The organism is Halomonas sp. McD50-4 (genome assembly GCF_022348135.1).
Lineage (GTDB): Bacteria > Pseudomonadota > Gammaproteobacteria > Pseudomonadales > Halomonadaceae > Vreelandella > Vreelandella piezotolerans.
Map to the genome: position 1 here is coordinate 1 of NZ_JAKRFG010000005.1, position 115,343 is coordinate 115,343.

Sequence of the window (115,343 nt, forward strand, 5' to 3'; positions counted from 1 at the left end):
TTCAGTTTAAGATCAATGCGGTTCTTGCCTGTCGCCGAAGCAACAGAAGCGAACCAAACTTGGCTCAAGGGTCAAACGAATTCATTCATTAGGCCGAAGCCTGTTTGACGAGTCGCTTGCCTTGATATTTGGTGATTTGTCACCCTCATCGGCAAGCGCCCACATGAATTACCTGATCAAATTGTTAAAGAGCAACTTTCTTAATGTCGCTGCGGCGGGCCCGATGACCTGACCCGTATTGCCTCAGCGAGGAAGGCGTATTCTACGCATTCAGTGGTGTTTGTCAACCGCTGTTTTCAGCGGGCGAAGCGAGCGATCTGACCAACCTACCACAGAGCTCTAACTTCCTGACAAACAAGAGGTTTTCCAACCTCATTACCGCTGGTAACGCTGTGCGTCCCCGGCAGCGGATGCGTACTTTACGGATTCGACGCCGGGTTGGCAAGGGCTAATGTGAAAAAGTTTTAAAAACGTTCAGCGTTTGGGTTTTGCCTTACGCATGACGGCCAAGATGGGCCCTGAACACACGTAAGCCGCAAACAGCAGCAGCAGCATGACCGACGGCTCGACGGAGATCATTACGAACCCCAGCACGACCGCCAACAGTACCACGAAAGGCACGGGCTTCTTGAAGTCCAAGTCCTTGAAACTGTAGTAACGGATGTTACTCACCATCAAGATCCCTGCCGCTCCAACGACAACGAGCATCAGCAGCTTGAAGCCAAAGGCATCGGCATCGAAGCTGTGAAACGTCCATACGCTAGCGGCCACTAACGCCGCCGCCGATGGGCTAGGCAAGCCGATGAACCATTTTTTATCGACACTGCCGATTTGCACGTTGAAACGCGCCAAGCGCAGCGCAGCGCAGGCGACATAAAGAAAAGCGACCACCCAACCTGTTTTTCCAATATCTTGGAGAATCCAGGTGAAGGCGACCAGTGCCGGCGCCATACCGAACGAGATCATATCGGCCAAACTGTCGTATTCAGCACCGAACTCACTCTGGGTATTGGTCATACGCGCCACGCGACCATCCAGACCGTCCAGCACCATAGCAATGAAAATGGCGACGGCTGCCGAGGTGAACTCACCGTTGATACCGGCCACGACGGCAAAAAAACCGGAAAAGAGCGCAGAAGTCGTGAACAGGTTGGGCAGTAGATAGATCCCTTTACGGCGAATCTTTTTACCATCTTCGACGGCTTCTTCCACGACCTCGGTTTCTCGCAAAAACGCGGCGGCAAGATCTTCATTGCCGACGTCTTCGTCTTTGGCAGACGAAGACGGAAAGGTGTCATCGGCAGCCGACGTCTCGGAAGGCTGCGTGCTGCCGTGCTTTTGGTCGCGAGCATCCTGGGTCATAAGCATCATCCATTTGAAGTGAATTCACACGAAAAGGGTTCTCTTCTCATTCTACACGGTGACGCCCAGGCGACCAGCCAATTGCCCTAGACAACGAAAAACGCCCCGAAGCAGCGCTTCGGGGCGTGGATAACGCTATACGTCGTTTAGTTCTTGGACTTATCGACGAGCTGGTTAGCAGCAATCCACGGCATCATGCCGCGCAGCTTGGCACCGACCTGCTCGATCTCGTGTTCCGCATTCAGGCGACGACGAGCCGTCATGGACGGATAGTTGGTGTTGCCTTCCTGAATGAACATTTTGGCGTATTCACCGGTTTGGATACGCTTAAGAGCATTACGCATCGCCGCGCGAGACTCATCGTTGATGACCTCAGGCCCCGTCACGTACTCACCATACTCGGCATTGTTGGAGATGGAGTAATTCATGTTGGCGATGCCGCCTTCGTACATCAGGTCGACAATGAGCTTGAGCTCATGCAGACACTCGAAGTAAGCCATTTCCGGGGCATAACCGGCTTCGGTCAGCGTCTCGAAGCCCGCTTTCACCAGTTCGACCGCACCGCCACACAGGACCGCTTGTTCACCGAACAGGTCGGTTTCGGTCTCGTCTTTGAAGGTCGTTTCGATGATACCGCTACGGCCACCGCCGACACCGGCCGCATAGGAGAGTGCCAGTTCTTTGGCGCTGCCTGACGCGTCTTGGTGAATAGCGATCAGATCCGGAATACCACCGCCCTTGACGAACTCGGAGCGAACGGTGTGGCCCGGCGCTTTCGGCGCGATCATGATCACGTCGAGGTCTTTGCGCGGCTCGATCTGGTTGTAGTGAATGTTGAAGCCGTGGGCGAACGCCAGGGTTGCGCCTTCTTTCAGGTTCGGCTCGACTTCCTGCTCGTAGATCGCCTTTTGGTTTTCGTCCGGCGCCAGAATCATGACGAGGTCAGCGGTTTTACACGCTTCCGGTACGCTGGCGACTTTCAAGCCAGCCGCTTCGGCTTTTGCTGCAGACGAGGAGCCTTTGCGCAGGGCAACGGTGACGTCGACGCCCGACTCTTTCAGGTTGTTAGCATGCGCATGGCCTTGCGAGCCATAACCCACGATGGTGACTTTCTTAGCCTGAATGAGAGAAAGGTCACAATCTTTATCGTAATAAACGTGCATGGCGAAACTCCAGAAGTCGATGAAACCGAAAGTTTTTATTGCGTATGTGTCAGCGTTGATGGCCACCCGTGCCGTCTTTTGCAGCACTAGGATTTGGCGTTGAAGCCACTCTACGCCAGCGCAGCTATTGCGTAAAACGCTATGTTTGCAACATACTATTTCATATTATGAAATATCGTTCAGTCCAAAGGCTCTCATGGATTTCCGCTTACTCAGGCATGTCACCATCCTGGCCGATACGCTGCATTTTGGCCGCGCTAGCGAGCTTTGCCATATCAGCCCTTCGACGCTGAGCCGCTCCATCCAACAGGTGGAGAGCGAGCTCGGTACGCGCCTGTTTGAACGGGACAACCGCCATGTAACGCTCACTCCTCAAGGCATCACCTTCCAACGCTATGCCAAGGAGACGCTCGAGCAGTGGGAAACGCAAAAGCGCACACTGGCGGCGACGACGGAGCAGCTCAGCGGCGAGATCAGCATTTACTGCTCCGTCACCGCAAGCTATAGCTTCCTCTATGAACTGCTCAGCGATGTGCGCACCCGCCACCCCGGCATCGAGCTCAAGCTTCATACCGGCGACCCCGCCGATGCGATGTCCCGGGTACTGGAAGGCGCTGATGACATGGCGATCACGCCGCGACCGCGCATCCCGCCCAGCGCACTGGCCTTCAAGTCGCTGACCCGCTCACCGCTGCTATTCATTGCGCCTACCGACGCGCATGCGTGGCTGCCACCGCAGCCGGACAGCTCCACCGCCGAGCAGTGGCAGCACGTGCCGATGATCTTGTCAGAAGCCGGTCTCTCTAGGGAGTACGCCAACACGTGGTTCAAGGCCATGGGCATTACCCCACGGATTTATGCCCAGGTCGCGGGGCACGAAGCCATCGTCAGCATGGTCGGGCTTGGGTTTGGTGTGGGCGTGGTGCCCAAGATCGTTTTGGACAATAGCCCACTGGCAGAGCGCGTGCAGATACTCAATGTCAAACCCGAGCTCCCCCACTACGACGTTGGCCTCTGCGTACTGAACCGGCGGCTCAAAAATCCGATGATCGACGCGTTTTGGGCGGCGGTGATCCCACGCTGATGCGCCCCTTACGCACGAAAAAGCCGCCCGGCGAAGGGCGGCTTTGAACGTTGCAGCGTTGAGTCGCGATTTAAAGCGACAGGACTTTATCGCCCCGTGCAATACCCGACACCCCGGTACGTGCTACTTCGAGAATGCCCACGGGTGCCATAGCCTGCAGGAAAGCGTCCAGTTTCGACGCGTCGCCAGTGATCTGTACGGTGTACAGGCTGGGCGTGACGTCGACGATCTGCGCGCGAAAGATATCCACCGTGCGCTTGACTTCATCGCGGGCGGCACCGAGTGCTTTCACCTTCACCAGCATCAGCTCGCGCTCGATGTGGTTGCCTTCGGTGAGGTCCACCAGCTTCACCACATCGATCAACTTGTTGAGGTGCTTGGTGATCTGCTCGATCACTCGGTCGTCGCCCACCGTGGTGACCGTCAGGCGTGACAGTGACGGATCTTCCGTCGGCGCTACGTTCAACGTTTCGATGTTGAAGTTACGCTGGGAGAAAAGCCCGACCACACGCGACAGCGCACCCGGTTCGTTTTCCATCAGAATCGAGATGATATGACGCATCAGGTACGCTCCGTTTTGGACAGCAGCATGTCACGCATAGCACCCAACGGTACCTGCATCGGATAGACGTGCTCATGGGGATCGACCTTGACGTCCAGGAAGACCAGCTCATGCTTGTCGGCAAAGGCACGTTCCAGCGCCGGTTCCAACTCGTCTAGCGTCGTAACGGTGATCGCGGTGAACCCGTACGCCTCTATCAGCATATGAAAGTCGGGTAGCGACTCCATGTAGGAGTGCGCATGGCGGGACTTGTAGTTCAAATCTTGCCACTGGCGCACCATGCCGAGCGATGCGTTATTCAGGTTGACGATCTTGACGCCCACGCCGTACTGCTTACAGGTGGAGAGTTCCTGCATCATCATCTGGAAACTGCCTTCGCCGGTAACGCACACCACATCGTCGTCCGGGAAGTTTTGCTTGATCCCCATGGCCGCCGGGAAGCCAAAGCCCATGGTTCCCAAGCCACCGGAGGTAATCAGGCGGTTGGGCTTATCGAACTTGTAATACTGCGCGGCAAACATCTGATGCTGACCTACGTCGGTGGTGACGTAGGCTTCGCCACGGGTGACGCGGCACAGCGCCTCGATAACTTCTTGCGGCTTCAGCGCCTCGCCAGCCTTGGAAGGCTCGTAGAGCTTACCTTCACGCTCGGCCCGCCAGCCGTCAATCTTCTGCCACCAGTCGGTCAACGCGTCAGGATGCGCAATGGCATTGCCCTGCACTAGGCTAATCATTTCGTTGATGACGCTGGAGGCCGGGCCGACGATCGGCACGTCAGCACGCACGGTCTTGGAGACCGAACTGGGATCGACGTCGACGTGAATGATTTTCGCCGTCGGGCAGAACTTCGACGTATTGTTGGTTACCCGGTCATCAAAACGCGCGCCAATGGCAATGATCAAATCGGCGTGGTGCATGGCCATGTTGGACTCGTAGGAGCCGTGCATCCCCAGCCACCCCAAACACTGGCGGTCACTTTGCGGATACGCGCCGATGCCCATCAGCGTGGTGGTAATCGGAAAACCCAGCTGCTTCACCAAATCGGTCAAGCCTTCGCTGGCCTTGCCGGTCACCACGCCACCGCCGGTGTAGAATACGGGGCGCTTGGCCTTCAGCATCATTTCGACGGCTTTTTTGATCTGTCCCGTATGGCCACGGGTCACCGGGTTATACGAGCGCAGCTTGACCTTTTTCGGGTACACGTACTCGTAGCGCTCGGTAGGAGCGGTCATGTCCTTAGGAATGTCGACGACCACCGGGCCAGGACGGCCGGTCGATGCCAAATAGAAGGCTTTTTTCAGCACTTCCGGGATCTCGGACGGATGACGAATCGAGAAGCTGTGCTTCACGATGGGGCGCGTGACGCCGACGATATCGGTTTCCTGGAAGGCGTCGTCACCGATCAAGTGGCTCATGACCTGCCCACACAGCACCACCATGGGAATGGAGTCCATGTAGGCGGTCGCAATGCCCGTCACCGCGTTTGTCGCGCCGGGGCCCGAGGTCACCAGCACCACGCCGGGCTTGCCGGAGGCACGGGCATAGCCATCGGCCGCGTGGGTGGCCGCCTGTTCGTGACGTACGAGAATGTGCTTCACTTTGTCTTGGCGGAACAGCGCGTCATAAATATGAAGCGCCGCACCACCGGGATAACCATAAATGTACTCAACGCCCTCATCTTGCAAGAAGCGGGCGATCATATCTGCGCCGGAAAGCAGTTCCACTGTGTTTCTCCCCTGGAGGTCTCGAGTGCGATCCGCAGGGCATCCTGCGGGGTCGAGTGCGGCGGTATGCCGCTGCCGGCCCATGCCGGCACCTGATGCCAAACCCTGGCAATATGGCCCGGTTAGGGCCTGCACTCTCATCGGGAACGCTCATTGATGGCAACCATAAAGAGCGTCTCCCTTACACGGCGGTTTACCGTGTCGGGGCGTTGGCCAGGTCAGGCGGTTAGCCCAAGCCCGGAAGTCCTTCGGCGGGTAAAGGCGTGAGCCTACCCTTCGCGCGGGGATGAGGGGTTGCCCGTTGGTTCCGCGCCCGCAAATCAGGAACCCACAAGATTCCATTAGCACCCTTAGCCTGTCAACCTCAGAACCGACCAAACGCAACAAAGGTCGCAGTCAGCGCAAAAAAATGCCCCGTCCGCGACGCTGACGGGGCATTTGCCCTATTTCATTGCGCAATATCCGCACGACATTGCGCTAAATCCGACTCTTCGAGAAGTTAAGATTAGTTAAACACCAACTTTCCTACTTCTGCACTGATGTGAATGGTCGTGCCGGGAAGATACTTGCCTGCGAGCAGATCCTGCGCCAGCGGATTTTCGATACGGCTCTGAATAGCACGCTTGAGTGGCCGTGCCCCAAACACAGGGTCGAAGCCCACCACCGCGAGTTGCGCCATGGCATCGTCGCTCAATTCCAGACGCAGATCGTGCTCCGCAAGCCGTGCCTTCAAGCGCTCCAATTGAATGCCAGCGATGGCCTGAATCTGCTCCTGACCAAGGGCGTGGAACACCACCACCTCATCGATCCGGTTGATCAGCTCAGGGCGAAAATGGTTACCCACGACCTCCATCACCGCATTTTTCATCAGCTCATAGTCGTTATCATCCCCGCCCATGCGCTGGATGATGTCCGAGCCCATGTTGGAGGTCATGACGATCACCGTGTTACGAAAGTCGACGGTGCGCCCCTGGCCATCGGTCAAACGTCCATCTTCCAGCACTTGCAGCAGAATGTTGAACACATCCGGGTGTGCTTTTTCCACCTCGTCCAGTAGCAGCACCGAGTAAGGCTTGCGGCGAACGGCCTCGGTCAAGTAGCCGCCCTCTTCGTACCCCACGTAGCCGGGAGGCGCGCCGATCAGGCGGGCCACGGAATGCTTCTCCATGAATTCCGACATGTCGATGCGCACCATGGCTTCTTCGGTGTCGAACAAGAAGTTGGCCAACGACTTGCACAGCTCGGTCTTGCCCACACCGGTTGGACCGAGAAACAGGAATGAGCCGTTGGGGCGGTTGGGGTCGGCAAGACCCGCCCGGGAACGGCGCACTGCGTTGGCGACGGCCTCGACCGCCTCGTTCTGGCCGATGACGCGCTCGTGGAGGGCCTCTTCCATGCGCAGCAGTTTATCCCGCTCGCCTTCCAGCATTTTGGATACGGGAATGCCCGTCCAGCGCGAGACCACCTCTGCGATTTCCTCTTCCGTGACGTTGGAGCGCAACAGCTGATGGCTGGCAGTATCGGCTTCGCCTTCTCCTGCTTCGCTGATCTTTTTCTCCAGCTCGGGAATCTTGCCGTACTGGATTTCCGACATGCGGCCCAAATCACCCTGACGACGCGCCTGCTCAAGATCGATACGCGCTTGCTCGAGCTCCGCTTTGAACTGCGCGGCGCCTTGAATGCTGGCTTTTTCCGCCTTCCAGATCTCATCCAGGTCAGCGTAGTCACGCTCTAACTCGTGGATCTGCTGATTGAGCGCCTCCAAGCGTTTTTTGGTCGCTTCGTCGGTCTCTTTCTTGAGAGCCTCCCGCTCCATTTTGAGCTGAATGAGACGACGGTCTAGACGGTCCATCTCTTCAGGCTTGGAGTCCAGCTCCATACGAATCCGCGAGGCGGCTTCATCGATCAGGTCGATGGCCTTGTCCGGCAACTGGCGGTCGGTGATATAGCGCGTCGAGAGCTTGGCCGCCGCGATGATCGCAGAGTCGGTAATATCAACGCCATGGTGCACCTCGTAGCGCTCTTTAAGGCCCCGCAAAATAGCAATGGTATCGGCCTCGGTAGGCTCGTCCACCAGCACTTTTTGGAAACGGCGTTCCAGGGCGGCGTCTTTCTCGATGTACTTGCGATACTCATCCAGCGTCGTCGCCCCCACGCAATGCAATTCGCCCCGTGCCAGCGCTGGTTTGAGCATATTGCCCGCGTCCATGGCGCCATCGGCCTTTCCAGCGCCCACCATGGTATGCAACTCATCGATGAACAGGATCACTCGTCCCTCTTCTTGGGAGAGCTCTTTCAACACGGCTTTCAGGCGCTCTTCGAACTCACCGCGAAACTTGGCTCCGGCGAGCAGCGCGCCCATATCCAACGACAGCACGCGCTTCTCTTTCAAACCTTCGGGTACTTCACCGTTGACGATGCGCTGGGCCAAGCCCTCGACGATGGCGGTTTTACCTACACCAGGTTCGCCAATCAGCACCGGGTTGTTTTTGGTGCGACGCTGCAACACCTGAATCGTACGGCGGATTTCGTCGTCGCGACCGATCACAGGGTCGAGCTTGCCGTCCAGCGCGCGCTGGGTGAGGTCCAACGTGTACTTGTTGAGCGCCTCCCGCTGCTCTTCGGCATTGGGGTCATCTACCCTAGCACCACCACGCAGGCTGTCGATCGCCGCCTCTAACGTTTTACGGCTGAGTCCAGCCTCTTTCATCAGCTTGGTGATGGCACTGTTCATCTCCAGCGCAGCCAGCAGCACGAGCTCGGAGGCGATGAATTGATCGCCGCGCTTTTGCGCTTCGCGGTCGGTGAGATTGATCAGTTTGACGAAGTCACGCGATGGCTGCACTTCGCCATCGAATTGGCTGACTTTGGGTAGGTCATCCACTAGGCGCTGCAGACCGTCGCGCAGGCGTGAACTGCTGCCGTCGGCTTTCTCGATCAGCGCTTTGATGCCGGTATCTTTGGTATCGATCAGCGCCAGCAGCAGATGCGCGGGATCTAACTGGTTGTGGCCTTGGCCCACGGCGAGGGACTGCGCCTCGGCAATGGCGGCCTGTAATTTGGCGGTGAATTTATCGAATCGCATGGTGTGCCTCCTGGGGATGCCGTGCGTTTGGACCCACGGCGCTGCCCATTGACCTGTCGTTGAACGTGCTAAAGACGATTAGCTTGACAAGTAAGATGGCGTCATATCCACGCATTTCAAGTGGCGATTAATTGATCCAGATCACACTCGCCATGCGACCAGTGTTGCCGTTGTCACGGCGATAGGAGTAAAAGCGCGATTCGCAGGCGGTGCAGAAGTGTCCGCCGCTAATGTGGTGGATGCCCAGTGCTTCTAGGCGAAAACGGGCCAGCCGATACAGATCGGCCATATAGTGGCCTAGCCGGTACGGGCTGTGGTCGAACGCGTCGGCCGTGTCTGGATGTACAGCCACGAAAGCGCCATACACTTCGGGTCCCACCTCGAACTGCGCATTCGAGATGGCCGGCCCCAACCACACCAGGATATCGTCCGGGTCGCAATTCATGGCGGCGATGGTGGCTTCCAACACGCCACCGGCCAGCCCACGCCAGCCCGCATGCGCAACCGCCACCTGCGTTCCTTGACGATTGCAAAACAGCACTGGCAAACAGTCGGCGGTGAGAACGACACAGGCGTACTCGCTGCTGCTGGCAAGCGCTGCATCTGCATCAGGTGTGTTGCTTTGGTATTCCTGCTGCACCCGCGCACCATGCGTTTGGTTAAGCCACAGTAGCGGGCGTTCATCGCCGATCTCTTTGTGTAGCAACCGTCGGCACAGTGCAACATGGTCGGCATTGTCCCCAACGTGAGCGGCCGGATTGAACGCCGCAAAGTCATTCTGACTCGGCCCCGTTTCACGCGTGGTCACAAAGGCTCGCACGTTGGCGGGCGCTGGCCAGTCCGGCAGCAGAAGCGTCGGGCGCAGATCTATGGCATCGCTCATCGCATGGTCTCGCTATCGTCGCGCAGGTAGTCCAACAACATTAGTAGATCATCGGGCAGATCGGCTTGAAAAGTAAGGGTTTCACCACTAACGGGGTGCACGAAGCTGAGCTTTCGGGCATGCAGCGCCTGACGGGGGAATTCGCGCAAAATCTCTTTCAACGGCCCAGCGGCCCCCGGTGGGAGCTTGGCACGGCCGCTGTAGAGCGGGTCGCCAATCAAAGGATAGCGAGCGTGGGCCATGTGCACGCGAATCTGGTGAGTGCGGCCGGTTTCTAGCTGGCAGCGCACGTGGGTATGAGCACGAAAACGCTCGACCACGCGAAAATGCGTCACGGCGGGCTTGCCGGACGCCGTCACGGCCTGGCGCTTGCGGTCTTTCGGGTGCCTGCCAATCGGCGCATCGATGGTGCTGCCCGCCACGGGCTTACCGATCACGATGGCATCGTACTGACGCGACACGGTACGGGCTTGCAACTGCTCGACTAGCGCTGTTTGCGCGGGCAAGGTCTTAGCGACCATCATCAGGCCGGTCGTGTCTTTATCCAAGCGGTGGACGATGCCTGCCCGGGGCACTTCGGCCAACGCCGGGTGATGATGCAGCAGGGCATTGAGCAAGGTGCCATCCGGGTTGCCCGCCGCCGGGTGCACGACCATGCCCGCCGCCTTATTGATGACGATGACGTCCTCGTCTTCGTAGACGATGTCCAGCGCGATGTCCTGGGGCTCGAAACGCGTGTCCTCCTCGATGGTCGCATTGAGCGTGAGCACTTCGTGGCCATGCAGTTTGGCTTTCGGCTTGACCTTGACCCCATCGACGGTGAGTTCACCGGCGTTGATCCACGCTTTCAAACGCTCGCGGGAGTAATCACTGAACAACTCCGCCGCTGCTTGGTCCAAGCGCGCGCCAGCTAACGTTGCGGGCACCCGCTGCGTGGCTTCAACAATACGAGACATGAATGACCTCTCTAAGACGCTAACCGCCCAATCGAACCACCTGAGATGCGCGACTTACCGCTACGACGTGTCGCTAAGCCTGCGTTTTGCGTCTAGGTGTTTTATAGTGGGCTCACTGCGACCTATTCTACCATTTCTACTTATGGCCATCGTCGCTTTTCGGTGATTGAGGCTTGTTTGCAACGAGGATGATGATGCGCGTTTTTTCCGCTGCCCACCGCTTTGGCGCCCTAGCCTTGAGCCTTGCCCTTCTCGCAGGCTGCGCCAGCAACGACACGACCCCGGAAGAGGAAGACGAGTTTGCGGGGGTCCAAGAGCGCGAGCTATATGAGCTGGCACGCACCGCGCTCGATAGCAACCGCTTCCCGATTGCTATCGAGCGCCTTGAAGCGTTGGATACCCGTTATCCGTTTGGCCCTCACGCCGAACAGGCTCAGCTCGAACTGATTTACGCCTACTACGAAAACAGTAACTGGGAAGAGGCGCGGGCGGCTGCCAGCCGCGTCATTCGCTTACATCCCGATCATCCTCAGGTCGACTATGCCTATTACCTCCGCGGGCTAGCCGCTTGGCAGGCGGGCCGCTTCAGCCTCGAGCGCCTGCGCCTGATCGACATCTCCAAGCGTGATCTGGGGGCCTCGCGCGATGCTTACAACGATTTCCGCGAACTGATTCAGCGCTTCCCACAGAGCCAGTACGCCCCGGATGCCCAGCAACGTATCGTCTACCTGCGTGAGCTCTTAGCACGCCATGAGCTGCACGTGGCCGACTACTACCTCCGCCGCGGCGCTTTTCTAGCCGCCGTCGAGCGAGGCCGCTGGGTGATCGAAAACTACCCGGAATCCAACGCGACTCGCGATGCGCTGGCGACGATGGTCGAGGGCTACCAGGGGCTAGGGATGGAAGATCGCGCGAGCGAGGTTCTCACCGTGCTGCGTGAAAATGCACCGGGTCATGAGCAACTTCGAGGTGGTCGTTTCGTGCCAAAGCATGACAACAGCGACTGACACCATTTGCCATTTGCTTTTCACTTACAAAAAACCACGCTTAGGCGTGGTTTTTTTGTACAAGAAAATAATTGTTTAATAACAAAACCTTAATCAAATGATAGACAAAATATCATTACAAATATTGTACATCACTAGCACTGAGCATTATGATTCTCCTGCAAACACATAATAAAGCGCCTCCACGGCGCCTAGGAGACCCTGGATGACCTCCCTAATGAAACGCTTGTCTGGAACGACAATCAGCACCCGGCTAGCCGTTGGCTTCTCTATTCTGTTGGCTCTCTTGGTGCTACTGACCATAGCGGGCATTCTTCAAGTCAATCAAATCGACCGTGATTTGACCGTCATCAACGATGTCCAAGGTGAAAAGCAAGGATTCGCCGTCGACATGCGGGGCAGCGTCCATGACCGCGCGATTGCCCTGCGCGATATCGTAATTACCGCTGGTAGCGGGCGTTTGGCCGAGTTGGAAGGCGATATACGCCAGCTAGAGGAGGCTTACCAAACAGCCACCGTCGGCATGGCACAAATCAATCAAACCTCCACGGCCTCTCCGGAAGAACAACAGATTCTCGCGAGCATTCGTGAACAAGCCGAAACGACGACCCGCTTGACCGAACAAGTCATCGCTGCTCGTGAAGTAGGCAACGACCAGCAAGCCGAAACCCTTTTGTTGGAGCAAGCAGGTCCGGCTTATACCGAATGGCTCAATCGCATCAATCAGTTTATTGACCTTCAGACACAGAATAGCGCCGCTACCACCGCATCTGCCCGCGCGACGGCTTCTGGTTTCCAGCTACAAATGCTCGGATTGACGCTCTTTGCCCTACTGATTGGCGGCCTGATTGCGGTCTTCCTATCACGTCAACTGCTGCGAGAACTCGGCGCTGAGCCCTATGAAGTGAAAGCCTTTGCTCAGGCCATTGGTCGTGGCGAACTCGCCACTCAAGGTCGGCTGAAACAAGGCGATACCCGCAGCATCATGGCCTCGCAGGTCGCCATGGCGAAGCATCTGCAGGAGATCGTGGCGCAGGTGCGCGCGTCAGCAGAAGCGGTTGCCTCGAACAGCGAACAGATTGCAGAAGGCAATAACGATCTTGCCTCACGTACGGAAGAGCAAGCCAGCGCTTTGGCAGAGACGGCCTCAGCTATGGAAGAGCTTAATAGTACGGTAAAGCAAAACGCCGATAATTCCGAGCAGGCCAGCCAAGAAGCCGCTAGCGCCTCGATAACGGCGAAGCGCGGTGGGGACGCAGTTCACCAAGTGGTCGCCACCATGAACGATCTGAATAAAAGCTCACAAGAAATAGCAGGTATCATTTCGACCATCGACTCGATCGCTTTCCAAACCAATATCCTGGCCTTGAACGCGTCGGTCGAGGCGGCGCGGGCAGGCGAACATGGGCGTGGCTTTGCCGTCGTCGCTGAAGAAGTGCGTAAGCTGGCTCAGCGCAGTGCCGACGCCGCACGCGAGATCAACAACCTCATTAGCAGCAATCTAGAGCGCGTCAATCATGGCAACGAGCGCGCTGAAGAGGCGAGCAAATCCACTGAAGAGATCGTCGAAGCCATCCAGCGCGTGACCACTATCATGCAAGAGATCAGCAACGCCAGCGCCGAACAGAGTGCCGGGGTTCAGGAAGTAGGCCAGGCGGTCACCGAAATGGACCAAGTTACGCAGCAGAACGCATCACTGGTGAATGAGAGCGCGACCGCTGCCAACAACTTACGTCAGAATGCCCACCAGTTGTTAAACGCCATGGGGGCGTTCAAACTCCCTGAGTCGGCGATGGCGCCGGCCGCTCAACATCGCGCCAACCCACCCTCGACGGCAAGCAGCTATGCTCGTCCCAAGGCCCCGTCGCTACCCACCACACGCTCCAGCGCCCCTGCCGAGCTTGAATGGGAAAGCTTCTAAATAAAACGTCTTATCTGCCGTTAATTTTTAGAGAGGCCGTGGCATGTCCGCCACGGCCCACTGCCTTTCCCAGAGGTGACGATGAAACCCTCGCAGAGCTTGTTCATGGTGTTTCTGCTCCCCATCCTGATGGTGATTCTGCCGGTTGCACTGTTGCTGGGACTGGCCACCTACATGATCAAAGAGCAGTCGCTGCAAAACTACCGGCTTCAATCCAATGATCTGGAAACCCTCGTACAAATGGCGACCTTCGATCGCCAGTTGGGCGATCTTCATCAGCGGATGAGTGAGGTTTTCAGCCGGGCGGAAGCGACCGACCTCGGCACCATGCAGCGCTACGCGGAGTACGGTCGCATCAACCAAGAGCTATCGCGTATTGGGGAAAGCGTCGATCGGCTGTCCAGCTCGCCGCTGATTTTGGACTTGAGCCAGGAAAGCGCAGCTACCCTGCAGCGCGCCTTTTATGAATACCGTCGCTTCGTCAACATGGCCAACGAGGCCGCCACCCTGAATCAGGGGGATCCCGTTTTTTATTTGCAAGAAGCCCAACGTCATTTCACGACGTTCAACCTCTTTTCTCAGCAAATTTTCGAGGCGCTTACCCATCGCGCCAGTGACCGACACCGAGAGTCTTACGCCGATCTCAACCAGTCGCGCAACTCCACGCTATGGCTGGGCTTGGGTCTATTTGCTCTGCTGATCAGTGCCGCTTTTTTGGCCGCATGGCGCATCAACCAGCGGCTCGTCACGGTGGGCGATGCCATTTTGGCGCTGTCCGACAATCGCCGAGCGCTGCCCGACTTGCAAGCAATCGAACGGTTGAGCCAACAACACAGCGGCCCGTTAAAGCGTATTGCGCTTTCACTCCTTTCTTTTCGCGATACCGAGCAGCAGAGACGAGAAGCAGAGCGCCAAGTGCATCAATTGGCTTACTACGACACGCTCACCGACCTGCCCAACTGGCGACTGATGAAAGAGCATCTACAGCACTCGTTGGAGACCAACAGTCAAACCAACACTTACGGCGCGCTGGTGTATTTGGACGTGGACGAGTTCAAACGTATCAACGATGTCATCGGCCATCGGGCGGGAGACGACCTGCTCATACAGATGGCGACGCGTCTTAAAACCTTGGAGCAGCAGGGCTGCACGATGGGCCGCCTGAGTGGCGACGAGTTCGTGCTGATCGTGGATGGTTTGGATGCCGATAAGTTGAAAGCCGCCGAAAAAGCCGAGTTCTTGGCGCAGCAGATTCAGCACGCGCTGACCCAGCCTTACTGCTTGGATGGGCATCACCAGTATCTTAACGTCAGTCAAGGGCTCGTGCTCTTCAAGGGCGTCGATGATAGCGTCGATCAGCTTTTTCAATACGCTAATTCAGCCGTTCACCTCGCCAAGCGTGATGACCAGAATACGATCCGCTTTTATGACCCAGCTGTACAAGCTCAGTTGGAAACGCGCACCGAGCTAGAGCGCGACCTGCGCCTCGCCATCGAGCGGGAAGAGTTCGTGCTGGTCTATCAAATGCAAGTAGATAGCCAAGGGCGTGCCATCGGTGCCGAAGCACTCATCCGTTGGCAGCACCCCATACAAGGCTTCGTATCGCCGGGCACATTCATTCCTCTGGCAGAGGAGACGGGGCTCATCATTCCCATGGGCACCTGGGTACTGCATGCCGCCTGCGAACAGCTCGCCCTGTGGGAAGCGGCTGCGCATACCAAAGACCTAGTGCTGGCCGTGAACGTCAGTGCAAAACAGTTTCAGCAGCCACACTTCGTCGAGGAAGTGGCCAAGGCATTGGAACTTAGCGGTGCGTCGCCTCACAAGCTGAAACTCGAGCTCACCGAGAGCACGGTCATCGGTCAGGTGGAAGATACCATCGCCCGCATGCACCGGCTCAAGGCACTCGGCATCAGCTTTGCCATGGACGATTTTGGCACCGGCTACTCTTCCTTGCAGTATTTGAAGCGTTTGCCGCTGGACCAAATCAAAATCGATCAATCCTTCGTGCGCGACCTTCATCAGGACGCAGATGACATGGCCATCGTCGAGACGATCATTGCCATGGGGCGCTCGCTGGGCCTTAACGTCATTGCCGAGGGCGTAGAGACCATGGAGCACTGGCGATATTTGAACGAACACCAGTGCCACGCTTACCAGGGTTATTACTTCTGCAGGCCGGTGACGCCAGAAGATATGGCTAAACAGTGCTTAGCCCCGCCCCCGGTGCTCACGTAAGCCGCCGATGCCCCATCTGAGGGCTTACGTCAATCGCCCGGCTGCCAGCCATTGACGATAGGGTAGCGGCGATCTCGCCCGAAGCCCCGCGGGGTCACTCGCACGCCTACCGGCGCCTGGCGGCGCTTGTACTCACAGCGATCCACCAGTTTGACGACCTTGTAGACATCCTCTTCCTCGAAGCCTGCAGCAATGATCGCCTCGGCACTCATGTCTCCCTCGATGTAGCGGACCAGAATGGCATCCAACACATCATAGTCTGGGAGCGAATCGCTATCCTGCTGGTCGGGCGCAAGTTCGGCGCTGGGTGGACGCTCGATCACGCGCTCGGGAATGGCCGGCGACTGGGTATTGCGCCAGCGCGCCAGGCGGTATACCCAGGTTTTATAGACATCTTTGATGGCGTTGTAGCCCCCCACCATATCGCCATACAGCGTGGCATAGCCGACAGCCATTTCGCTCTTGTTGCCCGTGGTCAGCACCATCAGGCCTTTCTTGTTGGAGATCGCCATGAGCAGCACGCCACGGCAACGCGACTGAAGGTTCTCTTCGGTAGTATCGCGCTCGGTGCCTGCAAAACTCTCGGCCAGCGTCCCCATGAAGGCTTCGACCATGGGCTCTATGGGCATCACGTCATAATGAACGCCCAGCAGGGTCGCCTGTTCGGCCGCATCCTGCTTGGATATATCCGCAGTGTAATGGTAAGGCATCATGACCGCTTGTACCCGCTGCGGTCCCAGCGCATCCACCGCAATGGCCAGCGAGAGCGCCGAATCGATGCCGCCAGAAAGCCCCAGCACCACGCCTTTGAAACCGCTCTTGTTGACGTAGTCACGCAGGCCGGTCACCAGCGCGCAGTAAAGGCTTTCCTCGGGTTCCACATCTGGCTCGATTTCGCCAGCCTGGGGTTCCCAGACGTTCGCACTAGTTTGCAGGAGCTGAATGGGCATTAGCCCCGCCTGCCAGTAGGGCGCCAGTACCTTGAGTTGACCGTTGGCATCGACACAGCTAGAGCCACCGTCGAACACCAACTCGTCCTGGCCACCGATGGTATTGACGTACACGACGGGCAATTGCACGTCTTGGGCGCGCTGTTCTAGCAAGCGCAGCCGTTCGGCGGGCTTGTCTTGATGATAGGGCGAGGCGTTCAAACTGATCAATACTTCAGCCCCCGCCTCGCGCGCGGCCTTCACGGGCACACCTTCCCACAAGTCTTCGCAAATCAGTAGACCTAACTTGGCCCCTTTATGCTCGTACACCAGCGGCTCGGTGCCCGGCGTGAAGTAGCGCTGTTCATCGAACACTTGGTAATTGGGCAGCGCTTGTTTGGCGTACTCCGCCTCCCATTGGCCGTTGTAGAGCACCCCCGCCAAGTTGTAACACTTGCCTTCACGCACGCCGGGGTAACCAATGATGACCAGCACGTCGCGGGAGATTTTTTCCGCCATCGTGGCGCGCGCCTCACGCAAGCGGGTTTCCATGGAGGGACGCAACAGTAAATCTTCCGGCGGGTAGCCGGATAAAAACAGTTCAGGAAAGACGACGATATCCGCCCCATGCTCGATCCTCGCTTCACGCACCGCTTCGATGGCACGCGCGGCGTTGCCGGGAATATCGCCGACCAGCGGGTCGAGTTGGGCCATTACCAGCGTTAAGTCTTGCATGGGCGTCAAAATCTCTTGAGAATCTTCAGAATACGGTGGCATCTACCTAGTCGCTGCATTGTCCCGCAAGGCGTGCTCAGTGGCAAAGGTCATTGTTACGAATGCCATGTCGTCGCCTTTTCCCACCAGGGGAGCCATTGAGGATGAACCTATTGATCATTCGGCTAATTATCTTTGCCGCGCTGTTTTATGTAGGCCTAAAGCTTTACGGACTCTATCGCCAACGCAAGCTGGCCCATCAGCAGCAGGCACCGTCGCGCCACGAAGGCGGCAACATGGTGCGCTGCCGCTGGTGCGACGTTCACGTGCCGGAGAACGAGGCGCTACGTGACGTCGAGCAGTGGTTCTGCTGTAGCGCTCACCGTGACCGCTTCCTACAAGAGCAGGAAGACAATCGTCGCTAGCGATCATGGCCACGCCAAGCGCTCGGCCGTTGGCTGGTAAGGTGTTGGGTCCAGCAAGGGTTTGCGCCCCAGCACTTGATCGACCAGTAGATGCGTCGAAGCAGGCGCCAGCACCAAGCCATTCCGATAATGCCCGGCATTGACAAACACATTGGGAAACTCGGGCAGCGCGCCAATGAACGGTATACCTTCCGGCGAGCCGGGGCGCAGCCCCGCCCAATGGTACGCAACAGGGCAATCGGCTAACGCAGGGATAATGTTTTCCGCACTCCGCTTGAGCGATGCTAACGCCTCTTCATCGGTGGTTTTATCGAAGCCCGCCTCTTCCAAGGTAGACCCCACGAGCAGCAAACCATCGCTACGTGGAATCACGTAGCGACCATCCTTGAGCACTACGCGCTGGACTAAACCGGGCGGCGCTTGATAAGCGATCATTTGTCCTTTGACGGGCCGAACCGGCAATCGCACGTTCAGCCCGTCAAGCACGCTTGCGCTCCAGGCCCCGCCACAGACGATGAGCTGCTCTGCTAGCTGGTCACCTCGGCTCGTCGCAACCCCCACTACGCGGCCTTGACGCTGCAGAAAACCTTCGACACGACACGCCTCGATCAGCGTCACGTGAGACAGGGCAGCCAAACGAGCGCGCAGCGCTTGGCCCAAGCGCGGGTTGCGCACGCTGCCTAGTGTGGGCATCCAGAGCGCACTGCCTTCGGGAGTAGCAGCTTCAGGCTCTTTATGATGAACGAAATCGGCGTTGACCCGCTCTAGCGGCTTGCCGAGTTGTCGCGCCCAGTGCAAGGCCGCCTCGTCATCGTCCACATTCAAGTAGAGCAAGCCCTTTTGCCGATACTCCGGGTCGATACCGGTCTCTTCCAACAAGCGCAGGGCTAGCGTGGGATAGGCGCCCTCTGACCAGCGCGACAGCTGAGACACCGGCTCACCATAACGCCAGGGATAGAGCGGCGAAACGATCCCACCGCCTGCCCAGGATGCCTCTTTTCCGCAAGTTCCGCGCTCGATGAGCGTGACCCGCTGACCAGCGTCCGCTAGCTGAAGTGCCGTCATCATTCCGATCACGCCACCTCCTAAAATTAAGAGATTGCTCACAACGTTTGTCCGTTTTGGCTTACATAAAAAGTGCGCGGTGCCCCCTAGGATCAACAAGATCACGCAACGTTAACCAGCGCAACGAGCATCAAGCTCGTCGACAGGGGGTCAAGCGATGAAATGCGGTGGCACGCACGGGCAGCACTCGTCCTATCAGCGGGGGTTTACACTCATCGAGATGTTGGTGGCGATGCTGTTGATGACCGCCATGATAGCGTGGCTGACACCAAGCGTTCAGGCACTGAGTCACCACAGCCTTCTCAATAGCGAAGTAAGCCGCCTGCGCTCTGCGTTTGCCCTGGCCAGACATACGGCCATTTCACAACGTACGAAGGTGACCGTGTGTCCGGCAAGCGCAAACCTCACCACCTGTGCGTCGACGTGGGGCGACGCACTGGTCGTCATAAAGGGAGACGTCGAGGACGGCTTTCAACCAGACGATATCCTGCGCGTCTTTCCTGGGCAGGCGGCGTCTTACACCACTTATAGCCGCGGCTGGCGACACGTTCGATATAACGTGCTGGGCCATACCAGTGGCTATAACGGCAGCTTCGCGATATGCACCACACAAGCAGAAGGAAAACGGTTGGTACTCAGCCAGTTAGGCAGGTTACGCGTGGATGAGGCACCTATCGACTGCTAAGATCGCCAACAGGTGCTCTCCTCCAGAATGCAGCTACATTAGCCAATGCCATCCAGATAGCGTTCGGCATCCAGGGCTGCCATACAGCCGCTGCCTGCCGAGGTGATCGCCTGGCGATAGATATGGTCCATCACGTCGCCACAGGCAAATACGCCCGGCACGCTCGTAGCCGTTGCATTGCCTTCACTGCCCGATGTCACTTTGATATAGCCACCGTTCATCTCCAACTGCCCTTCGAAGATGCCCGTATTGGGACTATGGCCGATGGCAATGAATAGCCCCGGCGCGTGAATCTCTTTCGTGCTGCCATCCTTGGTGGACTTGACTCTTACGCCGGTCACGCCGGTGTTATCCCCTAACACCTCCTCGACTTCGTAGAACCACTCCAGGGCAATTTTACCCGCCTCGGCTTTCTCAAAGAGCTTGTCTTGCAGGATTTTTTCCGCGCGCAGGGTATCGCGGCGATGCACCAGCGTGACCTTGGAAGCGATGTTAGACAAGTAGAGTGCTTCTTCGACCGCCGTATTGCCCCCCCCAACGACGACGACCTCTTGATTGCGGTAGAAAAAACCATCGCACGTCGCACAGGCCGACACGCCCTGCCCCATGAACTGTTGCTCGGTGGGTAAGCCCAGATAGCGTGCGCTGGCACCGGTGGCGATGATCAGCGCATCACAGGTATAGGTGCCACTATCGCCTTTTAGGGTATAGGGTTTTTCAGCTAAGCTGACTTCATTGATATGATCGAACAGCACCTCGGTGTTGAAACGCTCGGCATGCTGCTTCATGCGCTCCATCAACGCCGGCCCCTGGACACCGTCGGCATCACCAGGCCAGTTATCCACGTCGGTCGTGGTGGTCAATTGGCCACCTGCCTGCATCCCGGTAATGAGCAGGGGCTTGAGGTTGGCACGCGCGGCATACACCGCCGCAGTGTAGCCTGCTGGGCCAGACCCAAGAATAATCAAACGTTCATGACGTGTTTCCATGACACCACCTTTGTCACAATTGAGCAGATAACGTTGCAAGAGAGTCTGCCTGAAATGGCGTCAAGTACAAGCGATTACAAGGGCTCGCCTACGCTATTAGGCGAAGACGGCTTGAAAGCGCACCGTGAAACACCCATGTCTGATTAATCAGCCATACTGATATTACGTCAGTCGTCGTTAAACCCCACGATGAGACCGCCATAGCCAACATCGCCATACCCAAATAAACAGTGACCGTCGCGCAACGCCAAGCAATCAGAGGAGAATGGAATGAGCAAGATACCCAACACGCTTCATACCTTGACGGCAGGAAGCCAAGAGTATCACTACTACAGCCTGCCCACGGCGGCTGAGACGCTAGGCAATATCGACCGACTGCCCAAGACGCTCAAAATCCTGCTCGAAAATCAGCTGCGTTTTGCAGACGATGAGAGCGTCGAGCGGGACGATATGCAGGCGCTGGTGGACTGGCAAAAAGAGGGCAAATCCAGCCGTGAAATTGGCTACCGGCCGGCGCGGGTATTGATGCAAGACTTTACCGGTGTGCCTGGCGTGGTCGACCTCGCCTCCATGCGCGCGGCGGTGGAAAAACTGGGCGAAGACCCTGCCCGCATCAACCCACTCTCTCCAGTGGACTTGGTGATCGACCACTCGGTGATGGTCGATAAGTTCGGTCATCCGACGGCGTTTCAAGAAAACGTCGATATCGAGATGCAGCGAAACGGCGAGCGCTACGAATTCCTACGTTGGGGCCAGAAAGCCTTCGACAACTTCAGCGTCGTGCCACCCGGTACCGGGATTTGCCACCAAGTGAACCTGGAGTACCTAGGCCGCACGGTGTGGACCAAAGAGGAGGATGGCAAGACCGTTGCCTACCCCGACACGCTCGTAGGAACCGACTCTCACACCACCATGATCAACGGCCTGGGTGTGCTGGGCTGGGGGGTGGGCGGCATCGAAGCGGAGGCCGCCATGCTGGGCCAACCGGTGTCCATGCTCATTCCGGAAGTGATTGGCTTCAAACTGACCGGCAAACTGCGCGAAGGTATTACTGCCACGGACCTCGTTCTCACCGTGACTGAAATGCTGCGCAAAAAAGGCGTGGTCGGTAAGTTCGTCGAATTTTATGGCGACGGCTTAAAAGACCTGCCGCTAGCGGACCGCGCCACCATTGCCAATATGGCCCCTGAGTATGGCGCCACCTGTGGCTTCTTCCCGGTGGATGACGAAACGCTCAACTACCTGCGCCTAACCGGCCGTGAAGATAGCCAGATTGCCCTGGTCGAGGCTTACAGCAAGGCCCAGGGCCTGTGGCGTGAGCCGGGCGATGAGCCGATTTTCACGGACACGCTCAGCCTGGACATGAACGAGGTAGAGGCCAGCCTAGCGGGCCCCAAACGCCCGCAGGACCGTGTTGCACTCAAAGATATGGTCAGTGCGTTTGGCAAGGTCATGGAAGAAGACGGCAAGGCGCTGCCCAGCACCGAAAAGGGCAAACTAGCCTCTGAAGGCGGCCAGACCGCCGTGGGCATCGACCGCAGCTACGAACACGACTTCAAACACAGTGATAGCCAGACCGTCACGATGGGCGAGCAGGACTTCAGCCTGGACCCTGGTGCCGTGGTCATTGCGGCGATTACGTCGTGCACGAACACCTCGAACCCCAGCGTGATGATGGCAGCAGGCTTGTTGGCGCGTAACGCCCGTGAGAAGGGCTTGACCACCAAACCTTGGGTGAAAACATCGCTCGCGCCCGGCTCCAAAGTCGTCACCGACTATCTCGCCGCGGCCAGCCTCGACGATGACCTGGATGCGCTGGGCTTCAACCTCGTGGGCTACGGCTGTACCACCTGTATCGGCAACTCAGGCCCCCTGCCAGAAGAGATCGAAAAAGCCATCAACAATGGCGACCTCACCGTGGCATCGGTGCTGTCGGGCAACCGCAACTTCGAAGGCCGCGTTCATCCCCTGGTCAAAACCAACTGGCTGGCATCGCCGCCCCTGGTCGTTGCCTATGCACTGGCGGGCAACGTGCAGTGCAACTTGACCACCGACCCGCTCGGCCAGGATAGCGACGGCAACCCGGTGTATCTTAAAGACATCTGGCCTTCGCAGGCCGATATCGCCAGCGCCGTCGAGAAGGTGAACACCGAGATGTTCCGCAAGGAGTACGGTGCCGTCTTCGAAGGCGATGAGACGTGGAAAGCCATCAAAGTGCCGGAGGGTAAGGTATACGAGTGGCCGGAATCGACCTATATTCAGCACCCGCCCTTCTTTGAAGGCATGCAGCGGGAGCCAGACGCCATCGAGGACGTGAAGAACGCCCGCATACTGGCGATACTGGGTGACTCCGTCACCACCGACCATATCTCGCCTGCTGGCTCTATCAAGCCGGATAGCCCCGCCGGGCGCTACCTGCAAGAGCACGGCGTGAAGCCGATCGACTTCAACTCCTACGGCTCGCGCCGGGGCAACCATGAAGTCATGATGCGCGGCACCTTCGCCAACGTGCGGATCAAAAACGAAATGCTCGACGGCGTGGTAGGCGGCGAAACGCGCCATGTGCCGAGTGGTGAACAGATGGCCATCTACGATGCCGCCATGAAATACAAAGAGGAAGGCACGCCGTTAGTGGTCATTGCCGGTAAAGAGTATGGCACCGGCTCCTCGCGTGACTGGGCAGCCAAAGGCACCCGACTGCTGGGCGTGCGTGCTGTGATCGCCGAGTCCTTCGAACGCATTCACCGCTCTAACCTGATCGGCATGGGCGTGGTACCGCTGCAATTCCCGGAAGGCGAAAGCCGTGAGAGCCTGGGATTAACGGGGGATGAAGAGATCTCGATTGCGGGGTTGAGCGATTTGAGCCCCGGCGGTAACGTTCAGGTCGTGATTAAAAATAGTGACGGCGAACGTACCGTTGATGCCAAGTGCCGAATTGATACCGTCAATGAGCTGGCGTACTACCGTCACGGTGGTATCCTTCACTACGTGCTGCGCAAGATGATCGGCGCAGCCTAAAGGTACGACCTACCAATGCTTGCATCGCCCCCACCTCGGTGGGGGCTTTTTTTTGCTCGGGTGCCGAGATTAGAAGGCGCGGCGGCGATAGAAACGATACTCCGGCGACCAGCACGCAGACTCGATACGCTCGCGCAGCGCGGTACCGCTGGTTTTCAACGCGACACCGTTTTGCTGCGCCTGTGCCGCCACCTCAAAGGCTATCGATTTGCTAATGTCACGGATGCGCGACAGCGGCGGCAGCAGCGCGCCTTTACCCTCTTTCACGAGCGGTGCTTCACGCGCCAGCGCCCTTGAGGCGCTCATCAGCATCTCATCGGTGACCCGGTTGGCGTTCGCGGCAATCACACCCAAGCCAATGCCGGGGAAGATATAAGCATTGTTGCACTGGGCAATCGGATAGGTGCGGCCGTTATACACTACGGGGGCAAACGGGCTACCGGTCGCGACTAACGCTTGGCCATCGGTCCAACGAATCACGTCTTCTGGTACCGCTTCAGCCTGCGAGGTGGGGTTGGAGAGCGGCATGATGACCGGATGCTCGCAGCCTGCGTGCATGGTCCGAACGACTTGTTCGGTGAAGATACCGCGCTGACCGCAGACACCAATCAGAATCGTTGGCTTGATGTTGGCAATGGTCTCTTCAAGCCCTTGGCCATTCCACTCTGCGACCAGGGCAGGGTCATGAGCTAAGCGACGCTGAAAATCCCGCTGCCACGACTGATCCGTGGTCATGAGCCCTTCACGGTCGACGATGAAGATACGTGCCCGTGCTTCGGCTTCGGTCAGACCTTCGGCTTCCATGGCCACGACCACCTGCTCGGCAATACCACAGCCAGCAGAGCCGCCGCCCACGAAAACCACACGCTGCTGGGCAATCGTCTCTTCACGGGCTTGGCAAGCCGCCATGAGCGTACCGACCACCACAGACGCCGTACCCTGCACATCATCGTTAAAGCAGCACAGTTCGTTACGATAGCGCTCTAGCAGCGGTACGGCGTTAGCCTGAGCGAAGTCCTCAAACTGCAGTAGCACGTTCGGCCAGCGACGCTTCACGGCACAAATGAATTCCGCCATGAAGGCATCGTACTCTTCCTGACTCACCCGCTCATGACGCCAGCCCATGTACATCGGGTCATCCAGCAGCGCCTTATTGTTCGTTCCTACATCGATCATGATGGGCAGCGTATAGGCCGGACTAATCCCGCCACAGGCGGTGTAGAGCGCGAGCTTCCCAATCGGAATACCCATGCCGCCGATGCCCTGGTCCCCCAGGCCCAAAATACGCTCGCCATCGGTGACGACGATCACTTTGACGTTATCTTTGGTAGCACTGCGCAGAATGTCATCCATATGCTCGCGATCGGGGTAGCTAATGAATAGCCCCCGGTGATTGCGATAAATATTGGAAAACTCCTGACACGCCTGCCCCACCGTCGGCGTATAGATAATCGGCAGCATTTCCTCCAGGTGCTCTGACACCAGCCGGAAATAGAGCGTTTCGTTATCGTCTTGAATGGCGCGTAGATGGATATGGCGTTCGAGATCGCTATGGCACTGCTGGTACTGACGGTACACACGCTCCAGTTGGTCGTCGATGGTTTCGACTTTTTGGGGTAGTAGCCCTATCAAGTTAAACGCCAACCGCTCCTCTTGAGTAAACGCGCTGCCTTTGTTCAATAGCGGCATTTCAAGTAAAGAAGGACCGGCGTAAGGAATGTATAAGGGGCGTTTACTCGTCGTAGACATAGGCACTCTCTTTTTATGTCAATTGCTGTTGCAATGCAGCAACGCTGGGCGTTGGCGGCGTTTGAGCGTAATGTAACATGCTAGTACGACAAAGGTGGAAGAGACATAAATAAAGGGCATAAAAAAAACGCCTCAGTATTGCCGAGACGTTTTCTAGACGCCACTAATGTCATTCTTCTAACAGCTTTTGGCGACGGGTCGACGTCCCGATTCCCCATCAAAGAAGAACGGGCGCAGCTTAACACCCACCATATTCCCGGCGAACGCCGCCACCATCCATACCCAGCCGTGGAGGCTGCCAGAGGCAATACCGCTGAAGTAAGCGCCGATGTTACAGCCAAAGGCCAAGCGGGCGCCGTAACCCAGCATGATTCCACCGATCACCGCGGCCAGTACCGATTTCAGTGGAATGCAGAAGTTGGGTGCAAAACGCCCTGCCAAGCTCGCGGCGGCCAAGGCGCCAAGCATAATGCCGACGTTCATCACCGTGGTAATGTCGCTCCATACGCTGGCTTCCAGCGCGGCGGCATTGCCAGGCGATTGCCAATAGCCCCACTGGCTCACATCGCCAGCGACTAGCTCAAAGCTCTTGGCGCCCCATAGCGCAAACGCGGAGGTGATCCCCCACGGACGCCCCGCCAATGCCAGCGTGGCAAAATTCAGCAGTGCCAGCGCCACCGCGCCGGCTACCAGCGGCCAAGGACCCGACAACCAACGCTCACTACCCGGTTTATCCACTACCGGTGCCTGCTCCAAATGGCCATGGCGGCGCTTTTCCATCATCATTGTGAACGCAGCAATCGCGGCAAACAGCACCAAGCTAATGCCGATGCCTCCCCCTACACCAGCGACATTGACCAGCGATACCGGTTGGAAAGCAGGCAGGCTTTGCCACCACGCAAAGTGAGCGGTGCCAATCACCGAGCCGACAATGAAGAACACCAGGGTAATCAGCATGCGCGCGTTACCACCGCCTGCGGTGAAGAGCGTGCCAGAGGCACAGCCGCCGCCTAGCTGCATACCTACCCCGAACAGAAAGGCACCGACCAGCACTGACAGACCAATGGGGGCAACGAAGCCACTCACCTCGGTACCAAACAGGCTGCCCGCGCCGAGCGCCGGTAAGAACAGCACCACCGCAATCGCCAGCATGATCATTTGCGCCCGCAGCCCACGACCACGGCGTTCGGTAATGAAGACCCGCCACGCGGCCGTAAAACCAAACGCCGCATGGTAAAGCACCATGCCCAGCAGCCCGCCCACGATCATCAGCAAGCCGATATTAGCGCTGAACACCACGCCAATGACCAGCGAACTCAGCACAATGGCCGCCGTCGCTAAAAGAGGCACGCGATAATCGATCGGTGCCGACGTTGAGGTCGTTGCCATAATTCACCTATAAGTAACGCCAAAAGCGCCTGCAATAGCGAGGCGCTTGGCTAATTTTGAGCATAAATTATTGAACTATCGCTTTTGAGCAATAGTACTTATACAGTAATTATCATCCTAGCGCTGGCCGTAGAATGCTGAAAATTCTTAATTGGGCAGAACTTATGCTTTTAAAGAATATTAAACGAACCGCCCCAAGCCAACCGCAGAACGTAACCGGTCCATCGTGACCGTCGCCTCTTCTCTGGCACGCTCGGCGCCTTTTTGAAGTACGGCTTCGATATGTCCGGGATCTTCCATCAACGCATTATAGCGCTCCCTTGGCTCACTGAGATGCGCGTTGAGGTAATCGAACACTCGGTCTTTCGCCTCCCCCCAGCCAATGCCTTCAGCGTATTGCTCGCGCATATTCGCCGTCTCAGCATCGCTGGCGAAAGCAGCGTAAATCTGGAACAGCGTGCAGGTATCAGGATCTTTTGGCTCACCCGGCTCGAGCGAGTTGGTTTTGATTTTTCGCACCAGCTTTTGCAGCTTTTTCTCGCTAACGAACAGCGGGATCGTATTGTTGTAGCTCTTGGACATTTTGCGACCATCCAAGCCCTTCAATACCTCGGCCTTTTCGCTCACCACCGCTTCTGGCTGAGTGAAGTACTGACCTTTGAAAAGGTGATTGAAGCGACCCGCGATGTCTCTCGCCATTTCAATGTGCTGAATCTGATCGCGCCCTACCGGCACCTTGTTGGCGTTGAACATCAGTATGTCGGCGGCCATCAACACCGGGTAGCCAAACAGCCCCATGGTGATACCTTTATCGGGGTCTTGGTCGCCCGCTTCTTCGTTCTCGGCCACGGCGGCCTTATACGCGTGAGCACGGTTCATCAACCCTTTCGCGCAGACGCAGGAGAGCATCCACATCAGCTCAGGGATCTCATGGATATCCGACTGACGATAGAAAATGGCGTTGTCGGTATCCAGACCCAGCGCCAGCCACGTGGCCGCAATCTCTAAACGCGACGCTTGCACACGCTTGGGCTCTTGGCACTTGATCAGCGCGTGATAGTCAGCGAGAAAATAGAACGACTGCACGCTCGGGTCTTGGCTTGCTTCGATGGCAGGCTTGATAGCGCCCACGTAGTTACCAAGGTGCGGCGTTCCGGTCGTGGTAATCCCGGTCAGCACGCGGGTTTTGGCTGTCTGACTCATGATCTGAATCCAACTGAATGAAGGTCAAAAACGATACGCTATTGTACGCTTATTGCCAAACCACCGCTGCCTCTGCTCCTACTTCATGAGGGTTTTCGCGGCGAATGAGCAGCGGCGCACTTTGTGCGACCACCGTCCCGCTCCCTTCGAAGGTGGCTCCCATGGCCATGACCCATCGCTCGCTATGGTAAATGACCGGCATATAGAAACAGCTGTGATGGGGACAGTGATGCGATGTCGATACTTTGGCGTGCGTGCCATACTCCTCAAAACGTGCCGTCTCGGGCGCATCCAGCAGTGGAGCGCCCTGCCAATCGAGTTCCTCCCAACGGGCCAAGGCTTCTGACGCCGCCGTTTCAGATCGCATTTGCGCCTGTATCGATGCACGAAAGTTACCTGCCAAGCGCTCGTCGATCAGTGCCGTTTGCATACTGACGAGCGCCATGACCAACGCGCTGGCCAGCAGTACCATGACGATGACCAAAGCCGCGCCCTGCTGTTGCTTCACTCCGCTCTTCTCCATGGTTATTCCCCTTGGGGTGCTAGTAGACTGGCACGGTGCGTTACATGAAAACGCAATTCGCTGCCGCCGGGGCCTAATGGCAATGACACGAGGCTATCGGCGCCGTCAGCCATTTGGCTTCCCAACGGTACATCGCGTTCGCACGTACTCGTCGAGGGGGTGGCAAAATTGACCATGGGTTGAGCGCGCGACATGTCTTGCAACGTACAGCGGCACTCTTTGGCGACGCTCTGGCAACGTAAATGATAAAACGCCTGCCCCGACGCATCATAAGGCCCCTGCCGTCGCAGGGTTTGTGTCATCGTCGTCACTGCAAAAATCAGTGCTTCCTGCTGGCGACTCAGCATATCGACATGGCGATGGGTTTTCAGCGTGCCTAGAAATAGCTGCCCTGCCCCTAATACGATGACTAGCCCTATCGCCATCGCTACCATGACTTCCGTTAGGGTAAAACCGCGCTGCCTTTCCTTTAGCACAGAGACTCCTTGACCCTTACTTCAAAGCGGTAATAAGAACCGATACTCCATTCTGCCCCCGTTCTCATCCTGGGGCGTATCGAGTTGCACCGTGACATCGAACTGGCAGCCCGACCGGGCAATCCCACTTTGGCCCGGATTCACGCTATGTCGTAGAGGAGCCCCCTTCGCCAGAAACCAGGCGTCACGCCACGCGTTTTCAATCGAGGCGACCGGTACGTCTTGGCACGCTTCTATATGAGAGATGGCGGCCCACACACGCTCTTGCGCGTCCAATGCAGCCACGGAGGCCAGCGACCGTTGATAACCACTGTGAGCGCTTTGCATCGATTTCAGCTGCATTGCAGCCACACTGAGCACTCCCACTGACAAAATGACGAGCGCGACCAGCGCTTCCACCATAGAGAGTCCTCGCTGGTGTGTCTGCATTACCAACAGACTACCGGCGTGCGCTCGCCGCGCGCATTGAGTTGAATATCGCCATGACAGCCATCGGCCTGAGGGGTGGTCGCAGTGAGAAGAAAACCGCCGTCTCTCTCCCCCCCTGCCGCGACAGAAAGGGTGTAGTTGCCATCAGGCGACGTCGTGGTGATGGCACAGCCGGTGTAGTTGTATTGACGAGAGTAGCAGCGCTCCATTTCAGAAGCGGCTTGCAGCAGCCCCGCATGCGCATCAGTGCGAAGCGAGCGTTCTACATAGCGTGTGTAACTGGGATAGGCGATACCTGCGACGATGCCAATGATGGCCACGGCAATCAGCATTTCGATGAGGGTAAAACCTTGCTGGTGAGTCTCCTGCTCGCCAGCAAGGGAAAATGAAGGGCTAGGCACCGAGTCAGCTCCTGTATCGGTTAAACCATACTTCGAGTATGTCGGAAACCGATACGCTTTGCATCACTCGCTGACGTCTATTCACTCACGCAAGTTCACCGATGAGCGCTTCAGCACACTCATCTTGTAAAGCGCGTTACTCGCTGACGATCACTCGTTCACGCAGCTCTCTTGGCATCGAGAACGTAATCGTCTCTTCACGCCCCTGCAGTTCGACAGGGGCTTCCGCGCCCAGTGTCTGCAACTTATCAATGACGCCTTTGACGAGCACTTCAGGGGCGCTCGCCCCGGCAGTGACGCCAATACGCTTGACGCCATCGAGCCAAGTCGCATCAATTTGCTCAGCGTTATCGATCAAATAGGCAGGAGTGCCCATTCGCTCGGAAAGCTCACGCAGCCGGTTGGAATTCGAACTGTTGGGGCTGCCGACCACCAAGACTAGGTCGCTATCCGCCGCCAACTCACGCACCGCGTCCTGACGGTTTTGGGTGGCGTAGCAGATATCGTCCTTACGCGGCCCCTGGATGTCGGGAAATTTTTCCCGTAGCGCGTCGATCACCTTGGCGGTGTCGTCCATGGAGAGTGTGGTTTGCGTCACGAACGCCAGTGCCGAGGGGTCGTCCACGACTAAGTTGGCCACATCCTGCTCGTCTTCGACCAAGTAAATCTTGCCGCCATGGGAGGTGTCGTAGCGCCCCATGGTGCCTTCGACTTCCGGGTGGCCTTCATGGCCAATCAAAATGCACTCCTGGCCGCGCTTGGCGTAGCGCAGCACTTCCATATGCACTTTGGTGACCAGCGGGCAGGTGGCATCGAACACCTTTAGGCCACGCTGTTCTGCGTCTTGCTGCACCGCGCGGGAAACGCCATGGGCGGAGAAGATGACGATCACATCGTCGGGCACTTCGTGAAGCTCTTCAACGAAGACCGCGCCGCGTTCACGTAAGGTTTCCACCACGAAGCGGTTGTGCACCACCTCATGACGCACGTAAATCGGCGGACCGAAGACATCCAGCGCACGGTTGACGATATCGATCGCGCGGTCGACGCCCGCACAAAACCCGCGCGGGTTGGCTAGCTTGATCTGTACGGGCTGAGATGACTCTGATGACTGCATAAAAGCGCCTTGATGCAACCTGCATCGCTCAGGAAATTAGTGTTTGGTGATCGGCGTGACGTCGAGCACTTCGACATCGAATGTCAATGTACGCCCCGCCAGCGGATGGTTGAAGTCGACCTCGACGCGGTCACCATCAATGGCTTTGACCACGCCAGGCAATTCCGTTCCCGCTTTGTCGGCAAACGACATCACCATGCCGATCTCAGGCGATTCGTCACCAAAGTCTTCCCGCTTCAGCGTTTGAATGTTCTGCGGATTGTGTTGGCCAAACGCATGCTCTGGCGTGATATCGAACGAGCCGTTCTGGCCTGCGGCCATGCCTTTGATGGGATGCTCGAAGCCGGGCGGCAGATTGCCATCGCCAAATTGGAACGTCGCTGGCGCTTTCTCTTTGGTGGAATCGACGACCGTGCCATCTTCCAGCTTCAGGGTAAAATGCAGGGTGATTTCCATCCCATCGTCAATTAGGTAGTCCATGGTGCCTCACTCATTGATGTTAAGAAGAGGATGACTGCGCGGCTTTCTTACGCCGACGCTCACCCATGACCGACTCCCAAATCAAGCCCACGGCCCCTAGGGTAATGCCGATATCCGCCACGTTAAAGGCAGGGTAGTACCAGCCCGCCGCATGGAAGGAGAGAAAATCCACCACATAGCCGTGGATCAAGCGGTCGTACAAATTGCCCAACGCGCCTCCGATGATCAGCGGCAGCGCGATGGCCAACAGCGTCTCATCGGCGCGCACCCGAGATAGCCACACGGTGAGACCGATACTGGCACCGATGGCAATCGCCGCAAAGAACCAGCGCTGCCAGCCGGGATGCTCGGCTAAAAAGCTAAACGCCGCCCCCGTATTATGCAGCAACGTGAGGTTGAAAAATGGCAGCACCTCGACCGGCTGAGCATAGTTCAGGAAATGGCTAGCGGCGTACTTGGTGGCCAAGTCCACTACGATGATCGCGACGGCAAGCCACAACCAGCGCAGCGGCCGCCGCATGGGCGGCCGCTGGGAGTGTAGATCGTTCGCTGAAGAGGCGTTAGGCATAATGACGAATCTCACCGCTACCGTCGGGTAAATTACTCACGCAGCGGCCGCACAGGTCAGGATGCTCGGCAATGCTGCCTACGTCCGCCCGATGATGCCAGCAGCGCTCACACTTGGCGTGCTCACTGGCACTCACCGCGACCTTCAGACCAGCAAGCTCGGTGCTTTCGGCATGGGCGGCCTTTGCGAGCGGCGCTAAATGCACTTCACTAGTGAGCATCACGAAGCGCAACTCGTCGCCAAGCTTGGTTAACGTTGCGTGCAGCTCCTCATTGACGAACAGCGTCACGTCGGCCGCCAGGCTGCCCTTGATCACTTTGGCATTACGCGCGTCTTCCAGGCACTTGTTCACCGAGTGCTTCACTTCCAGCACCTGCTCCCAGAACGCCCGGCCCATTTCGGCACCCTCGTCCAGCGTGGAGAGGCCAGTGTAGTAGGTCTCCAGCAGCACGCTATCGCCACGCTCGCCGGGGATATGCTCGAAAATCTCTTCGGCGGTGAAGGACAGAATCGGCGCCACCCAGCGACTCAGCGCTTCCACCACGTGATAGAGCGCGGTTTGCGCGCTGCGGCGGGCCAGCGAGTCGGTTTGGGTGGTGTACTGGCGATCCTTGATCACGTCCAGGTAGAAGCCGCCTAGCTCCCGGGCGCAAAAGCCGTGCACCTGCTGATACACATCCAGGAAGCGGTACTCCTCATAGGCGTTTTCGATGCGGCCTTGAAGCTGTGCGGCACGGTCCACCACCCACTGGTCCAGCGCCAGCATATCGCCAAACGCGACTTGATCCCGCGCGGGATCGAACCCGTTCAAGTTGGACAGCAGGAAGCGGGCAGTGTTACGGATACGGCGATAGACATCGGCGGTACGCTTGAGGATTTCATCCGAAACGGCCATTTCACCGGAGTAGTCGGTCGAAGCTACCCATAGGCGCAAGATATCGGCCCCCAGCTTATCCATCACGCTTTGCGGCGCGACCACGTTACCAATGGATTTGGACATCTTGCGGCCCTGGGCATCCACCGTGAAGCCGTGGGTCAGCAGCTGGCGATACGGGGCATGACCATCGATCGCTGCACCGGTGAGCAGCGACGAGTGGAACCAACCGCGGTGCTGGTCGCTACCTTCCAGGTATAAATCTGCCCGCGGGCCGCTTTCATGACCGTGGGGGTGCGAGCCGCGCAGCACATGACGGTGGGTAGTGCCCGAGTCGAACCATACGTCCAGCGTGTCGGTGACTTTCTCGTAATCCGACGCCTCTGCGCCGAGCAGCTCGGCGGGGTCGAGCTTGAACCATGCCTCGATGCCCTGCTGTTCCACGCGCTTGGCGGCTTCTTCCATCAGCGACACGGTGTTCGGGTGTAGCTCACCGGTTTGCTTATGCAGGAAGAACGGAATCGGCACGCCCCAGTTACGCTGACGAGAGATACACCAATCTGGGCGGTTGGCGATCATGCTGTGCAGGCGCGCCTGACCCCAGGCCGGGGTAAACTCGGTGGCCTCGATACCGGCCAGCGCACGCTCGCGCAGAGTCTTGCCATCTTTGCCTTTGATATCCATGCCAACGAACCACTGGGCCGTGGCGCGGTAGATCACCGGCGTTTTGTGGCGCCAGCAATGCATGTAGCTGTGGGTGATCGGCGTATGGGCCATCAGCGCGTTCACGTCACGCAGCTTCTCGATGATGTTCGGGTTGGCTTTCCAGATCATCTGGCCGCCGAAGAACGGGAGGTCATCGGCGTAAACGCCGTTGCCCTGTACCGGATTCAGCATGTCATCAAAGCTCATGCCATGCTCACGGCAGGTGACGAAGTCATCCATACCGTAAGAAGGGGCAGAGTGAACGATACCGGTACTGCCGGCTTCAGACTCGACGTAATCCGCCAGATAGACCGGCGAGAGACGGTCGTAGAACGGGTGGCGGAAGTTGATCAGGTCCAGGTGTTTGCCCTGAGTCGTCGCGACCACCTCGCCTTGTAAACCAAAGCGCTCTAGGCAGCTCTCGACCAGCTCTTCGGCCAGCAGCAGCAGGCGCTCACCGGTATCCACCAGCGCGTAGGTGAAGTCGGGGTGAACGTTCAGCGCCTGGTTGGCGGGAATGGTCCAAGGCGTAGTGGTCCAGATGACCACCGCCGCAGGCTTGGCCAGCTCGCTCAGACCGAACGCCGCTGCCAGCTTGTCGGCGTCTTCCACGGGGAAGGCCACGTCGATGGCATCGGACTTCTTGTCAGCGTACTCGACCTCCGCCTCGGCCAGCGCCGAGCCGCAGTCGAAACACCAGTTCACCGGTTTCAAACCTTTGAAAACGTAGCCCGCGTCGACCATGTCGGCCAGCGCGCGGATTTCACCCGCTTCATTGGCGTAATCCATGGAGCGATAAGGGTGGTTCCAGTCGCCAATGATGCCCAGGCGCACGAAATCCACCAGCTGGGTTTCGATCTGGGCACCGGCGTACTCCCGGCAAAGCTCGCGGGCTTTATCGGCAGCCAGGTGCTTGCCATGGGTGGTTTCCACCTTGTGCTCGATGGGCAGGCCGTGGCAGTCCCAGCCGGGCACGTAGGGCGCATCGAAGCCCGCCAGGTTTTTGGACTTGACGATGATGTCCTTGAGAATCTTATTAACGGCGTGACCAATATGGATACTGCCATTGGCGTAGGGAGGGCCATCGTGCAGTACGAACAGCGGCGCACCCGCACGGGCGTCGCGCAGGCGCTGGTACAGGTTCATGTCCTGCCACTGGGAAACGCGCCCTGGCTCCTGCTTCGGCAGCATGCCGCGCATGGGAAAGTCGGTTTCTGGCAAGTTTAGCGTATGCTTATAATCCATAGTCCGGTCAGCCGTCGTTTGTATCGGCGGCGTCATCCGCCGAAGTGAAATCAGAAGAAGCGGTCTCACGCCCAAGCGGGGCCGAGGCCAGCGGAAGAGAGAGTGCAATGCCAGTCTCCACGGCCGCAAAGTAACGGCGCGCCCTGGCTTGGTCATGGTGAATCTGTGTTTTCAGTGCCTCGAAATCGTCAAACTTCACTTCCCCCCGTAGCCGTGCGCAGGGGTAAACCGTCAGCCGCTGGCCGTACAAATCGCCCGTAAACGCCAACAGGTGCACTTCCAGCGTGGGGCGTTTGGCTCCCACCGTGGGCCGAAAGCCGACGTTCGCCACGGCGGGATAGCGCTCACCGCTGGCAAGCTCGGCCACGACCGCAAACACGCCACGCAGCGTCAGCGGCTGGGGCAGCAGCGGTAGGTTCGCGGTTGGCACGCCAATGGTGCGCCCCAGTTGCTGGTCGCGCACCACGCGGCCATGCAGCGAGTAGGGCCGGCCCAACAAACGGGCAGCTACGTCGAAGTTGCCGCTGGCCAGCAGGGTGCGCACACGGGTGCTCGACACGCGCTCGTCATCGACTTTAAAGGTGCGGGTGTGCTCGACGCCAAAACCGTGGGTACGCCCGACCGCTTCCAACAGGCTGAAGTCCCCCTTTCGGTCGCAGCCAAATCGAAAGTCGTCCCCCACCACCAAGTGCTTGACACCCAACCCCTCGATGAGCACTTGATCGATGAATTCACGGCCGGTCAGGCTACGCAGCGCATCGTTGAACGGCAGACAGAGCACCTGCTCGGCACCGTGGTCGCGTAGCAGACGCACCTTTTCGCGTAGCCGTGTCAGGCGAGGCGGCGCTTGATCACCGGCAAAAAACTCGCGGGGCTGAGGCTCGAACACCACCACAGTCAGCGGAACGCCCAGGCGCGCAGCGTGCTCACGGCACTGTTGCAGGATCGCCTGATGCCCCCGGTGCACCCCATCGAAATTACCAATGGTCGCCACGCAGCCACGATGGGACGCTGTCAGATTGTGCAGACCTCGAATGACGTGCATGGCACCCCTGTTTTAAAAGCGTTAGATTTTAAAAAGCGCTGGCCGTGATCAAAGCGTTTGATTATAACGAACACGCAGGCCAGGTGCAGGAGTAGATCATCACCCCCAACGCCTAACTTAACCGTTCATTCTAAAGTGGCGCAGCCGCAGGCCAAGCGCCGTTAACCAGATGAAGTAGAGCCCGCCGCCCAACACGACCAAGGCCGCCACCCACCCCACGCGCTGCCATAGACCGAAGTCGAGCCATGCCTGCCAGTCAGGCGAGACGACCAGGAGCGCGAGACTCATGAGTACGCTGCCACCGATCAACTGTACGCCAAACCGCCCCCAGCCCGGCTGGAACACCAACACCTGCTGGCGATAGAGCAAGTACCCCAGCAGCCCTGCATTCAAAAACGCCGAGAGCGCCGTCGCCAGCGCCAAACCCGCGTGGGCCAGCGGCCAAATCAGCACCAGGTTGAAGACCATGTTCGCAACCATGGCGATAATGCCTACTTTGACTGGCGTTTTGGTGTCTTGGCGAGCAAAGAAACCCGGCGCGAGCACCTTGATCAGCATAAAGGCCACTAAACCGAAGGCGTAGGCACGCAGGCTCATGGCCGCCATCTGAATATCGTTATCGGTCATCGCCCCGTAGTGAAACAGGGTAATCAAAAACGGCTCGGCCAGTACCGCCAGCGCCAATGCCGCCGGCACGCCCAACAGCAGCACCACGCGAAGCCCCCAGTCCAGCATGGCGGAAAAGTGCTCGGTGGACTGCTCCGCGTGCCGCTTGGAAAGCGCAGGCAAGATAATGGTGCCAATCGCCACCCCAAACACGCCAAGCGGTAGCTCTACCAACCGATCCGAGTAGTAGAGCCACGAAACGCTCCCCGCCGCCAACAGCGATGCCAGCACCGTATCCAACAGCAAATTGATCTGCGACACCGATACGCCAAACAGCGCCGGGGCCATCAGTTTTAAAATACGCTTGACGCCGTCATGGGCAAAGTTGGGCCACGGCGTGGGCAAAAGCCCTAAACGCAGCAAAAACGGCACCTGAAACGCAAGCTGAGCCGCCCCTGCAATCAGCACGCCCCACGCCAGCGCCATGGCGGGCTCTTCCATCAGGGGCATCAAAAACAGCGCCGCACCGATCAACGACAAGTTCAGCAGTACTGGGGTAAATGCGGGCACTGCAAAGCGGTTCCAAGTGTTCAGCACGCTGCCTGAGAACGCGGTGAGCGAAATGAGCAGCAAATACGGAAACGTCAGCCGCAGCATATCGGCGGTCATCGCTAGTTTATCAGGGTCGCGACCAAAGCCAGGGGCAAACAGCCACACCAGCCAGGGCGCGCCCAGCATCGCCAGCGCCGTGATCAGCGCTAGCAGGGCCGTCAGGCTGCCCGCCACCGCGTTCAAAAGCTCACGGATCTCCTGCTTGGTGCGCTGAGAAGAGTACTCCGAGAGCACCGGCACGAAGGCTTGATTGAATGCGCCCTCGGCAAAGAGACGGCGTAGGAAATTGGGAATCTTGAACGCCACGAAGAACGCATCGGAGCCATTGCCCGCCCCGAGGAACGTCGCTACGACCACATCGCGCACCAACCCCATCACCCGGGAGAGCATGGTCATGGCGCTGACCACCAATCCAGAACGCATCAGTCCTCGGCGGGGTGGCGGCATATTGGCATGCGGTGATGTATCGGCGCTCATCAAGTACTTTCCTACAGGCGGCTAGAGGCTAAATAGAGACTCGCACATCGCCTGCTAGGCGACGTTCAGGCACAAAAAAACCGGCCGCAGCCGGTTTTTTTATGGCGCCTGCCGGCTTACGCCGCCAGAGCCTTAATGCGCTTGTTCAAGCGGCTTTTCAGACGTGCAGCTTTCTTCTTGGAAAGAACGTCTTTGTCAGCAATACGGTCAACGACCGGCTGCATTGCCTTGAACTCTTCCATCGCTTTGCCATGGTCGCCGGTGTTGATCGCTTTGATCACACGCTTGATGTAGGTGCGGACCATGCTGCGCTGGCTGGCTTTCAGGACGCGACGAGTCTCGGCCTGGCGGGCGCGCTTGCGTGCTTGCTTGCTGTTCGCCACAGGTATCTCCTTGGAGAATAAGGGCTGCCTATCAACGGCAACGAATTTACTATGTGTTTGTCGGCTGGCAGTTGCCAAATCACGACATTTCCGTAACAACCAATTGATCTAGCAGGGTTTTCAACACTGCTAAATAGTGTAACGAGCAGTCTTATAGCTGCCCGCTCACGGGTCTTGTCTGAGAGGATGGCGTAGTCTATCACGCGCAAAGCGGGCTTACTAGCCGGTGTCAATGCTTTTCGATGGTGCACTTACGGCAGTGCCTGGCCCGTGGGTGCCAAAATCTTGCGCAAAAAGCGCCGCGTGCGCTCGTCTTGGGGATTGGTGAAAAGCTGCTCGGGAGGCGCCTGCTCGACGATTTGACCTTCGTCCATAAACACCACACGGTCGGCGACGTCTCTGGCAAATTGCATCTCGTGGGTGACCACGATCATGGTTTGCTTCTCGGCCGCCAGTTGCTTCATGAGAGCCAGCACTTCCTCCACCCACTGCGGGTCGAGCGACGAGGTCGGCTCATCGAACAAAATGACGTCGGCATTCGCCGCCATGGCACGGCCAATGCCCACCCGCTGCTGCTGGCCGCCGGAGAGCGATGCAGGGTAAGCATCCGCTTTATCCGCCAAACCGATGCGCGCCAGGATCTCCCTGGCGCGAGCGTGGGCCTGCGCCTTGGGTAGCTTGTCCACCACGATCATGCCTTCGCTAATGTTTTCCAGCGCGGTTTTATTGGCGAACAGGCCGTAATTCTGAAATACGAAGGCGGTGCGACGGCGCAGTGCCAAAATATCCGCCCGACTCGCCTTTCGCGCATCGACGCGCAGATCACCGACGGTAATATGCCCTGCCTCTGGGTGCTCTAAAAAATTGATACAGCGCAGCAGGGTCGACTTACCGGTGCCCGATGGGCCGATGATCACGATGATCTCACCCTGCTCGAGGTGTAAATCGACATGACTGAAGACCGGCTGCTGTCCAAACTGCTTGCTGACAGATTCAAGCGTGATCATCGCTGGTACGCCTTGTTCAAATACGTTTCCAGTCGGCGCTGGCCCCAAGAGAGTGCTTCCACCACGACCCAGTAGATGATCGCCACCAACAGGAAGGCTTCCAGATACAAAAAGCTGCCCGATGCCTCTTTCTGGGTGGCGCCCATCAGCTCCGTCACGCCGAGCGTAAAGGCCAGCGAGGTCGCCTTGATCATATCGATGAAGTAGTTCATCAGCGTGGGCGTGGCCACGCGGGTGGCTTGCGGCAGGATAATCCGCCGCATCAGCTGCGGCTGGGTCATACCTATCGAGAGCGCCGCTTCGGTTTGGCTACGGTCGATACCCACGATGGCCGCACGAATGGATTCCGCCATATACGCCGAAAAGTGCAGCGTCAGGCCCAATACCGCTGCGGTCACGCCATTAATGGAAATCAGCGCATCGATGAGCTGGGGCAGACCGTAGTAGAACAGAAATAGTTGCACCAACAGGGGCGTGCCGCGAAAAAACGAAATGAACAGCAGCGCGGCGCCGTTCAATACGGGAATCTTCAACACCCGCACGACCGCCAACAAGCAGGCAATGACTAATGCAAATACCATGGCGATGCTCGCCATCTGCAGCGTCAGCGGTAAATAACTCAGCAGGACCGGCAACAGGCCCCACATATACTCCACATTTAGCATCGTCGTATCGCTTATCAACAAAACGGCCGTGGTCATGCCACGGCCGCCATCATCAGAGGTTCGCCGAGCTTATGGCGTCGTGATGTCAGTATCGAACCATTTCTGGGAGATTTCACCCAGCGTGCCGTTTTCACGCAGTTCAGACAGCGCAGCGTCGACGCGGTCGCGCTGCGCCCGCCCCTCCTCGTCGTCACGGAACGGCAGCGCGTTTTCGATGGTGGTGAACGGTTGACCTGCCAAGGCGAGCGGCAAACCACGCTCACTAATGACCTGGCTGGCACTCACTCGATCCATCACGAAGGCATCGACACGGCCCAGCGCGACATCCTGCTCCACATTGGATTCGTAGGTGCGGATATCGATCTCGTCGGCGTTCGGCTGCTCACGCAGCAGCTGCTCGTAGTTAGAGCCTAGGTTCACCGACACGCTTTTGCCGGACAAATCGTCGACGCCTTCGATGGTGTCGTTACCGGCACGTACGACCACTTGGGCACCGTCGTATACATAAGGCGCGGTAAAGGCATACTTGGCTTTGCGCTCATCGGTGATAGTGATTTGGTTGGCAATGGTATCGATGCGACCCGATTCCAGCATGCCCGCCAAGCCCGAGAAGCTCGCGGTCACGAATTCGATCTCGTCGCCGGTGATCTCCCCTACTGCATTCATCACATCGACTTCGAAACCCTTCAGCTCATCTTGCTCGACATAGGTGAACGGGAAGTAGCCACCCGACATACCGACACGCAGCGTGTCAGCCTGGGCAGCCATGGATGCCCATCCCGCAACGCCCAAGGAGAGCGCCATCACAGTCTTTTTCAAACGGCTTACGTTCATCATACGGTTTTCCTCATCGGGCCTTAGGCCCCTCTTAGAGACAGGGGCACTGGCGTCGGGGTGCCCGTCACCAGCGCAATGCCGACAAGATACCAGCAAAAAAGAAATAATAAACCGCCTGCTTATGATTTTTTGGAACTAGCCATATCCCAAGTTGACTGCACCGACTCGCCGCCCAGGCCGACGACCTGCTCTAACTGCTCATAGGCATGACGAAGCCACACCTTCATACGTTGGCGCTCGGCAATGTTCATCAGGCGGCGGTCGTTGGCCACCGCCCAGAAGCTACTGTTATTGAAATCGATTTTTTGGGTGAGCTTGGCATGCAGTCTTGGAAGCTCGATGAGCGCAACCCCTTGGTCAAGAGCTTGCGTATAGGTATCTGACTGCAGAAAGCGCTCGAAATGTTCGCCGCGGCCTTTGTTCTGCACCACCACGATGTCGACGGGTTGCGATGCGTAGCGCGCCAACACCTGAGACAGCAGCGTCACCGTATCGGCGCCATCGTCCATCACGTGCCACCACACGACTTGCATACCCAACTCATCGAGCAGGCCGAACACATCGGTTTCATCGATCCAGCGATTGATGGGCTGGGCCGATTGCGCAGCCAAGTCGATGATCAAATCGCGATCGGGTGCTCCTCGACCGCCGAGAGCATGCCGTCCAGGCTGTCGTCGTCGCCTACCACCACCGGCGAGGCGTACTCCTGATAAAAGCGTGAAAACGTACCGTGGGAGGCGTCGCAATCAAAGCCCAAAAACGGCCGTTCGTGATCGATGTAGTACTGCGCCAACACCCGCGCCGCCATCGACTTGCCCACCCCGCCCTTCTCACCGCCAATAAAGTGAACCTTACCCATCCGTGTCTCTCCGCCGTCGGGCCCGATGCCCTGTTGGGAATTTAGCAGGAAAGTGATGGGCAGGGGGAAATCATCGTAATGAAATGACCTTTGCCCCATAGCAGGGAAGTGAGGCAAACATATAAGCGTTATACTCTCGCCTGCCCTTGAATGACTGCATGAAAGCCTGCCGGGGTAATCGGCTGCTGTTCGGCATCCACCACCGTGCCCCCTAAGCGCGCCAGCTTTTTAGATAGCGATACCAATTTCGCCAGCTGAAGTTTGCTAGGTGTCAGTATACGGCTGTTTTTAACAATTTTAATGCTCACCCCCTTAATTGGCGGGTGGCTCGCTTGTGATTGGGTTAAGGGGGGAAGCTGACCAGCGCCTACAGCGTTTTCGATGACGATCGGCGTACGCGAGGAATCCCCTGTCAAGGCAAAGGTCTTGCTGCGCTGTTCGTATACCGCGCCTGCGGATGATAGCGTCACGCCTAGGCGGTCATTCAACGCGGGGGAGGGGGCTTCAAACAGCACCTGAACTTCCCAAGCGGCGCTCTGTTGATTGAGTAACACCGGTGCTGACTGGGGAGACAGCGAATCATTGGAAACGACAGCTGCACCCTGGGCAACAGGCACGCCCCCCGCCCTTCCACGTACCAGAAATAGATATAGTGCTACACACCCGCAAGTAACACTTAGCCAAATCGCACCAATCGCCAGCACCAATAAAAGGGTTTGCGTGTCCATTGCCCATATCTCATGTTGTTAGCCAAGCAAAGCTTTATTTTTATGCATGAAACATTAGCCTAGGACAGAAAATTTGCAAGCTAACTATCTGTTACGTTGTGTCACTCTTTGTTGAGCATTTGAATCGTATGTTCGCGCTGCTGGTTAACCGCTTTTCCCAAAATAGTCAGTAACTGGTCGTAATCTTCTGGCTGGGTTTGGTCTAATCCGTGCTGCTCTACCTTTTCAATCAGCAACCGCGTTTCTTGAATAAGAGCATCTAGCTTCAGTATGACGTTTTCGTGGTCTTGGGAGGTCATTAATTGGTCAGCCGCGCTGCTGTAACTGTTGCACACGCTGATAGAGCTGATGGGCATTTTCAATCGCCGTGGCTTCAAAGGCGTCTAGACTCAGCAACACGTCTTGTCGCGGGTCCTTCATAACCCTGTCTAGCTCTTTGTGGTAGCGCGTCAGCAAATGTTCAAGATTCATACGAATCATGGTCAGCTCTAGCTGAAATTCTGCTTGTAGCTTGGTATAGCGTTCAATTTGAGCAGGCACTTTGCTTGAATTGATAATGGCACCGATGGTTTTCTGAACCTGATGTTCCACAGCTCTTAACCTAGGGACAAGCTCATTCATCACGTATGAAGCGGAAATAGTTGCGGCGTATGATTTCACGGTACTCCTACTAACATCAGTATATAAAAGGCTTACCATCTTATTCGCAAAGCAAGCGAGTCTATCGAAAAATTAACCCTATAAAACGATGCCATACCAATATTTTCAGCATCATTAAAAACAGGGCCTTGCGGCCCCGTTGTTTATTACTGCGTTAGCCTTTCGGCCAAGCTTCAGATTAACCCAGCAGAGACAGAACGTTCTGTGGGATCTGATTGGCCTGGGCTAGCACGGACGTGCCGGCCTGTTGCAGGATCTGCGCGCGGGTCATGTTAGCCACTTCTACCGCGTAGTCAGCGTCTTCGATACGTGAACGGGCAGCAGAGAGGTTAGTCTCCGTGGTGCTTAGGTTTTCGATAGACGATTCCAGACGGTTCTGAATCGCACCGAGATCAGAACGTAGCGCGTCAACGGTAGAAAGGGCACCGTCTAGTTCGCTCAATGAAGAACGTTCACGCTCAGTGGTTTCATCAGTGGTGAACGCACCCTCGGCATCCTGGTAAATGCGCTGACCAGAATCATTGGTAATGTTGCCGTTTTCTTGGGCGAAATAGCTAACGTCAGAAGTATCGGCGTCTGTTAAGCCGTCAGAGCCAACATAAACCGTACCTGTTGCGATTGCATCAGTTCCTGTGCCACCACTAAAGCTGGTGCCTGTCACAGCACCTGCTGCAACTGTAAAATCAATATTTTGTTCGGCTGCAGCATCGCCTGTATTAATAGTTAATGTGTACGTACCATCATCAGCTGCAAGTAAAGCATCACGCACACCTGCCTCAGTAGTCGTTAATCCAGTTGCTGCCACTTCGCGGCCATTACCAGAATAAGACTCACCAACATTAACATTGGCGCCGCCGGTGCCTTGAGCAGTGATTGAAACGCTACCACTAAAGGCAGAAACATTCTCAACTAAATTAGTGGCTGTAGCAGCAGTTCCGCTGTTATCAGTTGAAAGGTTGCCGTTGGCATCAAAGAAAAGCGCACTTGAAGTAGTAGTGTCGTTGGTAGTATGCAGACTGCCATCAGCTCTTAGGAACGCAGTAGTGGTCGTTCCATCGATAGTTACTGAAAGCTCAGCAGCTTCGCCTGTTGCATTGCCACCAGCTTCAGCTGTCAAGTCTGCAGCTACTGTAGCGACATCAGAAGAACTACCATCACTCAAGGTCAAATCTGAAAAATTGGCACCTGTTGTATAGGTTGCACCATCATCGATAGCGATACTATCACCTGAACGAGCTGCCAAAGAAGCTGACAGGTTATCAATGGTTGCAGCAGGCGGAGTACCAGAGCCGTTTTCAGTGAGGTTTCCAGTAGCGTCCAGATACAATACATTTCCGCTTGCAGAGGAAGTGATAGCACCATCGCTTGCAATGGTGATATCTGTGCTTTCTCCACCAATGGTTACTGTTGCAGTCTTCGTTTCGCCTAATGCGGGCTGCATTGCACTAGCGATCGCGTCTGCAGGTGTATCTGCGTAGGTAGCTCCAAATGAGAAAGAGCCATCTGCTTGCTTGGTGTAAGCAGTACTGACGCCCCCATCGGTGATAGAAATGCTATCACCAGCAACTGCAGAGCCTAGTACGTCAGTCGTCACTGCCACGCTATTATCAGTGGATAGAATATATTCGTTAGTAGTGCCGACTTGAGCCGCACCAGCAAGCGTTAGATCATCAAGCGTAGCAGCTTCATTAGCGACTTCACCAGCGCCTGTTACATTGAAACCTTCCAGACCTAGGGTTTTCGCATTAATTTCTTTCAGGGCAACTTCGATTACTTCGCCATCATTAGCGCCAACCTGAATTTTCAGACCATTATCAGACTGGAGTACTTTCGTGCCGTTAAAATCGGTTTCGCTAGAGATACGATTGATTTCACCAAGACGCTGATTGATTTCGTTTTGGATGGAATCCAAATCGTCCTGACTGTTGGTGCCGTTTTCAGCCTGTACTGCCAGCTCACGGATACGCTGTAAGTTATCGTTGACTTGATTCAGTGCGCCTTCAGCGGTTTGGGCAACAGAAATACCGTCGTTGGCATTACGCTGCGCCTGTGCCAGACCAGTGATCTGCGAAGACATGCGGTTGGCAATAGCTTGGCCAGCGGCATCGTCTTTGGCGCTATTGATACGCAGGCCAGAGCTCAGACGCTCCATAGACGTCTGTAACGCGTTTTGTGACTTGGACAGGTTCTGCTGACCAATCATGGAGGTAATGTTGGTATTGATCACTGACATGGTGATTCTCCTTGCGTGTGAACTGGCCGTCAGGCCCGCTTTTCGGCGACATGGTGCGCCGTTGTATTAATTAACGGCTATGGGAGGAGAGTCTTTAGCGAGACTGGCAAAAAATAATGTAATGTTTGGTAACTGAGCGATATCGATAGCAGGTTGGAGCCACCTTCGACGCTGCCTCTTACCTCAGAAGTAAAAAGCCCCCTTGTGAAGGAGGCTGGCGGGCAATTGGTAGCGGCTATTTCTTACGACCTAGCTGATAATCCAACGCGTCGAATTGCTGGGTGAGATAGCTGCTCATGCTGTTCATTTGCGCAATCATACTGTCCAACTGGCCGAACTGGGTGCGGTAGCGGCTGATGGTGCGTTCGATGGTCACTTCCATACGCTCAAAACGCTCGTCTAGGCTTTTCACGCGGTTTTCAGCACCGCTAATGGCCAGCTTGACTACCCCGTTGTTACCGAGCATTTGCTCTACGGTGGTAGTGAGTTTCCCTGCCATCCCGTTCGCGGTTTTATCACCTGCAAAAAAATCGCTCAGCGCTTGCGGGCTGTTAGCTACCAGCTCACTAATCTTAACGTCATCCACTTGCAACTTACCATCACGCTGCAAAGTGATGCCTAACTGGTTCAAGGTGCCTAGCTCGCCACCTTCCATACCGCCCGTTAGCACACTGCGCAAGCGGCCTTCAATCGTTCGCACAGTGTTATCGCCTACTAGTTCACCGGCGGTGTCAGCATCGCCGCTGAAGCTGGTGAGTTTGCCGATGGTGCCTTTTAAATCGTTAAACGCTTTTACAAAGCCGTTTATGGCTTCGCGCTGCTTTAGCGTGTCGCGCTCGATGTTGATGGTGCTGGTCGCCGTTTCGCCATCGGCAATGCTGAGTTCGGCTAGATTCAGCGTGACTCCTTGAATGGCCCCTTCTATTTGGTTGTTAGCACTGCTAATGGAAATACCGTTGACCGTCAGTGCTGCATCTTCGCCAGCACGCTTGGTGGCGGTATCTTCACCAAAAGGGCCTGCTACCGTTACCGCCGGGTCTTGACTGGTATCGACAAAGCTAAAGCTGGCAATAGAAGCATCCGCACCGGTGTTTTTAGAGCTGAGCGCCAGCCGGTAGCCTTGGCCATCGTTGATGATGGTGGCGTTAACGCCTGCATCTTTATTGGCGTTGATGGCATCGCGTATCGCCGAGAGGCTGCTGCCGGGGGCGATATCAATATCGACAGAGTCTCCACCGCCAAACCCCAGCCGTATGGCCGTTGCGCCTTGCAGGTCTAGCGCGGTGTCTCGGTCAGTCACACGGGTTGAGGCCAGGGTGCCAGAAGTGGCTAACTGCGATACCTCTACCCGGTAGCTACCGGGCAGCGCACTGGCAGATGTCGTGGCTTTAATGGCATCACCACGCACGTTCGCGGAAAGGCTTTGGTAGAGCTTTGGGTCATTCAGTTTTGCTAACGCATCTTGAAAACTGTTCAATGACGTTTGCAGCTGGCCGTAGGCAGAAATTTTTGCCTGCTGCTGCTTTTTCTGCAGCGTGATAGGCGCGAGTTTACCGCGCTCCGCTTCTTGTAGCTGATCTAATAAACCGGTGAGATCCAGGCCAGAGCCGACGCCTAGGGAGGTTATTGTCGCCATGCAGATGCTCCTCAATGCAAAAGGCTAAACCCACAGTCATTAATAAAGTGCGCCAACGGTGGCGTTGCGACTGGATAGATAGCATGTTTATCGACGGAACAGCGGCCAACTTTAGGCTTTTTTTACCTCTTAACGACAGATAGCTCATTCCTTCAACAAAAACGCCTGCTTAGCGCAGGCGTTTTGCAACATTTTTAGCTCTATTGCATTTAGTCGCGGCCTAACTGAGCGTCTAGCGCATCAAACTGCTGGGTAAGGTAGCTGCTGGTTTGGTTCATTTGAGCGATCATGCTATCCAACTGACCAAACTGGGTACGATAGCGAGAAATGGTCTGCTCGATGGATTGCTCCATGCGCGTGTAACGCTCGCCCAACGACTCAATGCGGGTTTCAGCACCAGAAATGGCACCGGATACCGTGCCATTACTACCTAACAGCTGCTCGATGGTTTGGTTCACTTGGCCTGCCATACCTTCGTTATCGGCAGCGCCTGCAAAAAAGGCAGAGAGCGCATCCTGATCATTGACAATGGCATCATCTAGCTTACCGCTATCGATTTCCAGCGTGCCGTCTCGTTGCAACGAAATACCGATATCCGTCAGCATGGAGAACTGGCCCTCTACGCCACCACCCAACACGCTGCGTAAACGAGACTCCACCGTGCGTACCGCACTATCACCCAGCAGTTCACCGGCAGCGCCGGTTTCAGCATTAAAGCTGGTGAGTTCGCCAATGGTGCTTTTTAAACCGTTATACGCATCGACAAAGCCGGTAATCGCTTCGCGCACTGCACGAGTATCTTGCTCGACTTTCACCGTGCTGTCGCCTTCGGCCTGAAGGTTGAGCGTGACGCCCTGAATCGCACCCTCTACTTGGTTAGTAGGGCTGGTAATGGCAATGCCGTTTACATTCAGAGAGGCATCGGTGCCGGTTTGCAATGTGTTATCAATATCGGCAGCAAAAGGTGCCGTGTCAGAAAAGCTAAAATTGGTGATAGAGGCCTCGGCGCCCGTCTCACTCGAACTTAGCGCTAGCCGGTAATCCGTTCCATCGAAAACGATAGTCGCATTAACGCCGGACTCTTCGCTGGCATTGATAGCATCGCGTATGTCTTCGAGGGAGCTATCTGCGGCAATGGTTACGCCTTGCGTGCTGCCATCACCAAAGGTGAACGTTAGCGTCTGCTCAGTGGTGGTAAGCGCCTCGTCCTGGGCAGTCACGCCTACCGATGCCAAGGTACCGCGAGTCGCCAGCGTATCCACCGTAACGTTATAACTCCCGGGCTGCGCTTCGCCATTCGCCGTTGCCGAGAGCGCCTCGCCACCCACGTTGGTCGACAAGCTCTCGTAAAGCGAGCTGTCGTTGAGCGCGTCGGCCGCGTCTTGAAAAGCAGACAGGGCCGTTTGCAGCTGGCCGTAGGCAGAAATTTTGGTTTGCTGGGTTTCCAGTTGCCGTTCGATGGGAGCCAGCTTGCCACGCTCAGCGTCTTGCAACTGGTCGAGCAGGCCGTTGAGATCCAGCCCTGAACCGATACCCAATGAAGAAATGGAAGCCATACGTTACTGTCCTTTTTTGAAAAAGCCGCCTGCCGTGCTGACGCCCCTTATCCAATACGATTCGATGTCGGAGTAGTTATTGATGTTTTATCGGCCAGCGTTTCAAAAACTTTAGGGCGCCCCCCCACTCTAGATGAAAATTCTCCAACTCCCTGGATGAGCCATCTACGTTGTTGGCCAGTGTAGACAGCCTACATGGCGATTGAATGACGCTACCACGCACCTAACATAGACCTTGGTCTAATCCCCCTCCTGCATTATAATGCACTGCAGCACACCCATTTTGCTGCGAATGCAGGAGCCTCCCCCATGCCCGCCGAAGCGTTACACTCTGCGTCGACTGCCTCCTTCCATATTCAGCGCAGCTTACGACACTGTCTCTCTAGCGTGGCCGAAATGCTGTATGAGAGCGGACACGTGCTCGAAACCATCACACTGACACAGCGAGGCCTGTCCCGCCAAGAACTGGATAGGCTTCGCCAGCACCACCCGCGCTGGGCGATTTGCCAAACCACCTTGGAAAAGAGCGACGCCGCCATGTTCAATGACTATGGCCGATTGGTGTTGACGCCATTGGGCCGAGAGCTAATGTTCGATATGTTTGGTCAAGGTGCCGCCGACTGCGCTTGAGCATCATTAGCGATATGAAAACGCCCGCTGAGAAAGCGGGCGTTGGCAGATGCTGATGTCGCGCTGCGTTAGCACTGATATTTCAGTACTCATGCTTCGATTCTGAGAGAACCGCTTAGCGCAGCCCTAACAGCGAAAGAATAAACAGCACGACAACGATCAGGCCGATGATATAGATGATGTTACGCATAATGGCACTCCTTGCTTTTGCGTTTCATGGAAATCAAAGGGTTGCTTCCCTTCAACGGGTACTTTTAGCGTAGCAGGCTTTTCATCGGTTTGCGTAATGTCCGTCAGCGTTCCGCTGAGGGAACCTTGTCTGTGCATGGCTTTCAGAGCCGTACCACTCTCTTCTCAGGTATTGCCATGAAAACGACGGCTTTTATGCTGGCGTGTGCAATAAGCGCGTTGACCGTTACGCCAGTCATCGCGTCAGCCCCTTCATCGGAGGCGCTGCAAGCACTCGATCGACAGGCCCGCACCCTCGATCGTCTACACACCGTCGTGGTAGCACATGACGGTACGATCATTCATGAGCATCATCAGGGCGGACCCGGCGTCGCGGAGCCTGCCAACGTCAAGTCGCTTTCTAAAACGGTATTGGCCGCCGTGACCGGCGCGGCCATCGAATCAGGCATTATCGAATCGGTGGATCAGCCCGTCGTGGCGCTACTCGATAACGTGCCGAGCAGCGCCGATCGTCGAGTCAACGACATCACGGTCGCTCATCTGTTGGCCCAGCAGGCTGGGTTGGAGCGCACCTCCGGCAGCAACTACGGCGCTTGGGTAGCTAGCGCTCACTGGGTCAACGATGCGCTTACACGCCCGTTCGTCGACCGTCCTGGTGGTCGAATGCTCTACTCTACTGGCACCAGCCATTTGCTGTCGGCAGCGCTGACTCAGGCCAGCGGCGAAAGCACGCTTGCACTTGCGCAGCGCTTGTTGGGCGAGCCGCTTGGTATTGCGATTCCCCCTTGGCCGCAGGACCCACAAGGGATCTATTTTGGTGGGAACGACATGCAGCTTTCCCCACGCGCGCTCATTGCGATTGGGGAGCTATACCGTAATGACGGCAGGACCGATGGCCAGCGCGTGCTGCCAGAGGGTTGGGTAGAAGCCTCTTGGACGCCCAGAGGCCAATCGCCTTGGACAGGCGATGGCTACGGTTTTGGCTGGTTTATGACGACGCTCGCGGGTGAAGACGTTGCTTACGGGAGAGGATATGGCGGGCAGGCGCTGTATGTGATTCCTGAGCGCGACATGACGGTGGTGATTACGTCAGACCCAACGCCGCCCTCTCCCGGCGGTCAATTTCAGCAACGGTTGAATGAGCTGGTCGTCGATTTATTGGAGGATGAGTAGCGCGGCGCAAGAAACGTCACGCCCTCGCCAACTACTCCCCTTTATGCGCCAAACTCATCAAGTAGAGCGCAGCGGCCAGCGCCAGCACGGACAGTGCCAAGTAGATCGCATCCAGCGGTGTGGCGAAGCGAATGTCCACCACGGCGCGGAAGAACTCGATGATCACGGCCAGAATCACCACGCGGGCGATTTTGTCTTTCAACTGATCCAGCGAGGCGACGTTGAAGGGGTGGGCGGGGTAACGCACCTCGGCTTGGTCGATACGCGAGACGAACAATCGATACACGCCCAGCCCGAAAATCAGCAGCACGATGGCAATCAGATAGATATCCACCGCGATAATGATGTCGGGCACCAGGGTGTCATGGATATTTTGGCTGTCATCCACCAGGTAGTAGTGCAGCACATCCCCCACTACCTTGAAAATATCCAACGTACCGACGATAAACAGCATCAGCGAGCCCAGCAGGCTTGGCACCACCGCCAGCATGACCAAAAAGCGCGAATTCCACAGCGCCGTCTCGATACGCCTCTCCCAAGTAGACTGCTCGTGAGGCGGCTTGGGTGGCGGGGTCGACTGAGGTGAAGGTGAGTGACTCATCGTAGACGCATTGCTCCTTATGGTATCCAAGCCCATCACAAACGTACCTTGACTCTGCCTAACACGTCGACCAGCGGAGCCAGTTCACAAGCAGCGCTTGGTAAGCATTAAATAAGATTCATCAAGACGATCGTAAACGTCACGCCCGTCAGCAAAAACCCCAGCGCGAGCATCAGGCCATCTCTCGCCACCAACCCCAGCCCAAACAGCGAAAGTGCCAATCCAGCGCCATTGGCACTGAAAGGGATGAACTCCATGGGTGGCATCGCTAACGCCACCAGCAGGCAAGCGAAGGCCGTCACCCGAATACCGATATAGCCCGTCATCCACGCCAAGCGCACGCCCAGCAGTCCATCGACCCAACGGGCCGGTTTTTTCATGTAGTGCAGCCCTTTATCGAATTTATGCCGAGACAAAGAGCGGTTGAGCAACCAACCAGGTAGCCAAAACGTTGCTCGACCGATCAAAAGCTGCACCGACGTGAGCAGCACCAAGGCGGCCATCAGCGTGGGCATCCCGGGGATATCACCAATGATCGGCGCCAGCGTAATCAAGCCTGCCAACAGCAGCAGCGGACCAAACGAGCGCCGCCCCACCGCATGCACCACATCATCCACGCTAACCTGCGCGTTTTCCCGCTCCATCCGTTCCATGGTGTGGATCAGTTCGGTTAAATTCGTTGCTTCCTGCGTATCGCTCATGGGCGTTTCGGCGCTCCTTTGCCGTGAGTGTTGTGATGGATAGCGCTCTCGTCGGGTGAATGGCTGAGTTTGCTGCGAATGAAGTCGCTATGACTGACGTAAAGTAGATCCGCCAGCCGACGGATGCGATGCTCTTCCAGCGGGTCGAGCGAGCCATCGGCCCAGGCCAGCTCCCACATGAGGTTCACCAGCTCCAGGCGCTGATCGTAGTCGTAGTGCTGTTTGATCAGGCTAACGAACTGATAGTGATCCACTGCATCGTCGACCTCCGCCTCTGCCAATGCCATCAACTGGCTGACATCTTGTTCATCGAGCCGGTAGCGCGCCATCAGCATTTGCTTGAGGGCCGCGCGCTCTACGTCGCTCTGATCGTAGTCCGCGCGCATCACCTCACACAGTAGCGCTGCCGAGGCTAGCTCCAGGGTCAGGCTTTGGTCATCACGCTGCTCAGGCGCAGAGAGGGCCTGTTGAAAAAAAGAGTGAATGGCATCCAGCACGGCGAACTCCTCCTGTCAGTGGCTAGCTTAGGACTCCAAGATGCCTCGAGAGTGCCGCCTCAATCCTTGCGCTTGGCGAGCTGCTCTTTGAGCTGTTTGGGCACTTGTTTGATGATCAGCCGATCTTGGGTTTCGTCATATTCAATACTGGAACCCAGCAGGTGTGAATCGAAGCTGATCGAGACGCCGCCAGAGCGACCGGTAAAGCGGCGAAACTGGCTAATGGTGCGTTTGTCCGGCGGTATTTCCGGCGAAAGGCCGTAGTCGGCGTTGCGAATATGGTCGTAAAACGCCTTGGGCTGCTGCTCGTCGACGAGCTCGGAGAGCTCTTCCAGCGTCATGGGTTCGCCACGGCGTAACTGCTCGTGGGCGTAGTCGACCAGCGTATCGGTTTTTTCACGGCTGGCATCGTCGTCCAGGTCCTCTTTTTCGACGTAGTCGCTAAAGGCTTTCAGCAACGTACGGGTTTCGGCCGGGGCATCGATGCCCTCCTCCATCCCCAGCAGCGCCGCGACGCCGTCGGCCAGCTTTTTACCGCCGCGATCCTTCAGGAACGACACGTACTGCGTGCTTTCCGTACCGCTCTGCCACTGGGTCACGTTGATGCGGGCCGCCAGGGTGAGCTGGCTCGTATTGAGCTGGGCGGCAGGGACCGCTTGGTGCGCGTCGTTGAAGCCAATGCCTTCCCGCTGATGCACGAGCGCCATGAAGAGCGTCTCGGTGTCACCTTGACGAAGATGGGCGATGACCAAGAAACCGCCCACCGAGAGCTGGCCCTGCAGCGTTTGAGCCAGCCGCTCGGCCATGGCGCTGGCCAACTGGGCAAAGGTTTGCTCGTCGGCTCGATACGCCGTGAGCCACGCCAACAACGGCCCCGCTTGCTCACCCTGCTCGGCAAAGCGCCCCCAGCCTTTTGCCTTGGTGTTGTAAGTGTCGTTTAGCGCGTTCACCAAGCTTGCCATCACCGTGTCATCGCTGGCGGTGTCGGCCTCGGTAGGTGGGGCAGTCACACTCAAGCGTTCGCCGTCGAGGGAAGGCTCCAAGCGGTAAACGGTACTGTGTAGTAGCGGCATAAACAGACATCACCTTTTGAAAAAACGTCGACTAGCGCACATCGATATCAAGGCTTCAAGCGGTAGCCAGTGCGGAAAATCCAGGCAATGGTGGCAAGACTGGCCGCCAGAAACAGCAAGATCATCGCCACGCTGGCCCCTAAGCTGACATCGCTGATGCCGTAGAAGCTCCAGCGGAAGCCGCTGACGAGATAGACCACCGGATTCGCCAGGGTCACGCTCTGCCAAAACGGCGGGAGCATATCGATGGAGTAGAAGCTGCCGCCTAGAAACGTGAGCGGGGTAATCACCAACAGCGGCACGAGCTGCAGCTTGTCGAAGCCATCTGCCCAGATACCGATGATGAAACCCAGCAGGCTGAAGGTAACGGCGGTGAGCACCAGAAACGTCAGCATCCAGAGCGGGTGGGCGATCTGTAGGGGCACAAAGAAGCTGGAGGTGCCGAGAATGATCAGCCCCAGCAGTATCGATTTCGAGGCCGCCGCCCCTACGTAGCCCACGACGATCTCTAGATAGGAGATCGGCGCCGACAAAATCTCATAGATGCTGCCGGAGAATTTGGGAAAAAAGATGCCAAACGAGGCGTTCGAGACACTTTGGGTCAGCAGCATGAGCATGATCAAGCCAGGCACGATGAAGGCGCCGTAGCTCACGCCGCCAATTTCCGTGATCCGCGAGCCAATCGCCGCGCCAAACACCACGAAGTAGAGCGAGGTGGAGATCACCGGCGAGACGACGCTTTGCAGCAGCGTGCGGCGGGTGCGCGCCATTTCCGCCATGTAAATCGCGCGAACGGGATAGAGGTTCATGAACGCTCCTTCACCAAGTCAACGAAGATGTCTTCCAGCGAGCTCTGCCGGGTGTGTAGGTCTTTAAAGCCAATGCCCGCCTGCTCTAGCTGCGTTAACAAGGTAGAGATCCCGCGCCCTTCCTCTTCCTGGCGACCATCGTAGGTGTACACCAGCTCATGACCGTCGGTGGCCAAGCTGAGCGCTTCCTGCGCCAGTGCGGGCGGCAATTCCGCCAGCGGGCTATTCAGTTGCAGGGTCAGTTGCTTGCTGCCCAGCTTTTTCATGAGCGCGGCTTTTTCTTCCACCAGCACGATCTCGCCGCGATTGATGACGCCAATGCGGTCGGCCATCTCTTCGGCTTCTTCGATGTAGTGGGTCGTGAGAATGATCGTCACCCCCTCATCGCGCAGCCCGCGCACCACGTCCCACATGTCCCGGCGAAGCTCGACATCCACCCCGGCGGTCGGCTCATCCAAAAACAGAATGCGCGGCTCGTGGGAGAGTGCTTTCGCAATCAAAACCCGGCGTTTCATACCGCCGGAGAGCGTCATCAAACGGTTGTGACGCTTATCCCACAGCGAGAGCGACTTGAGCACTTTTTCGATATGGGCTGGATTGGGGGCTTTGCCAAACAGGCCGCGGCTGAAACTCACCGTGTTCCACACCGTTTCGAACGCTTCGTTGGTGAGTTCTTGCGGCACGAGACCGATCCGCTCGCGGGCTTGGCGGTAATCGCGCACGCTATCGAAGCCGTCGACGATGACATGGCCTTCGCTTGGGTTAACCAAGCCACATACCACGCTAATCAGCGTGGTTTTACCCGCCCCGTTCGGGCCGAGCAGAGCAAAGATTTCACCGCGTTGGATGGTCAAATCCACACGGGTGAGCGCCTGAAAGCCACCTTCGTAGGTTTTATTCAGGCCATCGATGGTGATGATAGGGTCGTTCAAGGCGTGCTCCTTACATCGCGGGCCAGCGCAGTACCGGCACAGCACGATGCCAATGGCACCGCGACGGCAGCCGCGGTGCATGACGGCCTTTAAAAGGGATTAGACGATGTCTGGAAAAGCGGCGTGCGCCGCCAGTCAGACAGAGTGCTAGGTGCGGCTGGTGATTTCGAGCAAGTGATAACCAAACTGAGTCTGTACCGGCCCATGCACTTTATTGAGTTCACCGCTGAAGACGACCTTGTCGAATTCAGGCACCATTTGGCCGGGGCCAAAGCTACCCAGGTCACCGCCTTGGCGACCGGAGGGACAGCTAGAGTGCTGCTTGGCGACATCGGCGAAATCACGACCGTTTTCGATCTCTTGTTTCAGCGCGTTGCACTGCTCTTCGCTGCTTACCAAAATATGACGGGCGCTGGCACGTGCCATAACGAACTCCTTTAATAAAACCAATTTGGCGGGCCAGTTTACCACGCCTGCCGCTAGTCGTGACCCAAGGCACCGCTATAACGAAGCGCCTCGCCCACCCTTGCCAAAGCACGCTCGTGCGCCTGCACCGAGAGCGGCCCACGGGTACACGCCACCACGACCCAAGGGCCGTTTTCGGCGCGGCTCTCCTGGGAGGCGAGCACCTCGCGAGAGGCAATGCCAGCATCACAGCTTCGCCGATGCTGCGTGCCCGTTTTGTGCGCAAAGGTAAATGCGCGGCCCATGCCCCGTTTCAAACGGTGCTCACCGGATTGGGTTCGTTGCATGATGCCAAGCAGCGTTTGGCGCTGTTCGGCATTCATATCCTCCATGCCACCGCGATGCAAGCTGGCCAGTAGGTCGCCATAGGCGCGCAGCGTGCCGACGTTTTCACCCGTGGCTTCATAAGCATCGAAGGCGTGGTCATAGTCGGGTTGGCCGAAGCTTTCTTCGCTCACGTCCAGCACACGGGCCAACGCAGCGGAGCGCTGGTTCACACCGTATTGTCGCAGGGCGATAAAATCTAACCCGCTCAGCTGGCGAGCCCCGGGATGCCATTGGCCATACACGCCTTGGCGAACGTCCACCAGCTTGCTGATGGGGCCGAGATGCTCCGGCTGGCCGTTGCTGGCAGCGATCATACGGCGGGCACGAGCATTCACGGCATCCAGGCCGACGCGGTCGATCAGCATGTCCGTGGCGGTGTTGTCGCTGACGGTAAGCATCTGCTCGAGCAGGTAGCGCACCGAGATCGGCGTGCCGAGGTCGTGCCAATTGACCGGCCCTGCGCCATCGACAAAGTCGCTACGTGCCAGGATCAGGCGTTCATCCAAGGAGAGCGTGCCCGCCTGACGCTCGGCCAGCACCTGAGCCGCCACGGGCACTTTAATCAGCGATGCCAAATACCAGGGGGCGTCTGCCTGCCACGCGTACGCCTCGCCCGTTGCGAGATTCTGAACGTAAACGCCAAGTGCTCCGCCAAATACGTCTTCAATGGCGCTTATTCGGGCGTCTAGATCGCCTTGCCAAGGGCTCTGCTTATCGACCTCGTAATACCAGTTCGTGTTAGCCCATACCGTGGCGCTGGCGGGCAATAAAACACCTACCAGCGCTGCCGCTAACCAGCATTTAAACTGTCGCAACCGTACCTCCTACCGCTGATGGTGGCGAATTATTTGTATCGGGCGATCCAGCGCGTTAGCCAAATCCACAGCGCGGCCCCAATAATCAACAGCCCACCGACGCCAAGCGCCTGTGGATAGGTGTACATGCCTTCTCCTTCCAGCAGAAAACGCAGCACCAGAAAAATCATTACAATGTGAAAAATGAACGCTTTGAGGGCATCGCTACCCACGACCGTCAGCGGTGTCAACACCCGAGATGCCGCCGACCCACCCGCTAGCGCCATGCCCAGAATCACCAGCGCACCACCCACGCTGTACAGCGTGAATTTTAGCCCAGGCGGGTGCTTGCCATCGTTATTCGCCACCGCCAACATCGCGGCAGACACATCGCCTTCGGCCAAGGCCAATCCATAGAACGCGGCGACCATGACAGCCCCCACGCCCACCAGCGCCAGCACCAGTCGTCGCCGCAGCGCCGTATCAAAATAGCAGCGCAGCAGGGCTTCACCGATCAGCAGGCCCGTCAAAATCAGCGGCGCGCGGCTGAGCTGCCCCCAGGTGTAGTGGTCTTCATGATCGACCAGCAACGCTTTCAAGGTATCGTTACCGCCAAAGCTTAACCCCTGCAGCCAGGCAGAAAGCGTGGTCAAGCCAATAATGAGCGTACACCGACTCCATAGCGGTGCGCGCGCCCATAGCGGCAGCACGAGCGGCACCCAGAGTAGCGCAATGGCGTAAAAGCCGAGAATCTCTACCCAAATCGCAAAGCGCTGGTAAAGCAGCGCATCGACAATATCGCCAGGCGCGTAATACGGCAGCATCTCGACGATGGTGAGCGCCTTGTACCAAAACCACACTTCTATCGCGCGCACCCACAGTTTTAGCCGCCGTCTTGGCCATGCATCCGTTTGGGTAGACGCTAAAAACGCCACGGCCAGCGCAATCCCAAACACTAAAATGAACAGAGAAGAAGAGAACTTGGTAAGAAAGTGGACGGGCACCATGCCCCAATCGGGCACGTTGCGTATGCCAATCAGCCCGCTCACCGTGTGGCTGAGAATCATCAGCCCAATCGCTACACCACGGGCGAGATCGATCGCATCTATACGCCCTTCCGCACGGGGAAGGTGCGGCACTTCTTGCCAGGTAAACACGTTAGCAACGTCCTTGTCGGGTGTTCATGTTAATGAAGCATTGCTTTTACCATAGCCTATCCGTCTAGTGAGATACGGCGCTTTATTAAACGTTGCCACTCTTCCAACACAATAATTTCAACACAATAATTCCAACACAACAGTGCCCCGCAATGGCGGGGCACTGTGCTGCTCATCCATGAGCGTGAGGTGAAGGACTTCCTTTCGCTAAGAGGGGGTTACTGGCCAGACGTGTCGTTCTTTTCCGTTTCCCACTGCTCCTGCTCTTCTTCCTCTTCTTCATACGTAAATTCTTGCTCTTCCTCTTCGTACTCGGTGGTCACGTCATCCGTCGTGGCATCCTGCTCCTGACCGGTGTCGTAGGAGTTATAGGTGCCTTGCTCATCCTGCATGGTCTCTTCTTGCGGTGTTGTAGGCTGCTCTTCGTGCTCTTCCATCGCAAACGCCAACGGGCTTGCTACCAGACCAAACGATACACCCAGAATACCCAGTTTCTTGAGAGCTTCCTTTTTCATGGTCGTGCCTCCTAATGGCAACTCTTTCGTTCAATTCAGCGTTCAATATTCACAACGTTGCAACTTCACGATCGATAAGAGCGGCGAGTCGTCCTAACTTTTCGCTCTTGCCCAGTCATTGCAGTCAACGTACCAGGGCATACCCAAAACCCATGTATCATATATTTTTCAGAAGCTTATTGAGTAAATACGCAACTATATATCCGCTGATCCGCGACTTTTAATTAGCGAAAACTTGTTTATGTTTGACACATGGGACCCAGCGATTCATGCCATTCAGCACGCAGGCTAATTAAGCATCAGAGATAGCGGTCAAAGCAGAAGCGTTGGAGGGAGAGGTTGCAAGGCCAGAAAGGCTTATTTTAACCCAACATAACTGCTGGTATCTTTTGGTCACCGTTCATCGTATCGAGAAAACAAATGTCTACCCAACAAGCATCCACGTTTCGTTTAGTGACCCGCAGCGATTTTGATGGTTTGGTTTGCGGTGCCCTGCTCAAGCATTTGGGCCTCATCGACGACATTACCTTCGTGCATCCGAAGGACATGCAGGACGGCAACATTGAGATCGATGCCAACGACATCACCACCAACCTGCCCTACGTGCCTGGCTGCCACTTGGCTTTCGATCACCATTTGAGCGAAACGGTGCGTAACGTCGAGCGGGCCGACAACCACATCATCAATGCAGACGCCCCGTCTGCGGCCCGCGTGGTGTGGGAGTACTACGGCGGACATGAGGCCTTCCCCGCCCGCTGGGACGACATGATGGACGCCGTCGATAAAGGTGATTCTGCCCAGTTCAATAAAGACGAGATTCTCGATCCTCAGGGGTGGGTGCTGCTGAACTTCATCATGGATGCCCGCACAGGCCTGGGCCGCTTTCGCGATTTTCGTATTTCCAACTATCAGTTGATGATGAAGTTGATCGATTACTGTCGAGAGCACACCATCAATGAAATCCTCGCCCTCGACGATGTACACGAGCGCACTACGCTTTACCGTGAACACGAAACGTTAGCGAAAGAGCAGATCAAGCGCTGCGCTACCGTACATGGCAACGTGGTGGTGCTGGACCTACGCAACGAGGAGATCATCTACGCGACCAACCGCTTTGTCATCTACGCCATGTACCCCGACTGCAATATCTCGATTCACGTAATGTGGGGGCTCAAGCAGCAGAACACCGTGCTAGCGATTGGTAAATCGATCCTCAACCGCTCCAGCCGCACCAACGTAGGCGAGCTGTGCCTAAGCTACGGCGGTGGCGGTCACCTGAACGCGGGCACCTGCCAAGTCGATAACGACCAGGCAGAGAAAGCGCTGGCGGAGATTATCGAGAAGATTAGAGCGGATGGGTAAAGAAGCTACTTATCTACCTTCGTTCTTCTAATACCCACCTCGTCTTCGCCCCTCACGTCACTAGCGTCTAAGGGGCGAAGCAAACGACTCTTCTTCAATACCCCATGACATCGGGCAGCCAAGTGGCCAGCCCAGGTACGGCGATCAGCAGCAGAATGGTCGCCAGGATGGGCAGCAAGAAGGGCAGTATCGCGGCCACCACTTGGTCATAGCGTAAGCGTGTAATGCCCACCATCAAGAACAGCACCGTGCCAAACGGCGGGGTAATCACGCCTACCGACAGCGTAATCACCATGACGATACCGAAGTGTACGGGGTCTAGCCCGGCGCTCAGCGCGGCGGGCACGACAATGGGGGTGAAAATTAGGATGCTTTCGATCACCGACATGAAGCAGCCGATCAGCAGGAAGAACAGCGCAAAGCAGAGCAGCAGCACGAACATGGGCATATCGATACTAGCCACTTGGCCCGCCAGCGCCTGGGGGATGCCCATACGCACGAGAATCCAGCCATAGAAGCTAGATACCGCGATAATCAGCAGGATCACCGCACTGAACATCAGGGTGCGACGGAAAGCATTGAAAAGGTCCCGCCAACTCAAATCGCGATAGATCAAGCCACCCAAAATCACCGCATAGAGCGAGGCAATCGCGCCTGCCTCTGTCGGTGTGAAAAAGCCGCCCCAGATGCCACCGACAATGATCGCTGGCATCATCAACGGCAGAATGGCACGTTTTCCCGTGCGGGCGACTTCACACGCATCGAAGGGAACCGGCTTCGGCATCACCACCTTGCCACTGGCCGATAGCAATAGCGTCATGCCCATGAGCAGCAGCGCCATCAATATGCCCGGCAGTAGCCCCGCCATGAACAGCCCACCGATACTCACATTGGCCAGCCAGCCATAGACCACGAGGGCGATGCTGGGCGGGAGGATGGGGCCGATCACACTGGAGGCCGCCGTGATGCCGGTCGAGTACCCCAGTGCGTAGCCACGCTCTTTCATGGCTTTGATTTCGATGCTGCCAAGCCCGGCAGCGTCGGCGACGGCAGTGCCCGACATAGTGGCAAAAATAGAGCTGGCGACCACGTTAGCGTGGCCCAGGCCGCCCTTGGTAAAGCCCACCAAGGCGGTGGCAAAGTCAAAAATGCGCGTCGTGGTGGAGCCGATATTCATGATATTGGCGGCCAAGATGAACAGCGGGATTGCTAAAAGCGTAAAGTTATTGAGGGTTTGTACCATCCGTAATGGCAGCAGCTCGACGGGCAACCCGCCGGTTCCCGTCACGACGAGGGCAACAAAGGACGTCACGCCGATGGCGACCACGACAGGTAAGCCCATCGCCATGAGCGCTAGCAGGCCACCGACAAAAATCAGTAATTCGGTCATGGCCGAGAGGCCTCCTCTTCACGGGCCGCGCCCAACCACACCACGGGACCACGCACGCATTGCCACAGGGCGATCAGCGCCATGCCCACAAAGCTGAAAAAGACACCGTAATAGAGGTAACTGAAACTGATGCTGAGCGAGACGGTTTTATTGTTGGCGCTCACGTCCGACATGATCCACGCCCCCCAAGCGGCAAGCGCGAAAAAGCCAAACGAGATCAGCGCTGTGAGACGATATTGAACATGCCGACCCAGGCCGGAAAGCTTGTGACTAAACAGATCAACGGCAAGGTGCTCGCCGCGCACCCAAGCCGATAAAGACCCAAAACCAATGGCATAGATGGCTAGCATCGAAGCCACCTCTTCTGTCCAGGGCATCCCAATGCCGAGCAGGTCGCGGGCAATCACGGCCGCCACGATCAGCAGCAGAATAGCGGCCATGAGCGCAACGCCCACCCCGTCGCAGAGACGAGTCACACTCCTTAGCGTATAGAAAGCCACTCGATCCAACCCTTTGCTGGGCGCTACCGCGTCTTCCACCAGAAAGCTCCTTATCTGAACGTTTTTTGATCGCCTATGGAAACCAGTCGTTGATAGCGTATTGACCTGACGTCTAAAACAGCGACGACCCAAGGGGCCGTCGCGAGCGCTGTGCTACGTGTGTTACGGGTCTTGATGACCCAGCGCGTCTTCACGAACACCGTCGGCCATATCCGCCATGACGCGGTCAATGGCCGGTAACGCGGCTTCACGGAAAGGCGTAACGTCTGGCTCGATCACGGTCATGCCTTCCTCTTGAAGGGCCTCGAGATAGAACTCGTCGAGTTCGCGCTCTTGCTCTGAACCGTATTGACGGGCCACGTCGATCGCTTCTTCGATCAGCGCTTGGTCCTCGGCTTCGAGGCCGTCCCACCAGCGTGAACTGGCCACCCAGCTCCACGGGAATTGTACGTGGCTGGTCATGATCAGGTAGTCCTGTACTTCCCAGAGACGGCGAGTGTAGGGGGAGGAGAGCGAGTTCTCATGACCATCGACCTGACCGGTCTGCATGGCAAGATAAATTTCGGGCGCGGGCACGTTGACGACCTGAGCACCGATCTCTTCCCACACTTCCAGCCATACTGGCAGCGACGGTAGGCGCAGGCGGAAACCCTCCAGATCGTCCGGCGTGTGGATCTCTTTATTCGCCGTCATATGGCGGGGCCCGCGGTGCTGCAAACCAAAATACTTCAAGCCGCCCTGGCTTTCGGCTTGCTCCACCAGCGCTTGGCCGGAGGGACTCTCCATGTAGGCATCCACGTCCTCCCAAGTGGTGAATACGAAAGGAACCGTAATGGCGTCATATTCAGGCGCATACTGCTGGCGCCAGTTACCGCCGGTGATGGAGAGCTGGGTTTGACCCAAGTTGAGCAGTTCCAGCACGGCGTTTTCGCCGCCTAGCGAACCGGCTAGGAAAGGCCGCACGTCAAAGCGACCGGGCGCTTTCTCTTCCAAATACTCAGCGAAGCGCTCTACGGCGGCACTTTCGGAACCACCCTCGCTCATGGTGTTATTGACTTGAATCTCAATGGGGTTGGCCAGCGCGAACGGGGCTGTCGTCAACATGCCTAAGGTCGCCAGCGTGGCAAGCAGGTGTTTCCGCATGGGAAGGCTCTCTATGGTTGTCGTTATTGGGTGTGATGCTGGCTCGATCTTGAAACAAGCCGCCAAGGTGCTCAAATCGGCGTTCGAGAAGGCAGGCTTCGTCAATGACGATGGCTGCAATCGCCCAGAGAATGGCGCCTTTTCAAAGATGCGGCAAAAGAGTGCGACTAAAGATGGATACTCAAGCGCTCGGATTCGTCACCCAATGACGCTTTCCCGAGCAGTTCAATAACAAGTCACTGTGGGAGTATTCTCCATGCACGAAACCAAGCAGGTCGTGTTCATCACCGGTGCGACGTCCGGCATTGGGCTCGCGTGCGCTCACCTCTTTGCCCAGGCAGGCTGGGCACTCGTTTTGACAGGCCGGCGCCAGGAACGTCTAGAGCAGCTACAGGCGACCTTTGAAAAACAAGTGCCGACTCATACGGCGGCGCTGGACGTCAGCGACGCCAAAGCGGTGGCCAGCGTCGTGGTGGCCTTGCCCGAGCCTTTTCAGCGGGTGCGCACGCTGATCAACAATGCCGGGCTGGCGCTGGGCAAGGATCCGGCACCGCAAGCATCACTGGATGACTGGCACCGTATGATCGATACCAACATCAAAGGGCTGGTCAACGTCACCAAACACTTGCTGCCGCATCTGTGCGCTTCTCCCTTAGGGGCCACGATCATCAACCTGGGCTCCATTGCCGCCAATACGCCCTACCCGGGCGGCCATGTATACGGTGCCACCAAGGCTTTCGTGGAGCAGTTCAGCTATAACCTACGCTGTGACGTGGGCCCGCTGGGCATTCGCGTCACGGACCTGGCCCCCGGCATGACGGCCAGCGAGTTCACCCTGGTGCGCATGAAGGGCGACCAGAGCGTCGCCGACCGCTACTACGAAGGTGCTCAACCGCTCCAGCCGGAAGACGTGGCCACGCAGGCGCTGCATGTGGCCTCCCTGCCTGCCCACGTCAACATCACCCGCCTGGAAGTCATGCCCGTGTGTCAGCAGTGGTCAGCACCGACCATTTTGCGCAATCAGACGTGAGTGTTGGCTCGGCGCATTACGTCGCTGGGCCAACCACATGCTTCACCTCTAGGTAGGCACTCAGTCCCCAAGGCCCCAACTCGCGGCCAATGCCGCTACGCTTGAAGCCGCCCCAGGCGGTTTCGGGCAGTACGAGCTGCTCGCTGTTGTACCAAATACTGCCTGCCCTCAACTGGCGGCCAATGCGCTTGGCGCGTTCCGGATCACCACTGATCACCGTGGCGGCGAGGCCAAAGTCACTGGCATTGGCAAGCCGAATGGCTTCGGCATCGCTGGTCACGCTATGGCCGCAAAGCACGGGGCCGAAGATCTCTTCTTTCCACAAACGGCTCTCTACCGGCACATCCCGGTAAAGTGTGGGTGCTAGAAAATAGCCTTGCGCGGGTAGCGTGCGGTGCCGCCCATCGCGCACTACCGTGAGGCCTTCCTGCTCGGCAATATCCAGATAACGCTTTACCGCATCGCGCTGCTTGGCGCTGGTCAACGGCCCTAAGTCGGTACCTTCGGCAAGCGGGTCGCCCAGTGTCAGCGCATCCATCCGTTCGGCAAGCGCCGCATAAAGTGCTTCGGCAATGTCTTCGTGTACCAATAGACGCGACGTGGCTGAGCAGATCTGCCCAGCGTTGAAGTAGATACCGGCCATCACCCAGTCAGCGGCTTGGGCAGGGTCTGCGTCTTCCATCACTACAATGGGCGATTTACCGCCCAGCTCCAGCGATACGCTCGCGGTGCGGGTACTGGCAGCCTGCATGACGGCCTCGCCCACGCGGTTACTGCCGGTAAAGGAGATTTTATCCACGCCAGGGTGGTTCGTCAGCGGCGCACCGATGCCCTCACCGTCACCATTGAGCAGATTCAACACCCCTGCGGGCAAGCCGATTTCCAGCGCGATCTCCGCCAGCACCCGTTCAGGCAGTGGCGTCACTTCCGACGGTTTGAGCACGGCAGTACAGCCTGCAGCCAAGGCAGGCGCCAGCTTCCAGGCACTGGTCACTAACGGGAAGTTCCAGGGTGCGATCAGCCCCACGACGCCGACAGGGTCGTGATACGTGCGTGCTTCAACGCCGCCCATGTCGACATTGACCCGTTCCCCTTGCCGGGCATCCAGCGCTTTGGCTTGCTTGGCGTAGTAGCGATAGCAGGCAATCGCATCGTCCAGATCAACACCTGCTTCCACCAGAGGCTTACCGTTATTGGTAGCCGACAGGGTGATCAATGCCTCTCGACGAGACGCCAGTGCATCAGCAAATCCATCGAGGTAGTTGGCACGTGCGGCCCCTCCCAACGCTTGCCATTCAGGTTGAGCCTGTTGAGCGGCGTTTACGGCAAGATCGACATCTGACGCATCTCCCGCTGTGACCTGGGCAATACGCTCCTCGAGGTAAGGATTCATCACGTCGAGCAAACGGGTGCCCTTCGATGCAACCCACTGGTTGTTGATGAACTGCTTATCTAGCAGAGAAGCTTGCTCCATTTTAGATGTCGTAGACACGATCAAAGCTCCTTAAAGCTCGTGTTGGCGAAGCCAATCATCAATGAGTTGGCGTAAGTGCTGGCCGCTAAAGCTGGGAAAATGCCCCCCATGAACAGTACGAACCGGCAACTGGCGTAACCGACGCATACTAACGGCATAGTCGGCGAGGTCGCTGTGCCATAGATCTTCGATGAGCGGGCCGTCGTAAATGAGATCACCAGAGATGAGCGTTTGGGTGTTCGCTTCCCACAGCGCGATACCGCCAGGTGAGTGGCCCGGTGTATGAATCACCTCCCACTGCCGGTTACCCAAATCCAATATCTCGCCATCTTCTAGCGAGGCAACCATTTGCGGTGCCTTAATACGGTAGCGATCATGGGAATAGGGCTGGGGAGGCAGCGCCTCGAACATATCGTCACTAAGAAACTGATCCGCTAGTGTTCGCGTGTTATCAGGTGAGGTAAGAATATCCGCTTCTGACGCATGAACATGACAGCAACCAAATTCATGAGCCGCACCGATATGATCGAAATGGGTATGACTGGCGACTGCTAGAAGATCCCGCTCACTCAACAGCGCCACCTGTTCACGCAACGGCACCGCGCCCAGACCAAAATCGACGACCATACCGCGCTGACTGCCCTGAACATGCCAGATGTTGCAGCGATAAAACGGTTTGATCCACGGTTCATCAATTAGAGTGATGCCGTTTGCCTTGGCGGTGGTTCGATACCACTGTTTTTCGCTGATACGTTGCAGACTCATACAGCCACCCGCTTTCCAACCACCGATTTACTCACCACAAAATAGAGCGCGCCAGTGATGACGAACACGGGCAGCGATGCACCAAACGAGAGAGGAGCCACCCAATTCCAGTAATAGGCCAGCAATGCGCCTACGCCATAACTTCCCAGTGCCAGCCAGTTAAAGGCTGGCAGGTTATGCTCAGCTTGGATGAGCTGTGACGGTGTATAGCGCTCCCGGCCCAATAGGTAGTAATCGACGATCATGAGTGAAAAGGCGGGAATAAAGACACTGCCGATAATTAATAGAAAGGTCTGGAATTGATCAAGGATGCCCGGAATGAGCGCACCGATGACCGAAACCACACCAATGATTAGCGCTGGTTTCCAAAACGGCACGGTAGGACGCACGCTCATAAATGAAAGCGTCGCGCTGTAGACACACATAACGTTGGTGGTGAGCACTGAAAAGAAAATAACCAATGCAGCCGGTAAGCCAAAACCAAAACCGCTGAGCAGAGCCGTCGGGTCATAGGTGGGTTCTCTACCAATACTGATCGACAGCGCTGATACGGTAGCGCCTAACCCCATGGCAATAAGTGTAGCGACCACATAGCCGCCCCAAGTGCCCACAACGGCGGCTTTGAGCGAACGGCAATGGCGGTTGTAATCGGCCGCCAAGGGAATCCACGAGAAGGCTGTAGCGACGACAATATCGAACACCACGCCGCCACCCAATACTCCCTCGGGTTCCAACTGGGTAATGCTAGGCAGGTCGTAATGCCGATTGAGCGCGAAGAGCACCACGGCGGATAACCCCAACATCAGTAGCGCCGCTATCTTCTCAACTTTCTCGATCCCTAAATGACCGCGTAGAGCAATCAGGACGACCAGCGTCTCACAAATAACTGTAAAGAGCGCTACGTTGGAGTAGCCCGTCAGGCTCTCGACGGCATAATCAAGACTCATACCCGCTAGCAGCGCCTGAATCCAACTCCAAGCAATCAGGGCTAATAAATTTACCCAGGCGGGGAAGTTAGCGCCCTTGCGACCAAACGTACCTCGCGCTAGCACCATGGTGGTCATACCGGTTTGCTGCCCCATGACACCGATTAGCACTAGCGGAATAATACCGATCGCTGAGCCTATCAAAATCAGCCACATCGCGTGCTGAAAGGTGAGATCCGGCACTAAGAACATACCGGTCAATATGGTGGTGACCACGACATTCGCACCTAGCCAAAGCGCAAAAGTACCGGGCAAGCCCAAGCTATGCTCCACATCGTCAGCCGACAGCGTATCTTGACCAAAAACACGTTTAGTTTTCATTGTTATCTCCTGTTTAGAGCAAGCTCTTTTGCCAGGCAGCGGCGTCAATTTCGATCAGTAGCGGCCCGGTGGGAACGCGGTTGGCGAGTGCCTGGGAAAGCTCAGCTGGGCTCTCTACCAGCATGCCGGGGCAGCCAAAGCCTTCAGCCAGAGTCAGGAAGTTAGGTGCTTGAATATCCACACCTAGGCGGGCCACACCGTTGGCATCCATATAGCGGCGGATCTCTTCATAACCGGCGTTGTGCCATAGCACGATGACCACGGGCAGGCGGGCTTCCACGGCGGTGGCGAGTTCCGAGAGCGTAAACATCACCCCGCCGTCTCCCACCAGCGCCACTACGGGTAGATCTGGCCGGGCTAGCTGCGCCCCTAATGCCGCAGGCAACCCATAGCCCAGGGTGCCGTAACCGGTGGATGCATTGAAATAGCGCCGCGGCGCAGGCTGGCTGACGAGGTGGTTTCCGGCGTATACCGGGGCGGTGGAGTCGCCCACTAGAATGGCATCAGGTAAGTGGTCGGCCAGCGTTTTATAGAGCGGGACAAAATCGCTAAACGCGGGATCGTTGGCCAAATCTAAAGCGTTCAGAGCAGTGGCGGTCCGCTCGCCGCCCTGACGCTTCAGCGGCTCAGAAAAATGCGTTAGCAGAAGCTCCAAACTGCGCCCGGCATCGCCCACTAAACCAAGCGTGGTGCGCTGATTGCGCACCAGCTGCTCGGGATCAACGTCGATACGAATCAGCGCGCCGTTGAGGTGAAAACCGTCGTCAAAGACGACGTCATAGTCGGTTTCACCCAACTCGGTCCCTACCGCCAGAATCACATCCGCCTTAGCGGCTAGTGCCCTCACGGCGGGCAGCGCGGCATTGGCTCCTAAGTCCAGCGGGTGATCACGACCCAACAGCCCCTTGGCGTTGATGGTTGTCACCGTAGGCGCATCCAACTGCTCTACCAGTGCTCGTGCGGCTTCCGGCGCTGACACACAACCACCGCCCAACAGCACCAGAGGCTGCTTCGCCGCCTTGAGTAGCCGAGCCGCCTCGGCCACCCCCTCTGGGTCCGGGGCCGCGCGATACAGCGTTGGGGCTTGCCCACTAATCGGCACGCGTACGGGTGCATTGAACAGATCGATGGGGATTTCGATATGTACCGGGCCTGGGCGAGCACTACTGAACACGGCAAAGGCACGGGCCAGTACTTCCGGCAGTGTGCTGGCATCCAGCAACGTGTGGCTAAAGCGCGCCACGCCGCTGATCATCTGCTGCTGGCTGGGCAGTTCGTGCAGCCGCCCCTGACCTAAACCCAAGGTATCGCGTCGGTTAACGCTGGAGATCACCAGCATAGGGATGGAGTCCGCCAGGGCTTGGCCCATGGCGGTGGCTATATTGGTCATCCCCGGCCCGGTGATGATCAAGCATACCCCAGGCTGACCGCTGGCACGGGCATAGCCGTCGGCCATGAACCCCGCCCCCTGCTCGTGGCGTGGGGTGACGTGCTGCACACCACTGTCTTCCAGGCCGCGATAAAGCTCCACTGTGTGTACGCCAGGAATGCCAAACAGGGCCCGCACGCCGTAGGTATCGCGCAGCAGGCGGATCAACAGGTCGGCGCAGGTCATCGTCGTTGACTCGTTCATACATGACCTCTTAGAAGAAAAACGTATGGGCCATGAAGGCAATGATCGGCAGCGTAATGGCCGTACGTAGCAGAAACACCACGGCCAGCTCCCAGAACCTGATGGGAATCTTCGACTTGAGCAGCAGCGCACCGATCTCCGACATGTAGACCAGCTGGGTCATGGAAAGGCAGGCAATCACGAAGCGGGTCAGCTCGCTATCGATGTTGGTGGCCAGCACGGCAGGCAGGAACATGTCCGCGAATCCTACCAGCGTGGCAGGGGCGGCCGCCTGGGCTTCGGGAAGACGCAACAGTTCCAGCACCGGCACCATGGGGTAAGAGAGCCAGGTAAATAGCGGCGTGAACTCGGCCAAAATCAGCGCCACGGTGCCAATCGCAAACACTAGTGGCAGCAGCGTCAGAAAGATATCGATGACGTTGAGCAGCGCCAACCGTGCTAGTTCTTTTGGCCCTGGTGCGCCCGCTGCGCGGCGGGTGGCCTGCAACAGGCTGTAGCGGAACAGGCCCACGTTTTCGGTGCGCTCCTCGCTTAACTGGCAGCCGACCGGCTCGTAGTAGTCATCGGATTTACGCGACAGCGGCGGAATCCGTGAGACAACCACCGCAGCAATTAAGCCCGACACCACGACGGTAAAGTAGAACGGCACGAATAGGTGATTGAGATTGACGAAATTGACTACTAACAGACTAAAAGCGATGGACGCGACAGAGAAGTTCGTTGCAATCACCGAGGCTTCGCGGCCATTGTAGTAGCCCTGCTCGTACTGTTGGGCAGTAATCAGCACGCCCACCGTTCCCGACCCCATCCAAGAGGCAGTCGCATCGATGGCGCTTCGCCCAGGTAAGTTGAAAATGATGCGAAACGGTTTGCGTACCATGGTGCCAATGAACTCCATGAAACCGAATTCGACCAGAAATGGTAGCAATACGGCAGCAAAGAAGAAAAAGGTCAGCAACACGGGGGCTAAGTCATTGAGCATGACACCGCCGGTAAAAGACGCAGTGACGAACTCAGGCCCAAACTGGAAAAAGGTCATGATGACAAAAACGGCACCCATGACCCGCATGGCTATCCAAATCGCGCCCACATTGAACATATCGTGGAAAGGCCCACTTTTCGCCCAGGCAGGTTGGGTGACTTTAACGTAGAGCGTCACGACGACTGACAGGCACAATACGAATAACGCGATAGCGGGTAAGGCGCCCTCCAACAGAGATTGCAGCCCATCTGCCATGATCCCCATGCCAATATTGATCGAATCACCTATTTGGAAAGGCACCAAAAACAGCATTACCCCAATGATGGAAGGGATCAGAAACTTCAGTAAATCTCGGCTAGGGATGGGGGCCGTCGATGTCGGTTCTGCCGACTTCGCTTGAGAATGAGACATACGATTCACCTTTTGAGTGTGATTATTGGAGGTGGGCTGGCGGCGTCCGGAAGGGAAGCGAGGCGTCCCTTCTCAAGTATTGTCATCTGCGCCTTGTTAGGTCAGCGCGTTTTCATGAATCCGTGCGTGTTGGGGTTAGGTATTACGTTTAACGCCCGGCAAGACACAGAGCATTTCATACAGCAGCGTGGCCCCCATGAGTGCTGTATTGCCGCTGGGGTCGTAAGGCGGCGACACTTCCACTAGATCACCACCGACGATATTCAAGCCCGCAGCGCCCCGCACGATTTCCAAGCCTTGGGCAGAGGTCAGCCCGCCCATCTCCACGGTGCCGGTGCCAGGGGCAACGGAAGGGTCCAATCCGTCGATATCAAAACTGATATACACCGGGGTATCCCCCATCAGTTCACGCACCCCCGCCATGAGCGGAGTGAGCGAGCGATGCCAGCACTCCTCGGCAGGCACCACGCGAAAGCCTTGCTCACGGCACCAGTCGAAATCTTCGGGGGCGTAGCCGGTGCCGCGCAGGCCGATCTGCACGACTTTGCCATGAGCCAGCAAGCCTTCTTCCTGGGCACGACGGAACGGCGTGCCGTGCGCAATGGGCTCGCCAAACATGTGCTCATTCACATCCGCGTGGGCATCGATATGAATCAGCCCCACCGGGCCGTGTCTTTTCGCCATAGAACGCAAGATTGGTAGCGTCAGCGTATGCTCGCCGCCCAGCGTCAGCGGAATGCAGCCGTGCTTCAGTACGTCATCGTAAAAAGCGGTGATGATGTCGACACTTTTCGGTAGATGAAAGGTGTTGATGGGCACATCACCGATGTCGGCAACCTGAAGGTGCTCGAACGGCGCAGCGCCTGTTGCCATGTTATAAGGACGCAACATGCGCGACTCGTCACGAATCTGGCGGGGTCCTAGGCGCGTACCGGGGCGGTTCGATGTACCGATATCCATGGGAATGCCGATAAACGCTGCATCCAGCCCTTCGGCACTCTCTTGTGTGGGCAGGCGCATCATGGTGGCAGGGCCTGCAAAGCGCGGCATGGTGTTGCCGCCCAGCGGCTGATTGAATTCCGACATCGTTCTCTCCTTGGATTTATTGTGGCTAGCCTGACGGCCTAGCGATTTATCTAGCTCATACACAGGTACTGCACAGACCATGCCAAGTTACCCGCGCTGATAAATAGGTAGGTTTCTTGCTTTATCGATGCAAAAATGAATCGATTAGCCGATTAAATGATGCAAAAATGAATCAACGAGTCATCTTTGCATCACTCTGTTCATCCAACGCTATAAAAGCGGCGGCGGTAGACAAAGGAGGGACGCATGAGTGAAATCGACAGGCGCGTACTGCAAACCATTGTGGAAACCGCGAATGACCACTTCTTTATTGTCCGTGGCGACGGTCAAATCTTGGATATAAGCCCCGGTGCCGAGGCGGTGTACGGCGTATCGCGGGAAGAGCTGCTCTCCAGCAACGTTCAACAGCTGCAGGCGGCCGGCGTTTTGAAACCTTCCATCACCCTGGAAGTGATGCGCACTCGCCAGCCCGCTCAGCTAATGCAAATCACCGGCACGGGCCGCCGCGTCATCGCAGAAGCCTACCCGGTGTTCGTCAACGGCAAGCTAGAGCGCATCATCAGCCGCTCACGGGACTTAACCGACCTTCAACTGCTTCAGGACGAATACGCCCTGCTGCAAAAACGCTTTAGCGAACACTTGAAGCGCAGCCAAGCCGCGCCCGATGCCGAAGAGCAGGCGTTGGATGACGCACTGGATAACCTACAAGTCAGAAGCCATGTGATGCGCGAAATTGCCCTGCTGCTAAAGCGAGTCGCGCCATCGGATGCCAACGTACTGATGCTCGGGGAGTCCGGTGTGGGCAAGACAGCCTTTGCCAAGCAGCTACACCGCTGGAGCGCGCGCCATCGAGGCCCTTTCATCGAGGTCAACTGCGCATCAATTCCCGACAACCTGTTTGAGTCGGAGATGTTCGGCTACCAGCCCGGCGCGTTTAGCGGTGCAGCCCGGCAAGGCAAAGCGGGGCTGCTGGAACAGGCCGAAGGGGGCACACTGTTTCTGGATGAAATCGGCGAGCTGCCGTTGTTAATGCAAACCAAGCTGTTGAAAGTCATCCAGGATGGCAGCCTGACGCGCCTTGGGGATACGCGCTCCCGCCGGGTCGATTTTCGCTTGGTGGTCGCGACCAATCAGAATTTGGGCAAACAGGTGGAAGCGGGGCGTTTCCGCCTCGACCTTTACTACCGCCTCAACGTCATCCCGGTCACTCTGCCACCGCTGCGCGACCGACGTGAAGATATTCCTGACTTGGTGGAAGCATGCTTACAACGGCTGAACCAGCGCTATGGGCGGCAGAAAATTCTCGGTAATCACGTATGGTCGACCCTCATGGGCAGCGACTGGCCGGGTAATGTCAGGGAGCTGGAAAACTGGCTTGAGAGAGCCTGGCTTTCAAGCCCCACCGATCAAATTGAAGTGCCTGCAACGCAGGCCTATACCGAACAGCATACCCATCGCTTGGCGAATGTATCTGCTTCACCTATCGCGGCATCGCTCGCCTCAGGCGAAAGCTTGAAAGAGTACCTAGAGCGGTTAGAGCGGGACGCGCTACGAACGTTGTGTCACACGCTGCCCAGCACCTACGCCATCGCCAAGCGGCTGGGTATCAGCCAGTCCAGCGTCGTACGCCGGTTGCAGCGTTACGGCATTAACATCTCTCGTTGATGCTTAGCCCCATACGTCACACCCCTGCCACACGAGCGTCATTCAACCGCAACACCTCCATCACATGATTGACCGATAAGCCCACGGCCAATCTTGGAGGTGCTATGTCACAACAGCCGCAAATACGCCTTCAAAGCGTCTCCAAGCACTGGGGCGCGACCACGGCAGTCAACGACATTTCCTTCGACATTCAGCCTGGGCAGTTCGTCATCCTGCTGGGGCCGTCAGGCTGTGGAAAATCCACCACGCTGCGCATGATCGCAGGTTTGGAAGAAGCCAGCAGAGGGGAGATTCATATTGGTGAGCGCGATGTGACACGCCTGCCACCTGGCGACCGTGGGCTGAGCATGGTGTTTCAGTCCTATGCGCTATTTCCGCATTTGAGCGTGGCCGACAACATCGTCTTTGGCCTGCGCAGCCGGAAGGTAGCGAAGGCAGAACGGCAGCAGCGCCTGGCCCAGGTGGCCGAACTGGTGGACCTGACGGATTACCTGCACCGCAAACCGGCCCAGCTTTCCGGCGGCCAGCGTCAGCGGGTGGCGCTGGCGCGAGCGATTATCTCAGAGCACCCCATCTGTTTGATGGATGAGCCGCTGTCCAACCTAGATGCGCGGCTGCGCAGCGATATGCGCAGGGAGATCAAAGCCCTGCAATCACGACTCGATATGACGGTGGTTTACGTCACTCACGATCAGGTGGAGGCCATGAGTATGGGAGACCGTGTGATCTTGATGCAACAGGGACATATCGTGCAGGACGGCACACCCGACGAGCTTTATAACCAGCCCGCCAGCGCTTTTGCTGCCAGCTTTATTGGCAGCCCGGCCATGAACCTTTTGCCTCTAGTGCAAGGTGACCAGGGGGCCGTTATCGAGGGCGAACCCTCGACCCCAGTGGCTCCCATGGAGGCCGCCGGGGGGCAGCTGGGCGTGCGCCCTGAAGATATCGAACTGCGCCCAGCATCCGAGGCAGGCATTCCGGCCCAGGTACTCAGTGATGAGTACTTAGGTGCCGACACGATTGCCCATGTCGCCGTCGGCAATCACACCGTGCGCGTTCGCCTTAGCGGTAAGCAAGCGCTCTCGGGTAAGCCCTGCAAACTCTACTGGACGCCAGATAGCGCCCATTTGTTTGATCAACAGGGTCTGCGTCAGCAAGCGTTAGCGCCTCTTGCCTTACCCGCTTCGCATCGAAGCGTACCGCGCCCGCCCGCCGTGGGCTCTTTCCAACACTGACCGCTCTCATCCTGACAACATCACAAACACTTGTGGAGTCTCTCATGCGTTCTCAGTTCTCTTTTGCAATGACAGCCATCGCCGCAGCACTGTTAGGTGCCGGTCACGCCAGCGCTAACAGTGTCGACTTGACGATGTACTACCCTGTTTCCGTAGGTGGCGCACTGACCGAGGTCGTTGACAACTTGGTGGACGAGTTCGAAAGCGAACACCCGGATATCAACGTAGAAGCCATCTACGCAGGCAACTACGACGACACTCGCGTGCGCGCCATGTCCGCCATGGAAGCGGGCGATACGCCTCAGCTCTCGGTGCTGTTCTCCATCGACCTGTACGAGCTGATCGAGCAGAACGCCATCGTGGCCTTCGATGACCTCATCGACACCGAGGAAGAGCAAGCGTGGCTGGATAGCTTCTACCCCGGGCTGATGGAGAACGGTCAGTTGGATGGCAAGACCTACGGTATCCCCTTCCAGCGCTCCACCATCGTGCTGTTCTGGAACAAGAACGCCTTTGCAGCCGCTGGCCTGGACCCGGAAACGCCGCCGGAAAATTGGGAAGAGATGGCCGAGATGGCGGCTGCCGTGCGCGAAGCCTCGAACGGAGAACAGTGGGGCGTGATGGTGCCGTCCACCGGCTATCCCTACTGGATGTTCCAGGCGTTCGCCTTCCAGAACGGCCATCGCCTGATGAACGACGATGGCACCAAGGTCTATTTTGACGACCCGGCCGCCATCGAAGCTCTCGAATACTGGGTGTCGCTGGCTACCGAGCACGATGCCATGCCTAGCGGCACCATCGAGTGGGGCACCCTGCGCCAGAACTTCCTAGAGCAGTCCACCGCCATGATGTGGCACACCACGGGTAACCTGACCGCCGTTCGCAACGAGGCCAATTTCGAATTTGGCGTCGCCATGCTGCCCATGAAGACCCAGCGCGGCAGCCCCACCGGTGGCGGCAACTTCTACATCTTCGAAGATGCCAGTGAAGAGGAGCAGCGCGCAGCGATGACCTTCATCCGCTGGATGACCGCCCCCGAGCGTGCCGCCGCCTGGTCCATCGAAACCGGCTACATGGGCGTCAGCCCCGCCGCTTACGAAACCGACGCGCTACAACGCTATGTGGCAGAGTTTCCACCCGCAGCGGTCGCCCGTGACCAGCTGGAACACGGCACGGCGGAGCTTTCCACCTACCAAGGAGGCCGCATTCGCCGCGCCTTGGATAACGCTGTACAAGCGGCGCTGACCGGACAGATGTCGCCAGAGGAAGCACTTAGCCAAGCACAGCAAGAAGCCGACAGCGTGTTGCGCCGCTACGCACGCTAGTCGTCAGACATATGACTGTTCGCCGGGGCATGCCCCGGCTTTTCCAACGTTTGGTACTGCTCTATGTCATTCAACGACCACCGCAACATGCAGCTCTATGGCGCGCTTCTGTTGCTACCCGCTGCGGTGCTGCTGACAACGTTTGCCTATTTGCCGACCGTTTCTACGGTCATTAACAGCCTTTTCTTACCCGGCTTCCGCGGTGCGCCCCCTGAATTCGTAGGCATCGAGAACTATCAGGTGCTGTTCGATGACCCAACGTTTTGGCAGGTAGCTCGCAATAATCTGTTCTATGCACTGGGTACCATTCCCACCTCTATTGCGCTGGCCTTGGGCATGGCGCTATTCGTCAACGGCAAACTGCCGGGGCGCGGTTTTGTACGTATGGCCTACTTTACGCCGACGATTCTACCCATGATCGCCGTGGCCAATATCTGGATGTTTTTTTATGCGCCGCAGATTGGGCTGTTTAACAGCGTGCTCGGTACGCTGGGGTTTTCCGGCGTTAACTGGCTAGGCGATCCAAGCGTTGCGTTAAGCTCGGTCATCGTCATGTCGGTGTGGAAAGAAGCCGGCTTTTTTATGATTTTCTATCTCGCGGCGCTGCAGAGCATCCCACCCGAGTTAAAAGAGGCTGCCGACCTTGAAGGGACGGACCGCTGGAGCTTTTTTTGGCGGGTCACCTTTCCGCTACTGATGCCCACCACGCTGTTCGTGCTGATCAACGCGCTGATCAATGCGGTGCGGGTGGTCGACCACCTGTTCATTCTGACCAAGGGCGGGCCCAATAACGCCACCAACCTGCTGCTCTATTACGTCTACGAGAACGCGTTCTCCTTCTTCGACCGCACCATGGCGGCCACCATCACCGTGGTCATTCTGCTGGTACTGGCGGTGGTGGCCACGCTGAAGTTCACAATCCTGGACCGCAGGACGCACTACCAATGAGTACCTCCTTTTTTCTGGTGTCGCCACGGCGCACCCTGGCGCTGCCCAGCCTGGAAACCCTGGCGGCCTGGCTGCTGGCAGTGATCTGGATCTTTCCGCTGCTTTACGCGGTGTGGGCCGCGATTCATCCGCCCGCCTACATGGTACGTTTCGACCTGCTGGCGCCGTTGACGCTGGATAACTTCACGAACGCCTGGGCCCAGGCCCCTTTTGCGCGTTACTACCTGAACACCTTCGCGCTGGTGTCCGGCGTGGTACTGGCCCAGTTCGTGGTCTGTACGCTGGCCGCCTTTGCCTTTGCCCGCTTTCCGATCCCCGGCAAGAACCTGCTGTTCATGCTGGTGCTGATTCAGCTGTTCGTGTTTCCCGAAGTGCTGATCGTCGAGAACTACCGTATTGCCAGCGAGCTGGGGCTAATCAATACCATCACCGGCATTGGCCTGCCCTACGTGGCCAGCGCCTTCGGCATTTTCCTGCTGCGCCAGACCTTCAAGACCATCCCCCGAGAGCTGGAGGACGCCGCCCGTATCGAGGGCTGCGGCTGGCTGGCCATCCTGTGGAAGGTCTACGTACCGCTGGCCAAGCCCACCTATCTGGCCTACGGGCTGGTGTCGATCAGCCACCACTGGAACAACTTCTTGTGGCCGCTGGTGGCGACCAACTCGGTGGAGAGCCGCCCGCTGACGGTAGGATTGGGCGTGTTCTCCGCGCCAGAAACCGGCGTCAACTGGGCCACCGTCAGCGCTGCCACGCTGCTGAGTATTGCGCCGCTGCTGGTAGCGTTTCTGCTGTTCCAGCGCCAGTTCGTGCAGTCGTTTTTACGTGCGGGGATTCGCTAACCCAACTCACTCGAGTTTTCGTGCGACAATTCTCCTTCACGCACACGACAAGGAGAGCAGCGATGCACGGCGACCCGGCAGCCCTCAAGGTACTGCAAGACGTCTTTGGCTTTGAGCGCTTTCGTGGCCCCCAGCAGGCCATCATCGAGCACGTGACGGGCGGCGGAGACGCGCTGGTACTGATGCCCACCGGCGGCGGAAAATCGCTGTGCTATCAAATCCCTGCCCTGCTGCGCGCTGGCACCGCCATCGTGGTCTCGCCGCTCATCGCGCTGATGCAGGATCAGGTGGCGGCGCTCACCCAGAACGGGGTGCGCGCCGCCTACCTCAACTCCAGCCTCGAGATGCATGAGGCGATGGAGGTGGAGAACCGCCTGCGCGCAGGCGAGCTGGACCTGCTCTACGTCGCGCCCGAGCGGCTGGCCACGGCGCGCATGCAGATGCTGCTGGAGCAGACGCGCATTGCGCTGTTCGCCATCGACGAGGCCCACTGCGTTTCCCAATGGGGGCACGATTTCCGCCCCGAGTATCGCCAGCTCTCCCATCTGCACCAGCGTTTTCCTGACGTGCCGCGCATCGCGCTCACCGCCACCGCCGACGTGCCTACCCGGCACGACATCATGGAGCATCTTCAGCTTCAGGAAGCCGCGCTCTACAACAACGGCTTCGACCGCCCCAATATTCGCTACCACATCGCTGAAAATCAGGGCAATGCCAAAGAGCAGCTGCTGAGTTTCATCCGCGAGCATCACGACGGCGAGGCGGGCATCGTCTACTGCCTCTCCCGCCGTAAGGTGGAAGAGACCGCCGCCTGGCTGGCCCGCCAGGGACTCACCGCGCTGCCCTACCACGCCGGACTGTCAGCCGAGCAGCGCCAGCAGCACCAAACCCGCTTTCTGCGCGAAGATGGCGTGGTGATCGTCGCCACCATTGCCTTCGGCATGGGCATCGACAAACCCGACGTACGCTTCGTGGCGCACCTCAACCTGCCCAAAAGCATCGAAGCCTACTACCAGGAGACCGGCCGCGCCGGACGCGACGGGCTGCCCGCCGATGCCTGGATGGCCTACGGCCTTCAGGACGTGATCACCCTGCGCCAGATGCAGCAGGACTCCAGTGCCGCCGACCAGCAGAAGCGCATCGAGCAACAGAAGCTCGATGCCATGCTGGGGCTCTGCGAGATTATCAGCTGCCGTCGTCAGGCGCTGCTCCACTACTTTGGCGATTCGCTAGACGACCCCTGCGGCAACTGCGATAACTGCCTCACTCCGCCTGACACCTGGGAGGCCACCGTGGCCGCACAGAAAGCGCTGTCGTGTGTCTACCGCACTGAACAGCGCTTTGGCGTGACGTATCTGGTGGATGTACTGCTGGGCAAACGCAACGAACGTATCAGCCGCTTTGGCCACGACAGCCTGAGCACCTTCGGCATCGGCCAGGAGCTCACCGCCAGCGAGTGGAAAGCGCTGTTTCGTCAGCTGATCGCCAGCGGCTATTTGAGCGTCGACATGGAGGGCCATGGCGCGATCAAGCTCACCGCCAACGCCAGGCCCCTACTGCGCGGCGAGCAACGTCTCACCCTGCGCAAACCCAGCAAGCCAGCGCGGCGCGGAGCCAAAGGGGCATCTGCCGCCAAGGGCCACGGCGCACTGTGGGAAGCGCTTCGCCAGCATCGCAAGGCGCTGGCCGATGCCCAGGGCGTGCCCGCCTACGTGATCTTCAACGACGCCACCCTGGCCGAGCTGGTAGCACAAAAACCGCAAACGCTGCAGGCACTGGGCGCCATCTCAGGCATCGGCGCACGCAAGCTGGCCGATTACGGCGAAGGATTTCTTGCAGTGGTATTGGCGCACCCCAATGAGCCGGAAACGCCCACTGACATCGGCAATAGCGCCATGGAATCTGCCACGCTGCTGCGCCAAGGGTTCACCCCCGAACAAGTCGCCAAGCAGCGCGGGCTGGCCGCCAACACGGTCTACCGCCATTTGAGCGATGCCATTCAAGGCGGCGAACTGGCCCTGGAAGAGGTGGTCAACCTGGACCCGGCGACCCTGGCGCAGATTCACGCCGCCTTCGAGCAGTTTCCAGGCCAGGGGCTGAAAGTGGTGTTCGAGTCGCTGGAGGGGCGTATCGATTACTCGATACTGCACTGCGTGCGGGCATCTCTGGCCGCCAAGGGTTAGCGCCATCCCCGCAGATGCTCGCCCAGAGCAATCGCCGCTGAGTCGAACACGCCGGTATCCAGAACCCAGGCGGTGACCAGTGACGCGGGCGTCACGTCAAACGCCGGGTTCCACACCGGCGCCTCAGAGGGCGCCCACACCACCTCGCCAAACGCCCCTGCCACACCGCGCACTTCCGCGCCATCGCGCTGCTCGATGGGAATCGCCGCGCCGGTTGCGCAGGCGGGGTCGACCGTGGTGTAAGGGGCCACCACGTAGAACGGTACCTGATGGTAGTGCGCCGCCACCGCCAGCATGTAAGTGCCCACTTTGTTGGCAAAGTCGCCGTTGGCGCAGATGCGATCCGCCCCGACCATCACTTTATCCACCTTGCCCGCTGCCATCAGGCTGGCCGCCATGCTGTCGGTGATCAACTGGTAGGGAATGTCTAAATCCGCCATTTCCCACGCGGTCAAGCGGCCGCCTTGAAGCAGCGGGCGGGTCTCATCCACATAGACATGCAGATCGATGCCGCGCTGTTTGGCGATGGCCAGCGCGCCAATCGCGGTACCTACGCCCGCCGTGGCCAGCGCGCCGGTGTTGCAGTGGGTTAGCACGCGGTCGCCTGACGCCAGCAGACCGGCGCCCCGCTCGGCCATGCGTTGGCACAGGGCACGGTCCTCTTCGAACAGCGCTTTGGCACGCTCGGCCAGGGCGTCCGCGCCCTGGGCAAAACAGGCTTCCATGGCATCCAGGCAGTACATGAGGTTCACCGCCGTGGGGCGCGTCGCCCGTAAGCGGTCGCTCACTAACTGCCACTCGCTTTGCGGATGGCGCGCCGCGTACTGGGCCAATACGAAGGCGGCGCTCAGGCCGATCAGCGGCGCCCCGCGAATGGCAAGGCGTTTGACCGCGTGCTGCCACGCCTCGGGAGAGTCGCAGCGCACCCACTCTTCGGCCTGGGGGAGCCGAGTCTGGTCCAAATATTCGAGCGCGTCGGCATACACCCGTAAACTGCGTGACTGTAAATTGACCATGAAGGGCTCCTTGAGGTCTTGAACCGGAGAACGCGGCGCGCGGCTTATCAGGCGCGAAGCTTATCATATAGAATGGCCGCCACTAGACGAGGCGATGCTGACCCGATGACCACTTTACACACCGAACTGCTGGACGCCATCTCCTGGGCGGCGCAGCAAGGCTGGACGCCCGCCACCGGCGGCAACTTTTCCGCGCGTACCGAGACGGGCTATATAGTCACCGCCTCCGGGCGGGATAAAACCCGACTCCAGCCGGACGATCTGCTGCACTGCGACCTGGAAGGCCGCGTACTGGAGGGTAGCGGCAACCCCAGCGCCGAAAGCGACCTGCACGCCGCGCTGTACCGGCTAGACCCGACCATCCACTGCGTGCTGCATACCCATACCGTCGCCAGCACCGTGCTATCGCGGCGCTTTCCGGAAGGTATCGAGCTAAGCGGCTTCGAGATGCAAAAGGCGCTAGCGGGTAACGTGACCCATGAGGCAACCATTCGCCTGCCGGTGGTGCCCAACTCCCAGGACATGGAGGAGCTGGCCGCACACGTTCGCCAAGGCTGGCCGATGCCCTGGGGTTTTCTAGTCAGGGGCCACGGCATTTACGCCGTGGGCGATAGTATCGCCAGTTGCCGCCGTCACCTGGAAGCGATTGAATTCTTACTTGCCTGTGTACTGGAAGAGAGCCGGTGGTCCCAATGAGTCAATCAACCGTTCGCGCTATCGTGACCGATATCGAAGGCACCACTACCGATATCAATTTCGTCCATAACGTGTTGTTCCCCTACGCCTACGCCAAGCTGCCCGACTTTCTGCGCGAGAACGCAGAGGCACCGGCGGTGGCCGAGCAGATCAATGCCGTACGTGATGCCATGCAGGACGCCGACGCCACGCTGGAAGCGGTGATTGCAAAGCTGCTGCACTGGATCGATACCGACCAGAAAGTGACCCCACTCAAAGCCCTGCAGGGCATGGTGTGGGCCGACGGCTACCAGCGCGGCGACTTCACCGGCCATTTATACGCGGATGTCGCGCCAGCGCTGCGCCAGTGGCAGGCAGAAGGCAAGGCGCTGTATGTGTACTCTTCGGGCTCGGCGCAGGCGCAGAAATTGCTGTTTGGCTATAGCGATGAGGGCGATTTGACCCCGCTCTTCAGCGGCTATTTCGACACCCATATTGGCCATAAGCGTGAGGCCCCCGCCTATCAGCGTATCGTCACTGAGCTTGACCTGCCTGCGGAGGCGGTGCTGTTCTTGTCGGATGTAGTCGAAGAGCTGGACGCGGCCCAGCAGGCGGGCATGCAAACGCTACAGCTGGTGCGTGAAGGTACCCAGGCGGGCACCCGCCATCCGTGCGTCACCCGTTTCGACGAGATCCACCTGTAACGTTTCTGTCTCGTCACTTTCAAGGAGAGCTTACGATGTCACAACTCAAAGTATTTGCCGATAAAAATCCCCATGATGCCCTCATCGACACCACCGACGGCGAACGGATTACCGCTGAGCTAAACCAGGTAGGCGTACTGTTCGAGCGCTGGGCAACCCCAGGCGAGATTGCCGACGATGCCACCCAAGAAGAGATTCTGGCGCTCTACCAGGAGGACATCGACCGGGTCAAAGCCAAGGGCGGCTACCAAACCGTGGACGTGCTGCACATGGTGCCGACCCACCCCGAAAAAGACGCCATGCGCCAGAAGTTCCTGAACGAGCACCGCCACCACGAAGACGAAGTGCGCTTCTTCGTCAAAGGCCAGGGGCTGTTCTGCCTGCACATCGAGGATAAGGTCTACCAAGTGCTCTGCACCCGCAACGACCTGATCAGCGTGCCCGCCAACACCCCGCACTGGTTCGATATGGGTCCGGAGCCGTCATTCACCGCGCTGCGCTTCTTCGACAACGTGGAAGGCTGGGTCCCCCACTGGACCGAAAGCGACATCGCCGGAAAATTCGATCGTTTGGATCAGCTTTAACGGTTAAATAGTGAATGGTCAGTCGTGAATAGTAGGAGGCCGCGTTAGCGTTTGTGCACTAACGCGGCCTCTTTTGTTGTGCGCTTACAACACCGCTTTCTGGTTAAACGTTTTAGCCAGCTCTGCCAGTGCATTGAGATCACAGTAAGCTTGCGGCTCCATGATTAGCGCTTGGCCCATCAACACGTTGCGCGCTTCCAACTCGGCGCGTAAGCCAGTGTCTTCGATCTCTTCGAAGTCGGCGTTGTGGGCCAGCGAGAGCACGCGGCGGTGCATTTCGATGCCGCAGTAGGCCAGGGCATCTTCTCGAATCTCCTCAAGCAGCGCATCGCAGGCGTCGTCGGCGCTGTTACCCTGGTCTTCGAACAGCGCTTTGGGAAATAGAATCCCGGTGCGCTCGGTTTGCCAGAGATGGCGAAACGTCTCGTCGAAGCGGGTAAAGCACTCGGTGATGACCGCTAAAATCCAGGCTTGGTAGGCGTCTAGCTCGGCTTCCGCACGGTGAGCGGGCTGACTGAAGTAGGCCATGAAGAAGTTCGCCACGGCCATGCCCAGGTCGAATGCCATGGGGCCGTACTGGGAAAACTCGGGGTCGATGACGCGCACGCTGGTGTCGGTGGCCATGATGGAGCCGGAGTGCAGGTCGCCGTGGAGCATGGTTTCGGTGTTCGAGGTGAACTTCATCAACAGCCGCTGCACCTTGGCCTTCAGGCGGGCGTTGCGGCGCAGCTCATCCACCACGGGCGATAGCTCCGGCGTATGGCGGTTCATCTCCGCGCCGTAGTAGGGGTCGGTGAACACCAACGATTCGGTGATCGCGGGAATCGCAACATTTCCAGAGAACAGCCCCACGTCGGCTTTCTTGTCCGGGCTCGCCATGGAGAGCTCCGAGCCGCGAAACGCCGTGCGCGCACAGAATTCACCCAACGTAGCGCCCAGCTTCTCTACCCGTTCGCCGCTGATCAGCTTGCGCCGCAAAATCACGTGCGGATGCAGATACTCCATCACGATCAGCGCCTGGGGCTTGTCGAAGTAGTACACCTCGGGGGCCACGCCGGGCGCCCGCGCGGCTTGGCGCACCAGGGCAAAGTACTCGTAGTGGGCGCGATAGAGCGGCAGCGGCCAGCTCTCGCCCACCATGCGCACGTAGGGCAGCGCCTGCTTGACCACCACGCTACCGATGCTGCCGGTGACGATGAATACCAGGTTGAGGTTGCCGTCGCCCACCTCACGGATGCGCCACTTAGCAGGATATCCCCCCACGCGGCTAGCGACGGCCTCCACATCGCCTAGTCGCTGGGCTAACGTTTCTACCGTCAACGCCTGGTATGCTTGTTCTTCTGCCACCCTCTGTTCCTCGCGCAAAAAATGGGTTGTGTTTGTCATACGCTCACTACATTGTCAATTCAGAAAACTAACAGCCTAACGACTGGCCTTACATTTTCGACCCTGCATCCCAGTAGGGAACATTGCCAATCGTGCGCCCTAGGTAGGCCATAAAGACGGATACTTTCGACGAACGCAGGCGGTTTTCAGGATAAATGGCATAAATGTTGTCTAAATAGCCATCCTCAGAGGCTTCCCACTGCGTCAGTAACGGTACCAAGGTTTGCTGGCGAAGAGGCTCGAATAGCAGCCAAGAGGGAAACATCACCACGCCCTGCCCAGCGATTGCCGCTTCCACCAAGCTCTCGGCATTGTTGGCGACCAAATTCCCCGACAGCGCATAGCGAATCGCTCGTGGCGAGCCCCGTTCCTGGAAATACCATGACTGCGTTCCCTTACTGCCTCTATACAGCAGGCAGTTATGCTGGCTGAGCGCCTCTGGCGACGCGGGTGAGCCGTGTGTTGCCAGATATTCCGGCGACGCGCAGACGACAAAACGCTGCCGGGCGATGCCGCGGGCCACCAAGCTCGAATCCGCCAGCGCTCCTACGCGAATCACCACGTCGGCTCCCTCTTGCACTGGATCGATAAAGCGATCCTCCAGCGTTAATTCCACTTGAATTCCCGGGTACTGCTGCTGAAACCGCGCCAAGTGCGGCGCGATATGACGACGCCCAAAAGCCACGGGCGCATTGATACGCAGCACGCCCTGAGGATGCTGCGCGCCACCCATCACCTGCTCGGTAGCTAACTCAAGTCGCGCCAGCGCATCGCGCACTTCGTGGAAATAGCGCTCGCCCGCTTCGGTGAGTTTCACCGCGCGGGTATGGCGATAGAGTAATCGCTGGCCCAAAGCCCGCTCCAGGCTAGCGATATGCCTAGAAGCAGAAGAGGTAGGCACCCCGAAGTAACGCGCCGCTTCCGAAAAACTGCCGCTGACGGCCACGCGTACAAATAGCCGTAGCGTCAGCAGCCGTATAGAGTTGTCCAAAATGCAATAGTCCTTTGTCTTTTCAGCGCATTGTAGCAACAAGACTACCTCTTTAGAGTGCTTCCTCTCATTTGATAAGGAGCACCACATGCAACACGCATTGATTCTGCTTGGCGTGCTCATCGCTGGCATGGGCTTATCCGTGGAAGCGGGGCTACTGGGGCCACTCGGTCAGCAGGTGGGGCATTTTTCCGCCACGCTCTCAATCTTTTTGGTGGGATCACTATTGCTGTCACTAGCGCTGCTGTTTTCTCCCAAACGACAGTTGGGCGCACTGTTCGAGCAGCCACGCTGGCTATTGTCCGGCGGCGTACTGGGCCCGGTCTACGTCATTGTCTTGACCTTGGCTACGCCGCTAGTGGGTGTTGGTATGACCATGGTGGGCATTTTGTGCGGTCAGATCGCCGCAAGCCTAGCCATTGATCATTTTGGCTGGCTGGGCAGCGAACGTCGTCAGGTCGATGGCTACCGTTTAGCGGCCCTGGTCATGATTCTTGCAGCGCTTTGGTTGATGTAACAGGAGAGACGTCATGCTATTACCCATCGTTTTTGTCCTACTGCTGGCCGGTGGTGCGGTCTTGGCCGCCCAATCCTCTATTAATGGCCGCTTGGGCGCGCAGACGGGTGTGCTGGAAAGCGCTTGGCTGACCTTTGTGGTAGGTGCCGTGCTGACCTTTTTACTGGTGCTGTTTTTTGAGCCGCACCACGAAGCGACTCTGTTTAGCGTGCCCAAGTGGCAGCTGACCGGCGCGCTGTTTGGCGTGGTGTATATGCTGGCGATTGTGTTTGCAGTGCCACGTGTTGGTACAGCGGCAGCGACGGTCTCGGTGATTTCCGGCCAGCTCCTAATGAGCTTATTAATCGATCACTTTGGCTGGCTCGATAACGCCGAACGGTCACTGGATGGTTCACGCTACGTGGCGATGGTGCTCTTACTGTTGGCTATTCTATTGATATACCCAGGCCATCGCCGCTCAGCGCATCCAGCGAACTGATCATCACCACGCGGTTACGCCCTTGTCGCTTGGCCTCGTAAAGCGCCTGGTCGGCGGCCCTGAATAGCTGAGAGGCGTTGACGCCCACAGTGGGCTGCAGCACCGCGCCACCCACGCTAATGGTGACGTAATCAGGCGCGACCCGGCCAAGGTGGGGTAGCTGCAGCGCCTCCACCGCATGGCGCAGCTGCTCGGCTTGATCCAACACCGCTTGATGCGGCTGCCCTTTGCTCAATACGACGAACTCTTCACCGCCAAAGCGCGCCACCACGCAGGCGCTGCTCGCATGGGTAGCTAGCGTGCTGGCGACACTTTTTAGGCAGTGATCGCCCTGCAAATGGCCGTAGTAGTCGTTATAAGCTTTGAAACAGTCGATATCGATCACCATCAAGCCTACTTTGGCTCGCTCATCCACGGCCTGCTGCCAATAGTGGTTGAACAGCGCATCGAACTGGCGGCGGTTGGCTAACTCCGTTAACGGGTCGGTCAACGACAACTTGGACAATTCCGCATTACTGCGCAGCGCATGCCCGGTCCGATGGGTTTCACGCAGCAACAGCAAGTAGGCTTTACGTTCGCTGGCTTCCAGGCGGTAATTGGCTACCAAGGTGAATACCGCTTTGGCACAGATCGAGAAAATCGCCAGTCTCTTGACCTCGGTGGGCATCGGGTCGTAGCCAATGACGAAGTACACCATAATCGCCACGCTCAACAGCGACGACCCCAGGGCATAGGAAAAGCGCAGTGAATAGAGAATATTCCCAACGACTAAAATAAGGCCAAACGAAAAAATATCGAGATAAGAGTAAGGCGACTTCGACGATACAGAGATCAAGCACGATGCCACCATGCCGACGACGACCGTGCTTGCCATCAATGTTTCGCGCGCGCTTCCCGATATCCCTTGGTGGACTGCCCATAAGATGGGCAGGCCAAACGGTAGAACGACGAGTCCTCTGATCAGCACAGAGAGCCAAAACACCTCTGGGCGAAAGCTGTAATCGTTAATGAGAAACAGGCTGTAGATCAGTGCCGCTATCAGGCCCGCCACGACCATATTGCGGTTTCGCTGCGGTTGGGTGTCGCGCTCGAAACGAGCTTCTAGCGCGCGCGAAAAACGCAGATGCCATTTAGGGTGGGATAACTCGTGCTCAATGGTGCTAGCAAAAGAGTCACTGGTCATTCACACCTCGCGAAGAAACTGCGCTTCTCAATCGTGCAGATACGAGAACTTGCCATCATGTTGCCAGACGATCATGACAGCCGTCAGCGCTCGCTTAATAGCACTAGTTAATCTATTTTCATGTCCTCTTACAACTATCTAAAAACTGCAATTCAAGAAAGTGGTTTAAATTTTTCTTTTTTTCACAAAGGAGCGCACATGGCCCGACAAACCGTCTCGTCAGAGCGTGATCTCACCTTTACCATGGGCCGCGAAGAGTTGGTCATTCACCGCCGTTATGAGGTGCTCGGTATCGTCAACGACTTTCTAATCGGCATCTGGTTCGTCATCGGTAGCGTCTGTTTTTTTTACGAGGGTGCAGTACAAACCGCTGGGGTTTGGCTCTTCGTCATTGGCAGCGTGCAACTATTGATACGCCCAGCGATCCGCCTGCACCGCTACGTCTATTTCAAACGTTTGCCCGACGAGCAGCACGATGCCTAAGCGCCACTCATGAAACGCACGCCTTGGGCAGCTAACGGGCTTCTCAGCCGATCGGGCAAGGGGCTGTCGGTGATGACGGCGTGATAATCTGCCAGCGACCCGGCGGCGCAGCGTAGCGGCAGGTCGAATTTGGTCTTGTCCAACACGAGAATGCGGTACGCCGCATGGGCCAGCAGGGCTTCGCGGGCCATCACTTCGTCGTCGTTGTAGTCGTAAAGCTGGCCGTGGCTATCCATACCGCCCACGGAGACAATGCCGACATCCACCCGGTAGCGCTGAAAAAAGCGCCACGCGTCGCCACCAATCACGTCCTGGTCGCGGCGGCGCACCCGACCGCCGGCCACTATCAGATCACACGCCAGCGCGCATAGCTTGATCAAGGCGTGCAGGTTATTGGTCATGATCTGCAGGCCCTGCTTGTCGTGCAGCGAATCGGCTAACTGCTCGACCGTCGTGCCCGTCCCCAGAAAGAGCGATTGGTGATGCGTAATCAACGAGGCGGCCTGACGTGCAATATGTCGTTTGCCCGCCTGATTGACGATTTGGCGCTGGTCGTAGCCCACGTTCTCTTGGTCGGGAAAGGGCATCACTTCGCCGTGACGGCGTAAAATCAGCCCCTGCTCCGCTAACACGCGAATATCCCCACGCAGGGTTTGCACGGAGACGCCAAAATGATGGGCCAGCGCCGCAAGCGTTTGCCGCCCCTCTTCTCGCACGTGCGCTAATACCGCACGCCGCCTCTCTGTCACGTTCATACCGCGCCACCTTTCCTTTTATCGTTTCCATTGGAAAAACGAAAAAACCATTCCCGCTAGCGAAAGCTTTTCGCTATCAAACGAAAGCGTAGTGTCACGATGTTGTAAGCCGATGACAGTAGTGTGGTGACTGTTCACCTACTGGAGGTTTTCTCGATGTTGAAGCGCTCGTTGTGTTCCGCCGTGACTCTCGCAAGCATTGCCCTCTCCACCTCGTCGTTCGCTGATGAGAAGCTGGTGCTCTATACCAGCCAGCCCAATAGCGATGCCCAGCAAACGGTCGATGCTTTCCAAGCCGCCTATCCAGACATCGAAGTGGAGTGGGTGCGCGACGGCACCACCCGCCTGATGACTCGCCTGCGCTCGGAGCTAGCTGCCGGTGTCAGCAACCCCGACGTGCTGCTGATTGCCGACAGCATGACCATGACCTCGCTGAAACAAGAGGGCCATTTACAGCCCTACCTCAGCCCCGAGCGCGACGCCTACGACGAAGCGCTTTACGACCCGGAGGGCTACTTCTACGGCACCAAGCTCATCACCACCGGCATCGTGTACAACACCGGCGCCGAGCAGCAGCCAAAGCGCTGGGAAGATCTGACCGGCTCTGAATATGAAGGCCTCGTCACCATGCCTAGTCCGCTGTACTCCGGCGCAGCGCTGATTCATATGGCAGCCATCGCGGAGAATCCAGCGTTAGGACTCGAATACTACGAAGCACTTCAAGCCAACCGCACGGAAGCCCAGGGCGGTAACGGCGGCGTGTTCAACGCCGTGGCCGCGGGCACCAAGCCCTACGGCATCGTGGTCGATTTCCTGCCCATCCGCGAAGCCGCGAAAGGCTCACCCGTGGCGTTCGTGTTTCCTGAAGAGGGCGTGAGCGCCGTTACCGAGCCCGTGGCCATCATGCAGGAGGCCGAGAACCTGGACGCCGCGCAAAAATTCGTCGACTTCGTGCTTTCCCAAGAGGGGCAAACACTGGTCAGCCAGCAGGGTTACCTGCCTGCTCATCCGGACGTGACACCGCCTGAGGGCTTCCCTGAGCGAAGCAGCATCGACCTCATGCCGGTGGATATCGAACAGGCACTCGAGCAGGAAGAGATCCTCAAGCAGCGCTTTAGCGATCTGTTCGGCGGCTAACCATGACCCCTTCGCTCAACCTTGGCAGCCAGCACCGCTGGCTGCTTAGCCTGATCACCCTGCTCATCGTTCTGCTCAGCCTCGCGCCCAGCGTACGGCTACTCGTCGAAGCGCTTAGCGACCTTGGCCAGGGCAGCCAGGCGCCACTGTGGAAAGTGCTCAACGCTGCCAGTACGTGGCATGCGTTATGGCACAGCCTGTATACCTCGGGCCTGGGTATGCTGATCGCCCTGGTGCTGGGCAGCCTGTTCGCCTTCGTGATCACCCTGACGAACATTCGCGGCAAGGCCTGGCTGGTGTTCTGCTTTATGCTGCCCATGATGATCCCGCCCCAGGTCACCGCGCTGAGCTGGCTGCAGCTATTCGGCCCGGCCAGCCCGCTATTGAAGAGCATCGGTATGGCACCGCCCTTGGGTAGCCCGCAGCCGCTCTACTCCGCAGAGGGTATTGCCCTGCTGCTGGGTATCCAAAGTGCGCCGCTGGTATTTTTGGCGCTACGCACCTCCTTGCTATCGCTACCCCGCGAATTGATCGAAGCCGCCCGCATCAGCGGCGCGCGACAGGCTCAGGTGTGGGGCCATATCATCTTGCCCATCACCCGCCACGGCTTGGTGACGGGAGCCGCCATGGCGTTCATCTCCAGCCTGGGTAACTTTGGCATTCCCGCGATGCTCGGTATTCCCGCCGGTTATTACGTGCTGCCCACGCTGATTTATCAACGCATGGCCAGCTTTGGCACCGGCGTGCTGGCAGAGATGGCGGCGCTTTCGATGCTGATCGGCGTCCTGGCACTGGCCTGCGTAGCCTTGCAGCAGTACTGGATGAACCGCAGCCGCTTTGGGTTAGGCGGCCATAGCGGCCGCGCCCACGATTTTTTACTGGGCCGCTATCGCCCGCTGGTCACGGCTCTGCTGGTCGGTGTCCTGATGGTGATCCTGGTCGCGCCGCTGGCCGCTCTGGTGGTGAGCTCTTTGGTACCGGCGATGGGCGTGCCGCTTAGCGCTGACACCGTCACGCTCGATGCCTACCACGAAGTGATCGGTCGTCAAGGCGCCACTTGGCGGGCAGTGAGTAACAGTCTTTGGCTGGCGGGCGGTGCCGCGCTGGCGCTCATGCTCTGCAGCCTGCCGCTCGCCTACCGTTTACAGCGCCTTCCCCCGCGCCTGCAGCAGCTCACCCTGAGCGCCATCGAGCTGCCCTACGCGCTGCCCGGCGTGGTGCTGGCGATTGCCTGCATTCTACTGTTCGTGCGCCCCTTACCGTTTATCGACCTAGCGCTTTACGGCACGCTCGGGCTGATTTTCGTGGCCTATCTGGCGCGCTTTCTGGTGGTCTGCCTGAAACCGGTGAGCGCCAGCTTGGCCCAGCTAGATCCCTCCTTGGAAGAAGCCGCTCAGCTGGCGGGCGCGGGCCCCTGGCGTCGGCTCATCACCATTTTGCTTCCGCTAATGGCGCCCTCGCTGTTCGCCGGAGGGCTGCTGGTGTTTCTGCTGGCGGTGAACGAACTGACCGTCTCCGCGCTGCTCTGGAGCGCCGGGAATGAAACCCTGGGCGTGCTGATTTTCAATCTGGACGAGGGCGGCGAGAGCGTGCTGGCAGCGGCCGTTTCCGTGCTGGTGGTGATCATGGTCGCCACGCTGATGCTATCGCTCAGCCTGCTGGCCCCCCGTTTACCTAAAGGAGTCGTGCCGTGGCAGGGCTAGCGATTCATCGTGTTACCAAGCAGTTTGGCGATCACCGGGCGGTGGATGATTTGTCGCTGGAGATAGTCCCTGGCGAATTCGTCGCCCTGCTCGGTCCCAGCGGCTGCGGCAAAACCACCATGCTGCGGATGCTGGCCGGGTTCGAGCAGATCAGTAGCGGCTCCCTGATACTCAACGGCACCCTCCTCGCCAGCGACCAGCATCACATGCCTCCTGAGCAGCGCAATATGGCGATGGTGTTTCAGTCCTACGCGCTATGGCCGCACATGAGCGTGGCCGACAACGTGGGCTACCCGCTGAAACTTCGCCGCGTTCAGGGCAGCGAGTATCAGCGCCGGGTCGCTCACGCGCTGGAGCAGGTCGCGCTTACCCCCTACGCCCAGCGCTCGCCGCAAGAACTCAGCGGCGGCCAGCGCCAGCGGGTGGCGCTGGCGCGCTGCCTGGTCACCGACCCCGACGTGGTGCTGCTCGATGAGCCGCTCGCCAACCTGGACCGCAACCTACGCGCTTCCATGGAGCACAGCTTCGTCGACTTCCACCGCCGCACCCAGGCCACCATGGTCTATGTCACTCACGACCAGAGCGAGGCGATGGCCATGGCGGATCGCATTGCGGTGATGCGTGACGGCGCGCTGGTGCAGTGGGCGACGCCTGAAACGCTCTATCGAGCGCCGCGCAGTGAGTGGGTCGCTCAGTTCATTGGCCAAGGCAGTCAGCTAAAGGTCGCAGGCGGTACCCCGGGCCAGCGGCTGGATGAGTCAGCGCTGATGCAGGGTTTGTCCGCGCCGCTCACGGCGCGCACTCAGCCCGTTTTGATACGTCCTGAACATAGTCGTGTCGAACCACGAGCGCACTCGTCAAATGCCAGCGCGTTGACCGGGCGCGTCGAGCGGCTCACCTTTCGCGGTGAACGCTATGAGCTGCACCTGCGCTTAGCCACGGGAGAAGCGCTGCTGGCCTATCATCACACCGCACTCGACGAAGGCCAGCACGTCGCGGTGCATTTGTTGGAAGGCTGGTGCCTGGAGCCTGACCAATGAGCGCCACGATTCAGATCCTCAGCGGGCTGGGCGACAAAGGGCCCGCGGCCATCGTGGTCGAAGCGCAAGGCAAACGCCTGCTGCTGGATGCCGGCGGCGCACTGCACCCCGGCGAGCCGGTTACCTGGGCACAGGGGCTCGCCGTGGACGCCGTGTTGATCAGTCATGACCACGTGGACCACATTGGCGGCGTCGTGGAACTGCCTGCGCAGATACCGCTTTACTGCACGCCGTTAGTCGCCAAGGCGCTACCCCCGCAGCGAGCGTGGCAGCCGCTGCCCTATCGGGGCCGTCTTGACGTTGAAGGCATTGCGGTCACCACCGGTCAAGCGGGGCATTCGCTGGGCGGTGTCTGGCTGCATCTCGACGTCGCGGGCGGTATTTTTTACAGTGGCGATGCCTGTTTCGAGTCGCGCCTGTTTCCGTTCGATGCGCCCCCACCCGCCCACACGGCGCTGCTAGATGCCTCCTATGGCCGCTACGACCAGCCCCAAGCGCAGTGCATCCACGCCATTGGCAAGGCGTTGGACCACCCTTTGGTGCTGCCGGTACCGGAAACGGGGCGTGCCCTGGAAATGGCGCTATGGCTCTCGGAAGAGGCGGACCAACGCCACCTTCCTTTGGCGATTGAACCGATCATTCGCGATAACCTGGCCGCCCTGCTCGCACTGCCCAAAGACCTTCGCCGTGAAGGGTTAGACGCGGCTATCCAGGCGCTTTTGCAGCGCCCCAATGCCCGCTATCCGGCGCTTTGGCTGGTCAGCGACCGTGACGATGATCCGCCCGACTGGCCGCATCATCGTCTGCTGCACACCGGCTATTTGACGCCGCAGCGTCGCCAACAGCTCGCGGCGGGCGAGGTGCTCTGGCAACGCTGGAACGTCCATTTGCGCGCCTCGCATTTGGTAGCCCTGGCCCACCAGCTCCAAGCGGTCCAAGTGGCACCGCTCTTTACGCCGCTCCATGCCGATGCTGAGGCCGCCTGGCGTGACCTGCTGGGCACACGGCTCATCACACAACCTTCGCTTGACGTCGAAGCGCAGACGAAAGTGCTCTCTTCGCCCCTGTTAACACAGTAGGAAATATCTCTATGAACGCAGTCATTGTCGATGTCGACGGCACGCTGGCCGAATTTCATCCTGCCGATGTCCACGAATGGGTACTGGGTCCCGCCAAACAGTGGGATCCCTTTTTCGCCCACATGGCCAACGCGCCGGTCATCGAGCCCGTCGCCCGGCTGGTCAAGCTGCTAAAAGCCCAAGGCCAGCAGATCGTCATTTGCAGCGGCCGCCCCGACAGCCATAGAGCGCACACCCACACATGGCTTACTCGCCATGAAATCCCCTTCGACGCCATGTACCTGCGTCCAGAAGGTGATGACCATGTGGATGACGAAGAGGTGAAAGCGGCGCTACTGAATCAAATGCACCGCGACGGCTTTGCCCCTTGGCTCGTGCTGGACGACCGCGACGCCGTGGTCGCCCAGTGGCGCGCACTCGGGCTGACCTGCCTACAGTGCGCGCCGGGAGACTTTTAAGCGCTTGCCAAGCTTGCTCGCCGCTGCCATATCAACACCAGCAAAGGCATTATCGAGACGGGAATCAGCACTAGGTTCAGCGTCGCCCAACCCAAGCCGCTCACCAGAGGCCCAGCGGCCAACGCCGTGACCGCAGCGGTGCCAAACACCAAAAATTCGTTGGCAGCCTGGGTGCGCGCTTTGTCCACCAGACGGTAGCTCTCGGTGAGCAGGCCCGTGGCGGGCAGGAAGGTGAAGTTCCAGCCCAGCCCAAGCAGCACCAGCGCCACGTTGAAACCGGCCAAACCGAGTTCCCCCTGAGCCACCAGCGCGCTGGCCACCAGCAGCAAACACCCCGCGACGATGACTGGCTTGGCGCCGAAGCGAGCGGCCAAGTGGCCGGTAAAGAAGGAGGGCAGAAACATCGCCACGACATGCCACTGAATGGTCATCGAGACATGGTGAAAGTGGTGCCCCGCACTCTCCATGGCCAGCGGCGTGGCGGTCATCGCCAGATTCATCACCCCGTACCCCACCATCGCGGCACTCACCGCCACGATGAATCCCGGCTGGCGGAGTATCTTACCCAGCGGCAGCGGCGTGCCTTCGCTGTGGGTTTTGGAAGCGGGCGGTAATCGAGTTACTATCAACACCAGCAGAGCCAGTGAGTAAAGCGCTGCCAACCCGATGAAACTCCCCAAGAACGGCACCTCACCCAGCTCACGGCTTGCGCGTGCCAGCCACGGCCCGGCAAACGCCGCCAGCACGCCGCCCCCCATGACCAAGCCAATCGCCCGGTCGCGCAGTGGCGCGGGCGCGGCCTCGACGGCGGCAAAACGGTAGAGCTGACCAAACCCAATGCCCACACCGATCAGCCAGGTCGCTAACAAAAATAGTCCAAACCGCTCGCCGATCAGCGCCTGAGCGGCCAACAGAGCCCCCACCAGCCCCACGAGGTTGCCCATCATAAAGCCCCGTTTACGTCCCAACCGCGCCATGATCAGCGAGGCTGGAATGGTCGCACACATTAGGCCGAGCCATTGCGTCGCCACGGGAGCCGTCGACCATACGGCGCTGGGCGCCAGCGACGCGCCGATCAGCGGCGAGATACCGATCAGCAGCACATTGCCGGTCACCAGTAGCGCTTGGCACAGTGACAAGAGAGAGACGGTTATGGGCATGAGCGGGCCTCCTGACAGACAGCGGCTCGGGAAGAGGCAAAGCGTTGGCGATACACCGAGGGGGAGACGCCGTAGTAGCGCTGAAACTGGCGGCGCAGCTGTTCGGCACCACCCAGCCGCCAGCGCTGTGCAAGACGCTCCAGGGAGAGTGGCTCTCGCTCATTGAGCAGCGCCAACCGGGCTTGTTCCAAGCGTAGCTGCGTCACATACGCGCCCGGCGTGGTGTTTAAATGCCGCTTGAATAGCCGTGTCAGATGACGTGGCGAAACCGCCATTTGTTCGGCCATGCTCTCCAGGTCGACGGCTTCGCTGGGATCGGCATGCAGTCGGTCCAAGAGACGGCGCAGTGGCCCTGCCGACTGCTGACGACGCAATACCTCACTGAACTGGGACTGGCCGCCAGGGCGCTGTAGAAACACCACTAGCTCTCGGGCCACCTGTCCCGCGAGCTCTGCACCATGATCGGCCTCCACCAGCGATAGCGCTAGATCAATGCCGGCGGTCACCCCAGCGCTGGTATACCGGCCATGGCTTTCGATATAGAGCGCATCGGGCTCCACCCACAGCGCCGGGTACTCTTCCGCCAACTGCTGGGCATGCCGCCAGTGGGTCGTCACACGGCAGCCGTCCAGCAAGCCAGCCTCAGCCAGTAAGAACGCCCCGGAGCAAATGGAGCCAAGCCGTCTGACGTCGGGGGCTATCTCACACAGCACTTGCTTGACGGCAGCGACGTCTCGCTGCTGCATCACTCCGCTGCCGCCTGACACTAGCAACGTATCCAACGGCCGTAATAGAGGGAGCTGCTGGTAGGTGTGGGTCGCATGGACGCCCAGGCCGCCGTTCGTCTCCACGGGGCCCATGGTATCGGCCACGAGCGTCAACTGGTACAGCGGCTGAGGGCTCAGCGCGTTCGCGCTGGCAAAAACCTGCCAAGGGCCGCTGACATCCAGCAGTTGGCAGTCGGGGTAGGCAAGCAGAGCAACATGTCGCGTCACGGACTCTCTCCAATAAGAAAATGGAACCAGAGAGAGTCTCGGTGCTACGCCCTATGTCGGCAAGGACCATCACCCCACCGATAAAGACATGAAGAGGGTGCTTGGGCTCGGCGTTAGCCCGTTCGCTCCATCGGCGCTTCCATACGGCGCACGCTGGCAACGAAGTCGCTGAACCGCTCGCCTTGGATCAGCACGTGGTCGCAGAGCGCCTGCTGGGCCTGGGCTGCGTCGCCCTGCTCGATGGCGTCGACGATCGTCTGGTGTTCATGGAGCGAGTTGTGCATGCGCTGGCGTACCTGGAGCTGTAAACGACGGTAAGGCTTCAGGCGCTGCTTGAGCTGGCGGGCTTCACTGGCTAGAAACGTGTTGTGGCTAGCGGTGTAGATACAGTCATGAAACGCTTCGTTCTCGTAATAGTACTCATCCGTGTCGCCCGCTAATGCTGCCGCTTCGCAACGTTGGTGCGCATCCTTGAGCGCCGCAAGCTCAGTGTCGCTGATGCGCCGCGCGGCCAGGCGGCCACACATGCCCTCGAGCTCGGCCATCACTTCGAACATTTCGATGAGCTGATCGATCCCTACCTTAGCGACGAACGTGCCCTTCTTTGGCGAGACCGTGACTAGCCCGCTGGCAACCAACTGCTGAAACGCTTCGCGTACCGGCGTGCGCGAGACGTTGAACTCTCGTCCTAGGGCTTCTGGGTCTAGCCGCTCACCAGGAGCACGCCGTCCGTTAATGATGTCATCTTCTAACGAGTCTCTTAGCCGCTGTGCGTTAGAGCGCTTTGTATCCACCATCGAGTACCTCCTTCAATAACGCCGCAGGCGATGACATTAATATGGCATAAATTTGACATTAGCATACATAACCGCTATTGAAATATATATCAGCTCGCCTGATGAACACACAATGCCAATCCAAACACACAACGTTAATCCAAAAACACAACAACAACGGTTGGAGACGCTACATGAAACGCTTTTTACTACCCACCGCTGCGGCCCTCGGCCTCGCCATTGCCGCCTCCCACGCCAGTGCCGATACCGTACTCCGAGCGTCGCACCAGTTCCCTGGTGGTCAGGGCGATATTCGCGATGAAATGGTGCAAATGATGGCCCGCCACGTTGCCGATGCGGATGTCGGCTTGACCATCGAAGTCTATCCCGGCCAGTCGCTGTTCAAAGCGCGCGAGCAGTGGGGTGCCATCGCCCGGGGCCGCCTGGACATCACCTCGCTGCCGCTGGATTACGCGAGCGGTCGCCACCCGGAATTCTCTGCCACGCTGATGCCGGGGCTAGTACGTAACCAGGCCCACGCCCAGCGGCTGAACGACTCCGAGTACATGACGATGATCAAAGACGTCATCCTCGATGGCGGTGCGCGCGTGCTCGCGGATGCTTGGCTGTCGGGCGGTTTTGCCTCCAGCGAGCAGTGCATCACCTCACCGGAAACGGTCGCAGGGCAGAACATCCGTGCGGCGGGACCTGCGTTCGAAGAGATGCTGGAAGCAGCCGGGGCATCGATCTCCTCCATGCCTTCATCCGAGGTGTATACCGCCATGCAAACCGGCGTTTTGGACGCCGCCAACACCTCCTCCATGTCGTTCGTCTCTTTCCGTCTGTATGAGCAGGTGGAGTGTCTGACCGAACCCGGCGAGTTTGCCCTTTGGTTCATGTACGAGCCCATCTTGATCTCCGAACAGGTGTGGCAGGGCTTGACCGAAGAGCAGCAGGCCGCGCTGATGGAAGCGGGCGAGGCTGCCGAGATCTACTTCGCAGAAGAGGCGGCTGCCATCGACCAGCAGATGGTCGACGTGTACCGAGAGAATGGCGTCGAGGTGGTCAGCATGAGCGAGGATGACTACAACGCTTGGCTCGAAATTGCCCGCGACACCTCCTACAAAAACTTCGCCGATAACGTTCCCAACGGTCAGGCCATCATCGATGCGGCGCTCGCCGTCGAGTAAGGCGCTTGCTATTTGACCGTGCTGGCCACTCGTTGAGTGGCCACGTTTGTCCGCTGCTTGCTGAGCTTGACGAGGGAACTATGGCAACTTCAACCACTCACCCCCCTGCCCTGCGCAGTGGGGTTCTTGGCGGCTACATCCGCCTGATGGATACGCTATCGCGCGTGTCGGCTTACTTGGCCTGCGCCATGTTCGTGGCGGGCGTTTTGGTGATCTGCCAAATGGTGTTCATTCGCTACGTGTTGGGCATGAGCACGAGCTGGCAGACGGAATTCACGATTTTTTCGGTGACTGGCGCCATGCTGATGGGCAGCCCGTATGTCCTGATGACTGGCGGCCATGTGGCGATCACCATCGTGCCGGATGCCCTTGGCGGCCTGGCGCAAAAAGCCATGCGTTTGGTGGCATCGCTGTTTGGCTTGCTGTTTTGCGCGGCGCTGGCCTACGCCTCTTGGGTGTACGTGTTCGAAGCGCTGCACGGCGAGTGGACCACCGGCTCGGTGTGGAACCCGCCACTTTGGCCTGCTCTTCTGCCCATGGCCGTGGGAGCCACGCTGCTCTCGCTACAGTACGTGGCTGAAATCATGCGCGGGGAGGGCTGACCATGGATCCCATTACACTAGGCATCATCGTCGCCGTCGGTTTGATCGTACTGATGGCGATTGGCACCCCCATTGCGTTCGCGTTGGGCGGCGTGTCGCTGTTGGCGCTGCTCTACGACCGGGGATTGCCGGAACTCACCTACTTTGGCGAAACGTTTTTTGATCGCATCGCCGAGTTTGGCTTCGTGGCGATCCCGATGTTCATTCTGATGGGCGCGGCAGTGGCCTCCTCTCCAACCGGGCGCGATCTTTACCGCTCGCTCGACTTGTGGATGGGTCGTCTACCTGGAGGCCTTGCCGTCTCCAATATCGGGGCCTGCTCCATTTTCGCCGCGCTCTCGGGCTCTTCCCCGGCCACCTGCGCCGCCATTGGTAAAATGGGCATTCCTGAAATGCGCACTCGTGGCTACCCCGACGGCGTGGCGGCGGGCTGTATTGCAGCAGGCGGCACATTGGGGATTTTGATTCCCCCCTCGGTCACCATGATCATCTATGGCATCTCGACCGAAACCTCGATTGGCCGCCTGTTCATTGCCGGGGTAGTGCCCGGGTTCATGCTCGCTGGCCTGTTCATGATCTGGACCATGATCGCCTGCAAGCTGGCCGGGGGTTACAACAACCCGCTAGCGGCCTCTGCTGAAAAACTGAAGGAGAACATCAAACAGAACGTCGATAGCAATATGAAGGCGCTCGTACGAGTGCTGCCCTTCTTAGGTGTCGTCGCGGGTATTCTGTTCGCCCTTTACGGAGGCGTGGCAACACCCTCGGAAGCCGCAGGTGTCGGCGCATTCCTCTGTTTGGCGTTGGCGATTTTGATTTATCGGATGTGGCAGCTTGGCCCCATCAAGCTAATCATGCGCGACTCGCTGCGGGAAAGCGTGATGATCATGCTGGTGATCGCCACTGCCGAAGTATTCGCTTACGCGCTTTCATCGATGTTCATTACTCAGACCGTAGCGGCCGCCATTGCCGATTTAGAGGTGAATCGCTGGGTACTGATGGGCGTCATCAACTTGTTTTTGTTGGTGACAGGTTTCTTTTTGCCGCCCGTGGCCGTGATCGTGATGACCGCGCCGATCCTGCTACCGATCATTTTGGCGGCCGATTTCGACCCCTATTGGTTCGCGGTGATTCTGACCATCAATTTGGAAATCGGCCTGATCACACCGCCGGTGGGGCTCAACCTATTCATCATCAAAGGTATCGCACCCGATATCTCGCTGCGGGATATTCTGATGGGCAGCCTACCCTACGCGCTGTGCATGGTGTTGGGCATTCTGCTGCTCTGCCTATTCCCAGGTATTGCGCTATGGCTACCCAACCTGATCATGGGTTGAAGGGGGACGCATCGTGAACATGACTTTTCTCCAAGAGATGTTTAACAGCATCACCCAGCGCGACGCGCTGTTACGGCGAAAACACCCGGAAACACTGACGCCCGACCATCATCAACTGGTCAAAGCCTGCCAAGCGCTGCTGGCCAGTGACGGCGAGGCCTCCAGCATCGCGCTGGCCAGCCGCGCACTGGCCTTGTACCAGCGGCTCTCGGAAGGGGAAAAGCGCGCGTTTTTTAAGCGCCTGGCCGACGATTTTGCCGCTGAACCCAAGCAGATCGATAGCGCCTACCAAGCCTATCAACAGGCCCGCGACAACCACACGCTTCAAGCGCTGTTCGAGGCCTGCGAGCCCCGCCGCCAGGAGCTATTTAGGCGCTTGAACCTCGCCACCGACGGCACCTATGACCTGGTCAAAATGCGCGAAGATCTGCTGCAACTGCTGCGCGAGGAGCCTGACTTAGCGCCTATCGACGATGATTTTTCGCACCTGTTTGGCTCCTGGTTCAATCGCGGCTTTTTAATGCTCAAGCGAATTGACTGGAACACCCCAGCGTCCATTCTGGAAAAAATCATCCGCTATGAAGCCGTGCATGAGATTCAGGACTGGAACGATCTGCGCCGACGCCTGGATGCCCGAGACCGCCGCTGCTTCGCATTTTTTCACCCCGCGATTGGCGACGAGCCGCTCATTTTTGTGGAAGTCGCGCTGCACAAAGGGTTACCTAGCCGCATTCAGCCGATTTTGGCAGGGGAAGAGGATGGCTTGGCGGACCCCGATGATGCCGATACCGCCGCCTTCTTTGGTATCAGCAACTGCCAAACCGGGCTCCGCGGCATTTCGTTTGGCAACTTCCTCATCAAACAAGTCGTGCAGGAATTGAGTCAGGAGCTCCCCCAGCTCAAGCACTTCGTTACCCTCTCCCCGGTGCCCGGCTTCGCCCAGTGGCTGGCCGAACAGCAGCAGGAAGATCAGTGGCCCGAGCCTATCCGCGAGGCGCTCAACGCGTTGGAGACGCCCAACTGGCAGCAGGATAAAGCCCGCGAAGAGCGCCTCAAAACCGCCATTCGCCCGCTCGCGGCCCACTATCTGGTCGATCAGAAGAATCGCCACGGCCTGCCGCTGAACCCAGTGGCGCGTTTCCACCTGGGCAACGGTGCCGAGCTGCATCGCATCAACTGGCTGGGCGATGTCTCGACCAAGGGAATGAAACAAGCGGCAGGGCTGATGGTGAACTACCTCTACGTGCTCGACGATATCGAGCGCAATCATGAAAACTATACCGCAAAGGCCACCGTTGCCTGTTCGAGCGAGGTGCGCGACCTCGCTCGCCGCGCCCGCAAGCTGGCCAAGGGAGAGACCACCAAATGAACCACAACTTATTCGATACCTTCGCCGCGCGCATGCGCGAGCGTGGCAACGCCCCCTTTATCACCACCCGCGAGGGCCGCTACTACAGTTACCAAGACGCGCTGAATGAAAGTGCCCAGCTTGCCGGAGCGCTGACCTCGCTAGGCGTGAACGTAGGCGACCGCGTGGCGGTGCAGGTGGATAAAAGTCCGGAAGCCATTTTGCTCTACCTCGCCTGCCTGCGCATTGGCGGCGTCTATTTACCGCTCAATACCGGCTATACCGGCGATGAAATCCGCTATTTTTTGAACGATGCCGAGCCCGCCCTGTTCGTCTGCAGGCCCGCCGATATCGACACCGCCCGTACCATAGCCCGCGATACCGGCTGCCCGGCGGTCGAAACCTTGGGCACCGATGCCGATGGCAGCTTGATGGAGAAAGCGCAGCAAAGTGCCCCCCGAGACGACATCGTCACGCTGGGCGAACGGGATTTAGCGGCGATTCTATACACCTCGGGCACTACCGGGCGCTCGAAAGGCGCCATGCTGACCCACCGCAACCTCTCCTCGAACGCTGAAACGCTGGTCTCGTCCTGGCACTTTAGCGCCGACGATCGGCTGATCCACGCGCTGCCTATTTTTCATACCCACGGCCTGTTCGTGGCGTGCAACGTCACGCTGATGGCCGGGGCCAGTATGTGTTTTTTGCCCAAATTCGATGCGGATGTCATTTTCGACGAACTGCCCAAAGGCAGCGTGATGATGGGGGTCCCCACGTTCTATACCCGCTTGGTTCAAGACCCACGCCTCACCCCCGAAGTGACCGCCCAGATGCGCCTGTTCGTGTCGGGTTCGGCGCCGCTCACCGCGGAAACCCACGAAGCGTTCGAAGCCAAAACCGGCCACGCCATTCTCGAACGCTACGGCATGACCGAAACCAATATGAATATTTCTAACCCCTACACCGGCGCACGCCGAGCGGGCACCGTCGGCATGCCGCTGCCGGGGGTCGAGATGCGTATCACCAGCCGGGAAACCGGCGAAGAGGTACCACAGGGTGAAATCGGCATGCTGCAAATTCGTGGCCCCAATGTCTTCATTGGCTACTGGCGCATGCCAGAAAAGACCCGTGAAGAGCTTTTGGAGGATGGTTTTTTCATCACCGGTGATTTGGCCATGGTCGATGAGCAGGGCTACGTGCACATTGTGGGCCGAGATAAAGACTTGGTGATTTCCGGCGGGTATAACGTCTACCCCAAAGAGGTCGAGCAGGTGATCGATGAGCTGCCGCAAGTGGCCGAGTCCGCCGTGATTGGCCTGCCCCACCCCGACTTCGGCGAAGGCGTCACCGCCGTGGTGGTGCCCCAGCCAGGCGAGCAGGTGGATGAAGCCGCCATTCTGGATCATCTCGCCGGGCGGCTGGCCAAATACAAACAGCCAAAGCGGGTCTTTTTCGTCGATTCGCTGCCGCGCAACACCATGGGTAAGGTACAAAAGAACGAGCTACGCAAGCGCTTCGACACCACCTACCACGCCGCTTAGCCGATTCTTTAAAATGGCCCACCAAAAACACCCACGCCCCGCAGTGCGGGGCGTGGGTGTTTTTTCTTGAACGCTACTTTCAAATGTTGGCGTGATTCGACTCTGCCTGAAAAGTCGGCGCGCGAAGGCCAGACAAGGCAAAAATCGGCGAAAAGACGGAGTTTACATGTCGTAAATGAGTACTTTGAGCCGATTTTTAACGCCGTATGGTCGAGCACAGCCAGTTTTCAGGCAGAGTCTAGCCGCCTGCAAAGGAGGCGTACATGATCACCACGAGGAGGACCAGCACGATACCGGTGGGCACCGCGCCTTTCCACGGCGTGAGATCGACATCGCCGGAGTCTTCCTGCACCCAGTCCGTGGCACGAGGGCGCAGCTTACCGATCACCAGCATCACCGCCACCAGCAGCACGAACACCGCCGCGACGAAGTGGAACTCGTGCATTACCATGGGCAGCTTGTTGAAGGGCGGCACGAAGTAGCCTGCCGCGATCAGCAAACAGCCCCCGACCAGCGCGACTTTTGCAGCCATCGGCGGAACGCGCTTGGTCAGCAGGCCAACTAGCACCACGGCAAGAATGGGGATGAAGTAGATTGCGTTCATTTTCTGCAGGTAGCCAAACAAGCTCTCCTGGCCCGCCAGCAGCGGCGCAATGATCATGGTGGTAATCGCCATGATCCAGCCAAACACCTTGCCAGATTTCACCACCTGCTCTTCCGTGGCGTCCTTTTTCAGCACGCCTTTGTAGATCCCCAGGCTGAAGATCGTCGTGGTGCTGTTCAGCGCGGAGTTAAACGAGGAGAGAATCGCCCCGACCATCACCGCCGCAAAGAAGCCGGTCAGGTAAGGCGGCAACACGTTGAAGACCAAGTGGCCGTAAGCCTCGTCCGCGCGAATACCCTGGTCGGCATACAAGTGGTAGGCGATGATGCCGGGCAGCACCAGATACAGCGGCCCCAACAGCTTGAAAAAGCCGGTCAGCAGCACCCCTTTCTGACCTTCTGCCAGGTTCTTCGCGGCAAAGGTGCGCTGAATGATCTGCTGGTTGGTGGTCCAGTAGAAAAGGTGAAGCAACAGCACGCCGGTAAAAATGGTCGAGAACGGCACCTGCTGATCCGGCCCGCCGAGGGAGTTGAACTTGCTAGGATCACTCTCTTTTAGAATGCTCCAGCCCTCCATCACACCACTGCCACCGCTGACCGCTTGTAAGCCGAAGTAAACGATGATGAAACCGCCAATCAGCAGGCCGACACCGTTCAAGGTGTCAGAAACGGCAACGGTGCGCAGGCCGCCAAACAGCGCGTAGACCGCGCCAATCAGGCCCACCGCCCATACCGTCGCCCAGAGCAGCACCGTGCTGGAGCCAATGCCGGTCAAGCCCTGTAAATCCAGCATGCCCTGAAGACCAATGGCACCGGAATAAAGAATGATCGGCAGTAGCACCACCGCGTACGCAATCAGGAAAATGACGTTGGCAATCAGCTGTGTGCCCGTGTCAAAACGAATCGCCAACAGCTGCGGCAGCGTGGCAATACCGCTTTTCAAAAAGCGCGGCAGGAAGAACAGCGCCAATGCCACCAACGCAATGACGGCGATCACTTCCCAGGCCATGACGCTCAAGCCGTCGGTGAAGGCCGAACCGTTCAGCCCCACCATCTGCTCGGTGGAGAGGTTGGTCATCAGCATGGACGCCGCAATCAGTGGAAACGTCAGCGTTCGGCCTGCCAGAAAATAACCACTGGTGCTGCGATGATCGTCACGCCGTGTGATGCGCCACGTGACAAAGGCCACCAGGCCCGTAAAAAACAGAAACGATGCCAGGGTTAGGGCATGCATGGGGGAAAGTCCTTCGGTGCGGTCGCGTCTGAAGCGGTGCCCAACACGGGCACGAAGAGCGGTATCAAGCGATACGACACGGTGAATTTAGGTAAAAATACCAAGCATCGCGGGATTCTAAGCGGGTGACACGTTTCATCTATTAGCCTTTAGTATTAAGAAATTGTCATAAAGACGTTTTTTAACCACGTATCGCGTCGACAACGAAAGAGGGGGGTAATGCCCGCGCCTCCGCTAAGCTATGTCACAATGTCGGCTGTTGATTGACCGCACGTCATTAACCACAAGGATGCTCATCGCCATGCTGCACTATTTACAAGGACTCCCCTCTTTCTTTGCCTACCTGCTCGGCGCGCTCGCGCTGCTGGTGGCGTTTATGTATTGCTATAGTCGCCTGACCCCTCACCATGAGTGGGCGCTGATTCGAGCAGGCAATGCGGCGGCGGCCACCGCCTATGGCGGCTCTATCCTGGGTTTTACCCTCCCGCTCTACAGCGCCATGGCCCACTCGATTAGCTATCTCGACTTCATACTGTGGGGCGTGGTGGCGTTCGGCGTGCAGATCGCCACCTTCTTTGGCCTGAAACTGTTTCTGCGTCGTCAGGGCGAGAGTTTGTCTCAGCACATCACCGAAGGCCACCAGGCCTACGGCACGCTGGTCGGCAGCATCTCGATTGCCGTGGGCCTGATCAACGCGGCTTCAATGACCTGGTAACGGAGCGCTCTCATGGAAAAGCAGACCCAACCTACCCACCTGCCCCGCCGTAAGCGCAGCGCGCGCCTCTCGCTGGCGATGATGGGCGCGGGCGCCTTCGGTTTGACCGCCTGCACCCAGCCCGCCGAAGACGAGCATTTGACCGACGTGCGCTTCGACGAGCCTAGAAGCTATCAGGGCGTCGAGGAGTGCGTGGCCGCCAACGTCTACACCCGAAGCGCCTGCGAAGACGCCTACGAGGCCTCGTTGGCGTCCGTCCCCCGCTTCGATACTCTGGAAGCCTGCGAAGCCGAACACGGCGAGGGCGCCTGCGCAGCCCCCACCGACGAACAGGCCCAGGCCGCGGGCGGCGGCAGTTGGTTCATGCCTGCCATGATGGGCTATATGGTCGGTAATATGCTGGCGAATACCAGCCGAGGGCGCTCGTTCGAGCGCGTGTATCAAGAGCCGGTCTACCGCAACCGCCAAAATCAGGGCAACTGGAATGCTGCGGCCAGCCAGGCGACGCAACGGGTCAATCAGCGCAACGAGGCCCTGCGCAGCTCGGTGGTGCAAAACCGCCAAGCCACGACACGTCGCGGTTTGGGCACACGATCGGCCTCTTGGGGTTCCTAGCGTTTTGGGGTATTGACCACCGTTTGGGAGCCACCATGCTGCGCATCAACGTCTCTGAACGACCGCAATGGAAAGCCCTGGCCAAAGAGCTGGGGTTTCATTTTCACACCATCGATGGCGAGCCCTATTGGAAAGAGGACGCCTACTACCAGTTCACCCTGGCGCAGGTGGAGAGAGAGATCGAAGCGCCCACCGAAGCCCTTCACGAGATGTGCATGGCGTTAGTGGATAAGGTTTGTCACTCCAATGCCTTGATGCAGCGTCTCGCGATTCCTGAGCACATGTGGGACATCATCCACCACTCCTGGCGAAGCGGGCAGCCGCCGCTCTACGGGCGTATGGATTTTGCCTATTCAGGCGACGGCCCCGCGAAGCTCTTGGAGCTCAATTACGATACGCCCACCTCGCTCTATGAAGCGGGCTTTTTCCAGTGGGTGTGGTTGGAACACGCCATCGAGCAAGGCATCCTGCCCCGCCATGCCGACCAGTACAACTCGATACAAGAGCGTCTGCTCAACGCCATGGCGCATCTTGGCGATCGTCTTCCGAATCGTACGCTCTACTTCTCTTGCGTCAAAGGCAGCGACGAAGAACGAGCCACCGTTCACTACTTGCAAGACATCGCCGTACAAGCGGGCTTGCAGGCGCCATTCATTTACATCGAAGACATCGGCGTAGCGCCGGGGGTCGAGCACTTCGTCGATTTGGACGACCAGCCGATTGCCGCGCTGTTCAAGCTATACCCGTGGGAGGAGATGGCGGTAGAAGCCTTTGGGGAGGCCGTCACGCAGCTCAACACCCACTGGTTCGAGCCACCCTGGAAAGCCGTTCTTTCCAATAAAGGAATTCTGCCGCTGTTGTGGGAAGAGTACGAAGGACACCCCAACCTGCTACCGGCCTATTTCGAGAAGGATAGTCACTCGGCGCTAGCACCCGGCTGGGTGCGCAAGCCATTCTTTTCGCGGGAAGGAAGCAACGTCAGCCTAGTTACGCCGGGCGGGCAAGCGGAGAGCGTGAGCGGCCCTTACACCGATAGCCCATGGATTCGTCAGGCCTATCAGCCGTTGCCTCGCTTTGGCGATAAACACGCACTCATCGGTAGCTGGGTGGTGGGCGACCGCGCTTGTGGCATGGGTATTCGCGAAGACGTGGGACGTATCACCAAGGATACGTCGTGCTTCGTTCCCCACGCAATCGTATGACGGAGGGCAGCCTAGGCGGCGTTCGCCCCCGAGCTATCGCTGTGCTGCGACAACCGCCAAACAGGGGACGTACTCGCAGCTTGCTCCTCTGCCAAGACCAAGCGCTCGGTCTTCGGCTCGGCTAGGCCGGGTAAGAAGTGGCGAGCTCCCACCCAGCGCAACGGCTCGGCTAGCTGTACCTCTTCAGGCATTCCGCCCTTCATCATTCTCAAGAGATAGTCATCGCTCTCGGTTGGGTGCCAGTGGGTCAGTAACTCAAAGGGCGCTTGAGGGGAACGACGTGCGGCTAGCACACCCAAGCCGGGCTGGCAGTGCAGTTCGATGATGTGAGCAACGCCTTTCGCCAGTAGCGCACGATAGGTGTGCTTATCCAATGTCGACGTCGAGACGGCCGTGATATTCATGGACAGCGAGGGAAGCCGCTGCGCCAATTGACGCCAGCGGTCTGCACTGGTCACCATGATGTCACCCGCATTGAGCTCCCAAAGCGCGTCGGCATGATCAAAGAGAGAGCGCGACGACCAGCCCGCCAGCTGCGGAAGCAGCGCACCGAGCATAAAACCGGCGGCCGTCTGTGCCGATAGCCAACTCACCACGCTACGGACTGGCTGCCCGTCCTGATCAAACAACGTCGCGAGCGCCTCTGCTTCTTGCAGCAGCGATGCCGCACTGTAGCGATGCTGACGTTGGAGTCGATGGCTGAACGCGCCGCCGATGTCGCTATCGAATAACTGCAAGTGGGTAATGTCACCACGCTCGCTCAACGCGTCTGCCCACTCATCCACGGTAATAGAAGAATCAGAAAGTACGTCGGCGTCCGTCAGGCCAAAGCGACGTTTGACCGAATCGACCAGGCTTTCTCGCTCGGGGGTCCCCGCGGCAGGCAGCATATCGCTTTGCGGGTTGCCGTAGCGCGCCAACATACTTCGCAACACGGCAATCAGAGTGGGTGAGGTCAGTGACAACATGATGCTTCCTTAGCAAATCGTCGTTCCATTAGGTTGCCAGATTACTCACATGTATCACTTTTGTCAAAGTATTAACTTATATCAAGCTTGCTAGCTAATACTTGTATAAATAAGCCGGACCTGAAGGCCAATCGTTGGTAGAAATAGTCGATGCTCTTGCCAAACGCCGCTGAAATCGTTGCTATCATGCCAAAGGGTATGAGGCGACTCAGCAATGAACAATGCTGATGCCTCATGCCTTTCGTTAAGCGTTTTCGTCCCACTTGGAGCAACCGCGATAATGACAGCGCGCTGGAAAACCCTGCCATTACGGCTACGTCTGTTTATCTCCTTCGGCACGGTGTTGGCCATTGCCATGTTTCTAGCGCTCTACCTGCAGGCGCGGGCACACGGCCAAGCTCGTCTGGATAACCTGCTGAACGTCGAGTTACCTGCCCAGGTTGAAGAGCTAGCCACACGCATCAACCTCCGCTTGAGTCCAGCGTTGGCGTTGTCTGAAAGTCTAGCCAACAGTTACTTCATCGAGCAGTGGGTTGCCGACGGGCTGCCAGCCATCCAACAACCGGACATCGAGCGCTACCTGTCACGCCTCATGAACCAATTGGACACCGAGCTGCTCTTTATCGCCGCTCAAACACAAGGGCGCGGCGTCTACTTCCAGTACCGTGACGGCAACTTCATGCAGCGTCCGCTCCAGCGTCCCGGTGGCGACGACGACTGGTACTATCAGTTCACCGACAGTGACGCTCCGTACAACTTAAATTTAGACAGCGACACCTTCTCCCCAGAGGAGGCCTTCGTCTTTTTGAACTTCCGCAGCAGCGCGACCGCTACCAATGGCCGTCCCAGCGTTGTCGCTGGCGCGGGGCTCGACCTATCGCGCATGGCCCAGCTCATCCGTGACTATCGTCTGGGCGACACCGGTCGAGCGTCGATCTTGAGTGCCGAAGGCGCCTTCATGGTCACCAGTAATGAAACCAATATCTCGGCACTTCAACCCCAGGAAACCGATACGCTACTGCGCCAGGATAATGACATTCGCGTCAGTGAAATCGAGCGCAATGGCCACCCCTATTTCGTCACCACCCGCTGGCTGCCAGAGTTACAGCGCTATCTCATGGTCGAGGTCTCCAAAGAAGAGTACACCAGCAGCATTCGCCAGCGCTTTTTGAGCTCGGTTGAACTTGGCCTACTGCTTCTCGTCGCCGGACTGCTGCTGCTTTACCCCTTGACGGGCAGTCTCATTCGCCCGCTCGATCGCTTTCAGCGCCAGCTCAAAGAGATTACCCATAGTCTGGACCTTTCCCGCCGAGTGGAAACCGACGACCGCGCCGAACTGGGCGACTTGGCCGACCAAACCAATCAGCTATTGGAGCGTCTCTCCCGCGCGATTGCGGCGGTGTCGTCCAACGCGCTAGCGCTCAATCAAGTAGCCGACCGCTTGGCACAGACGGCCGGGCTCTCCGGCATACAGGGCGGCGACATACAACATGAAGCCAACCAGACCATGGCTGCTGCGGTCGAGGAGATGGCCTCTTCGGTTGCCGAAATCACCTCCACCATGGAAGAACTCTCCACGTCTTCCACGCAAATTGCCGATCACTCGCAGTCCGTGGTGGACGTGGCGAACCAAACCCTTGAACGCAGCCGCAAGGGCAGTACCGCCATGCAGCTGCTTCAGGCCAAAATGCAGGATATTAGAAGCGACAGTGAGCAGAGCCTCGCGGAAATCATGACGCTGGGCGCGAAGTCCAAACAGATCAGTAAAGTAATGGAGCTGATCAATACACTGGCTGCTCAGACCAAACTGATCGCTTTCAACGCCGCACTCGAAGCGTCCAGCGCAGGGGAGTCCGGCCGTCGCTTTTCCGTGGTCGCCAATGAGATACGCCGCTTGGCCGATAGCGTGACCGACTCCACTCAAGAGATCGAGGGACACACCGACGATATCCAGCAAGCGATCAATCGCTTGGTCGTGGCCTCAGAAAAGGGCGCGACATCGATCGAACAGGGCGTCGAGGCCAGCCAAAGCACCGCGCAAGACCTGGAAGCGCTGCTCAAAGCCGCTAGCCAAACGAGCAGCGCCGCGCAGCAAATTTCGCTCTCGACCCAACAGCAGAAAACTGCCAGCAGTCAGGTGGTGATTGCCCTACGAGACATCGACACGGCCAGCGCTCGCAATGCCCACTCCGTGCGCAGCATCACGGAGATCAGCCAGGACATGGTACAGATGTCTGCCGAGCTGAACGCGCTCGTTCAGGAGTTCACTCTCGATGAGCAGAGCGCCAAACCGAACGACGATAAGCCACGTCCTTCCTGAGGAGGCGTCGATGAGTGCAATTCGGGTCGTGATGGCCGATGACAGCCCACTAGCGCGCGAGGTATTGCGCGACATACTCACTCGGGATGGTGATATCGAGATCGTCGGTGAAGCGACCAACGGTCAAGAGGCCGTCGAGATGGCGCGGCGGCTGAGCCCACAGCTCATTACCATGGACCTGACGATGCCCATAATGGATGGGCTCAGCGCCATCGAAGAGATCATGCACACCAAAGGGGTGCCCATTGTCGTGATTAGTGACCGTTCAGACGCCCAAACGGCCTATCGCGCGCTGGAAGTCGGCGCACTGGAAGTGCTGCCCAAGCCGGGGCTGGACGACGAGGATGCTCAGCGCCTTCTGGCACGGGTGCGGCTATTGGCGGGCGTGTCCGTGATCACCCGACTGCGCCGACGCGCTCCTGCGACACCCGCGCTCGCGCCTGCCAGGCCTGCGGCTGTCCCTATGTGCCCGACCGCCTCACGCGGTTTTCAGCGGGTGGTCGCCATTGCCTGTTCGACTGGCGGCCCCCAGGCACTCGCGCGGCTGTTAAGCAAGCTCCCCAAAGAGTTTCCCGCTCCCATCTTGATTGCCCAGCACATTAGCCCTGGCTTCATCGAAGGTATGGCGACATGGCTAGGGTCGCTCTGTACGCTGCCAGTGAGCGTCGCCCAAAGTAGCGAGCGCCTTCTGCCCGGACACATCTATTTGTGTCCGCCCGACAGTCAGATCAACGTAACGGCACAACACCGTTTGCAGCTGTCACCCGGCCCTGCACAGGCGCTCTACCATCCAAGCTGTGATGCCATGCTTCATAGCGTGGCGAGCGTATATGGAGCCGATAGTATTGGGGTGATTTTAACCGGTATGGGCCGAGACGGCGTCAGCGGCATGCGCGCGATTCAGCTCGCGGGAGGCACCACCTTGGCACAGGATGAAGCCAGCTCGGTGATCTACGGTATGAACCAAGAAGCCATCAATGCGGGCGTAGTACAGCAGGTGTTGGGGCTAGACGAGATCCCGACGCGCCTGCTTCGCGACGTGCGCTTCACCCCCTCACCCTGGCGGGCACCGCAATGAGTTCACTGGCACCGTTCAAGCAGTGGGTGCATCAACGCTGCGGGCTACATTTGGAAGGACTCGCTGAAGCGCGTTTGGTGCGCGCCATCGAAGCCTTGCACGTCGAACTCGGTACGCAAGACAGCCACGTCATGCTGACTCGTTTGGCGGAAGATGACGCGCTGTTCGACCGCTTTGTTAGCCAGTTGACGGTCAACGAAACGTACTTCTTCCGCGAACCGGAAACCCTTCACTGGCTGGTAGAGACGTACCTGCCACGTCGGCTGGCCGAGCAAGGCGGTCCGCTACGCTTACTCAGCGCTGGCTGCTCCTCGGGGGAGGAGCCCTATAGCGTCGCCATGGCACTACAAGAGCGCTACGGCGACCGCGCTCAAACGCTGTTCACCATTACCGGCGGCGACGTCGACCAGCAGGTACTGAAAAAAGCGCAGGCAGGGCGCTATGCGGGCATGGCGTTTCGTGCCCTTCACCCTTCACTAAAAGCCCGTTTCTTCACCCCGGTCGGGCGCAGTTTTCAGCTGGATACCACGCTGCGTCAGTGGGTGACGTTTCAGCCGCTGAACCTGCTGTCGACGAGCGCTTGCCACATGGATGGCCCGTTCGATGTCATCCTGTTTCGCAACGTCTCGATCTATTTTGACGAAGCTACGCGCCGTACCATTCAGCACCAGCTCAAGCAGCTTTTAGCCCCTAACGGCATTCTGCTATGTGGCGTGACTGAAACCTTAGGTAACGATCTAGGCGTGTTCTCTCTCAAGGAGGAGCAGGGGGTGTTCTACTTTCAAGCTGAGCTGCCGATGTCAGCGCGCTCCGTCAACGAACTCGTGCCCGTCGCCCCGCAGGCAACGAACGCACCGGTGGCGAGCGAGCCCGCCCCCCATGCGGAGCCTCTGCCCGCCGAGCCCAGTCACCAAGAGGAGCCGCCGCCCTTTTCAGCGCCACCGTCCGCTAACCACGACACGTTGCAGCACGCCCACGATGCGCTGAATCAAAACCGCTTCGACGACGCGAATGCCCTGCTGATGCCGCTGTTGGCCGACGACCCGTGGAGCGTTGATGCATTGCTACTGGCGGGCCTCGTTGCCCGCTGGCAACAGCAGCCTCAGCGCGCGTACGACTATTTCAAACGTGCGCTCTACGTGTCCCCCGAGTGCTGGCCAGCCCACTTTTATCAAGCGGAGCTGCTACGCCAAGGCGAGTTACCTGACCAGCCCACTCAGCGGCAGCGCGGTTACGCCGCCGTCGTACGCTTGCTGGACGCCTCTCCGCTAGCCAGTGGCGGATTAAAAGTGATTGCCTCGCCTTTGCCTCCCGGCGATGCCTGCTTCTTGGCAAAACGCTATATGAACGAACATGCCGTCACACAGGGAGCGGGCTAATGGCGCTCGATATTCGACGCTTCATTCAGCGGTTCGTCGAAGAGGCTGCTGACCACTTGCCCCGCTTGCGCGAAGGCATCAGCGCTTTGGAGCAAGGCGCCGCTGATAAAGAGCGTATCAATGAGCTATTTCGCTCCGCGCATACGCTCAAAGGCTCATCGCGGATGCTCAAGCTCACCCCTATCACCGCGGTGGCCCACAGCATGGAGGAGCTGCTCAGCGCTTTTCGAGACGGCAGCCAAGTGCCTGGTCCCGAGAGCATCGGCCTGCTCTATCAGGCAACCGATACGCTAGCCGACTACGTGGCCCAGCTTGCCCAGGGCGCGGCACCCGACACGCTCGCCGTCGCCGACCCGGTGCTTTGCCAGGCGTTGGAAGCCGCTGCCCAACCCAGCACGGCCACTCTCTCCAACGCGGAGGAAGCCCCCGAACCCACAGCACCGCTGCCGCTGTCTCCACCGGTAACCCCACCGCGGCCCGCTGGCAGCGCGACCCTGGCACTCAGCGATACGGTGCGCGTGCGCCTGGAGCGATTGGACGATTTGATTCGTCTGATGGGCGAAGTGCTCTCGGGGCATCATCATCTGCATACGCTTGTCGAACAGGCGCAGGCGTTGGAAGCGCGTCTGCCTAGCGATCAGCGCAGCGCCTTTCATGCCTTCAACCGCGACTTGAAAGACAGTGTGCTGAGCCACGATGCGTTAATGAGCGACCTTCACGAGCGCGCCCTGCAGATGCGTATGCTGCCCCTCGGCGTGGTCTTCGACCCGCTGGCGCAGAAGGCCAGGGAGCTTGCCCAGTCACTAGGGAAGCACGTGGACTGCCGGGTGCGGGGCAGTGAGATCGAGCTGGATCGCCAACTGATCGACCGCCTTTCCGACCCGCTGATTCACCTGCTGCGTAACGCGCTGGATCACGGTCTAGAGACACCAGAGCAACGCAAAGCGGCAGGCAAACCCCCCCGAGGTCAGCTCATACTGGAAGCTTGGCAGGATGGCAACTGGGTCGTGGTGGAAATGCACGACGACGGCACAGGTATTGCGCTGGACGCCGTCCGCCAAAAAGCCCTGGCCAAGCAGCTGCTCAGCGAAGAGCAACTGTCGGCGCTCAGTGAGCAAGAGACGCTCGACCTGATCTTTTTGCCCGGTTTTTCGACCAAAGCGATGATCACCGATTTTTCGTGACGCGGCGTGGGTATGGACGTAGTGAAACGCACCATCATGGGCGAGCTGAGCGGCGATTTGCAGCTCAGCAGCGAGGCCGGCAAGGGCACGCGCTTTACGCTGCGTCTTCCACTATCACTGGCATTGATGCGGGTACTACTCATCGAAGCGGGCAACGTAACGCTCGGTATCACCGCCCCCCATGTGGCGGAGCTGGTCGAGTGCTCACCAGCGCAGTTCATCGACGCAGCGGGGCAGCCTACGTTGATCTTACGTAACGAGTTCGTGCCAGTAGTGCCGCTTGCCCAGCTGCTGGATCTGCCCGTGGCCGACACGCTGCCCGATCCGGCGTTACTGGTCGTCGTCCATCAGCGCCAGCAAAAACTGGCGCTGATCGTGGATACGCTGGTCGACGAGCGGGACATGGTGATCAAGCCGCTTCCCGAGCATCTACGCTACCTTCCCCTGATCTCGGGCATGGTGTCTCAGGGGCGTAATGCGCTGGTCAGCCTTCTCCACGTCCCGGCGCTGCTTGAACGCGCCAAGCGCCATACGCTCGCCCCCCGTGACGTAGAACCCAGCGGCACCGCTCACCGGATATTGGTCGTGGATGACTCTTTGAACACTCGGGAGATCGAAAAAGACGTGCTGGAAGCGTGGGGCTATCAGGTGACCCTGGCAGAGAATGGTCGCGATGGATTGAACAAAGCCCTGGCCGAGTCTTTCGATGCCGTGCTTACCGACGTTGAAATGCCCGTGATGGATGGCTTTGCGCTGACCGCCAGACTGCGCGAAAATGAGCTATATCGTCATAAGCCGATCATAATCATCACCTCTCGCGAAAAAGAGAGCGACCGCCAGCGGGGGATGGAGGTGGGGGCCGATGCCTACATCGTGAAGGGCAGCTTCGATCAGAACAACTTAGTGGAGACGCTCAAAGCCTTGTTGGGCTGAGTCTCCCGCCACGAGGATAACCATGCGAATATTGGTCGTAGACGACGACCCCTTAGCCGGGGAAATGACCGGGGCGCTGCTGGAGTTTCAGGGCCACGACGTCCTGCTCGCCAACGACGCCATGGAAGCCACCCACGAACTGGATTCCCATGACGATATCGCGCTGATCGTCAGCGACATGTATATGCCTCTGATCAACGGCATCGAGCTTTTGCACATGCTGCGAGAGCAGGGTGTCATGCTTCCCTTCATACTGCTCACTGGTGACACGCCGGATGATGCACTGCGCCAGACCCCAGGGCTCAGCGCTTGCTTACAGAAAGATGCCGCGCTAGACACGTCATTAGAGCGCGCCGTTGCCCAAGCGCTTGGTGCGTAGCCATGCCGTTACCCAGCTATGCCCGGCTCGTCCACTCGCACAGGTAGCCTGATGTCATCCTCTGCTTCTTCGCTGCACGATAAACTCAATCAACTGCGTCAGCGTTTCATCGACCAGTTACCCGCGCGTTTACAGCTCACTGTCGGGCTGTGGCAACAGAGCCAGGCCTCCGCCGAGGCAC

Annotated in this window: 107 protein-coding genes (1 of these 107 running past the window's edge); 43 read left to right on the plus strand and 64 right to left on the minus strand. The window is 58.2% G+C overall.

Annotated elements, in window-relative coordinates:
* Window positions 1-474 precede the first annotated feature (474 nt).
* Both pssA and ilvC read right to left on the minus strand, forming a co-directional pair.
* Complete coding sequence (pssA, locus tag MHM85_RS07520; protein ID WP_219861797.1) at window positions 475-1,362, minus strand: CDP-diacylglycerol--serine O-phosphatidyltransferase; 888 nt, start codon at window positions 1,360-1,362, stop codon at window positions 475-477.
* 146 nt (window positions 1,363-1,508) lie between these two features.
* Complete coding sequence (gene ilvC, locus MHM85_RS07525; protein WP_153843120.1) at window positions 1,509-2,525, minus strand: ketol-acid reductoisomerase; 1,017 nt, start codon at window positions 2,523-2,525, stop codon at window positions 1,509-1,511.
* A 196-nt stretch (window positions 2,526-2,721) separates the two neighbouring features.
* Between ilvC and ilvY the strand changes: the two genes are divergently transcribed.
* A complete protein-coding gene (ilvY, locus tag MHM85_RS07530) occupies window positions 2,722-3,609 on the plus strand; it encodes an HTH-type transcriptional activator IlvY (protein ID WP_153843119.1) in 888 nt (295 codons plus the stop codon).
* A gap of 70 nt (window positions 3,610-3,679) precedes the next feature.
* On the opposite strand, the gene ilvN is transcribed toward ilvY, so the two are convergent.
* From ilvN to rluD, 5 genes are all read right to left on the minus strand, one after another.
* The gene (gene ilvN / locus MHM85_RS07535) at window positions 3,680-4,171 is read right to left on the minus strand and encodes an acetolactate synthase small subunit (protein WP_030074339.1); all 492 of its coding nucleotides are present in this window, start codon (window positions 4,169-4,171) and stop codon (window positions 3,680-3,682) included.
* A complete protein-coding gene (locus MHM85_RS07540) occupies window positions 4,171-5,895 on the minus strand; it encodes an acetolactate synthase 3 large subunit (RefSeq protein WP_139525682.1) in 1,725 nt (574 codons plus the stop codon). The genes ilvN and MHM85_RS07540 overlap by 1 nt, the downstream gene beginning before the upstream one ends.
* A gap of 505 nt (window positions 5,896-6,400) precedes the next feature.
* The gene (clpB, locus tag MHM85_RS07545; RefSeq protein WP_239285541.1) at window positions 6,401-8,980 is read right to left on the minus strand and encodes an ATP-dependent chaperone ClpB; all 2,580 of its coding nucleotides are present in this window, start codon (window positions 8,978-8,980) and stop codon (window positions 6,401-6,403) included.
* A gap of 127 nt (window positions 8,981-9,107) precedes the next feature.
* Window positions 9,108-9,863: a peptidoglycan editing factor PgeF gene (pgeF, locus tag MHM85_RS07550; RefSeq protein WP_139525684.1), complete on the minus strand. Its 756-nt coding sequence runs from the start codon at window positions 9,861-9,863 to the stop codon at window positions 9,108-9,110.
* On the minus strand, window positions 9,860-10,819 hold the full coding sequence (rluD, locus tag MHM85_RS07555; RefSeq protein WP_139525685.1) for a 23S rRNA pseudouridine(1911/1915/1917) synthase RluD: 960 nt from the start codon (window positions 10,817-10,819) through the stop codon (window positions 9,860-9,862). The genes pgeF and rluD overlap by 4 nt, the downstream gene beginning before the upstream one ends.
* A gap of 194 nt (window positions 10,820-11,013) precedes the next feature.
* On the opposite strand from rluD, the gene MHM85_RS07560 reads away from it, so the two are divergent.
* The 3 genes from MHM85_RS07560 to MHM85_RS07570 all read left to right on the plus strand — a co-directional run bounded on the left by MHM85_RS07560 (window position 11,014) and on the right by MHM85_RS07570 (window position 15,985).
* Window positions 11,014-11,826, plus strand: a complete 813-nt coding sequence (locus MHM85_RS07560) for an outer membrane protein assembly factor BamD (RefSeq protein WP_239285543.1) — start codon at window positions 11,014-11,016, stop codon at window positions 11,824-11,826.
* Between the two features lie 205 nt (window positions 11,827-12,031).
* Window positions 12,032-13,747: a methyl-accepting chemotaxis protein gene (locus MHM85_RS07565; protein WP_139525687.1), complete on the plus strand. Its 1,716-nt coding sequence runs from the start codon at window positions 12,032-12,034 to the stop codon at window positions 13,745-13,747.
* Window positions 13,748-13,828: 81 nt separating this feature from the next.
* Window positions 13,829-15,985, plus strand: coding sequence for a GGDEF domain-containing phosphodiesterase (locus MHM85_RS07570; protein WP_239285545.1), 2,157 nt, complete (start codon window positions 13,829-13,831; stop codon window positions 15,983-15,985).
* Between the two features lie 29 nt (window positions 15,986-16,014).
* On the opposite strand, the gene MHM85_RS07575 is transcribed toward MHM85_RS07570, so the two are convergent.
* Window positions 16,015-17,649 (minus strand): NAD+ synthase, encoded by a 1,635-nt coding sequence (locus MHM85_RS07575; RefSeq protein WP_139526212.1) that lies wholly within the window; start codon window positions 17,647-17,649, stop codon window positions 16,015-16,017.
* A 143-nt stretch (window positions 17,650-17,792) separates the two neighbouring features.
* On the opposite strand from MHM85_RS07575, the gene MHM85_RS07580 reads away from it, so the two are divergent.
* The gene (locus MHM85_RS07580; protein WP_139525689.1) at window positions 17,793-18,053 is read left to right on the plus strand and encodes a PP0621 family protein; all 261 of its coding nucleotides are present in this window, start codon (window positions 17,793-17,795) and stop codon (window positions 18,051-18,053) included.
* A gap of 3 nt (window positions 18,054-18,056) precedes the next feature.
* On the opposite strand, the gene thiO is transcribed toward MHM85_RS07580, so the two are convergent.
* Window positions 18,057-19,160, minus strand: coding sequence for a glycine oxidase ThiO (gene thiO / locus MHM85_RS07585; protein WP_239285547.1), 1,104 nt, complete (start codon window positions 19,158-19,160; stop codon window positions 18,057-18,059).
* A gap of 115 nt (window positions 19,161-19,275) precedes the next feature.
* Between thiO and MHM85_RS07590 the strand changes: the two genes are divergently transcribed.
* The gene (locus MHM85_RS07590; protein WP_239285549.1) at window positions 19,276-19,803 is read left to right on the plus strand and encodes a GspH/FimT family pseudopilin; all 528 of its coding nucleotides are present in this window, start codon (window positions 19,276-19,278) and stop codon (window positions 19,801-19,803) included.
* A 38-nt stretch (window positions 19,804-19,841) separates the two neighbouring features.
* Here the strand turns inward: MHM85_RS07590 and trxB are convergent, their stop codons facing one another.
* Window positions 19,842-20,792, minus strand: coding sequence for a thioredoxin-disulfide reductase (gene trxB, locus MHM85_RS07595; RefSeq protein WP_239285551.1), 951 nt, complete (start codon window positions 20,790-20,792; stop codon window positions 19,842-19,844).
* Window positions 20,793-21,062: 270 nt separating this feature from the next.
* Here trxB and acnA point away from each other — a divergent pair, with 270 nt between their 5' ends.
* Window positions 21,063-23,810 (plus strand): aconitate hydratase AcnA, encoded by a 2,748-nt coding sequence (gene acnA / locus MHM85_RS07600; protein WP_239285553.1) that lies wholly within the window; start codon window positions 21,063-21,065, stop codon window positions 23,808-23,810.
* 69 nt (window positions 23,811-23,879) lie between these two features.
* Here acnA and MHM85_RS07605 read toward each other — a convergent pair whose 3' ends face one another.
* From MHM85_RS07605 to fliD (MHM85_RS07725), 25 genes are all read right to left on the minus strand, one after another.
* Complete coding sequence (locus MHM85_RS07605; RefSeq protein ID WP_239285555.1) at window positions 23,880-25,559, minus strand: NAD-dependent malic enzyme; 1,680 nt, start codon at window positions 25,557-25,559, stop codon at window positions 23,880-23,882.
* A 177-nt stretch (window positions 25,560-25,736) separates the two neighbouring features.
* Complete coding sequence (locus tag MHM85_RS07610; RefSeq protein ID WP_239285557.1) at window positions 25,737-26,948, minus strand: YeeE/YedE family protein; 1,212 nt, start codon at window positions 26,946-26,948, stop codon at window positions 25,737-25,739.
* A gap of 180 nt (window positions 26,949-27,128) precedes the next feature.
* Window positions 27,129-28,151: a tryptophan--tRNA ligase gene (locus tag MHM85_RS07615; RefSeq protein ID WP_139525723.1), complete on the minus strand. Its 1,023-nt coding sequence runs from the start codon at window positions 28,149-28,151 to the stop codon at window positions 27,129-27,131.
* Between the two features lie 49 nt (window positions 28,152-28,200).
* Window positions 28,201-28,674: a PilX N-terminal domain-containing pilus assembly protein gene (locus tag MHM85_RS07620; protein ID WP_239285559.1), complete on the minus strand. Its 474-nt coding sequence runs from the start codon at window positions 28,672-28,674 to the stop codon at window positions 28,201-28,203.
* A 2-nt stretch (window positions 28,675-28,676) separates the two neighbouring features.
* Complete coding sequence (locus tag MHM85_RS07625) at window positions 28,677-29,150, minus strand: prepilin-type N-terminal cleavage/methylation domain-containing protein (protein WP_239285561.1); 474 nt, start codon at window positions 29,148-29,150, stop codon at window positions 28,677-28,679.
* A gap of 21 nt (window positions 29,151-29,171) precedes the next feature.
* On the minus strand, window positions 29,172-29,579 hold the full coding sequence (gene pilV / locus MHM85_RS07630; RefSeq protein WP_239285563.1) for a type IV pilus modification protein PilV: 408 nt from the start codon (window positions 29,577-29,579) through the stop codon (window positions 29,172-29,174).
* A complete protein-coding gene (locus tag MHM85_RS07635; protein WP_289073317.1) occupies window positions 29,579-29,980 on the minus strand; it encodes a type IV pilin protein in 402 nt (133 codons plus the stop codon). The genes pilV and MHM85_RS07635 overlap by 1 nt, the downstream gene beginning before the upstream one ends.
* A gap of 136 nt (window positions 29,981-30,116) precedes the next feature.
* On the minus strand, window positions 30,117-31,097 hold the full coding sequence (ispH, locus tag MHM85_RS07640) for a 4-hydroxy-3-methylbut-2-enyl diphosphate reductase (protein WP_239285565.1): 981 nt from the start codon (window positions 31,095-31,097) through the stop codon (window positions 30,117-30,119).
* Window positions 31,098-31,133: 36 nt separating this feature from the next.
* Window positions 31,134-31,577, minus strand: a complete 444-nt coding sequence (gene fkpB / locus MHM85_RS07645; RefSeq protein WP_139525727.1) for an FKBP-type peptidyl-prolyl cis-trans isomerase — start codon at window positions 31,575-31,577, stop codon at window positions 31,134-31,136.
* A gap of 19 nt (window positions 31,578-31,596) precedes the next feature.
* Entirely contained in the window at window positions 31,597-32,145 is a 549-nt protein-coding gene (gene lspA / locus MHM85_RS07650; protein ID WP_139525728.1) for a signal peptidase II, read from the minus strand.
* On the minus strand, window positions 32,138-34,969 hold the full coding sequence (gene ileS, locus MHM85_RS07655) for an isoleucine--tRNA ligase (RefSeq protein WP_239285567.1): 2,832 nt from the start codon (window positions 34,967-34,969) through the stop codon (window positions 32,138-32,140). Before ileS ends, lspA begins: the two co-directional genes overlap by 8 nt.
* A gap of 7 nt (window positions 34,970-34,976) precedes the next feature.
* A complete protein-coding gene (ribF, locus tag MHM85_RS07660; RefSeq protein WP_219861816.1) occupies window positions 34,977-36,014 on the minus strand; it encodes a bifunctional riboflavin kinase/FAD synthetase in 1,038 nt (345 codons plus the stop codon).
* Between the two features lie 117 nt (window positions 36,015-36,131).
* Window positions 36,132-37,709 carry a murein biosynthesis integral membrane protein MurJ gene (murJ, locus tag MHM85_RS07665; protein WP_239285569.1) on the minus strand — a complete coding sequence of 526 codons (1,578 nt, stop codon included), beginning with the start codon at window positions 37,707-37,709 and terminating at the stop codon, window positions 36,132-36,134.
* A 116-nt stretch (window positions 37,710-37,825) separates the two neighbouring features.
* Window positions 37,826-38,092 carry a 30S ribosomal protein S20 gene (gene rpsT, locus MHM85_RS07670; protein ID WP_083024671.1) on the minus strand — a complete coding sequence of 89 codons (267 nt, stop codon included), beginning with the start codon at window positions 38,090-38,092 and terminating at the stop codon, window positions 37,826-37,828.
* Between the two features lie 251 nt (window positions 38,093-38,343).
* A complete protein-coding gene (locus tag MHM85_RS07675; protein ID WP_239285571.1) occupies window positions 38,344-39,099 on the minus strand; it encodes an amino acid ABC transporter ATP-binding protein in 756 nt (251 codons plus the stop codon).
* The gene (locus MHM85_RS07680; protein WP_139526218.1) at window positions 39,096-39,764 is read right to left on the minus strand and encodes an amino acid ABC transporter permease; all 669 of its coding nucleotides are present in this window, start codon (window positions 39,762-39,764) and stop codon (window positions 39,096-39,098) included. The genes MHM85_RS07675 and MHM85_RS07680 overlap by 4 nt, the downstream gene beginning before the upstream one ends.
* Before the next feature lie 69 nt (window positions 39,765-39,833).
* Entirely contained in the window at window positions 39,834-40,601 is a 768-nt protein-coding gene (locus MHM85_RS07685; RefSeq protein WP_239285573.1) for an amino acid ABC transporter substrate-binding protein, read from the minus strand.
* 119 nt (window positions 40,602-40,720) lie between these two features.
* Window positions 40,721-41,224 carry a hypothetical protein gene (locus tag MHM85_RS07690; protein WP_239285575.1) on the minus strand — a complete coding sequence of 168 codons (504 nt, stop codon included), beginning with the start codon at window positions 41,222-41,224 and terminating at the stop codon, window positions 40,721-40,723.
* A complete protein-coding gene (locus MHM85_RS07695; protein WP_239285577.1) occupies window positions 41,221-41,460 on the minus strand; it encodes a hypothetical protein in 240 nt (79 codons plus the stop codon). The genes MHM85_RS07690 and MHM85_RS07695 overlap by 4 nt, the downstream gene beginning before the upstream one ends.
* A gap of 128 nt (window positions 41,461-41,588) precedes the next feature.
* Entirely contained in the window at window positions 41,589-42,188 is a 600-nt protein-coding gene (locus MHM85_RS07700; RefSeq protein WP_239285579.1) for a hypothetical protein, read from the minus strand.
* 101 nt (window positions 42,189-42,289) lie between these two features.
* Window positions 42,290-42,487, minus strand: a complete 198-nt coding sequence (locus MHM85_RS07705) for a hypothetical protein (protein WP_239285581.1) — start codon at window positions 42,485-42,487, stop codon at window positions 42,290-42,292.
* Window positions 42,488-42,494: 7 nt separating this feature from the next.
* Complete coding sequence (locus tag MHM85_RS07710; protein ID WP_239285582.1) at window positions 42,495-42,848, minus strand: hypothetical protein; 354 nt, start codon at window positions 42,846-42,848, stop codon at window positions 42,495-42,497.
* 178 nt (window positions 42,849-43,026) lie between these two features.
* On the minus strand, window positions 43,027-45,081 hold the full coding sequence (locus MHM85_RS07715) for a flagellin (RefSeq protein WP_239285584.1): 2,055 nt from the start codon (window positions 45,079-45,081) through the stop codon (window positions 43,027-43,029).
* 235 nt (window positions 45,082-45,316) lie between these two features.
* On the minus strand, window positions 45,317-46,717 hold the full coding sequence (fliD, locus tag MHM85_RS07720) for a flagellar filament capping protein FliD (protein ID WP_239285586.1): 1,401 nt from the start codon (window positions 46,715-46,717) through the stop codon (window positions 45,317-45,319).
* A gap of 209 nt (window positions 46,718-46,926) precedes the next feature.
* Entirely contained in the window at window positions 46,927-48,273 is a 1,347-nt protein-coding gene (gene fliD / locus MHM85_RS07725; RefSeq protein ID WP_239285588.1) for a flagellar filament capping protein FliD, read from the minus strand.
* A gap of 309 nt (window positions 48,274-48,582) precedes the next feature.
* Here fliD (MHM85_RS07725) and MHM85_RS07730 point away from each other — a divergent pair, with 309 nt between their 5' ends.
* Window positions 48,583-48,903 carry a hypothetical protein gene (locus MHM85_RS07730; RefSeq protein ID WP_239285590.1) on the plus strand — a complete coding sequence of 107 codons (321 nt, stop codon included), beginning with the start codon at window positions 48,583-48,585 and terminating at the stop codon, window positions 48,901-48,903.
* 366 nt (window positions 48,904-49,269) lie between these two features.
* A complete protein-coding gene (locus MHM85_RS07735; protein ID WP_239285592.1) occupies window positions 49,270-50,265 on the plus strand; it encodes a serine hydrolase in 996 nt (331 codons plus the stop codon).
* A 31-nt stretch (window positions 50,266-50,296) separates the two neighbouring features.
* Here MHM85_RS07735 and MHM85_RS07740 read toward each other — a convergent pair whose 3' ends face one another.
* From MHM85_RS07740 to MHM85_RS07785, 10 genes are all read right to left on the minus strand, one after another.
* The gene (locus MHM85_RS07740; RefSeq protein ID WP_139525746.1) at window positions 50,297-50,866 is read right to left on the minus strand and encodes a YqhA family protein; all 570 of its coding nucleotides are present in this window, start codon (window positions 50,864-50,866) and stop codon (window positions 50,297-50,299) included.
* Window positions 50,867-50,973: 107 nt separating this feature from the next.
* Window positions 50,974-51,567, minus strand: coding sequence for an exopolysaccharide biosynthesis protein (locus MHM85_RS07745; RefSeq protein WP_239285595.1), 594 nt, complete (start codon window positions 51,565-51,567; stop codon window positions 50,974-50,976).
* Window positions 51,564-52,064: a TerB family tellurite resistance protein gene (locus MHM85_RS07750; protein WP_239285597.1), complete on the minus strand. Its 501-nt coding sequence runs from the start codon at window positions 52,062-52,064 to the stop codon at window positions 51,564-51,566. The genes MHM85_RS07745 and MHM85_RS07750 overlap by 4 nt, the downstream gene beginning before the upstream one ends.
* Window positions 52,065-52,123: 59 nt before the next feature.
* Window positions 52,124-53,137 carry a nucleoid-associated protein gene (locus MHM85_RS07755; RefSeq protein WP_239285599.1) on the minus strand — a complete coding sequence of 338 codons (1,014 nt, stop codon included), beginning with the start codon at window positions 53,135-53,137 and terminating at the stop codon, window positions 52,124-52,126.
* Between the two features lie 47 nt (window positions 53,138-53,184).
* Complete coding sequence (locus MHM85_RS07760; protein ID WP_239285601.1) at window positions 53,185-53,946, minus strand: ABC transporter permease; 762 nt, start codon at window positions 53,944-53,946, stop codon at window positions 53,185-53,187.
* Window positions 53,943-54,878 carry an ABC transporter ATP-binding protein gene (locus MHM85_RS07765; RefSeq protein WP_239285603.1) on the minus strand — a complete coding sequence of 312 codons (936 nt, stop codon included), beginning with the start codon at window positions 54,876-54,878 and terminating at the stop codon, window positions 53,943-53,945. The genes MHM85_RS07760 and MHM85_RS07765 overlap by 4 nt, the downstream gene beginning before the upstream one ends.
* Window positions 54,879-55,025: 147 nt before the next feature.
* A complete protein-coding gene (locus tag MHM85_RS07770) occupies window positions 55,026-55,304 on the minus strand; it encodes a peptidylprolyl isomerase (RefSeq protein ID WP_016915098.1) in 279 nt (92 codons plus the stop codon).
* Between the two features lie 53 nt (window positions 55,305-55,357).
* The gene (locus MHM85_RS07775; protein WP_239285747.1) at window positions 55,358-56,452 is read right to left on the minus strand and encodes a serine hydrolase; all 1,095 of its coding nucleotides are present in this window, start codon (window positions 56,450-56,452) and stop codon (window positions 55,358-55,360) included.
* A 62-nt stretch (window positions 56,453-56,514) separates the two neighbouring features.
* Window positions 56,515-57,621: a heparan-alpha-glucosaminide N-acetyltransferase domain-containing protein gene (locus MHM85_RS07780; RefSeq protein ID WP_153843071.1), complete on the minus strand. Its 1,107-nt coding sequence runs from the start codon at window positions 57,619-57,621 to the stop codon at window positions 56,515-56,517.
* Between the two features lie 218 nt (window positions 57,622-57,839).
* Window positions 57,840-58,136, minus strand: a complete 297-nt coding sequence (locus MHM85_RS07785; protein WP_139525754.1) for a hypothetical protein — start codon at window positions 58,134-58,136, stop codon at window positions 57,840-57,842.
* 420 nt (window positions 58,137-58,556) lie between these two features.
* On the opposite strand from MHM85_RS07785, the gene MHM85_RS07790 reads away from it, so the two are divergent.
* Window positions 58,557-59,498, plus strand: coding sequence for an exopolyphosphatase (locus MHM85_RS07790; protein ID WP_239285605.1), 942 nt, complete (start codon window positions 58,557-58,559; stop codon window positions 59,496-59,498).
* Between the two features lie 94 nt (window positions 59,499-59,592).
* Here the strand turns inward: MHM85_RS07790 and MHM85_RS07795 are convergent, their stop codons facing one another.
* The 3 genes from MHM85_RS07795 to MHM85_RS07805 form a co-directional block, all read right to left on the minus strand.
* Window positions 59,593-60,888, minus strand: coding sequence for a TRAP transporter large permease (locus MHM85_RS07795; protein WP_239285607.1), 1,296 nt, complete (start codon window positions 60,886-60,888; stop codon window positions 59,593-59,595).
* A complete protein-coding gene (locus MHM85_RS07800; RefSeq protein WP_139525757.1) occupies window positions 60,885-61,427 on the minus strand; it encodes a TRAP transporter small permease in 543 nt (180 codons plus the stop codon). The genes MHM85_RS07795 and MHM85_RS07800 overlap by 4 nt, the downstream gene beginning before the upstream one ends.
* A 123-nt stretch (window positions 61,428-61,550) precedes the next feature.
* On the minus strand, window positions 61,551-62,531 hold the full coding sequence (locus MHM85_RS07805; RefSeq protein WP_139525758.1) for a TRAP transporter substrate-binding protein: 981 nt from the start codon (window positions 62,529-62,531) through the stop codon (window positions 61,551-61,553).
* 256 nt (window positions 62,532-62,787) lie between these two features.
* On the opposite strand from MHM85_RS07805, the gene MHM85_RS07810 reads away from it, so the two are divergent.
* Window positions 62,788-63,561 (plus strand): SDR family NAD(P)-dependent oxidoreductase, encoded by a 774-nt coding sequence (locus MHM85_RS07810; protein ID WP_239285609.1) that lies wholly within the window; start codon window positions 62,788-62,790, stop codon window positions 63,559-63,561.
* 16 nt (window positions 63,562-63,577) lie between these two features.
* Here the strand turns inward: MHM85_RS07810 and MHM85_RS07815 are convergent, their stop codons facing one another.
* The 6 genes from MHM85_RS07815 to speB form a co-directional block, all read right to left on the minus strand.
* A complete protein-coding gene (locus tag MHM85_RS07815) occupies window positions 63,578-65,035 on the minus strand; it encodes an aldehyde dehydrogenase family protein (RefSeq protein ID WP_239285749.1) in 1,458 nt (485 codons plus the stop codon).
* A 30-nt stretch (window positions 65,036-65,065) separates the two neighbouring features.
* The gene (locus tag MHM85_RS07820; RefSeq protein ID WP_239285611.1) at window positions 65,066-65,800 is read right to left on the minus strand and encodes an MBL fold metallo-hydrolase; all 735 of its coding nucleotides are present in this window, start codon (window positions 65,798-65,800) and stop codon (window positions 65,066-65,068) included.
* The gene (locus MHM85_RS07825) at window positions 65,797-67,107 is read right to left on the minus strand and encodes a cytosine permease (protein ID WP_239285613.1); all 1,311 of its coding nucleotides are present in this window, start codon (window positions 67,105-67,107) and stop codon (window positions 65,797-65,799) included. Before MHM85_RS07825 ends, MHM85_RS07820 begins: the two co-directional genes overlap by 4 nt.
* A gap of 13 nt (window positions 67,108-67,120) precedes the next feature.
* On the minus strand, window positions 67,121-68,740 hold the full coding sequence (locus MHM85_RS07830) for a 5-guanidino-2-oxopentanoate decarboxylase (RefSeq protein WP_239285615.1): 1,620 nt from the start codon (window positions 68,738-68,740) through the stop codon (window positions 67,121-67,123).
* 10 nt (window positions 68,741-68,750) lie between these two features.
* The gene (locus tag MHM85_RS07835) at window positions 68,751-70,133 is read right to left on the minus strand and encodes a YjiH family protein (protein WP_239285617.1); all 1,383 of its coding nucleotides are present in this window, start codon (window positions 70,131-70,133) and stop codon (window positions 68,751-68,753) included.
* Between the two features lie 135 nt (window positions 70,134-70,268).
* The gene (gene speB / locus MHM85_RS07840; RefSeq protein ID WP_239285619.1) at window positions 70,269-71,219 is read right to left on the minus strand and encodes an agmatinase; all 951 of its coding nucleotides are present in this window, start codon (window positions 71,217-71,219) and stop codon (window positions 70,269-70,271) included.
* Between the two features lie 246 nt (window positions 71,220-71,465).
* On the opposite strand from speB, the gene MHM85_RS07845 reads away from it, so the two are divergent.
* The 6 genes from MHM85_RS07845 (at window position 71,466) to recQ (ending at window position 79,414) form a co-directional block, all read left to right on the plus strand.
* Window positions 71,466-72,884, plus strand: coding sequence for a sigma 54-interacting transcriptional regulator (locus MHM85_RS07845; protein ID WP_239285621.1), 1,419 nt, complete (start codon window positions 71,466-71,468; stop codon window positions 72,882-72,884).
* A 104-nt stretch (window positions 72,885-72,988) separates the two neighbouring features.
* The gene (locus MHM85_RS07850; protein ID WP_239285623.1) at window positions 72,989-74,119 is read left to right on the plus strand and encodes an ABC transporter ATP-binding protein; all 1,131 of its coding nucleotides are present in this window, start codon (window positions 72,989-72,991) and stop codon (window positions 74,117-74,119) included.
* 44 nt (window positions 74,120-74,163) lie between these two features.
* Entirely contained in the window at window positions 74,164-75,444 is a 1,281-nt protein-coding gene (locus MHM85_RS07855; protein ID WP_239285625.1) for an ABC transporter substrate-binding protein, read from the plus strand.
* A gap of 63 nt (window positions 75,445-75,507) precedes the next feature.
* Complete coding sequence (locus MHM85_RS07860) at window positions 75,508-76,392, plus strand: sugar ABC transporter permease (RefSeq protein ID WP_239285627.1); 885 nt, start codon at window positions 75,508-75,510, stop codon at window positions 76,390-76,392.
* The gene (locus MHM85_RS07865) at window positions 76,389-77,231 is read left to right on the plus strand and encodes a carbohydrate ABC transporter permease (protein WP_239285629.1); all 843 of its coding nucleotides are present in this window, start codon (window positions 76,389-76,391) and stop codon (window positions 77,229-77,231) included. The genes MHM85_RS07860 and MHM85_RS07865 overlap by 4 nt, the downstream gene beginning before the upstream one ends.
* 62 nt (window positions 77,232-77,293) lie before the next feature.
* The gene (gene recQ / locus MHM85_RS07870; RefSeq protein WP_239285631.1) at window positions 77,294-79,414 is read left to right on the plus strand and encodes a DNA helicase RecQ; all 2,121 of its coding nucleotides are present in this window, start codon (window positions 77,294-77,296) and stop codon (window positions 79,412-79,414) included.
* Here the strand turns inward: recQ and mtnA are convergent.
* Window positions 79,411-80,430: an S-methyl-5-thioribose-1-phosphate isomerase gene (gene mtnA, locus MHM85_RS07875; RefSeq protein WP_239285633.1), complete on the minus strand. Its 1,020-nt coding sequence runs from the start codon at window positions 80,428-80,430 to the stop codon at window positions 79,411-79,413. The two genes, recQ and mtnA, sit on opposite strands and share 4 nt — an antisense overlap.
* A gap of 105 nt (window positions 80,431-80,535) precedes the next feature.
* Here mtnA and MHM85_RS07880 point away from each other — a divergent pair, with 105 nt between their 5' ends.
* The 3 genes from MHM85_RS07880 to MHM85_RS07890 are packed head-to-tail and all read left to right on the plus strand — an operon-like array spanning window position 80,536 to window position 82,393.
* The gene (locus tag MHM85_RS07880; protein ID WP_239285635.1) at window positions 80,536-81,126 is read left to right on the plus strand and encodes a methylthioribulose 1-phosphate dehydratase; all 591 of its coding nucleotides are present in this window, start codon (window positions 80,536-80,538) and stop codon (window positions 81,124-81,126) included.
* Window positions 81,123-81,809, plus strand: a complete 687-nt coding sequence (gene mtnC / locus MHM85_RS07885; protein ID WP_239285637.1) for an acireductone synthase — start codon at window positions 81,123-81,125, stop codon at window positions 81,807-81,809. Before MHM85_RS07880 ends, mtnC begins: the two co-directional genes overlap by 4 nt.
* Window positions 81,810-81,844: 35 nt before the next feature.
* Window positions 81,845-82,393: a cupin gene (locus tag MHM85_RS07890; protein WP_239285639.1), complete on the plus strand. Its 549-nt coding sequence runs from the start codon at window positions 81,845-81,847 to the stop codon at window positions 82,391-82,393.
* 84 nt (window positions 82,394-82,477) lie between these two features.
* Here MHM85_RS07890 and mtnK read toward each other — a convergent pair whose 3' ends face one another.
* Together mtnK and MHM85_RS07900 are read right to left on the minus strand one after the other, a co-directional pair.
* Window positions 82,478-83,740 carry an S-methyl-5-thioribose kinase gene (gene mtnK, locus MHM85_RS07895; protein WP_239285641.1) on the minus strand — a complete coding sequence of 421 codons (1,263 nt, stop codon included), beginning with the start codon at window positions 83,738-83,740 and terminating at the stop codon, window positions 82,478-82,480.
* 88 nt (window positions 83,741-83,828) lie between these two features.
* A complete protein-coding gene (locus tag MHM85_RS07900; RefSeq protein ID WP_239285643.1) occupies window positions 83,829-84,770 on the minus strand; it encodes a LysR family transcriptional regulator in 942 nt (313 codons plus the stop codon).
* Between the two features lie 88 nt (window positions 84,771-84,858).
* Here MHM85_RS07900 and MHM85_RS07905 point away from each other — a divergent pair, with 88 nt between their 5' ends.
* Both MHM85_RS07905 and MHM85_RS07910 read left to right on the plus strand, forming a co-directional pair.
* Window positions 84,859-85,287 carry a DMT family transporter gene (locus tag MHM85_RS07905; protein ID WP_219861889.1) on the plus strand — a complete coding sequence of 143 codons (429 nt, stop codon included), beginning with the start codon at window positions 84,859-84,861 and terminating at the stop codon, window positions 85,285-85,287.
* 13 nt (window positions 85,288-85,300) lie between these two features.
* Window positions 85,301-85,765, plus strand: coding sequence for a DMT family transporter (locus MHM85_RS07910; RefSeq protein ID WP_239285646.1), 465 nt, complete (start codon window positions 85,301-85,303; stop codon window positions 85,763-85,765).
* Here the strand turns inward: MHM85_RS07910 and MHM85_RS07915 are convergent.
* Window positions 85,713-86,948: a diguanylate cyclase gene (locus MHM85_RS07915; RefSeq protein ID WP_239285648.1), complete on the minus strand. Its 1,236-nt coding sequence runs from the start codon at window positions 86,946-86,948 to the stop codon at window positions 85,713-85,715. The two genes, MHM85_RS07910 and MHM85_RS07915, sit on opposite strands and share 53 nt — an antisense overlap.
* 198 nt (window positions 86,949-87,146) lie before the next feature.
* Between MHM85_RS07915 and MHM85_RS07920 the strand changes: the two genes are divergently transcribed.
* The gene (locus MHM85_RS07920; protein WP_153843049.1) at window positions 87,147-87,431 is read left to right on the plus strand and encodes a YrhK family protein; all 285 of its coding nucleotides are present in this window, start codon (window positions 87,147-87,149) and stop codon (window positions 87,429-87,431) included.
* Here the strand turns inward: MHM85_RS07920 and MHM85_RS07925 are convergent.
* Complete coding sequence (locus MHM85_RS07925) at window positions 87,428-88,186, minus strand: DeoR/GlpR family DNA-binding transcription regulator (RefSeq protein ID WP_239285650.1); 759 nt, start codon at window positions 88,184-88,186, stop codon at window positions 87,428-87,430. The two genes, MHM85_RS07920 and MHM85_RS07925, sit on opposite strands and share 4 nt — an antisense overlap.
* Window positions 88,187-88,342: 156 nt before the next feature.
* Between MHM85_RS07925 and MHM85_RS07930 the strand changes: the two genes are divergently transcribed.
* Genes MHM85_RS07930 through MHM85_RS07950 form a run of 5 tightly spaced genes read left to right on the plus strand, consistent with a single transcriptional unit; the run spans window position 88,343 to window position 93,603 of the window.
* Window positions 88,343-89,323, plus strand: coding sequence for an ABC transporter substrate-binding protein (locus MHM85_RS07930; RefSeq protein WP_239285652.1), 981 nt, complete (start codon window positions 88,343-88,345; stop codon window positions 89,321-89,323).
* 2 nt (window positions 89,324-89,325) lie between these two features.
* The gene (locus tag MHM85_RS07935) at window positions 89,326-91,026 is read left to right on the plus strand and encodes an iron ABC transporter permease (protein WP_239285654.1); all 1,701 of its coding nucleotides are present in this window, start codon (window positions 89,326-89,328) and stop codon (window positions 91,024-91,026) included.
* Window positions 91,014-92,066 (plus strand): ABC transporter ATP-binding protein, encoded by a 1,053-nt coding sequence (locus MHM85_RS07940; RefSeq protein WP_239285656.1) that lies wholly within the window; start codon window positions 91,014-91,016, stop codon window positions 92,064-92,066. The genes MHM85_RS07935 and MHM85_RS07940 overlap by 13 nt, the downstream gene beginning before the upstream one ends.
* Complete coding sequence (locus tag MHM85_RS07945; RefSeq protein WP_239285658.1) at window positions 92,063-93,145, plus strand: MBL fold metallo-hydrolase; 1,083 nt, start codon at window positions 92,063-92,065, stop codon at window positions 93,143-93,145. Before MHM85_RS07940 ends, MHM85_RS07945 begins: the two co-directional genes overlap by 4 nt.
* Window positions 93,146-93,156: 11 nt before the next feature.
* Window positions 93,157-93,603 carry an HAD family acid phosphatase gene (locus MHM85_RS07950; protein ID WP_153843044.1) on the plus strand — a complete coding sequence of 149 codons (447 nt, stop codon included), beginning with the start codon at window positions 93,157-93,159 and terminating at the stop codon, window positions 93,601-93,603.
* Here MHM85_RS07950 and MHM85_RS07955 read toward each other — a convergent pair.
* From MHM85_RS07955 to MHM85_RS07965, 3 genes are all read right to left on the minus strand, one after another.
* Window positions 93,600-94,763 carry an MFS transporter gene (locus MHM85_RS07955; RefSeq protein ID WP_239285660.1) on the minus strand — a complete coding sequence of 388 codons (1,164 nt, stop codon included), beginning with the start codon at window positions 94,761-94,763 and terminating at the stop codon, window positions 93,600-93,602. The two genes, MHM85_RS07950 and MHM85_RS07955, sit on opposite strands and share 4 nt — an antisense overlap.
* A complete protein-coding gene (locus tag MHM85_RS07960) occupies window positions 94,754-95,758 on the minus strand; it encodes a GlxA family transcriptional regulator (protein WP_239285662.1) in 1,005 nt (334 codons plus the stop codon). Before MHM85_RS07960 ends, MHM85_RS07955 begins: the two co-directional genes overlap by 10 nt.
* A 113-nt stretch (window positions 95,759-95,871) precedes the next feature.
* Window positions 95,872-96,555: a GntR family transcriptional regulator gene (locus tag MHM85_RS07965; protein ID WP_139525785.1), complete on the minus strand. Its 684-nt coding sequence runs from the start codon at window positions 96,553-96,555 to the stop codon at window positions 95,872-95,874.
* 173 nt (window positions 96,556-96,728) lie between these two features.
* On the opposite strand from MHM85_RS07965, the gene dctP reads away from it, so the two are divergent.
* From dctP to MHM85_RS07990, 5 genes are all read left to right on the plus strand, one after another.
* The gene (dctP, locus tag MHM85_RS07970) at window positions 96,729-97,724 is read left to right on the plus strand and encodes a TRAP transporter substrate-binding protein DctP (protein WP_139525786.1); all 996 of its coding nucleotides are present in this window, start codon (window positions 96,729-96,731) and stop codon (window positions 97,722-97,724) included.
* An 80-nt stretch (window positions 97,725-97,804) separates the two neighbouring features.
* Window positions 97,805-98,326 (plus strand): TRAP transporter small permease, encoded by a 522-nt coding sequence (locus tag MHM85_RS07975; protein WP_153843040.1) that lies wholly within the window; start codon window positions 97,805-97,807, stop codon window positions 98,324-98,326.
* A 2-nt stretch (window positions 98,327-98,328) separates the two neighbouring features.
* Window positions 98,329-99,663 (plus strand): TRAP transporter large permease, encoded by a 1,335-nt coding sequence (locus tag MHM85_RS07980; protein WP_239285664.1) that lies wholly within the window; start codon window positions 98,329-98,331, stop codon window positions 99,661-99,663.
* 13 nt (window positions 99,664-99,676) lie between these two features.
* Window positions 99,677-101,032 carry a malonyl-CoA decarboxylase gene (locus tag MHM85_RS07985; protein WP_219861916.1) on the plus strand — a complete coding sequence of 452 codons (1,356 nt, stop codon included), beginning with the start codon at window positions 99,677-99,679 and terminating at the stop codon, window positions 101,030-101,032.
* Entirely contained in the window at window positions 101,029-102,552 is a 1,524-nt protein-coding gene (locus tag MHM85_RS07990; RefSeq protein ID WP_239285666.1) for a malonyl-CoA synthase, read from the plus strand. Before MHM85_RS07985 ends, MHM85_RS07990 begins: the two co-directional genes overlap by 4 nt.
* A 238-nt stretch (window positions 102,553-102,790) precedes the next feature.
* Here MHM85_RS07990 and MHM85_RS07995 read toward each other — a convergent pair whose 3' ends face one another.
* Entirely contained in the window at window positions 102,791-104,389 is a 1,599-nt protein-coding gene (locus MHM85_RS07995; protein WP_239285668.1) for a solute:sodium symporter family transporter, read from the minus strand.
* A 301-nt stretch (window positions 104,390-104,690) separates the two neighbouring features.
* Between MHM85_RS07995 and MHM85_RS08000 the strand changes: the two genes are divergently transcribed.
* From MHM85_RS08000 to MHM85_RS08010, 3 genes are read left to right on the plus strand one after another with little or no spacing between them, the layout of a single operon-like run.
* Window positions 104,691-105,104, plus strand: coding sequence for a DUF350 domain-containing protein (locus tag MHM85_RS08000; RefSeq protein ID WP_139525792.1), 414 nt, complete (start codon window positions 104,691-104,693; stop codon window positions 105,102-105,104).
* Window positions 105,105-105,116: 12 nt separating this feature from the next.
* Window positions 105,117-105,719, plus strand: a complete 603-nt coding sequence (locus MHM85_RS08005) for a DUF1190 domain-containing protein (protein WP_239285670.1) — start codon at window positions 105,117-105,119, stop codon at window positions 105,717-105,719.
* A gap of 35 nt (window positions 105,720-105,754) precedes the next feature.
* Window positions 105,755-106,921 carry a glutathionylspermidine synthase family protein gene (locus tag MHM85_RS08010; RefSeq protein WP_239285672.1) on the plus strand — a complete coding sequence of 389 codons (1,167 nt, stop codon included), beginning with the start codon at window positions 105,755-105,757 and terminating at the stop codon, window positions 106,919-106,921.
* An 11-nt stretch (window positions 106,922-106,932) separates the two neighbouring features.
* Here the strand turns inward: MHM85_RS08010 and MHM85_RS08015 are convergent, their stop codons facing one another.
* Window positions 106,933-107,889, minus strand: a complete 957-nt coding sequence (locus MHM85_RS08015; protein WP_239285673.1) for a hypothetical protein — start codon at window positions 107,887-107,889, stop codon at window positions 106,933-106,935.
* 280 nt (window positions 107,890-108,169) lie between these two features.
* Here MHM85_RS08015 and MHM85_RS08020 point away from each other — a divergent pair, with 280 nt between their 5' ends.
* The 7 genes in view from MHM85_RS08020 to MHM85_RS08050 are tightly spaced (at most 51 nt apart) and all read left to right on the plus strand, a layout consistent with a single transcriptional unit that may run on beyond the window.
* Window positions 108,170-110,209, plus strand: coding sequence for a methyl-accepting chemotaxis protein (locus tag MHM85_RS08020; RefSeq protein WP_153843035.1), 2,040 nt, complete (start codon window positions 108,170-108,172; stop codon window positions 110,207-110,209).
* Between the two features lie 10 nt (window positions 110,210-110,219).
* Window positions 110,220-111,287 (plus strand): chemotaxis-specific protein-glutamate methyltransferase CheB, encoded by a 1,068-nt coding sequence (gene cheB, locus MHM85_RS08025; protein WP_153843034.1) that lies wholly within the window; start codon window positions 110,220-110,222, stop codon window positions 111,285-111,287.
* Window positions 111,284-112,666 carry a protein-glutamate O-methyltransferase CheR gene (locus tag MHM85_RS08030; protein WP_239285675.1) on the plus strand — a complete coding sequence of 461 codons (1,383 nt, stop codon included), beginning with the start codon at window positions 111,284-111,286 and terminating at the stop codon, window positions 112,664-112,666. Before cheB ends, MHM85_RS08030 begins: the two co-directional genes overlap by 4 nt.
* A complete protein-coding gene (locus MHM85_RS08035; protein ID WP_239285677.1) occupies window positions 112,666-113,850 on the plus strand; it encodes an Hpt domain-containing protein in 1,185 nt (394 codons plus the stop codon). Before MHM85_RS08030 ends, MHM85_RS08035 begins: the two co-directional genes overlap by 1 nt.
* Before the next feature lie 12 nt (window positions 113,851-113,862).
* The gene (locus MHM85_RS08040) at window positions 113,863-114,783 is read left to right on the plus strand and encodes a response regulator (RefSeq protein WP_239285679.1); all 921 of its coding nucleotides are present in this window, start codon (window positions 113,863-113,865) and stop codon (window positions 114,781-114,783) included.
* A 22-nt stretch (window positions 114,784-114,805) separates the two neighbouring features.
* Entirely contained in the window at window positions 114,806-115,162 is a 357-nt protein-coding gene (locus MHM85_RS08045) for a response regulator (protein WP_139525799.1), read from the plus strand.
* Window positions 115,163-115,213: 51 nt separating this feature from the next.
* Window positions 115,214-115,343: the 5' portion of a diguanylate cyclase gene (locus MHM85_RS08050; protein WP_153843032.1), read on the plus strand. It continues 1,559 nt past the right edge of the window; 130 of the gene's 1,689 nt are visible here — the first part of the coding sequence; the start codon lies at window positions 115,214-115,216; its stop codon lies off the right edge, out of view.

Bases quoted from the DNA above. Each gene is read 5' to 3' on its own strand.
- ribF (WP_219861816.1), bottom strand. From the start codon at position 36,014: ATGCACGTCATTCGAGGTCTGCACAATCTGACAGCGTCCCATCGTGGC.
- mtnA (WP_239285633.1), bottom strand. From the start codon at position 80,430: ATGGTCAATTTACAGTCACGCAGTTTACGGGTGTATGCCGACGCGCTC.
- MHM85_RS08045 (WP_139525799.1), top strand. From the start codon at position 114,806: ATGCGAATATTGGTCGTAGACGACGACCCCTTAGCCGGGGAAATGACC.
- MHM85_RS07825 (WP_239285613.1), bottom strand. From the start codon at position 67,107: ATGAAAACTAAACGTGTTTTTGGTCAAGATACGCTGTCGGCTGACGAT.
- pgeF (WP_139525684.1), bottom strand. From the start codon at position 9,863: ATGAGCGATGCCATAGATCTGCGCCCGACGCTTCTGCTGCCGGACTGG.
- MHM85_RS07915 (WP_239285648.1), bottom strand. From the start codon at position 86,948: ATGACCAGTGACTCTTTTGCTAGCACCATTGAGCACGAGTTATCCCAC.
- MHM85_RS07700 (WP_239285579.1), bottom strand. From the start codon at position 42,188: ATGGACACGCAAACCCTTTTATTGGTGCTGGCGATTGGTGCGATTTGG.
- MHM85_RS07880 (WP_239285635.1), top strand. From the start codon at position 80,536: ATGACCACTTTACACACCGAACTGCTGGACGCCATCTCCTGGGCGGCG.
- MHM85_RS07815 (WP_239285749.1), bottom strand. From the start codon at position 65,035: ATGGAGCAAGCTTCTCTGCTAGATAAGCAGTTCATCAACAACCAGTGG.
- fliD (WP_239285586.1), bottom strand. From the start codon at position 46,717: ATGGCGACAATAACCTCCCTAGGCGTCGGCTCTGGCCTGGATCTCACC.
- MHM85_RS07605 (WP_239285555.1), bottom strand. From the start codon at position 25,559: ATGTCTACGACGAGTAAACGCCCCTTATACATTCCTTACGCCGGTCCT.
- MHM85_RS07810 (WP_239285609.1), top strand. From the start codon at position 62,788: ATGCACGAAACCAAGCAGGTCGTGTTCATCACCGGTGCGACGTCCGGC.
- MHM85_RS07865 (WP_239285629.1), top strand. From the start codon at position 76,389: ATGAGTACCTCCTTTTTTCTGGTGTCGCCACGGCGCACCCTGGCGCTG.
- MHM85_RS07955 (WP_239285660.1), bottom strand. From the start codon at position 94,763: ATGCCCATAACCGTCTCTCTCTTGTCACTGTGCCAAGCGCTACTGGTG.
- MHM85_RS07995 (WP_239285668.1), bottom strand. From the start codon at position 104,389: ATGCATGCCCTAACCCTGGCATCGTTTCTGTTTTTTACGGGCCTGGTG.
- mtnC (WP_239285637.1), top strand. From the start codon at position 81,123: ATGAGTCAATCAACCGTTCGCGCTATCGTGACCGATATCGAAGGCACC.
- MHM85_RS07755 (WP_239285599.1), bottom strand. From the start codon at position 53,137: ATGCCGCTACTACACAGTACCGTTTACCGCTTGGAGCCTTCCCTCGAC.
- MHM85_RS07570 (WP_239285545.1), top strand. From the start codon at position 13,829: ATGAAACCCTCGCAGAGCTTGTTCATGGTGTTTCTGCTCCCCATCCTG.
- MHM85_RS07760 (WP_239285601.1), bottom strand. From the start codon at position 53,946: ATGAACCTCTATCCCGTTCGCGCGATTTACATGGCGGAAATGGCGCGC.
- MHM85_RS07770 (WP_016915098.1), bottom strand. From the start codon at position 55,304: ATGGCACGTGCCAGCGCCCGTCATATTTTGGTAAGCAGCGAAGAGCAG.
- MHM85_RS07830 (WP_239285615.1), bottom strand. From the start codon at position 68,740: ATGAACGAGTCAACGACGATGACCTGCGCCGACCTGTTGATCCGCCTG.
- rluD (WP_139525685.1), bottom strand. From the start codon at position 10,819: ATGTCTCGTATTGTTGAAGCCACGCAGCGGGTGCCCGCAACGTTAGCT.
- MHM85_RS07820 (WP_239285611.1), bottom strand. From the start codon at position 65,800: ATGAGTCTGCAACGTATCAGCGAAAAACAGTGGTATCGAACCACCGCC.
- MHM85_RS08040 (WP_239285679.1), top strand. From the start codon at position 113,863: ATGGACGTAGTGAAACGCACCATCATGGGCGAGCTGAGCGGCGATTTG.
- fkpB (WP_139525727.1), bottom strand. From the start codon at position 31,577: ATGGACTACCTAATTGACGATGGGATGGAAATCACCCTGCATTTTACC.
- MHM85_RS07990 (WP_239285666.1), top strand. From the start codon at position 101,029: ATGAACCACAACTTATTCGATACCTTCGCCGCGCGCATGCGCGAGCGT.
- MHM85_RS07675 (WP_239285571.1), bottom strand. From the start codon at position 39,099: ATGATCACGCTTGAATCTGTCAGCAAGCAGTTTGGACAGCAGCCGGTC.
- MHM85_RS07795 (WP_239285607.1), bottom strand. From the start codon at position 60,888: ATGACCGAATTACTGATTTTTGTCGGTGGCCTGCTAGCGCTCATGGCG.
- fliD (WP_239285588.1), bottom strand. From the start codon at position 48,273: ATGGCTTCCATTTCTTCATTGGGTATCGGTTCAGGGCTGGATCTCAAC.
- MHM85_RS07950 (WP_153843044.1), top strand. From the start codon at position 93,157: ATGAACGCAGTCATTGTCGATGTCGACGGCACGCTGGCCGAATTTCAT.
- MHM85_RS07975 (WP_153843040.1), top strand. From the start codon at position 97,805: ATGGCAACTTCAACCACTCACCCCCCTGCCCTGCGCAGTGGGGTTCTT.
- pssA (WP_219861797.1), bottom strand. From the start codon at position 1,362: ATGACCCAGGATGCTCGCGACCAAAAGCACGGCAGCACGCAGCCTTCC.
- MHM85_RS07855 (WP_239285625.1), top strand. From the start codon at position 74,164: ATGCGTTCTCAGTTCTCTTTTGCAATGACAGCCATCGCCGCAGCACTG.
- MHM85_RS07565 (WP_139525687.1), top strand. From the start codon at position 12,032: ATGACCTCCCTAATGAAACGCTTGTCTGGAACGACAATCAGCACCCGG.
- acnA (WP_239285553.1), top strand. From the start codon at position 21,063: ATGAGCAAGATACCCAACACGCTTCATACCTTGACGGCAGGAAGCCAA.
- MHM85_RS08020 (WP_153843035.1), top strand. From the start codon at position 108,170: ATGACAGCGCGCTGGAAAACCCTGCCATTACGGCTACGTCTGTTTATC.
- MHM85_RS08005 (WP_239285670.1), top strand. From the start codon at position 105,117: ATGGAAAAGCAGACCCAACCTACCCACCTGCCCCGCCGTAAGCGCAGC.
- speB (WP_239285619.1), bottom strand. From the start codon at position 71,219: ATGTCGGAATTCAATCAGCCGCTGGGCGGCAACACCATGCCGCGCTTT.
- MHM85_RS07785 (WP_139525754.1), bottom strand. From the start codon at position 58,136: ATGAAAAAGGAAGCTCTCAAGAAACTGGGTATTCTGGGTGTATCGTTT.
- ilvY (WP_153843119.1), top strand. From the start codon at position 2,722: ATGGATTTCCGCTTACTCAGGCATGTCACCATCCTGGCCGATACGCTG.
- MHM85_RS07920 (WP_153843049.1), top strand. From the start codon at position 87,147: ATGGCCCGACAAACCGTCTCGTCAGAGCGTGATCTCACCTTTACCATG.
- MHM85_RS07930 (WP_239285652.1), top strand. From the start codon at position 88,343: ATGTTGAAGCGCTCGTTGTGTTCCGCCGTGACTCTCGCAAGCATTGCC.
- MHM85_RS07680 (WP_139526218.1), bottom strand. From the start codon at position 39,764: ATGCTAAATGTGGAGTATATGTGGGGCCTGTTGCCGGTCCTGCTGAGT.
- MHM85_RS07715 (WP_239285584.1), bottom strand. From the start codon at position 45,081: ATGTCAGTGATCAATACCAACATTACCTCCATGATTGGTCAGCAGAAC.
- murJ (WP_239285569.1), bottom strand. From the start codon at position 37,709: ATGAGCGCCGATACATCACCGCATGCCAATATGCCGCCACCCCGCCGA.
- trxB (WP_239285551.1), bottom strand. From the start codon at position 20,792: ATGGAAACACGTCATGAACGTTTGATTATTCTTGGGTCTGGCCCAGCA.
- ispH (WP_239285565.1), bottom strand. From the start codon at position 31,097: ATGCAGTCATCAGAGTCATCTCAGCCCGTACAGATCAAGCTAGCCAAC.
- MHM85_RS07790 (WP_239285605.1), top strand. From the start codon at position 58,557: ATGTCTACCCAACAAGCATCCACGTTTCGTTTAGTGACCCGCAGCGAT.
- MHM85_RS07860 (WP_239285627.1), top strand. From the start codon at position 75,508: ATGTCATTCAACGACCACCGCAACATGCAGCTCTATGGCGCGCTTCTG.
- MHM85_RS08030 (WP_239285675.1), top strand. From the start codon at position 111,284: ATGAGTTCACTGGCACCGTTCAAGCAGTGGGTGCATCAACGCTGCGGG.
- dctP (WP_139525786.1), top strand. From the start codon at position 96,729: ATGAAACGCTTTTTACTACCCACCGCTGCGGCCCTCGGCCTCGCCATT.
- MHM85_RS07805 (WP_139525758.1), bottom strand. From the start codon at position 62,531: ATGCGGAAACACCTGCTTGCCACGCTGGCGACCTTAGGCATGTTGACG.
- MHM85_RS07905 (WP_219861889.1), top strand. From the start codon at position 84,859: ATGCAACACGCATTGATTCTGCTTGGCGTGCTCATCGCTGGCATGGGC.
- cheB (WP_153843034.1), top strand. From the start codon at position 110,220: ATGAGTGCAATTCGGGTCGTGATGGCCGATGACAGCCCACTAGCGCGC.
- MHM85_RS07845 (WP_239285621.1), top strand. From the start codon at position 71,466: ATGAGTGAAATCGACAGGCGCGTACTGCAAACCATTGTGGAAACCGCG.
- MHM85_RS07910 (WP_239285646.1), top strand. From the start codon at position 85,301: ATGCTATTACCCATCGTTTTTGTCCTACTGCTGGCCGGTGGTGCGGTC.
- MHM85_RS07965 (WP_139525785.1), bottom strand. From the start codon at position 96,555: ATGGTGGATACAAAGCGCTCTAACGCACAGCGGCTAAGAGACTCGTTA.
- MHM85_RS07890 (WP_239285639.1), top strand. From the start codon at position 81,845: ATGTCACAACTCAAAGTATTTGCCGATAAAAATCCCCATGATGCCCTC.
- ilvC (WP_153843120.1), bottom strand. From the start codon at position 2,525: ATGCACGTTTATTACGATAAAGATTGTGACCTTTCTCTCATTCAGGCT.
- MHM85_RS07615 (WP_139525723.1), bottom strand. From the start codon at position 28,151: ATGAGTCAGACAGCCAAAACCCGCGTGCTGACCGGGATTACCACGACC.
- MHM85_RS07925 (WP_239285650.1), bottom strand. From the start codon at position 88,186: ATGAACGTGACAGAGAGGCGGCGTGCGGTATTAGCGCACGTGCGAGAA.
- MHM85_RS07745 (WP_239285595.1), bottom strand. From the start codon at position 51,567: ATGAGCGATACGCAGGAAGCAACGAATTTAACCGAACTGATCCACACC.
- MHM85_RS08000 (WP_139525792.1), top strand. From the start codon at position 104,691: ATGCTGCACTATTTACAAGGACTCCCCTCTTTCTTTGCCTACCTGCTC.
- MHM85_RS07560 (WP_239285543.1), top strand. From the start codon at position 11,014: ATGCGCGTTTTTTCCGCTGCCCACCGCTTTGGCGCCCTAGCCTTGAGC.
- lspA (WP_139525728.1), bottom strand. From the start codon at position 32,145: ATGCCTAACGCCTCTTCAGCGAACGATCTACACTCCCAGCGGCCGCCC.
- MHM85_RS07575 (WP_139526212.1), bottom strand. From the start codon at position 17,649: ATGCAAGACTTAACGCTGGTAATGGCCCAACTCGACCCGCTGGTCGGC.
- MHM85_RS07835 (WP_239285617.1), bottom strand. From the start codon at position 70,133: ATGTCTCATTCTCAAGCGAAGTCGGCAGAACCGACATCGACGGCCCCC.
- MHM85_RS07850 (WP_239285623.1), top strand. From the start codon at position 72,989: ATGTCACAACAGCCGCAAATACGCCTTCAAAGCGTCTCCAAGCACTGG.
- MHM85_RS07580 (WP_139525689.1), top strand. From the start codon at position 17,793: ATGAACCTATTGATCATTCGGCTAATTATCTTTGCCGCGCTGTTTTAT.
- MHM85_RS07695 (WP_239285577.1), bottom strand. From the start codon at position 41,460: ATGGGTAAGGTTCACTTTATTGGCGGTGAGAAGGGCGGGGTGGGCAAG.
- MHM85_RS07740 (WP_139525746.1), bottom strand. From the start codon at position 50,866: ATGAGTCACTCACCTTCACCTCAGTCGACCCCGCCACCCAAGCCGCCT.
- MHM85_RS07980 (WP_239285664.1), top strand. From the start codon at position 98,329: ATGGATCCCATTACACTAGGCATCATCGTCGCCGTCGGTTTGATCGTA.
- MHM85_RS07730 (WP_239285590.1), top strand. From the start codon at position 48,583: ATGCCCGCCGAAGCGTTACACTCTGCGTCGACTGCCTCCTTCCATATT.
- MHM85_RS08010 (WP_239285672.1), top strand. From the start codon at position 105,755: ATGCTGCGCATCAACGTCTCTGAACGACCGCAATGGAAAGCCCTGGCC.
- ileS (WP_239285567.1), bottom strand. From the start codon at position 34,969: ATGGATTATAAGCATACGCTAAACTTGCCAGAAACCGACTTTCCCATG.
- MHM85_RS07735 (WP_239285592.1), top strand. From the start codon at position 49,270: ATGAAAACGACGGCTTTTATGCTGGCGTGTGCAATAAGCGCGTTGACC.
- MHM85_RS08015 (WP_239285673.1), bottom strand. From the start codon at position 107,889: ATGTTGTCACTGACCTCACCCACTCTGATTGCCGTGTTGCGAAGTATG.
- MHM85_RS07620 (WP_239285559.1), bottom strand. From the start codon at position 28,674: ATGGAGAAGAGCGGAGTGAAGCAACAGCAGGGCGCGGCTTTGGTCATC.
- MHM85_RS07685 (WP_239285573.1), bottom strand. From the start codon at position 40,601: ATGATGAACGTAAGCCGTTTGAAAAAGACTGTGATGGCGCTCTCCTTG.
- ilvN (WP_030074339.1), bottom strand. From the start codon at position 4,171: ATGCGTCATATCATCTCGATTCTGATGGAAAACGAACCGGGTGCGCTG.
- MHM85_RS07610 (WP_239285557.1), bottom strand. From the start codon at position 26,948: ATGGCAACGACCTCAACGTCGGCACCGATCGATTATCGCGTGCCTCTT.
- MHM85_RS07590 (WP_239285549.1), top strand. From the start codon at position 19,276: ATGAAATGCGGTGGCACGCACGGGCAGCACTCGTCCTATCAGCGGGGG.
- clpB (WP_239285541.1), bottom strand. From the start codon at position 8,980: ATGCGATTCGATAAATTCACCGCCAAATTACAGGCCGCCATTGCCGAG.
- MHM85_RS07945 (WP_239285658.1), top strand. From the start codon at position 92,063: ATGAGCGCCACGATTCAGATCCTCAGCGGGCTGGGCGACAAAGGGCCC.
- MHM85_RS07705 (WP_239285581.1), bottom strand. From the start codon at position 42,487: ATGACCTCCCAAGACCACGAAAACGTCATACTGAAGCTAGATGCTCTT.
- MHM85_RS08035 (WP_239285677.1), top strand. From the start codon at position 112,666: ATGGCGCTCGATATTCGACGCTTCATTCAGCGGTTCGTCGAAGAGGCT.
- pilV (WP_239285563.1), bottom strand. From the start codon at position 29,579: ATGCAGACACACCAGCGAGGACTCTCTATGGTGGAAGCGCTGGTCGCG.
- MHM85_RS07935 (WP_239285654.1), top strand. From the start codon at position 89,326: ATGACCCCTTCGCTCAACCTTGGCAGCCAGCACCGCTGGCTGCTTAGC.
- recQ (WP_239285631.1), top strand. From the start codon at position 77,294: ATGCACGGCGACCCGGCAGCCCTCAAGGTACTGCAAGACGTCTTTGGC.